92 protein-coding genes (2 of these 92 cut by a window edge) are annotated in these 115343 nt (G+C 54.4%); 58 read left to right on the forward strand and 34 right to left on the reverse strand.

The features are described 5' to 3' along the window. The 5 genes from WCT94_RS10915 to WCT94_RS10935 form a co-directional block, all read right to left on the reverse strand. Window positions 1-410, reverse strand: partial view of an amino acid ABC transporter permease gene (locus WCT94_RS10915; protein ID WP_336869578.1) — the 5' end (the start) only. It extends 814 nt beyond the left edge of the window; the window shows 410 of its 1224 coding nt (coding positions 1-410); the start codon lies at window positions 408-410; the stop codon falls past the left edge of the window. A 125-nt stretch (window positions 411-535) separates the two neighbouring features. Beyond that, entirely contained in the window at window positions 536-1588 is a 1053-nt protein-coding gene (locus tag WCT94_RS10920; RefSeq protein WP_336869579.1) for an amino acid ABC transporter substrate-binding protein, read from the reverse strand. Between the two features lie 223 nt (window positions 1589-1811). Then, on the reverse strand, window positions 1812-2573 hold the full coding sequence (locus WCT94_RS10925; protein WP_100018544.1) for a sulfite exporter TauE/SafE family protein: 762 nt from the start codon (window positions 2571-2573) through the stop codon (window positions 1812-1814). Window positions 2574-2648: 75 nt separating this feature from the next. Further along, on the reverse strand, window positions 2649-3974 hold the full coding sequence (locus WCT94_RS10930; protein ID WP_336869580.1) for an MmgE/PrpD family protein: 1326 nt from the start codon (window positions 3972-3974) through the stop codon (window positions 2649-2651). A 63-nt stretch (window positions 3975-4037) separates the two neighbouring features. Continuing rightward, complete coding sequence (locus WCT94_RS10935; protein WP_336869581.1) at window positions 4038-5390, reverse strand: MmgE/PrpD family protein; 1353 nt, start codon at window positions 5388-5390, stop codon at window positions 4038-4040. A gap of 331 nt (window positions 5391-5721) precedes the next feature. Between WCT94_RS10935 and WCT94_RS10940 the strand changes: the two genes are divergently transcribed. Further along, window positions 5722-6372, forward strand: coding sequence for a GntR family transcriptional regulator (locus WCT94_RS10940; protein ID WP_336869582.1), 651 nt, complete (start codon window positions 5722-5724; stop codon window positions 6370-6372). A gap of 585 nt (window positions 6373-6957) precedes the next feature. Here WCT94_RS10940 and hemY read toward each other — a convergent pair. Genes hemY through hemC form a run of 4 tightly spaced genes read right to left on the reverse strand, consistent with a single transcriptional unit; the run spans window position 6958 to window position 10980 of the window. Further along, a complete protein-coding gene (hemY, locus tag WCT94_RS10945) occupies window positions 6958-8151 on the reverse strand; it encodes a protoheme IX biogenesis protein HemY (protein ID WP_336869583.1) in 1194 nt (397 codons plus the stop codon). Window positions 8152-8153: 2 nt separating this feature from the next. Next, window positions 8154-9278 (reverse strand): uroporphyrinogen-III C-methyltransferase, encoded by a 1125-nt coding sequence (hemX, locus tag WCT94_RS10950; RefSeq protein WP_336869584.1) that lies wholly within the window; start codon window positions 9276-9278, stop codon window positions 8154-8156. Window positions 9279-9301: 23 nt separating this feature from the next. After that, complete coding sequence (hemD, locus tag WCT94_RS10955) at window positions 9302-10042, reverse strand: uroporphyrinogen-III synthase (RefSeq protein ID WP_336869585.1); 741 nt, start codon at window positions 10040-10042, stop codon at window positions 9302-9304. Further along, entirely contained in the window at window positions 10039-10980 is a 942-nt protein-coding gene (gene hemC, locus WCT94_RS10960) for a hydroxymethylbilane synthase (RefSeq protein ID WP_336869586.1), read from the reverse strand. Before hemC ends, hemD begins: the two co-directional genes overlap by 4 nt. Window positions 10981-11514: 534 nt before the next feature. Between hemC and WCT94_RS10965 the strand changes: the two genes are divergently transcribed. Both WCT94_RS10965 and WCT94_RS10970 read left to right on the forward strand, forming a co-directional pair. Next, the gene (locus WCT94_RS10965) at window positions 11515-14070 is read left to right on the forward strand and encodes a class I adenylate cyclase (RefSeq protein WP_336869587.1); all 2556 of its coding nucleotides are present in this window, start codon (window positions 11515-11517) and stop codon (window positions 14068-14070) included. 45 nt (window positions 14071-14115) lie between these two features. Further along, window positions 14116-15288, forward strand: a complete 1173-nt coding sequence (locus WCT94_RS10970; protein WP_336869588.1) for an MFS transporter — start codon at window positions 14116-14118, stop codon at window positions 15286-15288. Window positions 15289-15324: 36 nt separating this feature from the next. Here WCT94_RS10970 and cyaY read toward each other — a convergent pair whose 3' ends face one another. Then, the gene (gene cyaY / locus WCT94_RS10975) at window positions 15325-15645 is read right to left on the reverse strand and encodes an iron donor protein CyaY (RefSeq protein WP_336869589.1); all 321 of its coding nucleotides are present in this window, start codon (window positions 15643-15645) and stop codon (window positions 15325-15327) included. A 59-nt stretch (window positions 15646-15704) separates the two neighbouring features. Between cyaY and lptM the strand changes: the two genes are divergently transcribed. From lptM to WCT94_RS11020, 10 genes are all read left to right on the forward strand, one after another. Then, window positions 15705-15890 (forward strand): LPS translocon maturation chaperone LptM, encoded by a 186-nt coding sequence (gene lptM, locus WCT94_RS10980; RefSeq protein ID WP_336869590.1) that lies wholly within the window; start codon window positions 15705-15707, stop codon window positions 15888-15890. Between the two features lie 77 nt (window positions 15891-15967). Further along, entirely contained in the window at window positions 15968-16792 is an 825-nt protein-coding gene (gene dapF, locus WCT94_RS10985) for a diaminopimelate epimerase (RefSeq protein ID WP_319849851.1), read from the forward strand. Beyond that, window positions 16789-17493 (forward strand): DUF484 domain-containing protein, encoded by a 705-nt coding sequence (locus WCT94_RS10990; RefSeq protein WP_205947416.1) that lies wholly within the window; start codon window positions 16789-16791, stop codon window positions 17491-17493. Before dapF ends, WCT94_RS10990 begins: the two co-directional genes overlap by 4 nt. After that, window positions 17490-18425, forward strand: a complete 936-nt coding sequence (gene xerC, locus WCT94_RS10995; protein ID WP_336869591.1) for a tyrosine recombinase XerC — start codon at window positions 17490-17492, stop codon at window positions 18423-18425. The genes WCT94_RS10990 and xerC overlap by 4 nt, the downstream gene beginning before the upstream one ends. Further along, entirely contained in the window at window positions 18425-19141 is a 717-nt protein-coding gene (gene yigB, locus WCT94_RS11000) for a 5-amino-6-(5-phospho-D-ribitylamino)uracil phosphatase YigB (protein WP_336869592.1), read from the forward strand. The genes xerC and yigB overlap by 1 nt, the downstream gene beginning before the upstream one ends. A 204-nt stretch (window positions 19142-19345) precedes the next feature. Then, window positions 19346-21508: a DNA helicase II gene (gene uvrD, locus WCT94_RS11005; protein WP_336869593.1), complete on the forward strand. Its 2163-nt coding sequence runs from the start codon at window positions 19346-19348 to the stop codon at window positions 21506-21508. A gap of 269 nt (window positions 21509-21777) precedes the next feature. Next, complete coding sequence (locus tag WCT94_RS11010) at window positions 21778-22524, forward strand: cyclase family protein (RefSeq protein WP_336869594.1); 747 nt, start codon at window positions 21778-21780, stop codon at window positions 22522-22524. Between the two features lie 188 nt (window positions 22525-22712). Then, window positions 22713-22769: a YsgD/CorL family protein gene (gene ysgD, locus WCT94_RS20825; protein WP_349814568.1), complete on the forward strand. Its 57-nt coding sequence runs from the start codon at window positions 22713-22715 to the stop codon at window positions 22767-22769. 166 nt (window positions 22770-22935) lie between these two features. Then, window positions 22936-23886, forward strand: a complete 951-nt coding sequence (gene corA / locus WCT94_RS11015; protein ID WP_336869595.1) for a magnesium/cobalt transporter CorA — start codon at window positions 22936-22938, stop codon at window positions 23884-23886. Between the two features lie 187 nt (window positions 23887-24073). Next, the gene (locus WCT94_RS11020; RefSeq protein WP_180787104.1) at window positions 24074-25132 is read left to right on the forward strand and encodes an AbrB family transcriptional regulator; all 1059 of its coding nucleotides are present in this window, start codon (window positions 24074-24076) and stop codon (window positions 25130-25132) included. On the opposite strand, the gene rarD is transcribed toward WCT94_RS11020, so the two are convergent. Beyond that, on the reverse strand, window positions 25098-26027 hold the full coding sequence (gene rarD / locus WCT94_RS11025; protein WP_336869596.1) for an EamA family transporter RarD: 930 nt from the start codon (window positions 26025-26027) through the stop codon (window positions 25098-25100). The genes WCT94_RS11020 and rarD overlap by 35 nt on opposite strands. 115 nt (window positions 26028-26142) lie before the next feature. Next, a complete protein-coding gene (locus WCT94_RS11030; protein WP_336869597.1) occupies window positions 26143-26631 on the reverse strand; it encodes a thioesterase family protein in 489 nt (162 codons plus the stop codon). A gap of 275 nt (window positions 26632-26906) precedes the next feature. On the opposite strand from WCT94_RS11030, the gene pldA reads away from it, so the two are divergent. From pldA to rhtC, 3 genes are all read left to right on the forward strand, one after another. Then, entirely contained in the window at window positions 26907-27779 is an 873-nt protein-coding gene (pldA, locus tag WCT94_RS11035; RefSeq protein WP_336869598.1) for a phospholipase A, read from the forward strand. A gap of 151 nt (window positions 27780-27930) precedes the next feature. After that, window positions 27931-29757 (forward strand): ATP-dependent DNA helicase RecQ, encoded by a 1827-nt coding sequence (gene recQ / locus WCT94_RS11040; protein WP_336869599.1) that lies wholly within the window; start codon window positions 27931-27933, stop codon window positions 29755-29757. A gap of 44 nt (window positions 29758-29801) precedes the next feature. Beyond that, window positions 29802-30425, forward strand: a complete 624-nt coding sequence (rhtC, locus tag WCT94_RS11045; protein ID WP_010284889.1) for a threonine export protein RhtC — start codon at window positions 29802-29804, stop codon at window positions 30423-30425. A 68-nt stretch (window positions 30426-30493) separates the two neighbouring features. Here rhtC and rhtB read toward each other — a convergent pair whose 3' ends face one another. Beyond that, window positions 30494-31114 carry a homoserine/homoserine lactone efflux protein gene (rhtB, locus tag WCT94_RS11050; protein WP_336869600.1) on the reverse strand — a complete coding sequence of 207 codons (621 nt, stop codon included), beginning with the start codon at window positions 31112-31114 and terminating at the stop codon, window positions 30494-30496. 131 nt (window positions 31115-31245) lie between these two features. Here rhtB and pldB point away from each other — a divergent pair, with 131 nt between their 5' ends. Next, complete coding sequence (pldB, locus tag WCT94_RS11055) at window positions 31246-32283, forward strand: lysophospholipase L2 (RefSeq protein WP_336869601.1); 1038 nt, start codon at window positions 31246-31248, stop codon at window positions 32281-32283. A gap of 50 nt (window positions 32284-32333) precedes the next feature. Next, window positions 32334-33134 (forward strand): sugar/pyridoxal phosphate phosphatase YigL, encoded by an 801-nt coding sequence (gene yigL / locus WCT94_RS11060; protein ID WP_010294521.1) that lies wholly within the window; start codon window positions 32334-32336, stop codon window positions 33132-33134. Window positions 33135-33206: 72 nt separating this feature from the next. On the opposite strand, the gene glpQ is transcribed toward yigL, so the two are convergent. Beyond that, the gene (gene glpQ / locus WCT94_RS11065; RefSeq protein ID WP_336869602.1) at window positions 33207-34292 is read right to left on the reverse strand and encodes a glycerophosphodiester phosphodiesterase; all 1086 of its coding nucleotides are present in this window, start codon (window positions 34290-34292) and stop codon (window positions 33207-33209) included. 75 nt (window positions 34293-34367) lie between these two features. Beyond that, window positions 34368-35717: a glycerol-3-phosphate transporter gene (gene glpT, locus WCT94_RS11070; RefSeq protein ID WP_336869603.1), complete on the reverse strand. Its 1350-nt coding sequence runs from the start codon at window positions 35715-35717 to the stop codon at window positions 34368-34370. A 314-nt stretch (window positions 35718-36031) separates the two neighbouring features. On the opposite strand from glpT, the gene glpA reads away from it, so the two are divergent. From glpA to gntR, 6 genes are all read left to right on the forward strand, one after another. Further along, entirely contained in the window at window positions 36032-37699 is a 1668-nt protein-coding gene (gene glpA, locus WCT94_RS11075) for an anaerobic glycerol-3-phosphate dehydrogenase subunit A (protein WP_336869604.1), read from the forward strand. Then, window positions 37689-38951 (forward strand): glycerol-3-phosphate dehydrogenase subunit GlpB, encoded by a 1263-nt coding sequence (gene glpB / locus WCT94_RS11080; protein ID WP_336869605.1) that lies wholly within the window; start codon window positions 37689-37691, stop codon window positions 38949-38951. The genes glpA and glpB overlap by 11 nt, the downstream gene beginning before the upstream one ends. Next, window positions 38948-40159 (forward strand): anaerobic glycerol-3-phosphate dehydrogenase subunit GlpC, encoded by a 1212-nt coding sequence (glpC, locus tag WCT94_RS11085; protein WP_336869606.1) that lies wholly within the window; start codon window positions 38948-38950, stop codon window positions 40157-40159. Before glpB ends, glpC begins: the two co-directional genes overlap by 4 nt. A gap of 372 nt (window positions 40160-40531) precedes the next feature. Continuing rightward, window positions 40532-42271, forward strand: a complete 1740-nt coding sequence (locus WCT94_RS11090; RefSeq protein ID WP_336869607.1) for an alginate lyase family protein — start codon at window positions 40532-40534, stop codon at window positions 42269-42271. A gap of 168 nt (window positions 42272-42439) precedes the next feature. After that, window positions 42440-43135, forward strand: a complete 696-nt coding sequence (locus WCT94_RS11095; protein WP_180743768.1) for a pirin family protein — start codon at window positions 42440-42442, stop codon at window positions 43133-43135. Between the two features lie 162 nt (window positions 43136-43297). Then, on the forward strand, window positions 43298-44293 hold the full coding sequence (gene gntR / locus WCT94_RS11100; protein ID WP_336869608.1) for a gluconate operon transcriptional repressor GntR: 996 nt from the start codon (window positions 43298-43300) through the stop codon (window positions 44291-44293). A 9-nt stretch (window positions 44294-44302) separates the two neighbouring features. On the opposite strand, the gene WCT94_RS11105 is transcribed toward gntR, so the two are convergent. Next, complete coding sequence (locus tag WCT94_RS11105) at window positions 44303-44815, reverse strand: gluconokinase (protein WP_336869609.1); 513 nt, start codon at window positions 44813-44815, stop codon at window positions 44303-44305. Window positions 44816-44973: 158 nt separating this feature from the next. Here WCT94_RS11105 and WCT94_RS11110 point away from each other — a divergent pair, with 158 nt between their 5' ends. Beyond that, the gene (locus tag WCT94_RS11110) at window positions 44974-46350 is read left to right on the forward strand and encodes a GntP family permease (protein ID WP_336869610.1); all 1377 of its coding nucleotides are present in this window, start codon (window positions 44974-44976) and stop codon (window positions 46348-46350) included. A gap of 448 nt (window positions 46351-46798) precedes the next feature. Here WCT94_RS11110 and WCT94_RS11115 read toward each other — a convergent pair whose 3' ends face one another. Further along, entirely contained in the window at window positions 46799-47392 is a 594-nt protein-coding gene (locus WCT94_RS11115; RefSeq protein WP_014916905.1) for a YhgN family NAAT transporter, read from the reverse strand. 297 nt (window positions 47393-47689) lie between these two features. Here WCT94_RS11115 and asd point away from each other — a divergent pair, with 297 nt between their 5' ends. Together asd and WCT94_RS11125 are read left to right on the forward strand one after the other, a co-directional pair. Continuing rightward, window positions 47690-48793 carry an aspartate-semialdehyde dehydrogenase gene (gene asd, locus WCT94_RS11120; protein ID WP_180743315.1) on the forward strand — a complete coding sequence of 368 codons (1104 nt, stop codon included), beginning with the start codon at window positions 47690-47692 and terminating at the stop codon, window positions 48791-48793. Between the two features lie 77 nt (window positions 48794-48870). After that, window positions 48871-49356: a GNAT family N-acetyltransferase gene (locus tag WCT94_RS11125; RefSeq protein ID WP_336869611.1), complete on the forward strand. Its 486-nt coding sequence runs from the start codon at window positions 48871-48873 to the stop codon at window positions 49354-49356. A gap of 91 nt (window positions 49357-49447) precedes the next feature. Here the strand turns inward: WCT94_RS11125 and WCT94_RS11130 are convergent, their stop codons facing one another. Further along, window positions 49448-51166, reverse strand: coding sequence for a sensor histidine kinase (locus WCT94_RS11130; RefSeq protein WP_336869612.1), 1719 nt, complete (start codon window positions 51164-51166; stop codon window positions 49448-49450). Between the two features lie 371 nt (window positions 51167-51537). Here WCT94_RS11130 and glgB point away from each other — a divergent pair, with 371 nt between their 5' ends. From glgB to glgP, 5 genes are all read left to right on the forward strand, one after another. Further along, window positions 51538-53715, forward strand: a complete 2178-nt coding sequence (glgB, locus tag WCT94_RS11135) for a 1,4-alpha-glucan branching enzyme (RefSeq protein ID WP_336869613.1) — start codon at window positions 51538-51540, stop codon at window positions 53713-53715. Next, window positions 53716-55692: a glycogen debranching protein GlgX gene (glgX, locus tag WCT94_RS11140; protein WP_336869614.1), complete on the forward strand. Its 1977-nt coding sequence runs from the start codon at window positions 53716-53718 to the stop codon at window positions 55690-55692. 35 nt (window positions 55693-55727) lie between these two features. After that, on the forward strand, window positions 55728-57005 hold the full coding sequence (gene glgC / locus WCT94_RS11145) for a glucose-1-phosphate adenylyltransferase (protein WP_336869615.1): 1278 nt from the start codon (window positions 55728-55730) through the stop codon (window positions 57003-57005). A 28-nt stretch (window positions 57006-57033) separates the two neighbouring features. Next, complete coding sequence (gene glgA / locus WCT94_RS11150) at window positions 57034-58473, forward strand: glycogen synthase GlgA (RefSeq protein ID WP_336846087.1); 1440 nt, start codon at window positions 57034-57036, stop codon at window positions 58471-58473. Between the two features lie 75 nt (window positions 58474-58548). Next, a complete protein-coding gene (gene glgP, locus WCT94_RS11155) occupies window positions 58549-60996 on the forward strand; it encodes a glycogen phosphorylase (protein ID WP_336869616.1) in 2448 nt (815 codons plus the stop codon). 92 nt (window positions 60997-61088) lie between these two features. On the opposite strand, the gene glpD is transcribed toward glgP, so the two are convergent. Next, complete coding sequence (glpD, locus tag WCT94_RS11160; protein ID WP_336869617.1) at window positions 61089-62591, reverse strand: glycerol-3-phosphate dehydrogenase; 1503 nt, start codon at window positions 62589-62591, stop codon at window positions 61089-61091. A gap of 320 nt (window positions 62592-62911) precedes the next feature. Here glpD and glpE point away from each other — a divergent pair, with 320 nt between their 5' ends. The 5 genes from glpE to malQ all read left to right on the forward strand — a co-directional run bounded on the left by glpE (window position 62912) and on the right by malQ (window position 69582). Beyond that, window positions 62912-63235: a thiosulfate sulfurtransferase GlpE gene (gene glpE / locus WCT94_RS11165; RefSeq protein WP_015842027.1), complete on the forward strand. Its 324-nt coding sequence runs from the start codon at window positions 62912-62914 to the stop codon at window positions 63233-63235. A 68-nt stretch (window positions 63236-63303) separates the two neighbouring features. Beyond that, entirely contained in the window at window positions 63304-64137 is an 834-nt protein-coding gene (gene glpG / locus WCT94_RS11170; RefSeq protein ID WP_319849902.1) for a rhomboid family intramembrane serine protease GlpG, read from the forward strand. A 24-nt stretch (window positions 64138-64161) separates the two neighbouring features. Then, entirely contained in the window at window positions 64162-64920 is a 759-nt protein-coding gene (locus WCT94_RS11175; RefSeq protein ID WP_005969330.1) for a DeoR/GlpR family transcriptional regulator, read from the forward strand. Window positions 64921-64962: 42 nt separating this feature from the next. Then, window positions 64963-67485, forward strand: coding sequence for a maltodextrin phosphorylase (malP, locus tag WCT94_RS11180; RefSeq protein WP_336869618.1), 2523 nt, complete (start codon window positions 64963-64965; stop codon window positions 67483-67485). 12 nt (window positions 67486-67497) lie between these two features. Beyond that, window positions 67498-69582: a 4-alpha-glucanotransferase gene (malQ, locus tag WCT94_RS11185; RefSeq protein WP_336869619.1), complete on the forward strand. Its 2085-nt coding sequence runs from the start codon at window positions 67498-67500 to the stop codon at window positions 69580-69582. 69 nt (window positions 69583-69651) lie between these two features. On the opposite strand, the gene nfuA is transcribed toward malQ, so the two are convergent. Beyond that, a complete protein-coding gene (gene nfuA / locus WCT94_RS11190; RefSeq protein WP_015842023.1) occupies window positions 69652-70227 on the reverse strand; it encodes a Fe-S biogenesis protein NfuA in 576 nt (191 codons plus the stop codon). A 60-nt stretch (window positions 70228-70287) separates the two neighbouring features. Continuing rightward, window positions 70288-70989 carry a DNA utilization protein GntX gene (gene gntX / locus WCT94_RS11195; protein ID WP_336869620.1) on the reverse strand — a complete coding sequence of 234 codons (702 nt, stop codon included), beginning with the start codon at window positions 70987-70989 and terminating at the stop codon, window positions 70288-70290. 83 nt (window positions 70990-71072) lie between these two features. On the opposite strand from gntX, the gene bioH reads away from it, so the two are divergent. From bioH to WCT94_RS11240, 9 genes are all read left to right on the forward strand, one after another. Further along, window positions 71073-71840, forward strand: a complete 768-nt coding sequence (bioH, locus tag WCT94_RS11200; RefSeq protein WP_336869621.1) for a pimeloyl-ACP methyl ester esterase BioH — start codon at window positions 71073-71075, stop codon at window positions 71838-71840. 377 nt (window positions 71841-72217) lie between these two features. Then, window positions 72218-75340 (forward strand): multidrug efflux RND transporter permease AcrD, encoded by a 3123-nt coding sequence (gene acrD, locus WCT94_RS11205; RefSeq protein WP_336869622.1) that lies wholly within the window; start codon window positions 72218-72220, stop codon window positions 75338-75340. A gap of 94 nt (window positions 75341-75434) precedes the next feature. Next, entirely contained in the window at window positions 75435-77180 is a 1746-nt protein-coding gene (locus WCT94_RS11210; RefSeq protein ID WP_336869623.1) for an alkaline phosphatase, read from the forward strand. 12 nt (window positions 77181-77192) lie between these two features. After that, on the forward strand, window positions 77193-77672 hold the full coding sequence (locus WCT94_RS11215; protein ID WP_336869624.1) for a hypothetical protein: 480 nt from the start codon (window positions 77193-77195) through the stop codon (window positions 77670-77672). A gap of 8 nt (window positions 77673-77680) precedes the next feature. Continuing rightward, complete coding sequence (locus tag WCT94_RS11220; protein WP_336869625.1) at window positions 77681-78373, forward strand: ABC transporter ATP-binding protein; 693 nt, start codon at window positions 77681-77683, stop codon at window positions 78371-78373. Further along, on the forward strand, window positions 78370-79773 hold the full coding sequence (locus tag WCT94_RS11225) for an FtsX-like permease family protein (protein WP_336869626.1): 1404 nt from the start codon (window positions 78370-78372) through the stop codon (window positions 79771-79773). Before WCT94_RS11220 ends, WCT94_RS11225 begins: the two co-directional genes overlap by 4 nt. A gap of 305 nt (window positions 79774-80078) precedes the next feature. Further along, complete coding sequence (locus tag WCT94_RS11230) at window positions 80079-80876, forward strand: SUMF1/EgtB/PvdO family nonheme iron enzyme (RefSeq protein ID WP_336869627.1); 798 nt, start codon at window positions 80079-80081, stop codon at window positions 80874-80876. Continuing rightward, window positions 80866-81399 (forward strand): carbapenem self-resistance protein CarG family protein, encoded by a 534-nt coding sequence (locus WCT94_RS11235; RefSeq protein WP_336869628.1) that lies wholly within the window; start codon window positions 80866-80868, stop codon window positions 81397-81399. Before WCT94_RS11230 ends, WCT94_RS11235 begins: the two co-directional genes overlap by 11 nt. Continuing rightward, entirely contained in the window at window positions 81396-81950 is a 555-nt protein-coding gene (locus tag WCT94_RS11240) for a carbapenem biosynthesis protein CpmH (RefSeq protein WP_336869629.1), read from the forward strand. The genes WCT94_RS11235 and WCT94_RS11240 overlap by 4 nt, the downstream gene beginning before the upstream one ends. Before the next feature lie 93 nt (window positions 81951-82043). On the opposite strand, the gene WCT94_RS11245 is transcribed toward WCT94_RS11240, so the two are convergent. From WCT94_RS11245 to WCT94_RS11265, 5 genes are all read right to left on the reverse strand, one after another. Continuing rightward, window positions 82044-83093, reverse strand: a complete 1050-nt coding sequence (locus WCT94_RS11245) for an asparaginase (protein ID WP_336869630.1) — start codon at window positions 83091-83093, stop codon at window positions 82044-82046. Window positions 83094-83391: 298 nt separating this feature from the next. After that, window positions 83392-84228, reverse strand: a complete 837-nt coding sequence (kduI, locus tag WCT94_RS11250; RefSeq protein ID WP_336869631.1) for a 5-dehydro-4-deoxy-D-glucuronate isomerase — start codon at window positions 84226-84228, stop codon at window positions 83392-83394. 12 nt (window positions 84229-84240) lie between these two features. Next, a complete protein-coding gene (gene kdgT / locus WCT94_RS11255) occupies window positions 84241-85197 on the reverse strand; it encodes a 2-keto-3-deoxygluconate transporter (RefSeq protein WP_205540426.1) in 957 nt (318 codons plus the stop codon). 668 nt (window positions 85198-85865) lie between these two features. Then, entirely contained in the window at window positions 85866-86654 is a 789-nt protein-coding gene (locus WCT94_RS11260; protein ID WP_336869632.1) for an IclR family transcriptional regulator, read from the reverse strand. A 228-nt stretch (window positions 86655-86882) separates the two neighbouring features. Continuing rightward, on the reverse strand, window positions 86883-89216 hold the full coding sequence (locus tag WCT94_RS11265; RefSeq protein ID WP_336869633.1) for a Tex family protein: 2334 nt from the start codon (window positions 89214-89216) through the stop codon (window positions 86883-86885). A gap of 367 nt (window positions 89217-89583) precedes the next feature. Between WCT94_RS11265 and WCT94_RS11270 the strand changes: the two genes are divergently transcribed. Beyond that, window positions 89584-90867 (forward strand): citrate synthase, encoded by a 1284-nt coding sequence (locus tag WCT94_RS11270; protein WP_336869634.1) that lies wholly within the window; start codon window positions 89584-89586, stop codon window positions 90865-90867. 92 nt (window positions 90868-90959) lie between these two features. On the opposite strand, the gene WCT94_RS11275 is transcribed toward WCT94_RS11270, so the two are convergent. Together WCT94_RS11275 and WCT94_RS11280 are read right to left on the reverse strand one after the other, a co-directional pair. Next, window positions 90960-92627 (reverse strand): methyl-accepting chemotaxis protein, encoded by a 1668-nt coding sequence (locus tag WCT94_RS11275; protein ID WP_336869635.1) that lies wholly within the window; start codon window positions 92625-92627, stop codon window positions 90960-90962. 294 nt (window positions 92628-92921) lie between these two features. Further along, entirely contained in the window at window positions 92922-94637 is a 1716-nt protein-coding gene (locus WCT94_RS11280; RefSeq protein WP_336869636.1) for a lysophospholipid acyltransferase family protein, read from the reverse strand. Between the two features lie 173 nt (window positions 94638-94810). On the opposite strand from WCT94_RS11280, the gene greB reads away from it, so the two are divergent. Then, a complete protein-coding gene (greB, locus tag WCT94_RS11285) occupies window positions 94811-95290 on the forward strand; it encodes a transcription elongation factor GreB (protein ID WP_336869637.1) in 480 nt (159 codons plus the stop codon). 85 nt (window positions 95291-95375) lie between these two features. Here the strand turns inward: greB and WCT94_RS11290 are convergent, their stop codons facing one another. Further along, complete coding sequence (locus tag WCT94_RS11290; protein ID WP_336869638.1) at window positions 95376-96257, reverse strand: HpcH/HpaI aldolase/citrate lyase family protein; 882 nt, start codon at window positions 96255-96257, stop codon at window positions 95376-95378. A 250-nt stretch (window positions 96258-96507) separates the two neighbouring features. Between WCT94_RS11290 and WCT94_RS11295 the strand changes: the two genes are divergently transcribed. The 10 genes from WCT94_RS11295 to envZ all read left to right on the forward strand — a co-directional run bounded on the left by WCT94_RS11295 (window position 96508) and on the right by envZ (window position 109689). After that, on the forward strand, window positions 96508-98409 hold the full coding sequence (locus WCT94_RS11295; protein ID WP_336869639.1) for an IucA/IucC family protein: 1902 nt from the start codon (window positions 96508-96510) through the stop codon (window positions 98407-98409). Window positions 98410-98493: 84 nt separating this feature from the next. Then, window positions 98494-100689 carry a TonB-dependent receptor gene (locus tag WCT94_RS11300; protein ID WP_336869640.1) on the forward strand — a complete coding sequence of 732 codons (2196 nt, stop codon included), beginning with the start codon at window positions 98494-98496 and terminating at the stop codon, window positions 100687-100689. 41 nt (window positions 100690-100730) lie between these two features. Then, complete coding sequence (locus WCT94_RS11305; protein ID WP_336869641.1) at window positions 100731-102134, forward strand: Y4yA family PLP-dependent enzyme; 1404 nt, start codon at window positions 100731-100733, stop codon at window positions 102132-102134. A 13-nt stretch (window positions 102135-102147) separates the two neighbouring features. Then, a complete protein-coding gene (locus WCT94_RS11310) occupies window positions 102148-103164 on the forward strand; it encodes a PLP-dependent cysteine synthase family protein (protein WP_015842000.1) in 1017 nt (338 codons plus the stop codon). Between the two features lie 10 nt (window positions 103165-103174). Then, on the forward strand, window positions 103175-104332 hold the full coding sequence (locus tag WCT94_RS11315; protein WP_336869642.1) for an NAD/NADP-dependent octopine/nopaline dehydrogenase family protein: 1158 nt from the start codon (window positions 103175-103177) through the stop codon (window positions 104330-104332). Window positions 104333-104369: 37 nt separating this feature from the next. Then, complete coding sequence (locus WCT94_RS11320; protein ID WP_336869643.1) at window positions 104370-105620, forward strand: MFS transporter; 1251 nt, start codon at window positions 104370-104372, stop codon at window positions 105618-105620. Continuing rightward, the gene (locus tag WCT94_RS11325) at window positions 105613-106773 is read left to right on the forward strand and encodes an ABC transporter substrate-binding protein (protein WP_336869644.1); all 1161 of its coding nucleotides are present in this window, start codon (window positions 105613-105615) and stop codon (window positions 106771-106773) included. Before WCT94_RS11320 ends, WCT94_RS11325 begins: the two co-directional genes overlap by 8 nt. A gap of 62 nt (window positions 106774-106835) precedes the next feature. Next, window positions 106836-107246, forward strand: coding sequence for a ParB N-terminal domain-containing protein (locus tag WCT94_RS11330; protein WP_015841996.1), 411 nt, complete (start codon window positions 106836-106838; stop codon window positions 107244-107246). A gap of 365 nt (window positions 107247-107611) precedes the next feature. After that, window positions 107612-108331, forward strand: coding sequence for an osmolarity response regulator transcription factor OmpR (gene ompR / locus WCT94_RS11335; RefSeq protein WP_005969424.1), 720 nt, complete (start codon window positions 107612-107614; stop codon window positions 108329-108331). Further along, on the forward strand, window positions 108328-109689 hold the full coding sequence (gene envZ, locus WCT94_RS11340; RefSeq protein WP_336869645.1) for a two-component system sensor histidine kinase EnvZ: 1362 nt from the start codon (window positions 108328-108330) through the stop codon (window positions 109687-109689). The genes ompR and envZ overlap by 4 nt, the downstream gene beginning before the upstream one ends. 196 nt (window positions 109690-109885) lie before the next feature. Here the strand turns inward: envZ and pckA are convergent, their stop codons facing one another. From pckA to WCT94_RS11365, 5 genes are all read right to left on the reverse strand, one after another. Then, on the reverse strand, window positions 109886-111505 hold the full coding sequence (pckA, locus tag WCT94_RS11345; RefSeq protein ID WP_336869646.1) for a phosphoenolpyruvate carboxykinase (ATP): 1620 nt from the start codon (window positions 111503-111505) through the stop codon (window positions 109886-109888). Window positions 111506-111702: 197 nt separating this feature from the next. Continuing rightward, on the reverse strand, window positions 111703-112572 hold the full coding sequence (hslO, locus tag WCT94_RS11350; protein ID WP_336869647.1) for an Hsp33 family molecular chaperone HslO: 870 nt from the start codon (window positions 112570-112572) through the stop codon (window positions 111703-111705). 100 nt (window positions 112573-112672) lie between these two features. After that, complete coding sequence (gene hslR / locus WCT94_RS11355) at window positions 112673-113083, reverse strand: ribosome-associated heat shock protein Hsp15 (RefSeq protein ID WP_336869648.1); 411 nt, start codon at window positions 113081-113083, stop codon at window positions 112673-112675. A gap of 12 nt (window positions 113084-113095) precedes the next feature. After that, window positions 113096-113782 (reverse strand): GMP/IMP nucleotidase, encoded by a 687-nt coding sequence (yrfG, locus tag WCT94_RS11360; protein ID WP_336869649.1) that lies wholly within the window; start codon window positions 113780-113782, stop codon window positions 113096-113098. A gap of 127 nt (window positions 113783-113909) precedes the next feature. Further along, on the reverse strand, window positions 113910-115343 hold the 3' portion of the coding sequence (locus WCT94_RS11365) for an intracellular growth attenuator family protein (RefSeq protein WP_336869650.1). Its footprint extends 714 nt past the window's final position; the window shows 1434 of its 2148 coding nt (coding positions 715-2148); its start codon lies beyond the right edge, outside the window — the gene reads right to left on this strand; it ends in the stop codon at window positions 113910-113912.

Raw genomic sequence — 115343 nt, forward strand, 5'->3', positions numbered from 1 at the left:
GCCAGCAACCAGTTGCGAGAGACGCGGGCGATGCCAACGGAGAAGCCCAGCAGCGTGGCGAGCACGATGCCGCACAGCGTGATGTACAGGGTATTCAGTAACCCGACGCCCAGTGCGCGCAGGTAACTGTCGCGTGGGGTAAAGGCGATGAGCTTTTCACCGATCTCAAACTGCGCGGTGTGGTCAAGAAAGCCAAATCCTGTTGCGATATTTTGCGAGCGCAGGTTTTCGACCACGTTGGCATACAGCCAGTAGCTGAAAGCGACAATCAGGAGGCCGAGCAGGCACTGATAAATCCAGGCGCGCAGCGACTTGCTGTCAAACGCATTCAACAGACGGCGCGCATAAGATGGCGTTCCCAGCCACGACGGTGCAGAGGCTGACGGCAGCGTTGGGTGTGGTGATTTCATTACCGGCGGTCTTTTCTTCTGATCATTACCGATTGCAGCGCGCTATCCGAGGGGATCTGTGCGTGAATACGGTGGTATGGCGTCAGCCCGGATATTCTCGGGGGTGACGCCGATGATTGGGTGAATTAACGAATGGGCAGACCGTAGAGCAAACCGCCTTTCGTCCAGAGATTATTCAGGTCGCGCTCCAGCGGTGCCGGGGTATCTGGCCCGAAGTGGCGGTTATAAATATCGCCGTAATTCCCGACCTGCTTAATCACGCTGTAAGCCCACTGGTTATTCAATCCCAGTTTCTGACCATAATCGCCAGTGACCCCAAGCAGCGCCTGTATATCCGGGTCTGTCGACTTAAGCTTGCTATCCACGTTCTGTTGACCGATTTCCATCTCTTCCGCGTTGAACGTAGCGTAAACCACCCATTTCACAATGTCGTACCACTGGTCGTCACCCTGACGAACCGCCATCGCCAGCGGCTCTTTTGAGTAAATCCCCGGCAGAATCACATGGTCGGACGGCTTTTCCGCATCAAAGGTGCGCACGCCGGGCAGGGCGACTTTATCGCGGGCAATGACGTCGCAGCGTCCAGACAGGTAGGCCGCGACATACTCTTTATTGTTCTCGATAACCACCGGGGTGTAATGCAGGTTGCGTGAGGCAAAAATCTGCGCGACGTTACGTTCGGTGCTGCTGCCCGGAGTGATGCAGACGGTCGCGCCGTCGAGATCTTCCACCTTCTTCACATTGGCGCTGGTGCGCACCATGAAGCCCGTACCGGTATAGAAGGTCGGCGGCGCGAAGTTCAGCCCCAGCGACGTATCGCGAGACAAATCAGCGGTGATATTGCGTGACAGCACGTCCACTTCACCAGACTGAATCGCGGGGAAGCGCTGGGCGGTAGAAAGGGCGGCAAAGCGTACTTTGCTCGCATCACCAAACACAGCAGCAGCTAACGCGCGGCAATAATCGACGTCCAGCCCGGTCCACTGTCCTTTGCTATCAATCGCGGAAAAGCCGTGGCGTGCTGGGTGCACGCCGCACACCAGTTCACCGCGTGCTTTGATTTTTTTGAGCGTTTCGCCATTTCCTGTATCAGCGGCATTAGCGTGTGCGACGGGCAGCAGAAGCCCCCCTAAAGTCAGCGCTGTGGCGGTCGTCAACGAGAGTAGTTTTCTCAGCATAAGTATCCTCAGAATGATCGGTGTTGTTTTAATTTGTTGTAATTAATGGTTTTTATTATGGTGCGTTCTTTTGTATACAAATGTTCTCAATGTTGCATCTAAATGGCAAATAGCATATTTCTCTATCTAAATCTGAATATTGGATATAGCCATTTCGGGCACGACCAGAAAGATAAAAAAGAGAGGTGTGCCTCGCACGGTAAGCAAGGCACAGAGGGATGATTTAGCGGGCGAGCAAGCTTTGTACGCCTTGCCACATGAGCTGGGCGCTGAGCACTAACATGGTGAGGCGAAACGTGGTGCGGAAGAGTTTTTCGGGCAGATTATCCAGCAGGCGTGTGCCCAGCCAGGTGCCTAATACGCCGCTGACAATCATCGCAGCCAGCATCGGTAGCCAATCGTGATAGGCAAACCCCATCATCCCAAATGCCAGTATCTTCAGGCCGTGTTGTAACACCATGCAGAGCGCATGCGTGGCGATAAGCGGCTGTTTGGTGACCCCTTGAGAGCTGATAAGCCCGGCGACCATTGGACCCGTTGCGCCGACAATCATGGTGCCGAGGCTGGTGAGCGCACCGCCGAGAATGAAGAACAATCGATTAACTGGTTTTGGCGCGGTGCGTTTACGGAAAACTGACCACAGAATGAAACTGGCCAGCGCAATTTTTGCCACGCTGTCTGGGATCCAAACGACGACGGGCGCGCCCAGTGCGATGCCGATGACGCTGCCGATAAAAAACCACAGCGCCAATGGCCAGACGATATACAAACGCTGAATCAGGCTGCGGCTCAGGTTGGAGCCTAGCTGGACGATGCCGTGTACCGGCAGCAGGCTGCTGACTGGCATCCCGAGGCCCATGATCGCAAGCAATGTGACGCCACCGCCTAGCCCCAGCGCAGCCGTTAACGCCGACGTCAAAAAACTGCAAAAAATCAGGATACCGGCAAAGAGCGGAGAAATGTCGGGTGGAACAAGATGTAGCATGGTGAAACCCATCGCGTGGTCGAGCAAATGATAATGCCTGATGCGTTCAATTCGTATCAAGCACCCGTTCCGCCGTTAACGATAATCGTCATGCAGCAGGCGTTGATACAGCGCCAGCGCCTCAGGGCGTGGCAAAGCCTGACTGGCGCAGTCGATGAATTTCTCCGCAATCAGATTATCCGGCAGCGGGTTCTTTGCGCTGGAGCCACGCGCGCCTGCCACGCGGCGATGATAGGTGTGGCCGTCACGAGTGATTAGCGTAACGTGCGCCGTGTGTGTGGTGGGTTCGTCATGACAGATGAGCTCAACGCGTGCCATCAGCGATTGTGTGGTGGGGTCGTGCAGCGCCGCTTCGTCAATAAAATCGTCCAGCGTCAGCTTTCCCTGCACCCAGGCACGGGCAATACAGTAGTGCAGGCTGAATTTCCCCGCCAGCGGCGTATCCGGCGTCGGGATGTTGATGTGCGGGAAGCGAATAGGGTGGATGGCAATCTGAATGCGTTCCAGCGATTCTGGGGACAGCCCGGTTTCCTCGCGTAGTGTCAGCAGGCCGTCCAGCGGTGCCAGAATGGCGTAGCAGCAGGGGAAATATTTAAAATTATTCCCTTTTACGGGGTCCAGAATATGAGACGGTGCGGACCAAGGTTCGGTTAACGGCGTGGTGTCGACGTTTTCGGCGGCGCGGTTGTAGACGTTGAAATACCCGTGGTGATGTTCAAATGCGCTATCCCCTGCGCTGTATCCCTGACGCGCCAATAATACCGCCATGACGGCGCTGCGATTGGCGTGGCCGACTGCCAGTGATTTCGTTTGACTGCCGAAGTTGGATTTGATGCCGGAGGCGAGTGACGCCGTGATTGCAAAGGCGGTCGCCGTTTCTTCTTCACTAAGCTTCAGCAGCACCGCGCAGGCTGCCACGCCCGCGAAAATGCCGACGGATGTTGTGGGGTGCCAGCCGTTGCGATATTGAAAAGGGCTGACGGCTTTGCCCATGCGTACCGCGGTTTCATAACCACACAAATAGGCATGCAAGATTGCTTCTCCGCTCGCTTCCTGCTCGTCTGCCAATGCCAGCAGGGCCGGAAGCACGGCGACAGAAATATGCCCGTGCAGCCAGGAGTTGGAGTCGTCAAAATCGAGCAAATGTGCGGATGTGCCGTTTAATAACGCCGCATCCAGCGCGTTAAGTTTGAGAGCGGTACCGAAAATACGGCTCTTTCCCGCGGCGGCGGAGGGCACTATTACCGCCCTGAGTTTTTGCGCCCCGTCCTGAATCCCCCCCGCGAGCGTGACGCCCAGCGTATCAATTACGGCAGTGCGGGCGTGTGCCAATACGTCGGCAGGGAACGTCTGGCGAGAGAATTCCAGCAGATTATGGGCAAGCTGGCGGGCAATGGTCATGGAAGCGTCCTGTCGTTATCGTGAAATTTTTATATCGAATGGTTTATGTCTAACTGAAGCGCGTTAGCCCGCTAATAGCGAAGTCAGCGTCGCGAGCGACCCCGGCTGCTCAAAGTGGAAAGCTGCCTGATAGAGCCGACGGCTGCGATCTTCCCCCAATACGGGGAGGGTCAGCGTGTCAAACTTGGTGCGCAGCTCGGCGTCGGTCAGTGGATTTTGCGGGTGGCCGCGATAAACATCGGTTTCGGCATGGAGTATTTCGCCGTCTTCCAGTTCGATATCGATAAACGCGGAACTGGCCGACTGCCCCTCGACGGCATCGATCTGTAGGCGTGACAGCAACTGGCGTGCAGCCGGGTCGTCAACGGTCTGCTGCGTAAAGTCCGTATCGGTGAGGCGGTAGCCGCTCAACGCCAGCGCAATGCAGTGCGGAATACTGAATTTGCTCTCCAGCAGGGTTTGCGGGTTGGCGATCCCCGCGTTCACCATTCCCATTGGATGGACTTTGGCATGAATACGGGTGATAGCGCGGCCTTTTAGCTGTGGATAGAGCTTGAGCGCCGTTTCAATTGACGCATGGGTTCCTCGACAGCTGGCATACAGTTTGTAGCCGTTACCCAATAGCTCCCAACTGTCGCCAAAATCGAGTGGCGGGATGACGGCGCTGCCGTCCTGCACAAAGGTTTTTACCCAGCCATCGGTTTCATAAAAGTGATGGGCGGCAATAAAACCTTCCTCAGCCAGTTCTGCCGCTGTGATGCCATCCATGGCCGCTTTGCCAGCATGAAACGGTTTGCCGTGCGTACCGGATGATTTCTGCAATCCCCCCATCATTGTCGCGGCCGCCCCCAACGCATTGGCAATGGCGTTGGGTTCCAGACGCAGAATGGAAGCGGCAACGGCTGCTGCCCCCGCGCGTCCGACAATCGACGTTGGGTGAAAGCCTCGACGTTGCAAGCTGCGACCTACGCCAGGCACCCAGCCGCCCCCCAGTCTGGCCATGACTTCAAATCCGGTGATAAACGCGATAAGCGTCGTGCGTTCGTCCGCACCGTAATGCTGTGCCATTGCCAACGCGGTTGACCAGCAAGGGCCGCTAGGGTGTCCCGCACCAGCCGGATGCGTATCGTCATAGTCGGCTGCATGAGAAAGTGTGCCGTTGATCAGCGCCGCCAGCGCCGGTGTGGTTTTCGCACCGAGAATGATTTGCGCTTTTCCCTGAGCCTGCCAGCGTTGCGCCACGCGTTGAACTGCACTGGCCGCATCGTCTCCTGTCGCGCCAATGGAGACACCCAGATAATCAATGAGCGCCCGCTTGGCTTCGTGCCACACGGCATCGGGGATCGTCATTGTGGGCGCGTTGTGAATAAACTGACTGAGCGCGTTGCCGCGAGGAAACGTCGGGGTGACAGACATCGTAGGAGCTCCTTAAGCAAAAACGCGAGGAGATTGCCAGTACACCGAACGGTGCTAAGATTCGCGTTTTGTATTGTTGAATGCATTTGTATACAGTGTGTGGCGAAAAGCATATGCAATCGCCCATTCAGTGACAAAGACGCTTTTTCGCTAAGCTAAGTACAAAATATGCGATGCGATACCTTGCTAAAGGCAGGGCGTCGGGCAAACTTGAATTTTTCTCAATGCATGACGATCCGTAGCGTGAAGGTGCGAACCGCTATAAAAGGCGAGGCGTTTGTCCATCTGCACGCGGCCTTATTCCGACCGTCACACGATATATCAAGGGACTATGAACTTAACACTTAACGACAAAGCATCGGCGCTGTCGCCATTCGAGGTACTGATTAACGCGATAGAGAAAGGCGAGCTGCTGCCTGGTGAGCGTTTGCAGGAAACGCGGTTAGCGAAGCAGTTTGGATTGAGCCGGACGCCGATTCGTGAGGCGCTGCACCGTCTGGAAGCGTTGGGGCTGGTGGAGCCGGGTCCACAGCGTGGACTGATGATCGCGCAGATCAGCTATGAGCGACTGCGTCAGCTTTTCGCCGTGCGTGAAGGGTTAGAGCGGCTGGCGATGGAGCTTGCTGTCGCGTCTGCGTCGGCAGAAGAACTGGCGCTGCTTCAGGATATGGTCGACGTGGAGAAGACCCTCACCGACAGCCGACAACTGCACGATCATAATCGGCTTTTTCATCGCCAGATTTACCGGGCAACTCACAATCCGTATCTGAATGAGATGCTGGAAAATCTGCGTATTCATTTGTCGCTCCTGCGCGGAACCACTTATGAGTCCACGGAACGTACCGAAGAGGCGCGGCGTGAACATCAGGCGATTGTGGCAGCGCTGGTACGGCGTGATAAGGACGCGGCACAAGAGGCGGCTTGCCAACATATTCGTAACGGCTATCGTGCCCGACTAAGCATGTTAAATCAGCAGCTTTGATTGAACTGTCGGAAAAACACGACACTTGGGGTGATCTGCTGTCTCAAAAAAGAGACATTTAATTCATTGATTAATAATGGTTAATGTTTTTTATGATAAATCCGTCTCTGAATAGCGACATATTTTGTGAGTGGGGTCTCGTTTTTATCACCTTGTGTACGTTTGCTTTTCTTCCCGTGAGGAAATAAAAATAACATTGATTATTAGCGGGTTATCATTGAATTGAGAGACGATGGTAATAAAATTATGCATGTTGGCATAATTTGTGCTTAAATATACGTGTAGATGCTCATTCCACCTTCTATGCTTGCTTCGGCTTCATAATCCTGGGAATGATGCAGAGCCAATTTGAGGTGCCTATCGTCCAACTCCAGATGAAGATGCAAATCTCCATCGGGCTTTCCGGACATAACGTTGAGTGAGGCACCATTCTGTTGTCTGACAGACCTGATATTTTCAACGCTTACCGTTTATCGGTAAGCGTTTTTTTTCGTCTGATGAAAATGTTCGGTAACGGCCTTCTTCCGAAACATAAAACGAATAAGGCTCCAAAAAGGAGCCTTATGAAAGGGATGGCGTAGCGAATCAGTCGGCAGGCTGCTGTAGCGTGAGCAGTAGCCCTTCGCGCCGCATTTGTGCCGCTTCATCCGGCAGACGTAACCGATCGAGAGCGTCGGCGCGCCAGGCATAATCATAAGCGTCCGGACGGAGCTCCAGCGCAGTGCGGAAGGCATCGCTGGCCTGCTGCCATTCGCCGTGTTTCATCAGCAATTGCCCTAGCGTGCTGCTCAACAGCGGGGTTGCTCCTTGCTGCTTGATGTACTGGTGTAGCACTTTTTCCAGCTGTTCCGGGTTTCCGGCTTTGAGGCGTGGCATCAACAGGATCAACCGCTCGTCATATTGACGTTTTAGACCGTCGAGAATGATCTTCTGAGCGGTATCATGGTCGTCACACTCGATCAAATGTTCAGCCATCGCGACCTGAAGCGGAATCTCATGGCGCACTTTACGGCTCTGATTATTCCACCACGATTTCAGCCCCTCGCTGCCGCCATCCGCCATCGCCTGATTCATCAGACCGATATAGGCCTGCTGCTGTAGATCCAGCAAACGTTCTTCAGGGTACAGATTGATCTTGCGCATCGCAGGCAGAATATCCAGCAGCGCGCTATAGGCGTGAGTACACAGGAAAGCCTGCTCTGCCAAACGCAGCACCTCTGGGTGGCGGGGCGCAACTTCCAGCAGTTTATCCACGCCGTGACGTGCGGCATGATCTTCATTACGCGCTAGCTGAATACGCACGCGCGTAATATCCACCGGAAGCTGATCGGTATCTGCAACCTCGGCGGCACGCTCCAGATATTGCTTGGTGCGGAATTCGTCACCGCGCTGCTGAGCGGCTTCGGCGGCCAGCAGGTAGTTAACCACGGGCTGCTCAGCATGGTCGGCATTACGCGTCAGTAGCTTCTCTACCTGTAAATAATCCCCTTCGGCCAGCTTGAGGAGCGCGGCTTTGGTTTGCTTTCTGGCGCGAGTGCGTTTGCGACCGAGGAACCAGCCGCGCGTGCGGGATCCGGTACGAAAGAGCCGGCGGAGCACCCATTCCACCGCCAGAAAGGCGAGGAAAAACAGCACCAGCATAATGACCAGACCGGTCACGCTGGTTTGAATATCATAATCATCCGTCTGGATCAGGACGTAGCCTTGGTGACCCGCGACGATCGGGCCGATCACAACGCCAGCGATTAGGATCAGGAACAGCAATAAGACTTTTAGCATGTTCATTCTCCCTGCTGCGTGGCTGGCGCCTGAGCCAGCAGGTTACGAACACGCGTTTGCATCAGTTTTTCCAGCAGCGCCTGACTTTGTAGCTCCATTGGGACATCCAGTGAAACTGACTGTTGGCTTAAGGCATCGAGCTGATCCAAAAAGGCCTGCGTTGTGGGGTCGGTAGTATCGAAGTAGGCGCGAACCCAGGTTGCAGCCGTTTCCAGCGACTGTTTGTACACTTCATTCTGGTGACGAGGAATAGCTTGGGCGGCAACCAGCAGACGTGAACGGATATTCTCACGCAGGTACACATCCTGATTCGGTGCCAACAGCGGTTCGGCAGCGCTGTCGCGGCGGCGAATGGTGATAAAATCCGCCATGAAATTGTGCCAGCTTTTGCTTAGATTCTGTCGCCATTCGCTCAAGGAGGCGGACAGTTCTGTACTGTTGGCGTCCATCGGCGCTTCATCGGTGCTGTTATCGGCGAGCTGCAAGTTGTCCAACTGGTCGGTGAGCTGATTCACTTTCAGGATGATGCCGTCAAAATCCACCTGGCTCACGCCTGCCAGCGCACCGATATCGCTGGTCAGCGCACGACGGATTTCTATCAGGCTGGGATCGTTCATTTCCGCCAGACTCGCGTCCGCGCTTTTCAGCAACGCGCCTGCGGTGGTGACGTCTTTGTCGCTCCACAGCTTACGTCCTGCCAGTTTCACCAGAAAATCCGCCTGAGCGATCAGCCAGGTATTGGTGTCATGGCTGGAAAGTGCCGCCAGTTTATCGCGCAGTTCATCTGACTGACGCGTTAGCGCCTCCAGACGCTGTGCGGCCGTGTCCTGCGCTTTGCTTTGCTGCTGCTGAGCGTCCTGCCACTGCTGTTGTTCCTGTTTGTGCTGCTGTTGCAAGGCGTTTAACTGTGCTTCCAGACGTTGAAGCGTGGCATTTTCTTTCTGCGCCTGCTGGTGGCCGTGGTAATACAACCCCGCGCCTATCGCCAGCGCAATGACAATCGCGATTGCCCCCAGCACGGCACCACTGCGTTTGGGTTGTGGTGCGGGATCCTGCTGCTGATGCGCGGGTTCAACCCGTTCAGCAACCTCGTCGGATGGAGCTGTGGGGGTATTGTGTTCCGTCATAATGGTACATCCCATGATCAGGTTTATTGTAGTGCGCGCACGAGCGCATCGTTATCGGCGTTATCGGCCACCCGGATATCGCGCCAGCCAAGCTGACGAGCCTGTTCTGCCAGTCGTTCACTGACGACGATCAAGCGGCAGCCGAGTAACCAGGAAGCCCGATAGTAATCAGGTACTAAAGTATAGATCCGTTGTAGCATTTCTCCGCTGGTGATCACCAGTTTGTCGATGCCTATTTGTTGCCAGTGGCGGCTTTGCTCCGGCCCATCATAATGAACGTCTCTGCGCTGATAACATTCGCAGTAGGTCACCTGCACGCCGCGTTCAGTTAGCGTTTCTCCCAGCAGTTCCCTGCCGCCGTTTCCGCGCAGTAATAGTGCGCGCTTGCCGGAAATGTTTTGCAGTTCAGGTAGTTGCAGGAGCGTTTCGCTGGTTTCGCGTTCGGGAGGGTAGATTACCGGATGGGCGCTGGTTTTATGCAGCGCCAGTGCCGTGGTGCGACCAATCGCATAATAAGCGAGATGAGCAGGCCAACTGATGCCCGCTCGTGCCAGCATCGGATCGGCGTAGTGAATCGCGTGTTGTGAGAGCGCAAACACCAGATCGTCGGCGCGCAGCGTCTGTAATAGTGCTGGCAAGCTGGCAAGCTCTCGTCCGGGTGAAAACTCGATCAGCGGACTGTGCCAGGCGTTATAGCCAAGCTTTCTTAAACGGGTCACCAGTTGTTCGCCAGTTGGTGACGGACGGGTAACCAGAATCGTCATGATGAGCTCGACCCGTGATAAACGGCCTGAAGGATAGCGCTGGCCCCTTTTGCTAACAGCTCTTCCGCCAGCGCAATACCGATTTTTTCGGCGTCGGAGACGCTTCCTCTACGTTCACCGACGATCATTTGGCTACCGTCCGGGGCACCAACCAGCGCCCTCAGCCACAGTGTATCGCCTTCCAGTTCGGCGTAGCTGCCAATCGGCACCTGACAGCCACCTTCAAGACGCACATTCATGGCGCGTTCAGCCAGGACGCGGGCAGCGGTAGCGGAGTGATTGAGTGGGGCAAGGAGTTGGCGGATGCGATCGTCATTTAAACGGCATTCGATGCCGATAGCGCCTTGTCCGACGGCGGGCAGAGATTCTTCCGGGCTCAACGCGCTGCGGATACGCTCTTCAAGGCCGAGGCGTTTTAGACCGGCAACGGCAAGGATAATGGCGTCATACTCGCCGTTATCCAGTTTTGACAGGCGCGTTCCGACATTGCCGCGCAAATCACGAATCACCAGATCGGGACGTCGGGCGCGCAGCTGACATTGGCGGCGCAGGCTGGACGTGCCGACACAGCTGCCTTCCGGTAACTGTTCGAGGCTGTCGTAACGGTTGGAAACAAAAGCGTCGCGCGGGTCATCGCGTTCGCAAATGGTGGTCAGGCCAAGGCCATCCGGGAATTCGACGGGCACATCTTTCATGGAATGGACGGCAATATCAGCGCGCCCTTCAAGCAGCGCCAATTCCAGCTCTTTAACAAACAATCCCTTACCGCCGACCTTTGCCAGTGGCGTATCCAGGATGATGTCGCCGCGGGTCACCATCGGCACCAGCTCCACGTGTAAATCCGGGTAGAGGTGATTCAGACACTGCTGAACATATCGTGCTTGCCACAGGGCGAGCGGGCTTTGTCGGGTGGCAATTCTAATAATATTGGCTAACATGCTTGATACCGTTTTTATCATTTTCCGCCATCGTATCATTGATGGTGCGTTGGTGTCAGGTTGTGGGCATTAGCGGTGCGCCTTTTAAAACGGTCTGAAATTCGGGTGCCGCATACATAGATATACTCTAAATAATTCAAGTTTCAGGCAGGCGGCAAGCGAGGGAATCCCGATGAGCTTACTTAAGTAAGTGATTCGGGTGAGTGACAAATCTGCCAAAGGCAGATTTGAACGCTGTTGGCAGCGGCCCCAACGGGGCGAGGTGCACGTAAGTGTGCCGAGTAGCGCAGCCAACGCACAATGCAACTTGAAGTATGACGAGTAGGAAGCCGTGCTGATGCAGTCGGGTAGGTAAATTCGTAATAAAGCAAGATAGATAAGTCTAACTTTCTTTACTTTCTTTACGCCCATTCAGCAAGGTGTTAAATTGATCACGTTTCCAGCAATAATTCGCTCAACATTCTTCTAATTTCATCATGGCGAATTTGGAACACGGGGTTTTTCTAGGCACTGGGATAAATCAGGCGAAACGTCTTGTACTTCTACATCGAGACTTTGAAGCAAAGACTGGATGCGATCAACCAACTGCGTGTTGACCGTGCTCTGGGAGCAATGAAGCCCGCTTTTCAGCAGGTTTACAGTCTTCTGCCCATTTTATTACATCATCATCACCCGTTGATGCCCGGCTACCTTGAAGGTAAGGTGCCTCACGGTATCTGCACTCACACGCCTGATGAAAAACAACAACAGTACCTGGATGGCATTGCGTTGCGTTGGGGTCAGTTTGACTGTTCTCATCCGCAGGGCGAACTGCCGATCACGGGCATCTATTCCATGGGAAGCACCTCGTCTATCGGGCAGAGCTGTAGCTCCGATCTCGATATCTGGGTGTGTCACCAATCCTGGCTGGACAGCGAAGAACGCCAGCTCCTACAGAAGAAATGTACGCTGCTGGAGCAGTGGGCTGCGGCGCAAGGCGCTGAGGTCAGCTTCTTCCTGATGGATGAAAGCCGTTTCCGCCACAATGAAAGTGGCAGCCTGAGCGGTGAGGACTGCGGCACCACGCAGCATATTCTGTTACTCGACGAATTCTACCGTACCGCTGTGCGTATGGCGGGTAAACGCATTCTGTGGAACATGGTGCCAGTCGAAGAAGAATCTCACTACGACGAATATGTGCTGTCACTGTACTCACAGGGGGCGCTGGCACCTAACGAGTGGATGGATTTAGGCGGCTTAAGTACGCTGTCGGCAGAAGAGTATTTTGGCGCAAGCCTTTGGCAGCTGTATAAAAGCATCGATTCTCCTTATAAAGCCGTACTGAAAACGCTGCTGCTGGAAGCCTATTCCTGGGAATACCCGGATACCAGCCTGCTGTCGACCGAGATTAAAAAACGTCTGCATGATGGCGAGATCGTCTCTTTCGGTCTGGATCCTTACTGCATGATGTTAGATCGCGTGACGCATTATCTGACGGCGATCAACGATCCCACGCGCCTCGATCTGGCGCGTCGATGTTTCTACTTAAAAGTGTGTGAAAAGCTCTCCCGGGAACAAGCCTGCGTCGGCTGGCGTCGCCAGATTCTGAGCCAACTGGTGCAAGAATGGGGATGGAGCGACGAACATCTGGCCATGCTGGATAATCGCGCTAACTGGAAAATCGAACAAGTACGCGAAGCGCATAATGAACTGCTGGATGCGATGATGCAGACCTATCGCAACCTGATTCGCTTCGCCCGCCGTAATAATCTGAGCGTCAGTGCCAGCCCGCAGGATATCGGTGTGTTGACCCGTAAACTGTATGCCGCGTTTGAAGCGCTGCCGGGCAAGGTTACCCTGCTGAATCCACAAATCTCGCCCGATTTGTCTGAACCGAACTTAACCTTTATCTATGTTCCGCCGGGTCGTGCGAACCGTTCTGGCTGGTACCTGTACAATCAGGCGCCGTCGATGGATGCCATCGTCAGCCATCAACCGCTGGAATATAACCGCTATCTGAACAAGCTGGTGGCGTGGGCATATTTTAATGGTCTGCTGACACCAAGCACGCGTCTGTACATTAAAGGCAACGAGCTGTGCGATATCACGCGCCTGCAAGCGCTGGTGGACGATGTCGCCAGCCACTTCCCGCTGCGACTGCCTGCACCCACGCCGAAGGCGCTGTACAGCCCGTGTGAAATTCGTCATTTGGCGATTATCGTCAATCTGGAACACGATCCGACGGCGGCCTTCCGCAATCAGGTGGTGCATTTCGATTTCCGTCATCTGGATGTCTTTAGTTTCGGCCAGCAGCAGCAGTGTCTGGTCGGCAGTATCGACCTGTTATATCGCAACTCGTGGAACGAAGTGCGTACCCTGCATTTCAGCGGCGAGCAGGCGGTGTTGGAAGCGCTGAAAACCATTCTGGGCAAAATGCACCAGGATGCGGCGCTGCCAGAATCACTGGAAGTGTTCTGCTACAGCCAGCACCTGCGCGGGCTGATTCGTACCCGTGTGCAGCAACTGGTGTCCGAATGCATTGAGCTGCGTCTGACCAGCACGCGTCAGGAGCCGGGTCGCTTCAAAGCGGTGAAAGTGGCGGGGCAAACCTGGGGCTTGTTCTTCGAGCGGCTGAGCGTGTCGGTGCAGAAGCTGGAAAATGCGGTCGAATTTTATGGCGCAATCTCCAACAATAAACTGCAAGGCCAGCCGGTTCAGGTTGAAACCAACCATGTACATTTACCGCCGGTGGTGGATGGCGTCGCCAGCGAAGGGATTATCCAGTTCTTCTTTGAAGATCTGACAGAAAATCAGGGCTTTAATATCTATATTCTGGATGAATCGAATCGCGTTGAGGTGTATCACCACTGTGAAGGCAGTAAAGAAGAACTGGTGCGCGATGTCAGTCGCTTCTATTCGTCTTCGCACGATCGCTTTACCTATGGTTCCAGCTTTATCAATTTCAACCTGCCGCAGTTCTACCAAATTGTGCAGTTGGATGGCCGTACGCAGGTGATCCCGTTCCGCAGCAGCGCGCTTTCTCATCTGTGCATTACGCCAGTCGTGGATGATGAGGTGATGACCATGAAGCAGCGGCTACAGATTTTATAACCACTCTATACTCGGCTTTCAGCGTATTCAGAAAAGGATGTATTGATGGATTCGTTGCAACGCCGAAACTTGATACTGCTGGCGCTCGGACAAGGGCTGACCGGCAGTATTATTTCCCTGATGACGCTATGTTCTACGCTGGTTGGCGTATCCATGACGCCTGTTCCACTGCTGACGACATTACCGATTACCGCGACGGTGTGCGGCGCGGCGCTGATGATCTACGCCGTTTCCTCATTGATGACAAAATATGGCAGACGTAATGCGTTCATCATCGGCACGCTGCTGGGCCTGTCGGGGGCGCTTCTGGCGGCGTTGGCGATTGTGCTACACAGCTTCTTCCTCTTTGTGTTCTCGACGTTTGTTCTGGGGATGTCCTGCGCCTTCAATCAATATTATCGTTTCGCCGCGGCTGAAATTTTTACCGACAGTCAGCAGAAAAATCGTGCCATTTCATGGGTGATTAGCGGCGGTGTTCTGGGGGGCTTCCTCGGTCCGTTCGCGGCGAGTCAATCGTCTCAGCTCTGGGCACCGTACCCGTTTTTCGGCAGTTTTATCGCGGCGGCGTTCATCTGCGTCATCACATCACTGCTGCTGCTTGGTCTTAAACTGCCTCCGATGTCCGCTGCCACGGCCAGCGTTCAGCGTAGTGAACCGCTATCGTCCATCCTGAAAAGTCGGGCATTTGTCTTGGGAACGGCGAGCTGTTCCGTCGGGTTTGTGGTGATGACGTTATTAATGAATTCAGTGCCGCTGGCGATGCATCAGCACCACTTTTCCGTCAGCCATAGCGCGACGGTGTTGCAATGGCATTTTGTGTCCATGTATGCGCCCGCGCTGCTGTTAGTGCTGCTGGCGCAACGGCTGACGCCGATTCAGGTTGTGGCGATTGGCATGGCGTGTAACGTGGTTGGCGTGGCGGTCGCGCTGAGTGGTTTGACGTTCTGGCACTTCCTCTTTGCGCTGGCGCTGTTCGGCATCGGGTGGGCGTTTATGTTTAACGGCGGGACCTTTATGCTCAACGCCTTTACGCATTCCGTGCATAAATCCCGTTTGCAGGGCATTAATTCGCTGATGATTTACGTGCCTAACGCCTTGGCCTCGCTGTCCGCTGGCAGCATGATGGCGCTGACCAGCGGCTGGCCGCTGGTGAATATGGTCGGTATCGGCATGCTGTTGTTACTGCTACTGGCACTGGCATTACTGGGGCGGCGCTGAGGTACGGTGCGCTGCAGGCCATGGAACATGTGGCCATTACTCGAAGCGAACGGTTTCCCCGGCCTGAGCCGAACAGGCGGATGACAGCAGCGCGATAAAGTCCTCACCGCTGCGATCGCATATCCAGCGTGCGTCCTGACGATTGAAGTGGTAACCACCTGCTTTGGTCGCCAGCCAGATTTGGTGCAGCGGCTCCTGCCGATTAATCACGATTTTGCTGCCGTTCTCAAAACTCAGCGTCATCACGCCGCCGTTGGTTTCGTAATCGATGTCGGCATCCCCTTCAAACCGATCCAGCGTTTCTTCTAGCTGAAGCATGAGTTCGTCGGCTAATTGGTGGAACTCGCTATCGTTCATTTTCGATTCCTATTGATTTTCATGATCCACCTGCGATTATAGAGAGCATACGAGTATTAATGACAGGTCTTAACGTGATGAAGAACGTATTTCGCCAGTTTTTTCTGGTGTTAGCAGTAGTGAGTTTATTCGGTTGTGGCCTGAAAGGTCCGTTGTATATGCCTACCGATGGCAAATCCGGTGCGTCAACGACTCAGCAAAACGAGAGCCAGCCGCCGCAAAAGAAAACGTCAATGCGTCCTTAATGCGTGACGACAAGAATACATAACAGGTCACGTAGATGTTGATCGCGCCCGGTTAAGCAAGCGGGGGAGTCAGGATAATGCAGTTCGCTAAGATGCACGGATTAGGCAACGATTTCATGGTTGTTGATGCCGTTACGCAAAACGTTTATTTTTCACCCGAATTGATTCGCCGTTTGGCGGATCGGCACTGTGGTGTGGGGTTTGACCAACTGCTGGTCGTTGAGCCGCCCTACGACCCTGAATTGGATTTTCATTACCGTATTTTTAACGCGGATGGCAGCGAAGTGGCACAGTGCGGTAACGGCGCGCGCTGCTTTGCCCGCTTTGTTCGCCTGAAAGGGCTGACCAACAAGCGTGATATTGCCGTCAGTACGCAGACGGGCCGGATGGTGCTGTCTGTGACGGATGATGAACTGGTGCGCGTTAATATGGGCGAACCTAATTTCGAGCCGCAACAGGTGCCTTTTCGCGCGGTCAAAGCAGAGAAAACCTACATCATGCGTGCCGACGAACACACGGTGCTTTGCGGCGTGGTGTCGATGGGTAACCCGCACTGTGTGATTCAGGTTGAGGATGTGGACACGGCGAAGGTGGAAACACTGGGGCCGCTGCTGGAAAGCCACGAGCGTTTTCCCGAGCGTGCCAACATCGGTTTTATGCAAATTGTTGATAGCCACACGGTCCGTCTGCGGGTGTACGAACGTGGTGCGGGAGAAACACAGGCGTGTGGTAGCGGCGCGTGTGCCGCCGTGGCAGTAGGAATCCAGCAGGGGTTATTGTCCGCGAACGTTCGCGTATCTCTGCCGGGCGGGGATTTGGATATCCAGTGGGATGGGCCGGGACATCCGTTATTCATGACCGGGCCTGCAACGCATGTCTACGATGGATTTATTCATTTATGAAGAATGTCGAGGAACAGGCAGAGCGCGAGATCGCACTCAGTGACGAGATGGTTTTGCAGTTCCTGCAACAGAATCCCGATTTTTTTATCCGCAATGCGCGTCCCGTCGAGCAGATGCGCATTCCTCACCCCGTCAGGGGAACCGTGTCGCTGGTGGAATGGCAGCTGGCGCGTCAGCGTAACCACATTACTCAGCTTGAGGAAGAAATCACGCTGCTGATGGAGCAGGCGGGCGCGAACGAAGCGTTGTTCAATCGCCTGCTTGGGTTACAAACTGAATTGGCGTCGGCGGATAGCCTGACGGACATGTTGGATCGGTTGCAGCGCTGGGCGCGTCAGCTTGGTCTGGCGGGCGCGACGGTTCGTCTGTTCAGCGATAAATGGCGCATTGGCGCGCCGTCTGGTTTTACCCACCTCGGACTAAACCGCACCACGTTTGAGCCGCTGCGCATTCAGCGTTTCGGGCAAAGTAACCACTATCTTGGCAGCCTGAACGGGCCGGAACTGCTCCTGCTGCTGCCGCAGGCCAGGCAGGTTGGGTCGGTTGCGCTGTCGTTAATGGGCAATAATCACGATTTGGGCGTGCTGATTTTCAGCAGCCGTGACACCCATCATTATCAGGATGGCATGGGAACCGTGCTGCTCCAGCAAATGGCCATGATGCTGCCAGCGATGCTGGCGCGCTGGATTGAGCGGGTATGAGCCGACAGCCTGCGTCACCGGAGGCCCCTTCCTCTTCGCCCTTACAAGCTGATGTTGATGCTTTTCTGCGCTATCTGAAAGTGGAGCGTCAGCTCAGTCCGCTGACGCAGACCAGCTATTTACGTCAACTGTCCGCGGTTATCACGATACTCTCCGCGGCGGGTGTGGCTGACTGGCGCAAGCTGGATGCCGCTGGCGTGCGTTCCGTGGTGTCCCGCAGCAAGCGTGATGGACTGCATTCAGGCAGTTTGGCGCTGCGCCTCTCGGCATTGCGCAGCTTTCTCGACTGGATGGTGTCACGCGGTGTGCTGGCGGCGAACCCGGCGAAAGGGGTATCCACGCCGCGATCCGGACGTCCACTCCCCAAGAATATGGATGTGGACGAGATGGGCAGGCTGCTGGATATCGATTTGGACGATCCCCTTGCCGTGCGCGACCGCACGATGCTGGAAGTGATGTACGGCGCGGGGCTGCGTCTGGCTGAGCTGGTCGGCATGGATTATCAGCATATTGATTTGGCCAGCGGTGAAATCTGGGTCATGGGGAAAGGCAGTAAAGAGCGCAAATTGCCGATAGGAAAAACGGCGGTAACCTGGCTGGAACGCTGGCTGGCGCTGCGCGAACTGTTTGGCCCACAGGATGATGCCGTGTTTATTTCCAATCAGGGGCGACGCATCTCGATGCGCAACGTGCAGAAGCGTTTTGCCGAATGGGGGATTAAGCAGGGCGTGAATAGCCATGTCCATCCGCATAAGCTGCGCCACTCCTTTGCGACGCACATGCTGGAATCCAGCGGAGATTTACGGGCGGTACAAGAGCTGCTGGGCCATGCCAACCTGTCCACGACGCAGATTTACACCCATCTTGATTTTCAACATTTAGCCTCCGTGTACGATGCCGCGCATCCACGCGCCAAACGAGGGAAACCCTGATGCATTTTTACCGATCTCTTGGCCCGATCCGTGCGATCACGTTCGATCTGGATGACACGCTGTACGACAACGCGGACGTCATCCGGCGCACAGGGCAAGAGTCAATCCGCTTTCTGCAACAGTACCATCCTGCACTGCGTGACTTTCAGGCAGATGATTTTCAAGACTTACGCCAGACCTTGCTTGAGCGCGAGCCGGACATTTATCACGACGTGACCGAATGGCGTCGCCGTGCGGCTGAACTGGCGATGTTAGAGCGCGGCCTGAGCGCGGCAGAAGCTAAGGATGGCGCAAAAGCGGCAATGGAAAATTTTGCCCACTGGCGCAGCCAGATTACGATTACGGAAGAGACGCACCAGACGTTAGCGGCGTTAGCCGAGAAAGTGCCGCTGGCTGCCATCACCAACGGTAACGCTGAGCCGCACCGTTTTGGCCTCGATCGCTATTTTTCGTTTATCCTGCGCGCTGGCCCGCACGGTCGCGCCAAGCCGTTTGATGACATGTACCATCTGGCCGCGGAAAAGCTCAATTTGCCTTTGCATGAGATCCTGCATGTGGGGGACGATCTTACGACCGATGTCGCGGGGTCGATCCGCTGCGGTATGCAAGCCTGCTGGATTAACCTGCGTGAAGGCAGCCTGACGCAGATTGGGGATGCCCGACTGCTGCCGCATATTGAAATTTCGCGGTTGGCATCGCTGTCGGCATTGCTATAATCACTGCATTAATCTGTATAAATCACCAGTGGAAATGCCCTCGCATGTGCTAATACTGGTCACTTAAGCCCGTTATTAGGGGAAACACAGGGGGAGGTTCCCGCAGGGAGGCCTCACCCCTGTAGTCGCCCCGTGTATCTCGATGCTTAAACGATCGACATTACTTACATGTGCGGCGTTTCCCTCACCGGATAACCCGTACCTATGGACGTTTCTGATCTGCTCGATGGCCTCAACGACAAACAGCGTGACGCGGTAGCCGCGCCGCGCAGCAATTTATTGGTGCTGGCGGGGGCAGGCAGCGGCAAAACGCGGGTACTGGTTCATCGTATTGCCTGGCTCTTGTCCGTCGAAAACTGTTCGCCGTACTCCATCATGGCGGTGACGTTTACCAACAAAGCGGCGGCGGAGATGCGCCATCGTATCGATCACCTGATCGGTACCAGTCAGGGCGGTATGTGGATTGGCACTTTTCACGGGCTGGCACACCGTCTGCTGCGTGCGCACCATATGGATGCCAATCTGCCGCAGGATTTCCAGATTCTGGACAGCGAAGATCAGCTACGTCTGCTGAAGCGTCTGATTCGGGCGCTGAATCTGGACGAGAAACAGTGGCCGCCGCGTCAGGCGATGTGGTTCATCAACGGGAAGAAAGATGAGGGGCTGCGCCCGCAGCACATTGAAAGCTACGGCAACCCTATCGAGCAAACGTGGCAGCGCGTGTATCAGGCCTATCAGGAAGCGTGCGATCGTGCCGGGCTGGTGGATTTCGCCGAGTTGCTGCTGCGTGCGCATGAACTGTGGCTGAACAAGCCGCATGTGCTGAACCACTATCGCGAACGGTTTACCAACATTCTGGTGGACGAATTCCAGGACACCAACCGCATTCAGTACGCCTGGATTCGTATGCTGGCGGGCGACAGCGCTAAGGTGATGATCGTCGGGGATGACGATCAGTCGATTTACGGCTGGCGCGGGGCGCAGGTCGAAAATATTCAACTGTTCCTGAAAGATTTCGCCGGCGCAGAAACGATCCGTCTGGAGCAGAACTACCGTTCGACCAGCAACATCCTGAAAGCGGCGAATGCGCTGATCGCGCATAACGGTGGGCGGCTCGGAAAAAACCTGTGGACCGATGGCGTAGAGGGTGAACCCATCTCGCTGTATTGCGCATTTAACGAATTGGATGAAGCGCGCTACGTCGTTAATCGGATTAAAACCTGGCATGAAAATGGCGGTGCGCTGAAAGATAACGCCATTCTGTATCGGAGTAACGCCCAGTCGCGCTTGCTGGAAGAGGCGCTGTTGCAGCAGAGTATGCCGTACCGCATTTACGGCGGCATGCGCTTCTTTGAGCGTCAGGAAATTAAAGACGCGCTGTCTTATCTGCGGCTGATCGCTAATCGTAACGACGATGCGGCGTTCGAGCGCGTGGTAAATACGCCGACACGCGGTATTGGCGATCGCACATTGGATGTCGTGCGTCAGACGTCGCGCGATCGTCAGTTGACGCTGTGGCAAGCCACGCGGGCGCTGTTGCAGGAGAAAGTGCTGGCGGGACGCGCGGCGGCATCGCTACAGCGCTTTATTGAACTGATCGATGCACTGGCCTATGAAACGTCGGAACTGCCGCTGCATGTGCAAACCGACCGGGTCATTAAAGATTCCGGCCTGTGGAGCATGTATGAACAGGAAAAAGGCGAAAAAGGGCAGGCGCGGGTAGAAAACCTCGAGGAACTGGTGACGGCGACGCGCCAGTTCAGCTATCAGGAAGAAGATCAGGATCTAATGCCGCTTCAGGCTTTCCTGTCGCATGCCGCGCTGGAAGCGGGAGAAGGCCAGGCGGATGCCAATCAGGATGCGGTACAGCTCATGACGCTGCACTCGGCGAAAGGACTGGAGTTCCCGCAGGTGTTTATCGTCGGCATGGAAGAGGGCATGTTTCCCAGCCAGATGTCGCTGGATGAAGGTGGGCGTCTGGAAGAAGAGCGTCGTCTGGCCTATGTCGGCGTGACGCGCGCGATGGAAAAGCTGACGATAACCTACGCGGAATCCCGCCGTTTATACGGCAAAGAGGCCTATCACCGACCTTCCCGATTCGTCGGCGAACTGCCTGAAGAGTGTGTTGAAGAAGTGCGGTTACGCGCCAGCGTCTCGCGTCCAGTCAATCACCAGCGTCTTGGCACGCCGATCACGCAAAACGACAGCGGCTATAAACTGGGGCAGCGGGTTCGCCATGCGAAATTTGGTGAAGGCACGATCGTGAATCTGGAAGGCAGCGGCGATCACGCCCGTCTTCAGGTCGCGTTTCAAGGACAGGGCATTAAATGGCTGGTCGCCGCTTATGCCAGACTGGAAACGGTGTGATCGTCACGATGCAGTTTGAAGTATGACGGGGTTATATAACTTATAAAAACCCTGTCTTAGTCTTTATCGTCATTTTCGACAATGCTATACCCTAAATAATTCGAGTTTCAGGCAGGCGGCAAGAGAAGGAATCCCGATGAGCTTACTCAGGTAAGTGATTCGGGTGAGTGAACGTAGCCAACGCACATGCAACTTGAAGTATGACGGGTATAGGTGGCTTGCCGCGTATCCATGGATGTGTGGTATCACAATAAAAAAGGAGCATGCCCATGACGCTAGACCAGATTATTGCCGAATTGCAGAAGAAAAAATGGGTCGATCTTACGCATACGATTACGGAATCAATTCCTATTTTTGGCGCGTTTGAAGGCGTGTTGCAGCGTAAGACCTTATTCAACGTTGAAGATCATGGCTTTTATGCGCAGGCCGTGACGTTCGCGACACAGACGGGGACGCATATTGACGCGCCGGGGCATTTTGTCGCGGGTAAACGTTATCTGGATCGCATTGATAATAAAGAGCTGTTGCTGCCGCTGGTGGTGCTCCACAAACAAGACGCCGTCGCGAACGATCACGATTACCGCCTGTCGGTTGATGACATTCTGGCGTTTGAGCGCGAACACGGGGAAATCCCGTCAGGCAGCTTTGTCGCGTTTGCCAGCGGCTGGAGCACACGCTGGCCTGATATTGACGCCTTCGCCAATAAAGATGAGCAAGGCAACAGCCATACGCCGGGCTGGTCGCTTGAGGCGCTGACGTTCCTGTTTGAAGAACGCGGTATTAGCGCGGTTGGGCATGAAACGCTGGATACAGACTCCGCCGCTGATTTCCGTCGTAACAACGGGCTGATTGGCGAGTTCTTCGTGCTGAACCAGAATGCCTGGCAGGTTGAAGTACTGAACAATTTGCATCAGCTGCCGCCTACCGGCGCTTATATCCACGTCAGCTACCCTAATTTCGCCGGTGCGCCCGGCTTCCCCGTCCGTGCGATTGCCTATCTGCCGGATAACGCCTAATCGATATGCGCGGTTCCTTTTTGCTTTAAGGGACTGCGTTTCTTGCCGATTTCAGCGCCGTATTTATTGGATAAACCTTATTCGTTTGACCAATATTTTACAGCGTGTTTCAGCCGAGGTTTTAAAGTTGAAGTCTTTTTCATCTCGGCGTAACATGCGCGCATCATTATTCTCGGAGGACTAACGCCTTGGACACACCCAGTCGATACTGGCTCACTAACCTGTTCATTAGGTACAACTTCTAAGGCTATCTTCCTCTGCTGATAGCCTTCGTGGTTGTCAGCGACGCTGTTTTTGTCGCTACGAGTCAGATCCGTCGAACGGACTGAAACCTGCTGGTGACACCTCACCTTTGTTTCTGTGCTTCAATCGCGTTGTCCATCTCTGCTACTGAAAGGGGAGCTATGGCCCATGCTGAGCGCATTTAAACTGGATAATTGCCGTTTATCTCGTCTGGAACTGGATGACTCCGATGATCTCACCACGTCAGTTTGGGTCGATTTGATCGAACCGGAAGACGATGAGCGTGAAAAAGTACAAAACGAACTGGGACAAAGCCTGGCAACCCGTCCGGAACTGGAAGATATCGAAGCGTCGGCACGTTTTTTTGAAGATGAAGATGGCTTGCATATTCACTCCTTTTTCTTTTTTGAAGATGCTGAGGATCACGCTGGTAACTCCACGGTGGCGTTTACCATTCGCGATGGCCGCCTGTACACCCTGCGCGAGCGTGAACTGCCCGCGTTCCGCCTGTACCGCATGCGCGCCCGCAACCAAACGCTGGTGGACGGTAATGCTTACGAACTGCTGCTCGATCTCTTTGAGACAAAAATTGAGCAACTGGCGGACGAAATCGAGAACATCTACAGCGATCTGGAATCACTGAGCCGCATCATAATGGAAGGGCGGCAGGGTGAAGAGTACGACGAGGCGTTGTCCACGCTGGCGGAACTGGAAGACGTGGGCTGGAAAGTGCGCCTGTGTCTAATGGATACCCAACGCGCGTTGAATTTTCTGGTGCGTAGAGCCCGCTTACCATCCGGCCAGTTAGAGCAGGCACGCGAAATTTTACGCGATATCGAATCTCTGCTGCCACACAATGAATCCCTGTTCCAGAAAGTTAACTTCCTGATGCAAGCGGCGATGGGCTTCATCAACATCGAGCAGAGCCGGATTATCAAGATCTTCTCGGTGGTCTCCGTGGTATTCCTGCCGCCGACGCTGGTGGCATCCAGCTACGGGATGAACTTTGAGTTTATGCCTGAGCTGAAATGGTCGTTTGGCTATCCAGGGGCGATTGTGCTGATGATCCTCGCCGGACTGGCGCCGTACCTCTACTTTAAACGTAAAAACTGGCTCTAAGTTTTTACCGATACGCCTGATGGAAATTAACCATCAGGCGTATCAACATGCCTTCCTCCCTTCATCGTTCTCCGACTCACTCTTTCTGTTTATTCTCCCGCGCCCGTTCATTTTCCGGCCATCTTGTTTAGAATGGCGGACAGTCCTTTCTATTCTTACTTTCTATTACTAAAAACAGGTCGTGTGCATGAAAGGGATGTCTCCTTGGATGCAATGGGGAATATTGCTGTCGGTTTCGTTATTACTGGGGTTTGGACTACAGGTTTACCATGTTCCTGCCGCGCTGTTGCTGGGGCCGATGATGGTTGGTGTCGTCATGGGCTTGAACGGTGCGACGATTCGCATCCCGCCCGTCGGATTTGCAGGCAGCAATGCCGTTCTGGGCTGTCTGGTCGCACAAAGCCTGTCTTTTTCTATCCTGACTCCTTTGCTGAATGAATGGCCGCTGGTGCTGTTCATTTTGTTGGCGACGCTGGCGGCCAGCGGATTATCTGGCTGGTTACTGGTCAAATTTAGCGAGCTACCCGGAACGACCGGAACCTGGGGCGCATCGCCGGGCGGGGCGTCTGCCATGGTTGCCATGTCTGGAGAGTTTGGCGCGGACGTGCGACTGGTTGCCTTCATGCAATATTTACGCGTCTTGATGGTGACCGCTTCGGCAGCATTCGTGGCTCGCCTGAGCTTAGGCGATGAAGCGGCAGAAAACAGCGCGATGCTAGTGTGGTTTCCTTCACTGGACTGGCGTTTTCTGGCGACGCTCGGCGTGGCATTTGGTAGCGCATGGTTAGCAAGACGCATGCGTATTCCATCCGGGGCACTGCTGGGGCCGATGATTATTGGTTCGATGCTGCATGCCAGCGGCACCTTGCACTTGCAGACCCCGGAGTGGCTGCTGGCGTTGGCCTACGCCGTGATTGGCTGGAGCGTGGGTTTATGTTTCACCCGTCCCATCTTTCTACTGGCAATACGCACGCTGCCGCACATGATGGCGTCGATCGTCGGATTGATGCTGCTGTGTGGCGGAATGGCGTGGATGGTGACGAAAATGATGCCGGTGGATATGCTGACCGCCTTTCTGGCGACCAGCCCCGGCGGGCTCGATTCGATTGCAATTATTGCCGCAGGCAGTCGGGTCGATATGGCGTTTGTCATTGCCATGCAGACGCTGCGGCTGTTTTCGACGCTAGTATTCAGCCCGATCTTATCGCGCTTTATTTCCCGCCGTGTTGAGGCTGGGAAGGTGTAGCGGGCGTGCGCCGTAGCTTACGCTGTGTATAAAGTGCATCCAGAATGAACAGCCCCAGTGCGCCCCAGATGAAGGCAAACGTGACCAGTTTGTCGCTGCTGAACGTTTCACCGTAGAACACCACCGCCAGCAGGAACATGATGGTTGGGCCGAGATACTGGAAAAAGCCGAGCGTCGATAGACGCAGACGCATAGCTGCCGCGGTGAAAAATAGCAGCGGCACCGTGGTGACGATACCCGCCGAGAGCAGCAGCAGGTTTAGCGACCAGGGATTGGCTGTCAGATGGCTGCTTGGCGTATCGGCAATAAAAAACAGATAAATGACCGCCACTGGCAGCAGCCACAGCGTTTCGATCAACATGCCAGTTTGCCCGTCGATACCAATCTTCTTGCGCAGCAGGCCGTATAACGCGAAGCTGAATGCCAGCCCCAGTGCGATCACCGGCAACGATCCGAATGTCCACAGTTGAACCAGTACACCTGTCACCGCGAGCAGCACGGCCAGCCATTGCAAACGGCGGAAGCGCTCTCCAAGGAAGATCATGCCCAACATGACGTTGACCAGCGGGTTAATAAAATACCCCAGACTGGCTTCCAGCATGTGATGGTTGTTGACCGCCCAGATGTACAACAGCCAGTTTCCGCCGATAAGCACCGCCGTTAATGCCAGCAGAAACAGATGCTTGACGTTGCGGCAAGCATAGCTCACCTGACGCCATTTCCGGCCGATGGTCAGCAGGATAAGCATAAAGAAGAATGACCAGATAATACGGTGCGTCAGTATTTCATTGGGTGGAACGTGCTCAAGCAGCTTGAAATAAACGGGAGCAATTCCCCAAATAAAATACGCACCGAGGGCGAAAAATATCCCCTCACGGGTTTGTTGCGCGTTCATGGGTGACTCGATAAGGACGGCGGGAAAACGCTAAGTCTACCCAAAACTGTGAGCGCTTTCACGTAAAGTGTTAATGGCCATGTTGCCTGACAATCCTGTTTGCCCACGGGAAAGGCTACCCGACAATGTAGGTTGCGGTCGCGCTGGCCAAATATGACCCCTGTTCGTTATGCAATTCGGCACGGGCGACAGCGATTTTATTGCCGCCGCGCAGCAGCGTGCTGGTTATCGTGAAGTGTTCCCCATAGCCCGGGCGCAGATAATCTACGCGCATATCAATGGTTCCCATGCGGGCGAGTCGGTGATGAAATTCCTGATCGCTGATCGTCTCATGGCGCAGCAGCGTGCTACCGACGCATACCAATCCGGCAGCAACGTCCAACCCGGCGGCAATCACGCCGCCATGCAGAATCTTTTGTGCCGCATTGCCGATGAGCTTCTCTTGCCGGGCGAACGTCAGGACGGCTTTATCAGCGTCAAACTGCTGTAGCTCAAGGCCTAGCTCAATGTTGAATGGCATTTTGTAAATGAAAATATCGCCAACGAGCTGGCGCACGGTATCTCTGGTTAATGTCGTTCCCTGAAATGAGGGGAGGTTAGCCATCGTTGTTTTCCGTCCGAGCAATAAGAGGTACACATTAAATGTAGGTGATTTGATGCGATAAGGTTATGCAAATGTTTATTTTATGCGTTGATTTTGTTTCTTGCCAGAAAAGGCTAAGAAACGGAGGAACGGTAATTCAAACGTCGCGGAACTGTGTAGAATGGCGGGCTTGAGTGGGGAAGGCTCATCGCTATTTAGATAAAAGAGTTTATTTAGATAAAAGATTTTATTTGGATAAAAAGAATGCCGGAGAAAAACCATGTCGGAGAAAATGAATGCATAAAATCGGATTCGTACTGGCAGCATTACTGATGGCACAGGCTCATGCCGAAGACACAACAAACGTAAACGCGCCTGCGCCAAATCAACCGGTGGTACGTGGCAGCATTATTGCCAGCTTGTTAGAAGAGCACAACACCCCGTTTGTCCTCTATCCTTACGAGAGCAACTACATACTGTATACCTATACCAGCAACATCAATAAAACGGCGATACAGAGCTATAACTGGGGCGATGAAGCACGTAAAGATGAAGTGCATTACCAGTTGAGTCTGGGGTTCCCGATCTGGCGTGGTATTCTGGGTGATAACTCGCTGCTGGGGGCTTCCTATACGCAGCGCTCATGGTGGCAACTGTCGAATAAGAGCGAGTCTTCTCCATTCCGTGAAACGGATTATGAACCCCAGGTCTTTTTGGGCTGGGCAACGAACGCCACCTTCGCGGGCTGGACGCTGCGGGATGTGGAAGTGGGCTTTAATCACCAATCTAACGGCCGTTCCGAACCCACGTCACGCAGTTGGAACCGCGCCTATGCCCGCCTGATGACACAGAACGGTAACTGGCAGGTTGATGTGAAACCGTGGGTTCGTTTCTCTGATAGCCAGGACGATAACCCGGACATTACCAAATACATGGGTCATTACCGCTTACGCGTTGGCTATGTGTGGGGCGACAGCGTGTTTAGCGCGGAAGGACGTTATAACTGGAACAGCGGCTACGGCGGTGGCGAACTGGGCTGGAGCTACCCGCTGACGCGTCATGTTCGCTTTTATACCAAGGTCTTTAGCGGTTACGGTGAATCACTGATTGACTACAACCACCGTCAGACTCGCTTCGGCGTTGGGGTGACGCTGAACGACATGTTCTAACAGCGGTTATTTTAGCGCTTGCCGTTTTGACTACTGCCTTCGTTAACGACTGTCTTTGTTAACCCGTGTCGTTTTACCAAACTAACCATTGCAGTTTTACCAAACGGCGCTGAAAATAGCGCCTGTTTGATTTCATTGAATTGGGGAAGGCGTGTCTACGGCGGAAGTATTGAATAAGGAAGCGCTGGCGGTTCAGGTTCTGCGGGACACGTTCGGCTACCAGCAATTCCGACCGGGTCAGCAGGAAATTATCAGCGCGACGCTCAGCGGGCAGGATTGTCTGGTGATCATGCCGACAGGCGGCGGTAAGTCGCTGTGCTATCAAATCCCTGCACTGGTGATGGACGGGCTGACGCTGGTGGTGTCCCCGCTGATTTCACTGATGAAAGATCAGGTCGATCAGCTTCAGGCCTATGGCGTGTCGGCGGCCTGCCTGAATTCGACACAGACGCGTGAACAGCAGCTTGAAGTGATGGCGGGTTGTCGTACCGGCCAAATCAAACTGCTGTATATTGCGCCGGAACGCCTGACGACAGACAGCTTCCTCGATCATCTCGCCCACTGGCAGATCGCCCTGATCGCGGTGGATGAAGCGCACTGCATTTCCCAATGGGGCCATGATTTCCGCCCTGAATACCGCGCGCTGGGGCAGATTAAACAGCGTTTTCCGCATCTTCCTTTCATCGCTTTGACGGCCACCGCTGACGAGACCACGCGCAACGATATCGTTCGCCTGCTGGATCTTCACTCGCCGCTCATTCAGATCAACAGTTTTGACCGCCCGAATATTCGCTACACGCTGGTAGAGAAATTCAAACCGCTCGATCAGCTCTGGATGTTCGTGCAGGGGCAGCGGGGGAAAAGCGGCATCATCTACTGCAATAGCCGCTCCCGCGTGGAAGACATTTGCGCGCGTTTGCAGGCTCGCGGGCTGAGCGCAGGGGCTTATCACGCCGGTCTGGATAATGAACGGCGTGCGCAGGTGCAGGAAGCGTTTCTGCGTGACGATCTTCAGGTGGTCGTCGCGACCGTCGCATTTGGTATGGGCATCAACAAACCTAACGTGCGGTTTGTGGTGCACTTTGATATTCCGCGCAACATCGAATCCTACTATCAGGAAACGGGGCGTGCCGGACGTGACGGCCTCGCTGCTGAAGCTGCGCTGTTCTACGATCCGGCGGATATGGCGTGGCTGCGCCGCTGTCTGGAAGAAAAACCCGCCGGGCCACAGTTGGATATTGAGCGCCATAAGCTCAATGCGATGGGGGCGTTTGCCGAAGCGCAAACCTGCCGTCGTCTGGTGCTGCTGAACTATTTCGGTGAAGGGCGCCAACAACCTTGCGGTAACTGCGATGTTTGTCTCGATCCGCCGAAGCGCTACGACGGGCTGGTTGAAGCGCAAAAGGCGCTGTCCTGCGTGTATCGGGTCGGGCAGCGCTTTGGTTTAGGGTATATCGTCGAGGTGTTGCGCGGTGCAAATAACCAGCGTATCCGGGACTTCGGCCATGACAAGCTGCCGGTTTACGGCATCGGCAAGGATAAATCGCAGGAGCATTGGGTCAGCGTGCTGCGCCAACTGATTCATCTGGGCTTGCTGAACCAGAACATCACGATGCATTCCGCCGTACAGCTTACCGAATCGGCACGTCCGGTATTGCGGGGAGAAGTGCCGCTACAGCTGGCTGTGCCGCGAGTGATTAACCTGAAGCCTCGCGCGAATCAGAAATCTTATGGCGGAAATTACGACCGTAAGCTGTTCGCCAAATTGCGTAAATTGCGTAAATCCATTGCGGATGAAGACAATATTCCGCCTTACGTGGTGTTCAGCGATGCGACGCTGCTGGAGATGGCGGAACTGATGCCGATCACCGCGGGTGAATTGCTGAATATCAACGGGGTTGGTCACCGTAAGCTTGAACGCTTTGGTGCGCCCTTCATGAACATGATTCGCGATCATGTCGATAATGATGACGAGTAACGCTCGCCTTATCTGATTGCATTTAAAAAAACAGGAAAACCAAGATGCTGATGCTATTTCTGACGGTGGCGCTGGTGCATTTCATTGCGCTGATGAGTCCGGGGCCGGATTTCTTTTTCGTTTCACAAACCGCAGCCAGCCGTTCCCGCCGTGAAGCAATGATGGGTGTGCTGGGTATTTCTCTGGGCGTGGTGGTCTGGGCGGCTATCGCGCTGCTGGGGCTGCATCTGCTGTTGCAAAAAATGGCCTGGCTGCATACCGCCATTACCGTCGGCGGCGGGCTATATCTGTGCTGGATGGGCTGGCAGATGCTGCGCTCCGCACGGCGTAAAGCACAGTTGGAAACCACGCAGGAAACGGCTGTTGTGTTGCCTCAGCGTGGCAAAACCTTTATGCGCGGGTTATTGACGAATCTGGCTAACCCGAAGGCGCTGATCTATTTCGGTAGCGTGTTCTCGCTGTTTGTTGGCGATAGCGTCGGCAGCGGCGCCCGCTGGGGGTTGTTTGCGCTGATCTCGATTGAAACGCTGATCTGGTTCAGTCTGGTCGCAATGGTTTTCGCCTTGCCGGCAATGCGTCGCGGCTATCAGCGTCTGGCGAAATGGGTGGATGGCGTAGCGGGCGTGTTGTTTACCGGTTTCGGCCTGCACCTGATTTTCTCTCGCTGACATTTCCCCAGAGCGTTTCTGGTGGAGAACAACAGCGCGCCGTAATTTGATACGACGCGCTGTCTTTATCAGGCCTTTCTCGCGGTGGCGAGTAACGCGCCAACCAGCACAAACAGTGAACCGAATATCCGGTTGAGTGTCTTCATCTGCCGTGGGCCTTTCAGCCACCCGGCGATCCGCGTGGCCAACGTGGCGTAGCCAATCATCACGATGATATCGACCACAATGGTGGTGACGCCCAATACCAGATACTGAGCGGCCTGCGGCTGGTGGGGGATAATGAATTGTGGGAACAGCGCCGCCAGAAACACGATGCTTTTCGGGTTGGTCAGATTCACCAGCACCGCACGTTTAAACAGTCTACGACGCGGCATCGCGCTGACGATCGCCTGAAGGTCCAGTGCGCCCGCGGCACGCCATTGCTGAATCCCCAGCCAAATCAGATAAGCCGCGCCCAGCCATTTCAGCATATCGAAAGCCAGTACCGACTGGTTAAGCAGCGCGCCTAGTCCGATGCCGACCAGCACGATATGAATCGCCAGCCCGACCTGCAAACCACAGATGGAGGCCGCCGCGCCGCGATAGCCATGGCTAATGCCGGTGCTCATGGTGTTGATGGCGCCCGAGCCGGGCGACAGGCTGAGAATAAGCGTTGTGAGTAAATAGGTTAACCACCAGTCCAATGTCATGAAGCATGCCCCTGAATCACGTTCTGTATTACGAGAGTCTGTCTGTTTTTTATGTCACAATACGCTGGTGCTCTACCGCTTGTCATGTTCTTCCGCTAGCTTTAGTTTTCCCGCGTCACCGGAGAGGTGTGATGGTTCAACGCCACAATACGTTGTTTACGTCGGAACGGTTAACGTCTGAGGGGTTAACCTCGAACCTGCTAACGCGAGAAGCGCAGTTTGCCGCTTTTGCTACCGGAGAATTACTGGATTTTTGGCGTCAGCGCGAAGAGGGCGAATTCTCTGGCGTTGATGACGTCCCTATCCGGTTTGTTCGTTTTACCGCGCCACAGCACGACAAGATTGTCGTTGTCTTTTCAGGCCGTATCGAAAGCTACGTCAAATATAGCGAAGTGGCGTATGACCTTTTTCATAGCGGCTATGATGTACTCATCATGGATCACCGTGGGCAAGGGCGATCGGGTCGCGTGTTGCAAGACGGCCACCGTGGACACGTTGTGCGTTTCAGTGATTATGTCGATGACGCCGAAACGCTGTGTCAGCAGCACATAGGGCCGAAGCACTATATCCGCCGGTTTGCGTTAGCGCATTCAATGGGCGGCGCGATTCTGGCACAGTTGCTGATTCGCCAGCCTGAGACGTTTGATGCCGTTACGCTGTGCGCGCCGATGTTTGGCATTCGTTTGCCGCTTCCTCATTGTGTTGCCGGATGGATTGTCGATTGGGCAGAGCGTCGTCCGGCGATACGTGATTATTACGCTATCGGCACCGGACAGTGGCGTCCGCTGCCTTACCGAATGAATGTGCTGACGCACAGCCGTGAACGCTACCAGCGCAGCATTCGATTTTATGCAGACTCGCCGGATTTGCGTGTAGGCGGCCCCACCTATCATTGGGTGCGTGAAGCGATACAGGCAGGGAAACAGCTACAGGCGCAGGCCAGCGCCGTCACTACGCCGCTGCTGCTGTTGCAGGCGGGAGAGGAACGCGTGGTGGATAACCGCAGCCAGAATGCGTTTTGTCAGGCACTGGCGCAGAGTGGTAACGCCAATGCGAACGGCGTTTTACAGGTTATCCCCGGTGCGCGGCATGAAATTCTCTTTGAAACGGATAACCTCCGCGCTCAGGCATTTGCGCTGATTCTGGCGCACTTTGCGCGTTATCATTAATTTTTGCGGCGTGTGCCGCTACAACACACCAGAAGTGAGATCTCATCGTTATGTACCATGTCGTTGCTTCCGATTTAGATGGCACGCTGCTGTCACCTGACCACTCGCTGTCCCCGTATGCAAAAGAAACCCTCAGGCTGCTGACGGAAAAAGGGATTCACTTTGTGTTCGCGACCGGACGGCACCACATGGACGTCGCGCAGATTCGCGATAATCTCGGTATCAGCGCGTTTATGATTACCTCGAATGGCGCGCGAGTGCACAACTCGCAGGGCGAGCTGATTTTCAGTCACAATCTGGATCAGGATATCGCCCGCGACCTTTACAGTGTCGTACACAATAACCCCGATATGCTGACGCACGTTTACCGCGATGATGAGTGGTTTATGAACCGTCCACGTGCGGAAGAAGAGCGTTTCTTCAAAGAGTCGATCTTTAAATACAAGTTGTTCGAGCCTGCGCTGCTGGAGACCGATGGCGTCAGCAAGGTGTTCTTTACCTGCGATTCCCATGAACAGTTGCTGCCGTTGGAAGAAGCGATCAACGCGCGCTGGGGCGACCGCGTTAACGTGAGCTTTTCGACGCTTACCTGTCTGGAAGTGATGGCGGGCGGCGTATCTAAAGGCCATGCGCTGGAGCAGGTGGCGAAGATCATCGGCTTCTCGCTCAAAGAGTGTGTAGCGTTTGGCGATGGTATGAACGACTACGAAATGCTGTCGATGGCGGGTAAAGGCTGCGTCATGCAGAACGCGCACCAGCGCCTGAAAGATATGTTGCCGGATCGCGAAGTGATTGGGTCTAACGCAGACAGCGCGGTGCCGAATTACCTGCGGGAACTGTTTCTGAAGTAAGCCGTGAAGTAATCCGTATAGTATCGACCGACGCATCATCGGGCACGTAGTGCCCGATGGGAACACTGAGTCTCAGCGCGGTTTTTTCAGAAAATCGACCGCTTTGTCGGGGAAATCGGTGAACAGCCCGTCAACATCCGCCTGATAGTAGAGAATATCGTAGAGCCGATCGATATCCTTGGCGTACGCCGGTAGCCTGTCAGCCCTTGCCGTAAATGGGTGTACCTGAAGTTTATGCTGGTGGGCTTCCTTCACCATGTCGGTAAAGGTGATGTTGTCAGGCGTCGAACCTTTCTGGACGAGCATGTGGTAGTCCGGCCCGATACCATCGGCATAGGTTGCAATCTGCTGCATGGCGCCGGGCTTTTGCATCCAGTCGTAGTTGTAGTTCACCCACGACCCATCGGCCTGTTTCTCGTAGGTTTCATGCCAGTCGGTATAGGCAATCAGTTGAATCAGGTTTAAGTCCATCTTCATCTGCGGCTGCAATTCGGTTTTGATGCGTTTTAGCTCTGCAACATCAAACGATTGCAGGAAGACCTTATCGCTTTTTTTCGTATAGCCATACTGCTTCAACACGGCCAGCGTTTCGCGGGCGATATCTTTCCCTTCCTGATGGTGAAACCACGGCGCTTTGATTTCGGGGTAGAGCCCAATGTTCTTGCCCGTTGAGTGGTTCAGACCCTGAATAAATTCAATCTCTTCCTGGAAGGTATGAATGCGGAAGTCGGATTTCCACATCGGGAAGCGGTTCGGGTAGCTCTGTACCTGCTTACCGTCTTTGATGTCGAATCCTTCGGTGAATTTCAGCGACTTGATCTCTTGTAGCGTGAAGTCGATGGCGTAAAAGCGTCCATCTTTACGGGCGCGTTGCGGAAAACGTTCTGCCACATCGGTCACGCGATCCAGATAGTGGTCATGCAGGACAATGAGCGCGTTATCTTTGGTGAGCACCAGATCCTGCTCCAGATAATCGGCACCCTGAGCGTAGGCCATCGCCTTGGCTGGCAGCGTATGCTCGGGCAGATAGCCGCTGGCGCCGCGGTGGGCAATGACGATTTTGTCGGTTGATGAGGCGGAGTCACTTGCGTGACTGGAAGCACTAAGGGAAACGGAGAGTGCGAGGGCGGAGAGTAGGGATGTTACGGTAACGTTCATGCGATCAAACCTCTTTCTGTTGAGAGAAAGGCGGCGTCATCATGACGCCGCCAGAGGGATGCTTACAAGAGCGGGTTAAGCGCGGCTGGCTAACTCTGCTTTATGTTTTTTCTCATTCAGCATAACAACAATCAGCAGAAGTACCGCCAGAATGCTGCCGCCAATCATTACCATGAAGCCGCCGTCCCAACCGAAGAAGTCAACGGTATAGCCGACGATGGCGCTAGCGGCAACGGAGCCACCGAGGTAGCCGAACAGGCCGGTGAAGCCCGCTGCTGTACCTGCTGCTTTCTTCGGTGCCAGCTCCAGTGCGTGCAGACCAATCAGCATCACCGGGCCGTAAATCAGGAAGCCGATGACGATCATACAGGCCATATCCACACCCGGGTTACCGGCTGGGTTCATCCAGTACACGATGGTCGCTATCGTCACCAGCGCCATAAAGAACACGCCCGTCGCGCCACGGTTGCCTTTGAACACTTTATCTGACATCCAGCCGCACAGCAGCGTACCCGGAATACCCGCGTATTCGTACAGGAAGTAGGCCCAGGAGGATTTATCCAGTGCGAAGTGTTTCACTTCTTTCAGATAAGTCGGTGACCAGTCGAGGATGCCGTAACGCAGCAGGTAAACGAAGACGTTGGCGATAGCGATGTACCACAGCAGTTTGTTCGGGAAAACGTACTGCATGAAAATCTGCTTAGCCGTTAGTTCTTCTTCGTCTTTTTCATTGTAGTCAACCGGATAGTCGTTTTTGTACTCTTCAATCGGTGGCAAACCACAAGATTGCGGGGTATCACGCATCAGGGCAAACGCAATCAGAGCAACCAGAATCGCGGCGAAAGCTGGCATGTAGAGTGCGGCTTTCCAGTCGTTAAACCAGGCCATACCCAGCAGGAACAGCAGAGGCGGAAGCCCGCCGCCGACGTTGTGAGCACAGTTCCATACGGATACGATGCCGCCACGCTCTTTCTGCGACCACCAGTGAACCATGGTACGTCCACACGGTGGCCATCCCATTCCCTGGAACCAACCGCACAGGAAAAGCAGGACGAACATAATCGCGATGCTTGATGTTGCCCACGGCACGAAGCCCATGAACAGCATCACGGCGGCCGCCAGAATCAGGCCGGCAGGCAGGAAAACCCGTGGGTTGGAACGGTCTGATACCGATCCCATGATGAATTTGGAAAAGCCGTAGGCGATGGAAATGCCGGACAGCGCAAAGCCAAGATCACCGCGTGAGAAGCCCTGTTCAATCAGGTAAGGCATTGCCAGTGTGAAGTTTTTGCGTACCAGATAGTAGGCGGCGTAGCCAAAAAAGATCCCCATGAAGATCTGCCAGCGCAGACGGCGATAGAGGGGATCGACACGATCCTGCGATACGCGCGCCTGGTGGGCTGCGGGCCTAAAAATACTCAGCATAGATATCTCCAATGCGAAAAAAAACGATAGCTTTTTTGTTCTATTACGAACGTTATTGTAAGGGGCTAGCGTACAAATGAGTGTGATTCATGACGCTAATGTTACACTTTTATGAAACTGTGACGATTTTTGCGCTCATGTTAACAGAATCGGAAAATTCCACAGTGTGGTTTTAGTGACCTGAATCACACTTATTGTTTTTAGACACCTCTTTATTTTCGTTTAGTGTTCGTTTTTGCTCTTTATCAAACATTAACCCTTCTTTCTGTGTCCCAATAGCAACATATATCTCCTCCGCCTTAAGCGAGAACACAATGCGAACAAACGAGAACTGGCGTGAAACTGACGTGGTTGTCATCGGCGGTGGTGCGACGGGGGCAGGAACTGCACGGGATTGTGCCCTGCGCGGACTGCGCTGCCTGCTGCTTGAGCGTTATGATATTGCGACCGGGGCAACCGGACGTAATCACGGCCTATTACACAGCGGCGCCCGCTATGCGGTTACCGATGGCGAGTCTGCCCGCGAATGCATTGAAGAGAATCAGATTCTCCGGCGGATTGCCCGCCACTGTATTGAACCAACCGATGGTCTGTTCATCACCTTGCCGGAAGACGATCTTGGCTGGCAGGCGCAGTTTATTGCCTCCTGCCAGCAGGCAGGTATTCGTGCTCAAGCGATGGACCCACAGGAAGCGCTGCGGTTGGAGCCAGCAGCTAATCCGGCGTTGATTGGCGCGGTACGCGTGCCAGATGGTTCTGTCGATCCTTTTCGCCTGACGGCGGCCAACATGATCGATGCCTGCGAGCACGGTGCGGAAGTCTTGACCTATCACGAGGTTATCGGGCTGATTCGTCAGGGCGATAGGGTTACTGGCGTGCGCGTTTTCGACCATAAAAAAGGTGTAGAAACAGAAATATACGCACAGGTGGTCGTCAACGCTGGCGGTATCTGGGGGCAACGCATTGCGGAATATGCCGATCTGCGCGTGCGTATGTTTCCGGCAAAAGGTGCGCTGCTGATTCTTGGGCACCGCATCAACAACATGGTGATCAACCGCTGCCGTAAACCGGCGGATGCTGACATTCTGGTGCCGGGCGATACCATTTCGCTGATTGGCACAACCTCAACCCACATCGACTACGACCAAATCGACAATATGCTGGTGACGCCTGCCGAGGTGGAAACGCTGATGCGGGAAGGCTCCATGTTGGCACCGTCGCTGGCAAGCACGCGAATTTTGCGTGCCTATGCTGGCGTCCGTCCGCTGGTTGCCAACGACAGTGACCCCAGCGGGCGTAGCGTAAGCCGCGGCATTGTGCTGCTCGACCATGCCAGCCGCGACGGGCTGGAAGGGTTTATTACCATCACCGGCGGCAAGCTGATGACCTACCGTCTGATGGCGGAGTGGGTGACGGACGCCATCTGCAAAAAGCTGGGTCATGACGTGGCCTGCTCGACGGCACAGACGCCGCTGCCCGGCTCTGAGTCGCTGGATGAGGTGAAAACCGCCCCTCACGCTCTGTCAGCTTATCCTGCGGCGAAACCGCTCTCCGCGCCGCTGCGCGGTTCGGCAATTTATCGCCACGGTGAACGAGCCGGAAGAATGCTGTCTGGTGAGCGTCTTGATCGCAGTCTGGTGTGCGAATGTGAAGCCGTGACGGCGGGAGAAGTGCGCTACGCCGTGGAATCATTGCAGGTGAATAACCTGATTGACCTGCGTCGCCGTACTCGCGTTGGCATGGGCACCTGTCAGGGTGAACTGTGCGCCTGTCGTGCAGCGGGTCTGCTGTGCCGTCTGGGTACTGCGACGCCGGAGCAGTCGCTCACGCAGCTCAGCCAGTTTTTGAACGAACGCTGGAAAGGCATTCGCCCGGTCGCGTGGGGCAATGCCCTGCGTGAAAGCGAGTTTACCAGTTGGATTTATCAGGGTTTGTGCGGCCTGACGGCCAGCGACAGTCAGGAGGATCGCCATGCGCTATGACGTTGTAATTATTGGCGGAGGGCTCGCGGGGCTGACCTGCGGTATTCGCTTGGCGGAGCAGGGAAAACGCTGCGCGATTGTCAGCGCCGGGCAGAATGCGCTGCATTTTTCTTCCGGTGCGCTGGATTTACTCTCCCATCTCCCTGACGGCCAGCCCGTGAACCAGCCGCTTGAGGCGTTGGATGCGCTGGCGCGTCAGGCCCCTCACCACCCTTATTCGCGTATGGGAGCGGCGGCGGTTGCCGCACTGTTGCCACAGGTTGAAGCATTGCTGGAGCGCAGCACTATCTCCCTGTTGGGCAGCTATCAGCAGAACCACTGGCGCATGACGCCGTTAGGCAAGTTTCGCGCATGCTGGCTGAGCCCGGTTGATGGCGTCACGCGTGGCCTGCCGGATTCCGGCTTTGGTGATAACCCGCTTATTGCCGGTATCGACGGTTTTCTGGATTTTCAGTCCCGAATTGTTGCCGGTACGCTTCAGGCGCAGGGGATCGCGGCGCGCAGTGATGACCTCAAGCTGCCGGTTCTGGATCGGTTACGCCAAAACCCCAGTGAATTCCGTGCGGTAAATATCGCCCGCGTGCTCGACCGGCCGGAAAACCGCGCTGCGCTGGTGGAGGAGTTGTCGCTTCTGGCCAACGGTAACGATGCCATCATCATGCCCGCCTGTCTGGGATTGGATAGCCCCGAGGTGGTGGGTGAACTCGCTGAGGCGTTAGGTAAACCGGTGCTGCTGTTGCCGACCTTACCACCGTCAGTTCTTGGACTGCGCTTGCATCAGGCGCTGTCGCAGCGCTTTCGTCAACTGGGTGGCATGGTGATGCCGGGCGACCGCGCGGTGCGTGCATCGCTGTCGGCGCAGGAGATTGCCGTCCATAGCCACCATCACCGCGATATTCCGCTGCGGGCGAAGCACGCGGTGCTAGCGAGCGGCAGCTTCTTCAGTAACGGATTGGTGACGCAATTCGATCGGGTGACAGAGCCCGTCTTTGGGCTGGATGTTCGGTTTGCGGAGCAGCGCGAAGGCTGGAGCCAGCAGGACGTGTTCGCGCCGCAGCCCTATATGCAGTTTGGAGCGATCGTCGATGAACACCTCCACCCGTGTATTGGAGGCGAAACGATCGGCAATCTGTACGCCATCGGCGCGGTGCTGGAAGGCTTCGACCCGATTGCGCAGGGATGTGGCGCCGGGGTGTCCTTGCTTAGCGCCCTTCATGTTGCCGAACAGATTTTGAAGGAGGGCAACCCATGAGCCTGCTTAGCGATAACAGTTTTGAAGATTGTATCAAGTGTACGGTCTGTACCACGTACTGCCCGGTATCGCGCGTGAACCCGCTTTATCCCGGCCCGAAACAGGCTGGACCGGACGGCGAACGCCTGCGGCGTAAAGACCCGGCACTGTACGATGACGCGTTGAAATACTGCACCAACTGTAAACGCTGTGAAGTCGCATGCCCGTCAGATGTCAAAATTGGCGACATTATTCAGCGTGCGAAAGCGACGCACAGCAGCCACAAGCCGACATTGCGTGACGCGATTCTGAGCCATACCGATCTTATGGGGTCGATTGCCACGCCGTTTGCACCGCTGGTTAATACGGCTACCAGCCTGAAGCCGGTGCGCCAACTGCTGGATAAGGCGTTGAAAATCGACCATCGTCGTCAGTTGCCGAAATATTCGTTTGGTACCTTCCGGCGCTGGTATCGTCAGCAGGCGGCAAAGCAGCAGGCCTATGATGAGCAGGTCGCTTACTTCCACGGCTGCTATGTGAACTATAACCATCCACAGTTGGGTAAAGATCTGGTACAGGTCTTTAACGCGATGGGTATTGGCGTCCAGTTGCTGAATAAAGAGAAATGCTGCGGCGTACCGCTGATCGCCAATGGTTTTCACGACAAGGCCAGAAAGCAGGCGCACGCCAATATCACGTCGCTGGATGAGGCAATCAATCAGAAATCCCTACCGGTGGTCGCGACGTCATCCAGCTGTACGTTCACGCTGCGGGATGAATACCCGCATCTGCTGGGCGTGGATAACGGCCACGTGCGCGACGGCATCGAACTGGTAACGCGCCAGCTCTATCGCCTGCTGGAAGAAGAAGGGCGAACGTTGCCGCTGCGTAAATTACCGCTGCGGGTGGCGTATCACACGCCCTGCCATCTGGAGAGGATGGGCTGGACGGCGTATACCCTGGCGCTGCTGCAACGCATCCCCGGTCTTGAACTGGTGATGCTGGATTCCCAGTGCTGCGGTATTGCTGGCACCTATGGTTTCAAGAAAGAGAATTACGCCACGTCGCAAGGCATTGGCGCACCGCTGTTCCAGCAGATTGAAGAGAGCGGCGTCGATATCGTGGTAACGGACTGCGAAACCTGTAAATGGCAGATTGAGATGTCGACCAGCAAACGGTGTGAACACCCCATCACGCTGTTGGCGAGGTCATTAGCGCAGCCAGAGTAAGAAGCAGAGGGCGAAAAATGGGCCGCTATACAGCTCGTATTGAGAATAAGAATTTATCGCAAAAAGCACTTTACAACTGCGAATGATAATGATTATTATTGCTGTGCGTTCCGGGGAACGATGTCATGTGCCTGTGTTAATTACTGATGGTGTTCATGACGATTCGGCTTCCCTGTGAAGGCACGACATTGCTCACATTGCTTCCAGTATTATTTAGCCAGCTCGGGTGCTGGCTTTTTTTTTGCCTGTCGAACGCCCAGACTGCCCGTCTCAGACCTTCCGAAAGCCTTCCCCCTTAATCCACCGTCATAAACCATTCTTTGGTGTTTACCGATACATCGTGCTGGTGATTGCCCTGTCGATCGATTATTGATGATACCGTTCTGGAAAAACGGCCGGGTATCGCACCGCCATAGAAATCAATCGATAAAAGGGAAACTGTTTATGGATAGCTGCTTGAGTAAGAAAAAAAACGCATTTTTCTTAATAATTATGTTGTTGAGTCTGTTTCTAAGCGGCCTAAGAGTAGGCCACGCGGCCGTCAATGATAAAGCCTTCCTGCACCCGGGCATGCTTTATACGCAGGCCGATCTGGAGCGAATGAAAGCGGGGGTCGATAATAAGCAAGCCCCTTGGTATACGGATTGGCAACGGCTGCAATCTCACTATTTGGCAAGCTCCACGTATTCGGTTACGCCAAAAGCGGTGGTATACCGGAACGATCCTACCAATGGAAATGTGGGAAATGGCGAGTTACAGAATAGTGCTTCCGCCGCATTGTCGCTGGCGATTGAATGGGCGATGACAAAGAACCCCGCTTATTCTAATGCGGCGATAAAAATTCTTAACGGCTGGTCAACGACATTAACGGCAATTAAAGGCAACGACGCACAGCTGGCCGCCAGTCTTTATGGCTATAAATTGCTTAATGCGGCTGAAATTTTGCGCTATAGCGGCAGCGGTTGGTCGTCGGCTGATATTGCGCAATTTAGTAAAATGATGACCAGCGTATTTTACCCATTGACCCGCACGTATGGTCAGGTAAATGGCGGCTGGGCTAATGGCAATTGGGACGCGGCTGACACGCTATTTCACCTGAGCTTAGGCGTCTGGCTGAATGATTCTGAAATATATGATAATGCCGTAACGTATTTTAAGCAGGGTGAGGGTAACGGCTCGGTTATCCATTATGTACAAAATGAGAATGGCCAATTGCAGGAAAGTGGCCGCGATCAGGCGCATGCGCAAGGGGGATTAGGCTTATTAGTGATGGCGGCACAAATTGGCTATAACCAGCGTCAATATCAGACAAGCGGTGCAGATATGGTGAGCTACCCGAATAATAGCTATCCGCTTGTTAAGGCAGCGGAATATACAGCGAAATATAATCTGGGATATTCGGTGCCCTATACGCCGATTCCTGGTAAAGGTTATACGCTTGCGGATATGGGAAAAGGGCGTTCATGGATCCCCGGTCTGACCATCTCTTCTGCATTTCGTGGCGAATTCAGGCCAATATATCGTGGCATTTTCAGCTTATTCACCGCGGCCGGTGTGTCTGAAACTCAACTGCCTTACACGAAAGAAGTTATCAGTCGTATGCCGATAGGTAAGTTTTATTTTGATCATCCTTCCTATGAAGGATTAATCAATGCGACAGATTCATCTTCATCCGACACAATGTATATTGTGTTGCAGTCCGTCAGTAAATCTCTGAATAAAGATAGCACGGGAACGCTGGCTGCCGTCATGGGTGAGTCCGCGCCAATTACCGTAAATGGGGTCAATCCGTCGGTAAATAGTGGGATTCAGGCGGTTTACCTTAATCAAAACAAATTCGCTTTCCGTTCGATACAGACGGGGAAATATATTTCTGCCACCGCTGATGGGCATTTAGTTGCATCTGCCAACAACATAACCGACAGCGAATCCTTTATTTATACCGATTCCGGCAACGGTAATGGAACGTTATTGGCTGTGTCGAATAAGCGCTTCCTGATTATGGATCCTGACACCTATCAAATTTCAGCGACGGGAGCGGGCGTTAGCAATGATAATGGTCGGTGGATGATGTTATATCCCGATCCGACAGCGTTAGGTGTTGTTAAGTAATAACCGAACACGGAACTGGCGTTATCTCTGGTTCCGTCATTTCTCAATGCTTATTTCTCAAGGCGTCATCCTGTTCTGATTTTTCGAACAGAGCGGTGAGTTTTTTGCGCTATCTTATTTGCCACCGCCCGTTACACTTTCCTTATCAAAAACGCGGGAGGAAATAACATGATCTATTTACGTCAAGCGCAAGATCGCGGACATGCGAATCACGGCTGGCTCGACAGCTGGCACACGTTCTCCTTTGCCGATTATTACGATCCTGATTTCATGGGGTTTTCGGCACTGCGCGTCATTAATGAAGACGTTATCGAAGGCGGGCAGGGCTTTGGCACACATCCGCACAAAGATATGGAAATTCTGACCTATGTTTTATCCGGTGCCGTTGAGCATCAGGACAGCATGGGAAATAAAGAGCAGGTGCCAGCAGGTGAATTCCAGATTATGAGTGCGGGCACCGGTATTCGTCACTCTGAATACAATGCCAGCAAGGACGAACCGCTGCATCTGTACCAAATCTGGATTATCCCGGAAAAAACTGGGCTGACGCCGCGCTACGAGCAGAAGCGCTTTGATGTGCAGCAAGGGCGCCAGTTGGTGCTGTCCCCGGATGCGCGTGAAGGTTCGCTGAAAGTCTTTCAGGACATGACGCTGTGGCGTTGGGCGCTGAAAGCGCAGGAGCAATCGGTGTATCAGATTCAGGCTGACCGTCGCGTCTGGATTCAGGTGGTGCGTGGTACGGTAGAGATTAATGGTCAGAAAGCGGAAACCAGCGATGCGTTCGCAGTCTGGGACGAAACGGCGATCTCTGTTCATGCCAGCGAGGACAGCGAAATCCTGCTGTTTGATTTGCCGCCAGTATAAGGATGGCTAAGCAAGAATGGAAAAGCCTGCGTAGGGAAGGACGCGGGCTTTTTATTTGTCACGACCTGATTTCATCCTTCAGATTATGCCCCTCAGCCTTTACTTTCCTGACGCTTTTTTTGTTAGACTTAGATTACTGTTTTTCAGGCATTTTAGTCGACGATGAAGAAAAAAAGACCCGTTCTCCAGGACGTTGCTGACCGCGTTGGGATTACCAAAATGACGGTAAGCCGCTATTTGCGTAACCCTGCGCAGGTGTCAGCCGCGTTGCAGGAAAAGATCGCTATTGCATTGGATGAGCTGGGCTATATTCCCAATCTCGCGCCGAATATGCTTGCCAGCTCCACCAGTCGGGCGATTGGGGTGCTGCTGCCGTCATTAACCAATCAGGTTTTCGCTGAGGTATTGCGCGGTATTGAACGCACGGCGGAAGCGCACGGCTACCAGACTATGCTGGCGCACTATGGCTATCATCCTGACAGAGAAGAACAGCGCCTGACGTCACTGCTGTCGTATCACATCGATGGGCTTATTCTGGCCGAACGCACCCACACGCCGCGAACGCGCCAGATGCTGGATGTCGCCGGCATTCCGGTGGTGGAACTGATGGATTCCGTCTCGCCCTGTCTGGATATGGCTGTCGGATTTGATAACGTTGAAGCCGCGCGTCAGATGACGCTGCGTATGGTTGCGCTGGGGCACCGTCATATCGTCTATCTCGGGGCGCGGCAGGATGAGCGTACGATTATGCGCTGCCGGGGCTATGAACAAGCGATGTGGGAAAGCGGGCTCAAAAGCTATTGCGTGATGAGCGAACGGGCATCTTCCTATTCACTCGGTGGCGAACTGCTGCGGCAGACGCAGGCGGAATACCCGCAGGTCGATAGCGTATTTTGCACCAATGACGATTTAGCCGTCGGCGCAATGTTTGAATGCCAGCGCCAGGGATTGCGCGTGCCGGAGGATATTGGCGTAGCGGGTTTCCACGGACACGACATTGGTCAGGCGATGGTGCCGAAGCTGGCTAGCGTACTGACGCCGCGTGAGCACATGGGGCGTGTCGGCACCGAGCATTTGCTGGCTCGTCTACGGGGCGAGCCAGTTGCGCAGTGCATGGTCGATGTCGGTTTTACCGTGCTGGACGGCGAAAGCCTTTAAGCCGCTGCGTTAGCCTGCTGCACGCAGTGCGTCAACGCAGCGCTGTACGACGTCTTCCCGAGTGCCGTCAATATCGATCTTCAGGACATCCGGTTCATCGCTGCCCGGTTCTTCCAGCGCATCGAACTGGCTTTTCAGCAGCTCCGTCGGCATGAAGTGGCCTGCCCTGGCTTTGTGGCGCTCCAGAACCAGCTCAAAGCTGCCTTTCAAATAGATAAACACCATCTTTTCGTTCCCTTCGCGCAGGCGGTCGCGGTAACGCTTTTTCAGCGCGGAACAGACGATGATGCCAGTCTCGTTTTTGTGTGCCAGGCTATAGGCGACATCGCTAAGACGCTCCAGCCACGGCGCGCGGTCGTCATCGTTCAGTGGCGTGCCGCTGGCCATTTTCTGGATATTCGCGCGCGGATGCAGATCGTCGCCGTCAATAAATTTTGCCTGAATGGCGCGGCCAAGTTCAGCGCCAACTGAGGATTTTCCACTGCCTGATACGCCCATCAGAATAATGCTTCGACCTGACATAATTTGATCTCTATCTCAAAATGTAAATTAAATGGTACTTAATGGTTCCTGATTTTAACATGTTACCCGTATCATGTTACCGGTATCAAATGATGATGTGATGCATCTCACAAACAATTAGCCAACCCAGACCGAGTGCCCTAAAGAGAGTATTAACGATGACAGAAATCACCTCCGCCTATAGCGCCAGTGTGTTGTTGACCATTGCCGCTGGCGCAGTCGCACTGTTACTGGTGCTGATTATGCGCTTTAAAATCCATGCGTTCCTGGCGCTGACACTCGTCAGTCTGGTAACAGCATTGGTAACAAAAACACCTTACGAAAAGATTGTGCCGACGCTGCTGAGTGGCTTCGGTAGTACGCTGGCATCCGTTGCCCTGCTGGTTGGACTAGGGGCAATGATTGGCCGCCTGTTAGAAGTGACTGGCGGTGCGAATGTGCTGGCGGATACGCTAATCAATAAATTTGGCGAACATCGTGCACCTTTTGCGTTAGGGGTTGCTTCTCTGCTGTTCGGCTTCCCGATCTTTTTTGATGCAGGTCTGGTTGTTATGCTGCCGATTATTTTCAGCGTAGCGAAGCGTTTTGGCGGTTCTACATTAAAATATGCCTTTCCCGCTGCGGGCGCATTTGCTGCTATGCACGCCTTGGTACCGCCACATCCCGGCCCCGTTGCTGCGAGTGAATTGTTAGGGGCTAACATCGGGCTGTTGGTGATCATCGGTACGCTTATTGCGCTGCCAACCTGGTACTTCGGTGGGTATCTCTACGGCCTGTATGCAGGGAAAAAATTTGATATCAAACTGCCTTCGAGCTTCCTGTCTGCTGTTGAAACGGATACGACCGTTAAACCACCACGTTTTTCCGTTGTTCTGAGTATTTTGTTGCTGCCATTGGTGTTGATTTTCCTCGATACCGGGCTAAACACGTTGACGGTAATGGGGATGGTGAGTGGCGATAACGGCGTGGTGCAGTTCTTGCGTATGCTAGGGAAAACCCCTGTTGCGTTACTGATCACGGTGTTTTTTGCTCTGATGGTCTTTAGCGGCAGCAAAAGCCGAGCGCATCTGGAAAAAGTTTGTGATGGGGCATTAGGGCCAATTTGCGCCATTATTTTGGTAACCGGTGCAGGTGGCATGTTCGGTGGTGTTCTGCGTGCCAGCGGCATCGGCAACGCGCTATCCGGTGCGCTGGCAGATACGGGCATGCCTGTTATCGTTGCTGCATTTGTGGTGTCGATGGCACTGCGTGTGGCGCAGGGTTCTGCAACGGTGGCACTGACGACCACGGCGGCGTTAATGGCACCCACAGTGGCGGCGACCACGGGATTAAGCCAGTTTGACCTGTGCTTTATCGTAGTGGCGATTGCGGGGGGGGCGACGGTGCTGTCGCATGTGAACGACTCCGGGTTCTGGCTGGTCAGCCGTTTCCTCGAAATGGATGAGAAAACGACCCTGAAAACCTGGACGGTAATGGAGACGCTGCTCGGCACCATTGCGTTCCTGCTGGCGTTAGTGGGAAGTATTTTCCTCTGATATGTTTTGCTCCCTTCTTGCAGAGGGGGGCTTTTAGTCACATTTTTATGCCGACTAAGAGACGGTTTCGTGCGCGATAATGTCGTTATTTTCATGCTACTTCATAGCACGCGCCCGACATGGGGCGGCTCAAACGCCGCTCGCCCCATGACCCCCTGGCTTCTGGCTAAATTATGCCGCTACGCGGTGCCATCGGTGTTCATGACCACTTTTCGAGCCGACTGTGACGCGCTTACTTGCCCCATAAACGGGGCTCGCCCTTCGGGCCAGCACAAGTGCTGTTCAAAAACGTCTCTGACGTTTTTGTCCGGCGTGGCACAGCCTTTCGCGGCGTCCTTGCCGCTCACTCGGTGGTCATGCCCATCGCTGCATAATTTTTACGCCAGATAACGTCACCCCCATAATAATTTGCACATTTATGCATAAGACACAGGGGGAAACGGAGTTGCTATAACTTCATGTAGGCACGCACGCCGTCGAGGAACATCTGCGTTGACAGCATAACCAGAATCAACCCCATCAATTTCTCCAGTGCGCTCACGCCTTTCTCACCCAGCAAACGCAAGAACACATCTGACATCAGCAGGATGATGAAGGAGATCGTCCAGGCAATAAACAGCGCCAGCGTCAGGTGGGGAAGCTGATTAGGGTACTGGTGGGACAGCAGCATCAGTGCCGCAAGGATCGACGGCCCCGCCACCAGAGGAATCGCCATAGGTACCAGAAACGGCTCTTCACCGGCTGGCAGACCGCTGCTGTTGCCTTCCTGTGATGGGAAAATCATACGAATCGCGATGAGGAATAGCACGATACCGCCAGAAATGGAGACGGTTTCGGTACGCAGATTCAGGAACGCCAGAATACGTTCACCCGCGAACAGAAAAATCAGCATCAGCCCGAGCGCGATCAGCATTTCACGGATCAACACCACGCGTCGGCGTTTGGGGTCGAGATGTTTGAGCACGGACATAAAAATCGGCAGGTTGCCGAGTGGATCCATAATGAGCAACAGCAGCACCGTTGCGGAGATCATTTCTGTCATGTTGGTTTTTTACTCCCGAAACCTTGTTTCCTGACCTGGGCCATCTTCACGGGCTGACCAACGTGATTATCCTGTGCCAGATCGATGATATTAGAATGACTGCTGAAAAATGCCGTACTATCGAATAAATTCACTTGCGACTTGATGTACATTTTGTAAGGCTGAATGACACAATTATTTACGGGTTTACGACACGACACGCGCAACCTCTGCCGCAGATCACTGAGTCAGCAATAACCAGGCGCTATCGACGTTAGCCACAATTCTTTTTGTTACCCCCAAAGCAGGACAGTTACCATGAAAAATGTTGGTTTTATTGGCTGGCGCGGTATGGTCGGCTCGGTTCTCATGCAGCGCATGGTGGAAGAACGCGACTTTGATGTGATTCACCCGGTATTCTTCTCGACTTCTCAGCACGGCGAACCTGCTCCGGCGCTGGGCGGTCATCAAGGCGTGTTGCAGGATGCTTATAATATCGAAGCACTGCGCGCGCTGGACATCATCATTACCTGTCAGGGCGGCGATTATACCAATGAAGTCTACCCGAAGCTGCGTGAAAGTGGCTGGCAGGGCTATTGGATCGATGCCGCGTCCTCGCTGCGTATGAAAGATGACGCGATTATTATTCTGGATCCGGTTAACCACGGGGTGATTCAGCAGGGTCTGGATAAAGGCATCAAAACCTTTGCCGGCGGTAACTGTACCGTTAGCCTGATGCTGATGTCATTGGGCGGCCTGTTTGCTAACAATCTGGTGGAGTGGGTTTCTGCCGCGACGTATCAGGCTGCTTCTGGCGGCGGTGCGCGTCACATGCGTGAACTGCTGACCCAGATGGGCGCGCTGCACGGTGAAGTGGCGAAAGAGCTACAGGATCCGGCGTCTGCGATTCTGGATATCGAGCGTAAAGTAACAGCGCTGACCCGTAGCGGTTCGCTGCCGACTGATAACTTCGGCGTGCCGTTGGCGGGTAGCCTGATTCCGTGGATCGACAAACAGCTGGATAACGGCCAGAGTCGTGAAGAGTGGAAAGGTCAGGCGGAAACCAACAAGATTCTGGGCACCAGCAGCGTCATTCCTGTTGACGGTCTCTGTGTACGCGTCGGCGCACTGCGCTGCCACAGCCAGGCGTTCACCATCAAACTGAAGAAAGATGTGGCGCTGCCGGAAATCGAACAACTGCTGGCAACCCACAACGATTGGGTGAAAGTGGTGCCGAACGATCGCGACATCACCATGCGTGAACTGACGCCTGCTGCGGTAACGGGCACGCTCTCCACGCCAGTGGGTCGTCTGCGTAAGCTGAACATGGGGCCGGAATACCTGTCCGCCTTTACGGTCGGCGATCAGCTGCTGTGGGGAGCCGCTGAACCGCTGCGCCGTATGCTGCGCATCCTGCTGTAGTTATCCTGCTTTTTTGGCGCAACATCGGTTGGTGTTGCGCCTGTTCCCTACTCAGATGACATCGAGAAAGTAAACGAATGAGTACTGACAGTGAAAAGGATATCTCACGTGTATTAACATGGGAAAATCAGAAATTTGTTGTTACGACGAATAATGATCTACTGGATATTCATGCCATACATTGTTATTTAACGCGTTCAAGTTGGGCTGAAGGCATTGATATCGACACTGTTCAGGAATCTATCACTAACAGCCTTAATTTCGGTTTATTCACTGACGATAAGCAGATTGGATTCGCGCGTGTCGTGACGGATTTTGCGACTTTTGGTTATCTCTGTGATGTTTATGTGCTGGAAGAATATCAGCAGCAAAAGTTGGGAAGCTGGTTAATGGAATGCTGCCTTGACCATCCGGTACTTAAACGACTGCGGCGTATTATGCTTGTCACATCCACAGCGCCATGGCTCTATGAAAAAGCAGGATATTCTCCGGTTAACAAAGAAAACTATGTCTGGGCGATTACGCGTCCCGATATCTATCAATCGAAGAGGCATCAGGCTTGAGTTTCCCGTCAGGCCGAGCGTGCTCTCCTGCTTTCAGGTAGTTTTCATTTGCCTGATTTTATTCTGGCACTTGATCTGTTTATCCACCCTATCATGCCACGCTATCCAGCCGTTCCAATGCCTGACGGGGGGAAATCAGCGGGACGCGTACTTCGACCCGGGTAAATTTATCCGCTTCGCTGACCACCGTAATGCCATAGCGGTTGCCGTAGCGTGCTTTGATACGGCGATCGACCAAATTCATGCCTAATCCATCGCCACCGCTGCGGGGCTGATAGGTGCCAGCATTATCTTCCACTGACAGCTCCAGGGTGTTGGCGTGCAGGCGTCCGCTGATGTGGATGTGCCCGCTTTCAATCATCTGTGAGATACCGTGCTTAATCGCATTTTCGACGATGGGTTGCAGGGAAAACGCGGGTAATCGCGCCTCACGCAGCGCTTCCGGCAGAGAAATGTCTACCGTCAGATGATCGGCAAAGCGCGCTTTCTCGATTTCGAGATAGGCGTTAACGTGCTCCAGTTCGTCATTGAGCGACACCTCATCGTTGCTGCGCTTGAGGTTTTTACGGAAAAACGTCGACAGAGACAGCACTAACTGACGGGCGTGAGCAGGATCGCGCCGTATCACGGCGGACAGCGTATTCAGCGCGTTGAACAGAAAATGCGGGTTGACCTGCGCGTGCAGCAGCTTGATTTCCGACTGGGCCAGCAGCTGTTTCTGCTGTTCAAAACGGCCTGTCAGAATCTGCGCGGAAAGCAAGTGGGCGATCCCCTCTCCCAGCGTGCGGTTAATGCTGGAAAACAGCTTATTCTTGGGCTCATAAAGCTTGATCGTGCCGACAACGCGCTGATCTTCGCCACGCAGCGGGATCACCAGCGTGGAGCCCAGCTTGCAGTGTGATGAAACCGAACAAGTGTAAGACACCTCGTTGCCGTCGGCGTACACCACCTGATTGTTGTCTATCGCCCGGCGCGTGTGTGATGAGGTGATAGGCGCGCCGACGTTGTGGTGGTCATCGCCCAGCCCAATAAACGCCAGTAATTTGTCGCGATCGGTAATCGCCACGGCACCGACCCCCAGTTCTTCATACAAAATGCGAGCAACGCGCATACTGTTTTGTGGGTTGAATCCCTGACGCAGCGCCCCTTCGGCGCGGGCGGCGATTTGCAGCGCCTTGGCGGAAAACGCAGAAGTGTATTTTTCAAAAATGGCGCGTCTGTCGAGCAAAATGCGCATAAACATGGCGGAACCGATGGTATTGGTGATCATCATCGGCAGCGCAATATCCCTCACCAGCTCTGCGGCGTTATCAAACGGACGCGCGACCAGCAGGATTATCGCCATTTGCAGTATCTCTGCCACCAGTGCGGTCAGGCCGACGACGAGGGGTTTAAAGAGCAAATCGATACGGTTACGGCGTGCCAGATAGCGGTGTAACAGCCCGCCGAGCAGGCCTTCGGCGATCGTCGACAGCATACAGGCCAGCGCGGTCATGCCGCCCATCGAATAGCGGTGTAATCCGCCCGTTAACCCGACGAGAAAGCCGACGGAAGGGCCGCCCAGCATGCCGCCGAGCACGGCGCCCGTCGCGCGGGTATTGGCAATCGAATCGTCTATATGCAGGCCGAAATAGGTTCCCATAATGCAAAACACAGAAAAAACCAGATAGCACACCAGCTTGTGCGGCAGGCGAATGGTGACCTGCATTAGCGGGATGAACAGCGGGGTCTTACTGAGCAAATAGGCGATAACCAGATAAACACACATCTGCTGTAACAGGGAAAGAATCAGATCAATCTGGCTAACCATAGACGGGCTCTCTTTACACGAAATCAGCTAAATTGTACTGCTTTTTCCTTATGAACGAATCGATATTAAACAAAAGATGCTAATTGTCCTGTGTCATAACTTATTCATATAAATATAAACGGAAAAATTTCATTAATTCTCTGATATTTCCCCATTCTTTGACTACGCTGAATTAGGGGGCGTGGTTCAAGAACTCTTTCATAGTATTCATTATTTTTACCTATCGCCGCTATTCATTAGCAAGCTAATAACCCGTTAATTTCATTGCCTTTTTGTTAAAAATAAGTAACGGGAGAATATAAGCGCAACGTAATGCGTTTTTAATATTACTTATTTATTTAATTCAAATGGTTAATCAGAGGATGGATACCATGCCAGCGTTTTCTGAGGCGATTAATTTACTTATTTCCGGGCACTATGCTGACCCGTTTTCGCTGTTAGGTATGCATCATTCTTCTAAAGGCCTTGAGGTTCGGGCACTGCTGCCGGATGCGCAGGCAGCTTGGGTGGTTGATGCCAACAATGGGCGAAAACTCGTCGAGCTGGGACGTATAGATGAACGCGGTTTTTTTTGTGGTGTAGTGCCGCGCCGGAAAAATGCCTTTCGTTACCAATTGGCCGTGACCTGGGGGGAAGAAACCTGGGTCATTGAAGATCCTTACCGTTTTGGCCCGCTGTTGCAGGATATGGATATTTGGCTTTTGGCTGAAGGCACCCACCTGCGGCCTTACGAGCGGCTAGGCGCACATCTGGAAACGCTGGATGGTGTTGAAGGCACGCGTTTTGCCGTTTGGGCGCCGAATGCCCAGCGCGTTTCAGTCGTGGGGCAGTTCAACTTCTGGGATGGTCGACGTCATCCGATGCGGCTGCGACAGGAAAACGGTATTTGGGAACTGTTTCTGCCCGATGTGAAAGCGGGGCAGCTCTACAAATATGAAATGATCGACAGCCATGGGAACGTCCGGTTGAAGGCCGATCCGTATGCGTTTGAAGCACAGATGCGCCCGGATACCGCCTCGCTGATTACGCCGCTGCCTGAGAAAGTCCCGACCAGTGATGCCCGACGTGAAGCGAACGGCCTACGCTCACCGATCTCCATTTATGAAGTTCACCTTGGTTCCTGGCGGCGGCATACGGATAACCATTTCTGGCTGAGCTATGAAGAACTGGCGAATCAGCTGATTGATTATGTGCAGTACATGGGCTTCACGCACGTGGAGCTGATGCCGATTAACGAACACCCGTTCGATGGCAGTTGGGGTTATCAACCGCTGGGGCTGTATGCGCCAACGCGCCGTTTCGGCACCGCGTCGGAGTTCAGAGCCTTTGTTGATGCGCTCCATGGGGCGGGCATTAACGTCCTGCTGGACTGGGTGCCGGGGCATTTTCCCGGCGATGAATACGGTCTGGCGCAGTTTGACGGCACCGCGCTGTATGAATACGCCGATCCTCGCGAAGGCTATCATCAGGACTGGAACACGCTGATTTATAACTATGGCCGCCATGAGGTGCGTAACTATCTGGCGGGCAATGCGCTGTTCTGGATGGAGCGCTATGGCATCGACGGCCTGCGGGTGGACGCCGTGGCTTCCATGATTTACCGCGACTACAGCCGCAGTGAAGGCGAGTGGGTACCGAACCATTACGGCGGTAAAGAGAACCTCGAAGCGATTGCGTTTCTGCGCTACACCAACCACATGCTGGGCCATGCTGCGCCTGCGGCGATCACGCTTGCCGAAGAGTCTACCGATTATCCGGGCGTCACGCTGCCGCCGGACTGCAACGGTTTAGGATTTCACTACAAGTGGAATATGGGCTGGATGCACGACACGCTGGCCTATATGCAGCACGATCCGGTTCACCGCAAATACCATCACGATTTGCTGACATTCGGCATGCTTTACGCTTATAGCGAGAACTTCGTGCTGCCGCTGTCTCACGATGAAGTGGTACACGGTAAGCGCTCGCTACTGGATCGCATGCCCGGCGATGTCTGGCAGAAGTTTGCCAATTTACGCGCGTATTACGGCTTTATGTGGGCGTATCCCGGCAAAAAGCTGCTGTTTATGGGCGGCGAATTTGCACAAGGGCGTGAATGGAACCACGACGCCAGTCTGGACTGGCACCTGCTGGATGAGCCGGAAGGCTGGCACCGCGGCGTGCAGATGCTGGTGCGCGATCTCAACCATTACTATCGCCAGCAGCCGCCGCTGTATCAGTTGGATTTTCAGCCGCAGGGCTTTGAATGGCTGGTGGTGGATGACCGGGAAAACTCGGTCTTTGCCTTTGTCCGGCGTGATGAGCAAGGTAACGAAGTGCTGGTCGTCAGCAACTTTACGCCAGTTCCACGCTATGGCTATCGCATCGGTATCAACCAGCCCGGCGGCTGGCGAGAAGCGATCAATACGGATTCTGGCTATTACAACGGCAGCAACCTGGGCAATGTCGGAACGATTTACAGCGAGGAACGGGGCAGCCATCAGCGCCAGCATTCTCTTGTGCTGACCATTCCGCCGCTTGCCACGCTGTATCTGGTGAAGGAGGCGTGAATGTCGGAATTACTGACGGGTAAGCCGACGCCGCTGGGAGCCAGTTTTGATGGACAGGGTGTGAATTTCGCGCTGTTTTCGGCGGATGCCGAGCGGGTCGAGCTGTGTGTCTTTGATGAACGCCAGCAGGAACAGCGCATTGAGCTGACTGCACGCAGCGGCGATATTTGGCACGGTTACCTTCCCGCTGCACAGCCGGGGCTACGCTATGGTTTCCGGGTTGATGGGCCGTTTGAACCGTCTCAGGGGGTGCGCTTCAACCCGAATAAACTGCTATTGGATCCCTACGCGCGCCAGCTTGACGGCTGGGTGGTGGATGATGATTCCCTGCAAGGCGGCATTGACCAGCGGGATGAACGCGATAGCGCCGACATCATGGCGAAGTGCGTGGTTACTACGGAAGAGTACGACTGGCAGGGCGACCAACATCCGCAAACGCCCTGGAGTCAGACGGTGATTTATGAGGCGCATGTCCGCGGGCTGACGCAACTGCACCCTGATATCCCCGAAGATATTCGCGGTAGCTATGCGGCGTTAGGCCATCCGGTGATGATTGACTATCTGACGTCGCTGGGCATCACGGCGCTGGAGCTGCTCCCGGTGCAGCAACATGCCGATGAGCCCCGGCTTCAGCAACTGGGGCTGCGTAACTATTGGGGCTATAACGTGCTGCTGCCCTTCGCCGTCGATAACAGTTTGGCCGCGGGTGACGATGCGTTGAATGAGTTTCGGGATGCGGTGAAAGCGCTGCATCACGCGGGTATCGAAGTCATTCTGGATGTGGTGTTCAACCACAGCGCTGAACTGGACGTCGAAGGCCCCACGCTGTGCCAGCGCGGTATCGATAACCGCAGTTATTACTGGCTGAGTGAAAACGGTGAATACCATAACTGGACCGGCTGCGGCAATGTGCTGCGCCTGAATCATCCGGCGGTCATTGATTGGGTGATGGACTGCCTGCACTTCTGGCGCGAAGTCTGCCACGTTGACGGTTTTCGCTTCGATTTGGCAACGGTGCTGGGGCGTACCCCGGATTTCACCGCCGCCGCGCCGCTGCTATCCGCCATGAAAAATGATAGCCGATTACAGGGCTGCAAGCTGATTGCCGAACCGTGGGACATCGGGCATGGCGGTTATCAGTTAGGCCAGTTTCCAACGTCCTTCGCGGAGTGGAGCGACCGCTACCGTGACGACATGCGCCGTTTTTGGCTGCATGGTGACATTTCCCTTGGCGCGTTCGCCCGCCGTTTTGCTGCCTCTAGCGACATCTTCCAGCAGCGTGACCGCCTGCCTTACGCCTCCGTCAACAAACTGACGGCTCATGACGGCTTTACGCTGCGCGATGTCGTGAGTTTTAACCACAAGCACAACGATGCCAACGGTGAGGGCAACCGCGACGGCACCGACAGTAACTTCAGTAATAACCATGGCACGGAAGGTTTGGAAGCGGACGACGACATCCTCCAGCGTCGGCTGGCCAGCCAGAAGGCGCTGCTGACGACGCTGATTCTGTCACAGGGAACTCCCATGCTGCTGGCGGGCGATGAACTGGGGCACAGCCAGCAGGGCAACAACAACGCCTACTGTCAGGATAACGAATTGACCTGGCTGCACTGGGAAAACGCGAACCGCGAACTGCGCAAGTTTGTCGCCGGATTGATCCAACTGCGCCGCGCGATCCCTGCATTACAGCAGGAGACGTGGTGGCAAGAAGGGGACGGCGCAGTGCAGTGGCTGAACCGAGAAGGGCAGCCTTTGACGCCGCAGCAATGGGAGCAAGGGGAACATCAGCTCCAGATATTACTGTCCGGTCGCTGGCTTGTGCTGTTTAACGCCAGCCTGCATACCGGTGCGTTCATTTTGCCAGAAGGCCACTGGCAGGTTTCACCGCCGTTTGATGAAACGAACCCGCCCGAGGGGGGAATTTGGCACGGACAAGCGCAGGCGGTAGGCGTCTTGATAAAACAGACGGCCTAAGCGCAAGCCATTAAAAGAATAATCAGGAGATAGCCATGGTAAATAACGACAAGCATGACCCTCTGATGTTGGCAAGACAGCTCCCTTTAAAATCCGTGGCATTAATTTTGGCCGGAGGCCGTGGAACGCGACTGAAAGGGCTGACGGCATTACGTGCCAAGCCCGCCGTTCACTTTGGTGGCAAATTTCGGATTATTGATTTCGCGCTTTCTAACTGTCTGAATTCTGGTATCCGACGTATTGGTGTGATTACCCAATATCAGTCACATACGCTGGTGCAGCATATTCAGCGCGGCTGGTCATTTCTGAATGCGGAAATGAACGAATTTATCGATTTGCTTCCCGCGCAGCAGCGCCATTCTACCGATCACTGGTATCGGGGAACGGCGGACGCGGTGTGTCAGAATCTCGACATCATTCGGCGCTACCGTGCGGAGTATGTGGTAATCCTCGCGGGCGATCACATCTACAAGATGGACTACTCACGTATGCTCATCGATCACGTAGAGAAGGGGGCGGAATGTACCGTCGCCTGCCTGCCCGTGCCGCTGGAAGAAGCTAGCGCCTTTGGTGTCATGAGCGTGGACAAACAGCACCGTATTCTCGATTTTTCCGAAAAGCCGGATAACCCGACGCCGATGCCGGATAACCCCGACATGGCGCTCGCGAGTATGGGGATCTATGTTTTTAATGCGGACTATCTTTATCAATTACTGGAAGCGGATCGTAATGTGCCGGACTCTAACCACGATTTCGGGCAGGACCTGATCCCGAAGATCGTCTCGCAGCGTCTGGCCTGGGCGCACCCTTTCACCCTGTCGTGCGTCACATCGGGTGAAGATGAACACCAGTATTGGCGGGATGTCGGTACGTTGGAAGCCTACTGGCGCGCCAATCTCGATCTGGCATCCGTCACGCCGGAGCTGGATGTGTACGATCGGCACTGGCCAATTCGTTCCGCGATTGAATCGCTGCCGCCAGCCAAATTTGTTCAGGACCGTTCCGGCAGCCATGGCATGACGATGAACTCGCTGGTATCGGGAGGCTGCATCGTCTCCGGCTCTGTCGTCACGCATTCGGTGTTGTTCCCGCGCGTGCGGGTTAATTCATTTTGCAGTATCGATTCGACGGTAATTTTGCCGGATGTCAACGTAGGGCGCTCCTGTCGTTTACGCCGTTGCGTGATTGATCGCGCCTGCCACTTGCCGGAAGGCATGGTGATCGGTGAAAACGCGGAAGAGGATAGCCGCCGTTTTTACCGTTCGGAAGAGGGGATCGTGCTGGTCACGCGATCGATGTTGGAAAAGCTGTAAACACCATCGGAACAAAACGGGAGTAATAATGCGGGTCTTACATGTTTGTTCAGAGCTCTTTCCACTGTTGAAAACCGGTGGACTGGCGGATGTGGCTGGTGCGTTGCCCGGCGCGCAGATTGCGGCGGGGATGGATGTCCGTGTCATCCTGCCTGCCTTCCCCGATCTGAAAAAAGGCGTCGCCAATCTACAGGTCGTGCGTGAGCTGGATACCTTCGCCGGGCACGTCACACTGCTGTTTGGCCATTTTAATGACGTCGGTATTTATTTGATTGATGTGCCTGAACTGTATGAGCGTGCGGGTAGCCCTTATCACGATCCGGCATTGTATGCGTATGCCGACAACTACCTGCGGTTCGCGCTGCTGGGGTGGATGGGGTGTGAAATGGCGTGCGGGCTGGATCGCTACTGGCTGCCTGATGTTGTCCACGCTCACGACTGGCACGCCGGGCTGACCTGCGCCTATCTGGCGGCACGCAACCGCCCGGCGAAATCGGTCTTTACCGTTCATAACCTGGCCTATCAGGGGTTGTTCGATGCTCGGCATATGCCGACTCTCCAGTTGCCGAGCGAGTTCTTTCAGGTATACGGGCTGGAGTTTTACGGCCAGATTTCTTATCTCAAGGCAGGGCTGTACTACGCTGACCATATTACGACCGTGAGCCCAACCTATGCGCACGAGATTACGCTGCCGGCTTATGGCTACGGTATGGAAGGCTTGCTGAAAACGCGCGAAGAAGAAGGGCGGTTATCCGGTATCCTCAATGGCGTAGACGAAACGATTTGGAATCCGGCGAATGATCCTTTACTCACCAGCCACTACAGCCGCGAGACGTTAGCGAATAAAGCCGAAAACAAACGGCGTTTGCAAACGGCGATGGGGCTGACGGTGGATGAAAAGGCGCCCATTTTCGCCATCGTTAGCCGCCTGACCAGCCAGAAAGGGCTCGATATCGCGTTAAGCGTCGTGCCGGATCTGCTGGAGCAGGGCGGGCAACTGGTGGTGCTGGGGGCAGGGGATGCGGATTTACAGGAAGGCTTTTTGGCCGCGGCGGCAGAATATAACGGCCAGGTTGGCGTACAAATTGGCTATCACGAGGCCTTCTCGCACCGCATTATTGGCGGGGCGGATGTCATCATGGTGCCCAGCCGGTTTGAACCGTGCGGGTTAACTCAGCTCTATGGCCTGAAATATGGCACGTTGCCGCTGGTGCGCCGAACTGGCGGTCTGGCGGATACGGTAGCAGATTGTTCGCTGGAGAATCTGGCGGATGGTCTGGCAAGCGGGTTTGTATTTAACGATTGCAGCGTGGGATCGCTGTCCCGCGCGATTCGTCGTGTGTTTGTGTTGTGGTCCAGACCTACGCTATGGCGATATGTGCAGCGTCAGGCGATGGCGATGGATTTTGGTTGGCAGGTCTCTGCTCAGGCTTATGGTGCGCTATACCAACGCTTGTATACCCACTAGTGATCTGATGGCACGTCATCTTCGTGCAATCTGAAAAAGACAGGGTAGGGTAACACTCACTTGGGAATGAATATTATGAACTCTCCGTTTATCTATACTTCACCAACGATCAGTGTCGAAGCGCTGAAACACTCTATTGCTTACAAGCTCATGTTTAGTGTGGGGAAGGATCCTTCCATTGCGAATAAGCATGACTGGTTAAACGCCACGTTGCTGGCCGTGCGTGACAGGATGGTGGAACGCTGGCTGCGTTCGAATCGCGCACAGCTATCGCAGGATGTGCGGCAGGTCTATTACCTGTCGATGGAATTTTTGCTGGGGCGGACGTTGTCGAACGCACTGCTGGCGATGGGATTGTATGACGATCTGAAAGCGGCGCTGGACGGCATGGGGTTGGAGCTAGACGATTTATTGCGAGAAGAAAATGATCCCGGCTTAGGCAACGGTGGTCTGGGGCGTCTGGCGGCCTGCTTCCTGGATTCGTTGGCGACGATGGCGTTGCCGGGGCGAGGTTACGGTATTCGCTATGAATACGGTATGTTTAAGCAGAACATTGTTAACGGCAGGCAGGCAGAATCGCCGGACTACTGGCTGGAATACGGTAATGCGTGGGAGTTCCCGCGCCACAGTACGCGCTACAAAGTGCGCTTTGGTGGCCGTATTCAGCAAGAAGGCAAAAAAGTGCGCTGGCTGGAAACGGAAGAGGTTATTGCCTGTGCTTACGACCAAATTATTCCCGGTTTCGATACCGATGCCACCAATACACTGCGTCTGTGGGGCGCGCAGGCCAGTAACGAAATCAATCTGGGTAAATTCAATCAGGGCGACTATTTTGCGGCGGTAGAGGATAAAAACCACTCAGAAAACGTGTCGCGCGTGCTGTATCCCGATGATTCCACCTATTCTGGCCGCGAGCTGCGTCTGCGTCAGGAATACTTTCTGGTTTCCGCTACGGTACAGGACATCCTGAACCGTCACTGGATGATGCATAAGACATACAACAATCTGGCTGAGAAGTTTGCCATCCACCTGAACGATACGCACCCGGTGCTGGCGATCCCTGAACTGATGCGTCTGTTGATTGATGAACACAAATTCAAGTGGATAGAAGCATGGACGGTAGTGAAGAAAGTCTTTTCCTACACCAACCACACGCTGATGCAGGAAGCGCTGGAAACCTGGCCTGTCGACATGCTGGGTAAAATCCTGCCGCGCCATCTGCAATTGATTTTTGAAATTAACGAACATTTTCTGGAATACGTTCAGAAAGAAGTTCCCAATGACAACGATCTGCTGGCACGGGTGTCCATTATTGATGAAAACCACGGGCGTAAAGTCCGTATGGCGTGGCTGGCTGTGGTCGCCAGCCATAAGGTCAATGGGGTATCGGAGCTGCACTCGGATCTGATGGTGCAGTCTCTGTTTGCCGATTTTGCCCGTCTTTTCCCTAATCGATTCTGCAATAAAACCAATGGTGTAACACCACGTCGTTGGTTGGGATTGGCTAACCCGGGGCTCTCCAAACTGCTGGACGACACCATAGGCCACAACTGGCGCACCGATCTGAGTCAGTTGAGCGAATTGAAACAGCACATCGATTATCCGGCGTTTGTGCAGAAAATTCGTAAGGTGAAGCTGAATAATAAGGTGCGTTTAGCGACCTATATGGCGGAAACACTGAATATTGTGGTTAATCCTGAATCGCTCTTTGATGTGCAGATTAAGCGTATTCACGAATACAAGCGGCAACTGCTGAACGTGTTGCACGTCATCACACTCTATAACCGCATTAAGGATGACCCCGAGGTCGAGCGTGTGCCGCGTGTCGTCATTTTTGCGGGTAAAGCCGCATCAGCCTATTATATGGCGAAGCACATTATTAACTTGATTAACGACGTCGCGAAGGTGATCAACAACGATCCGATCGTGCGCGATCGGCTGAAAGTGGTCTTCATCCCGAACTACAGCGTGAGTCTGGCACAGATAATCATCCCAGCGGCGGATCTCTCTGAACAGATCTCGCTGGCGGGTACGGAAGCCTCCGGAACCAGCAATATGAAGTTTGCCCTGAACGGTGCGCTGACGATCGGCACGCTGGATGGGGCGAATGTTGAAATGCTGGAACATATTGGCGAAGAGAATATGTTCATCTTCGGCAACACGGCCGATCAGGTCGAAGCGCTGCGTCAGAACGGCTACAACCCACGGCAATATTACGATCAGGATGAAGAGCTGCACCGCGTGCTGACGCAAATTACTACAGGTGTCTTCAGCCCTGATGACAGCCGACGCTACAGCGATCTGTTTGATTCACTGGTGAATTTTGGCGATTACTACCAGCTTCTGGCGGACTATCGCAGCTATGTGGATACGCAGGATCGGGTGGATGAACTGTATGAGAACAAGGACGAATGGGCGCGCTGTGCCGTCCAGAATATTGCCAACATGGGCTATTTCTCGTCTGACCGCACCATCGGTGAATATGCAGAAGATATCTGGAATATTAAACCGATACGGTTGTGATTGCGTGCTGGTGATATGAAAAAGCGCCGTAGGTTTTTGCCTACGGCGCTTTTGTATTTGCGGCAGTAAAAGGCGCTTGCGGTAACCGCTAATTAACCCGCTTTTGCCAGTTGCTGTTGGCGGTGGTTGGCTAACCAGTCGCTGATGCGTTGTTTCTGCGCGTCATTCAGTCGCATGCCCAGTTTGGTGCGGCGCCAGATGACGTCGTCCAGCGTGACGGCCCATTCTTTCTCAACCAGATAGCGCAATTCCGCTTCATACAGGTCATGACCGAAATCTTCACCCAGATCGCCGAGGCCTTTCACGTTTGTCAGAATCAGTTCGCTGTTTGAACCGTAGGTACGGCTGTAACGGCGCGTCAGTGATTCCGGCAGGTTGAAGCGGCGACGCAGCGCGGCGGCATAGTCATCACGTGTGCCTGCGATATCACCACCCGGCAGAACTGCTTCTTTCGTCCAGGCTTTACCCGCTTGCGGATAGTATTTGTGCAGCTTGTCCAGCGCGTGTTCTGCCAGCTTACGATATGTTGTCAGCTTGCCGCCAAATACGGAAAGCAGCGGAGCCTGACCGTTATCATCATCGACGGACAGTGTGTAATCACGGGTAATCGCCTGCGGAGAATCGGACTCGTCATCGCAGAGCGGACGCACGCCGGAGTAGGTCCAGACGATGTCGTCACGCGTCAGTTGCTGTTTGAAATGATCGTTATACACATCCAGCAGATAGGCGACTTCGTTATCATCGATCTTCACATCGTGCGGATTGCCTTTGTATTCCACGTCGGTGGTGCCGATGATCGAGTAGTCATCCTGCCACGGGATCACGAAGACAATACGGTGATCTTTGTTTTGCAGAATGTACGCCTGCGGCTGGCTATGGACTTTTGGCACCACGATGTGGCTGCCTTTGATCAAACGGATGCCGTAAGGTGATTTCAACTGCAGGCCGTCATCAAAGAATTCTTTCACCCACGGGCCGGTGGCGTTCACCAGACCTTTGGCGCGCCAGGTGAAGGTTTCGCCAGTCAGTGAATCAACCGCATCCACAATCCACACGCCTTGCTCACGGCGAGCGCGGGTGACTTTGGTGCGGGTACGGACTTCGCCGCCGCGTTTTGTCACTTCCTGCGCGTTTAACACCACCAGACGCGCATCGTCCACCCAGCAGTCCGAATATTCAAAGCCCTGCTTCAGTTCAGGCTTCAGCACGGAATCTGCTCCGAATTTCAGTCCCTTACTGGCAGGCAGGCTGACGCGTTTACCAATGTTGTCGTACATGAACAGACCGATACGAATCATCCAGGCCGGACGCAGGTGCGGCTGATGGGGCAAACGAAAGCGCATCGGGAAAATGATGTGCGGGGCCATTTTCAGCAGCGTTTCGCGCTCAGACAGCGCTTCGCTGACCAAACGAAACTCATAGTGCTCAAGGTAGCGCAGGCCGCCGTGAATCAGCTTGGAGCTGGCGGAGGACGTGGCACAGGCAAGATCCTGCGCTTCCAACAACAGGACTGATAACCCTCGCCCAGCCGCATCTGCGGCGATGCCTGCACCGTTAATTCCGCCGCCGATAACGATTAGATCTTTGGTTTCCACGTTTCTTCCTCCACCCTCGAATAAATCAAAATGTTCGTTTTCGAGCATTATGATAATCGAAAACAAACAAATCAGCCAATGGTTAACCAAATAAAAACATTTATGCGTGATGGAGCTAACAATATGATGATAATTGTCACATTAAAATAAGGGGTATTGGGCTGGGATTATGCTGTTTTGTCGTCACGCTTCACGTTAGTGAAGCACTGTTTTTATAAATAACCTTATAATCATATAGGTTTTATGCCGCTGAAGGCGGGTTACAATGACGCCAGTTGTTACTAACATCCTGTCCATTATTAACAAGGTTGTCACTTTCGATGGAACAATTTGAAGCTATTAGTATTGAGCAAGCCCATTCCCGCTGGCAGGAAGGGGGCGTTGTCGTTGATATTCGCGATCCACAGAGTTTTGCCGCGGCCCATGTTCCCGGCGCGACGCACCTGACCAACGAGACGCTCTCTGACTTTGTACGCGGCGCTGACTTTGAAGCACCGGTCATGGTGATTTGCTACCACGGCATTAGCAGCCGCAATGCGGCACAGTACCTGATTAGCCTAGGGTTCGATTCGGTGTACAGTATCGATGGTGGCTTTGAAGCCTGGCAGAATCGTTACCCGCAAGACACGCAGGCGCAAGCCTGATCGCATGACGATGACAGAATTTTTATTATCATGTTCCTAACTCAATCCACCCACTGGCGCTTCCCGCTATGATGATTCGCGTTATTGCTCTCTCCAACCCGCGTCTGGCTCAGGCATTTGTTGATTACATGCGTACGCAGCAGGTCCATCTGGAGATGCGGCCTCAGGGGCATGAAGCTGAGCTGTGGCTGGAGGATGAAACCCAACTGGGTAAGGTTCAGGAAGCGCTGGAGATTTTTCTGCGTGACCCGACGAATCCGCGTTATCTGGCGGCCAGTTGGCAAACCGGATCGATGGACACCGGTATTCAATACCAACGCTACTCTTACCTGCAAACGCTGAAACAAAAGGCCGGGCCGCTGACGCTATCCGTGATGGTCGTGACGATTGCGGTGTTTATCCTGATGCAGATTTCAGGCTATGAGAGCGTGATGACGTGGCTGGCATTCCCGGCTGAGGGGCAGCAGCTACAGCTGTGGCGCTGGTTCAGTCATGCTTTGTTGCACTTTTCCCTGCTGCACATTTTGTTCAATCTGATGTGGTGGTGGTATTTGGGGGGACCGGTTGAAAAAGTGTTGGGGACCGGCAAGTTGCTGGTCATCACGCTGGTTTCCGCGCTGGTCAGCGGCTGGGCGCAGTCCTGGTTTAGCGGCACGTATTTTGGCGGCCTGTCTGGCGTAGTTTATGCCCTGATGGGCTATGTCTGGCTGCGAGGGGAAAGGGAGCCTGACGGCTACTTATCTATGCCGCGCAGTTTGATGGCCTTCGCTTTACTGTGGCTGGTCGCCGGATATTTCGATATTTTAGGCATGTCGATCGCCAATGCGGCGCATGTGGCTGGGCTGATTGTCGGGCTATTGATGGCCTTTTGGGACACGTATAATAAAACAAACCCCCGGTAAACCGGGGCGTCTTAGGGGATAAATGTGAAGCAGACACAACGGCATGACGCCATTATTGAACTGGTGCGTCGGCAGGGGTATGTCAGTACTGAAGAACTGGTGGATCATTTTGCGGTGAGCCCGCAGACCATCCGTCGCGATCTGAACGATCTGGCCGAGCAGAATAAAATCCATCGCCACCACGGCGGTGCGGCCTTGCCGTCCAGTTCAGTGAATACGGCCTACCATGACCGTAAAATGATGTGGTCGGACGAAAAAGCGCGCATTGCCCGTCGAGTGGCGAGCCAGATTCCAGACGGTGCCACCTTGTTTATCGATATCGGCACCACGCCCGAAGCGGTGGCCTATGCGCTGATGCAGCACAAGGATCTGCGTGTGGTTACCAATAACCTGAACGTGGCAACGCTGCTGACGGCAAAAGAGGATTTTCGCCTGATTTTGGCCGGTGGCGAAGTGCGTACCCGTGATGGCGGTATCATGGGCGAGGCGACGCTGGATTTTATCTCTCAGTTCCGTCTGGATTTCGGCATTTTGGGTATCAGTGGTATTGACATGGATGGGTCATTACTGGAGTTTGATTACCATGAAGTGCGCACAAAACGGGCGATTATTGAAAACTCTCGCTGCGTCATGCTGGTGACGGATCATTCCAAATTTGGCCGTAATGCGATGGTGAATTTGGGTAACATGGATTTGATCGACTATCTTTTTACCGATCAGTCACCACCACCCAGCGTACTGAAAATCATTGAACAACATAAGGTACAGTTGGAGTTGTGTTGAACCCGATGTGCCTTTTCCATGATGGACAAAGGAGGAGGCACGATGTCAGATTCTTCAAGAAAGTCGGGTTCTGCAAAAGTATCCGGATCGTCAAAACGTTCAGCGGCTGCAAAAAAGCCAGAGGCTTTAACGCAGCCCGTTTCCTCCGCCCATCCTGCTATCGCCTTTGATGCCTCAGAATTTATCGCCGCGCTGCGCCGCCAGCAGCGTCTCGGTGGCGTCGCGTCTCTGAAAGCGATGACGCCAGTGCAGTGCTGGCGCGCCGTCAGCCTTGCGCTGTCTGAACAACTGCTGATGCACTCCGCTTCGCCAACGTCTCCTGCTGCCAATACGCCTCAGCGCCATGTGAACTACCTGTCGATGGAGTTTCTGCCTGGTCGTCTGACGGGCAACAACCTGCTGAATTTGGGCTGGTATGACGCGGTAGCCGCCGTGCTCGCCGAGCAGGGGCTGAACCTGAGCGATATTCTGGAGCAGGAAACCGATCCGGGTTTAGGCAACGGCGGATTAGGTCGGCTGGCGTCCTGCTTTCTGGATTCGATGGCAACGGTGGGACAGCCCGCCACGGGGTACGGCCTCAACTATCAGTATGGCCTGTTCCGTCAGCACTTTGCACAAGAAAAGCAGCAGGAAACCGCCGATGACTGGCAGCATGACGCCTATCCGTGGTTTGTACCGCGCGCGGAGCTGGCGGTGGATGTCGGGTTTGGCGGGCGTCTGCAACCCCAGACGGACGGCACCCTGCGCTGGTTGCCGGATACCGTTTTCAGAGGTGAGGCCTGTGACCTGCCGGTGATTGGCTATCACAACGGCGCCGCACAGCCGCTACGTCTGTGGCGCGCGACGCATCGCGATCCGTTTGATTTGACGTTATTCAACGAAGGGCACTATCTGCGCGCGGCTCAGGCGGGAATTTCCGCCAGCAGCCTGACCAGCGTGCTGTATCCGAATGACAATCATGCGGCGGGCAAACGCCTGCGCCTGATGCAGCAGTATTTCCACTGCGCCTGTTCGGTAGCCGACATTCTGCGTCGGCATCTTAAGGCGGGGCGCGCGCTGTCCGCGTTGCCGGATTATGAAGTCATCCAGCTTAACGATACCCACCCGACGCTGGCGATCCCTGAACTGATGCGTCTGCTGCTGGATGAACATCAGATACCGTGGGATGACGCCTGGTCGATAACCGGACGTACCTTTGCCTATACCAACCATACGCTGATGCCGGAAGCGCTTGAGCGCTGGGACGAACGGCTGTTTGGTCGCCTGCTCCCTCGCCATCTGTCTATCATCCGGCAAATTGATACGCAGTTTAAGGCGCTGGTTGAGGACACGTGGCCCGGCGATCGGCAGGTGTGGGCGAAGCTCGCCATCCGCCACCAGCGTCAGATTCGTATGGCAAACCTGTGCGTCGTCAGTTGCTTTGCGGTCAACGGCGTGGCGGCGCTGCACTCGGAACTGGTGGTGAAAGATCTGTTCCCTGAATACCATCAGCTGTGGCCGACCAAATTCCATAACGTCACCAACGGGATTACGCCACGCCGCTGGCTAAAACAGTGTAACCCGGCGCTGTCCGCGCTGATTGACGACACGCTGCATACGCCGTGGGTGAATGATCTGCCCGCGCTGCAAGGGCTGGAACCCTATGCTGACGATGCTGGTTTTCGTGAGCGTTATCGACAAATCAAAGCTGATAATAAAACGCAGTTGGCAACCTACCTGCGCCAGCAGTACGACATCGTGATCGATCCTCAGGCGCTGTTTGACGTGCAAATCAAGCGATTGCATGAATACAAACGCCAACATTTGAATCTGCTGCATATTCTCGCGCTATATCGTCAATTGCGTGACAATCCGCATCTGGATATAGTGCCGCACGTCTTTTTGTTCGGTGCCAAAGCGGCGCCGGGCTATGTATTAGCGAAAAACATCATTTATGCCATTAACCGGGTCGCTACGGTCATTAATCAGGATCGCCGCGTTAACGATCGCCTGAAGGTCGTCTTCCCGCCGGACTATCGCGTATCGCTGGCCGAACGGATGATTCCTGCCGCGGATGTGTCTGAGCAGATTTCAACCGCAGGTAAAGAAGCGTCCGGCACGGGTAACATGAAGCTGGCGCTGAACGGTGCGTTGACCGTCGGCACGCTGGACGGGGCGAATGTGGAAATGGCACAGCAGGTCGGTGAAGACAATCTGTTCATTTTTGGTCACACCGTCGAACAGGTAAAAGCGCTACAGGCGCAGGGCTATGAGCCGTCTGACTACCTTGCCGTGACGCCGCTGCTGCGTGAAGTGCTGAATGAGCTCGCGAGTGGCGCGTTCAGTCAGGGGGATAAAAATGCGTTTTCCCCGCTGCTAGATAGCCTGCTGAAGCTGGGCGATCCCTATATGTTAATGGCCGATTTTGCACCGTATTGCGAGGTGCAGCAGCGTGTTGATGCGCTTTACCGTGAGCCGGATGAATGGACGCGCCGCTGTGTGTTGAATACCGCCAGAATGGGGATGTTCAGTTCGGACAGGGCGATTCATGATTACCAGACGCGCATTTGGCAGGCGCATCGTTAGGAAAAGGAGAGGGTGTTCAAGGTGGATAAACTGGCAAGCCAGCAGACAGGCATCGCGGAAAGCTATACCGATGCCTATGGCAAAGAGCACATTGTTGCGGCCGCAATCAGAAACCAGATTCAGGCAATGATGGACGTTTCTGACAGCGGCAATGCGCCCTTGCCGCCTGTTCGTGTCTTTTTGCAGGGCCGGGACGCGGTCATTGAGCTTGCTGGTCACGGTGAATTCCTCTGGACGCTGATGTATGAAAACGGCGGTCAAATTCAAGGACAGATCACGGGCGGCTCAACGTTGGCTCTGCCGGGCGTGCTGCCGCTGGGTTACCACTACCTGACGCTGACGCAGGCCGATCAGCGCTGGAGCTGCCGGATTATTGTTGCGCCGCACCGCTGCTATGAGCCTGAAGCCTTACAGCAGGGAAAACGTTGGTGGGGCGTGACCGTCCAGCTTTATACCTTGCGCTCGCAGAACAACTGGGGCGTCGGGGATTTTGGCGACCTGCGCCATCTGGTGGAACAGATTGCCCGGCGCGGCGGTGCCTTTGTGGGGCTGAACCCGCTCCATTCGCTGTATCCCGCGCTGCCAGAGGCCGCAAGCCCTTACAGTCCTTCCTCCCGACACTGGCTGAACATCATTTATATTGATGTGAACCGTATTGATGATTTTCAGCAGAGCGAGGAAGCGCAGGCATGGTGGCACCGTGAGGATACGCAAAGTGCGGTTGCAGCGTTACGGGCGGGGCGCTGGGTCGATTATGAACCGGTGACGGCGCTTAAGCTGGCTGCCTTACGGCTGGCTTTCCGTTACTTTACGACCCGCAGCGCGCTGGACCCGCGTATCAGCGCTTTTCGCCAGTTTGTCGTCAGCGGCGGGCAGAGCCTGCAACTTCAGGCGACGTTTGATGCGTTGCAGGCCTACCTGAAAAAGCAGGGCGAGAACTACGCGGACTGGCACCAATGGCCAGCCCGTTACCATGACGTGCACAGTGAAACTGTGAAGTCATTCCGCCGTGAAAACAGCGATGAGATTACGTTCTACAGCTGGCTGCAATGGGTGGCGCATGAGCAACTCGCGGAGTGCTATGCACACAGTAAACAGCTTGGCCTGCCGCTCGGTCTGTATCGCGATTTAGCCGTTGGGGTCGCACAGGGCGGTGCGGAAACCTGGGATGAACGGCAGCTCTATTGCCTTGATGCCTCTATCGGTGCGCCGCCGGATCCGCTTGGACCACAGGGACAAGACTGGCAGCTCGCGCCGATGAACCCCACGATGATGCAGCTGCGTGGCTATCAACCGTTTATCGATGTCTTGCGCAGCAACATGGCGCATTGTGGTGCGCTGCGTATCGATCACGTGATGGCGCTCTTGCGTCTGTGGTGGATACCCAAGGCGGAGTCGGCGGGCAGCGGGGCTTATGTGCATTATCCGGTCGACGATCTGCTGGCGGTGCTGGCGCTGGAAAGCCAGCGCCATCGCTGCCTGATTATCGGTGAGGATTTGGGCACGGTGCCGCCGGAAATTATCAGCAAACTGCATGACTACGGTATCTATTCTTACAAAGTGCTGTTCTTTGAAAAGGACGAGGAGAACCATTTCCGCGCACCGGAAGACTACCCGCGTCAGGCAATGACAACCATTACGACGCACGATCTCCCGACGCTGCGCGGCTACTGGCAAACCGTGGATTTATCGCTGGGGCGGGAACTGGGGCTGTACCCAACGGAAGCGTTACTGCAAGAACAAATGCAGCAGCGTGAGAAAGCGAAACAGGGGCTGCTCAACGCGTTGCACGAATTCGGGCTGTTGCCGCAGCGGGTTGGCCGCAACTCGGCGCTGACGACAATGGGCGCACCGCTGAGTCGTGGCGTTCATCGCTATGTCGCCGATAGTGCAAGTGCTCTGGTGGGGTTCCAACTGGAAGACTGGCTGGACATGGCGACACCGGTCAATGTGCCGGGTACCAATCGCGAATACCCCAACTGGCGGCGCAAACTCACGCGTCCGCTGGAGTCGATCTTCGCCGATCGCTGCCTTGAACGGCTGGTTCGGGATATGGATTTGCGTCGTGGCGCACCGATGAAAACGCAGAAAGCCTAAGGCAGAGCGAATACGCTTCCTCCCCTGAGTCGGGGAGGAAGCAGAAGGATAAATCAGCAGAAGAGGGGATTAATAGTAGGAGTGTTCGCCGCGCTGGTGCTCGGTGAGATCTCTCACGCCTTTCAGCTCAGGGAATTTTTCCAGCAGCTCTTTCTCGATCCCTTCTTTCAGTGTGTAGTCGACCATCGAACAGCCGTTACAGCCACCGCCAAATTGCAGAATCGCCATGCCGTCATCGGTAATTTCCATCAGCGTTACGCGGCCGCCGTGACCAGCCAGCTGTGGGTTGATCTGCGATTGCAGCACGTACTCAACGCGTTCCATCAGCGGGGCGCTGTCGTCCACTTTACGCATTTTAGCATTTGGCGCTTTCAGCGTGAGCTGAGAACCTAACTGGTCGGTTACGAAGTCGATTTCAGCGTCTTCCAGATAAGGTGCGCTGAGTTCGTCTACGTAAGCGGAAATCTTTTCAAACTTCAGTACGGTATCGCTGGCTTCTACGGCATCCGGCGGGCAATACGAGACGCCGCACTCGGCGTTTGGCGTACCTGGATTGATAACAAATACGCGAATCTGTGTGCCTTCTTCCTGTTTTGCCAACAGTTTCAGGAAATGCTCCTGAGCAGCATCGGTAATACGGATCATAATAGTAAGCTCGATAGTTGACTGCACTTATCGGTTATAATACGCCCATCCTCCCCCCGACTACAAGGTTCGGCACAAACACCAGACCTGAACGCCCGCCGCACCTTGAGCCAGCAGCAGCCTGCTGATTTCGGCGGCGGTACTGCCCGTCGTGACCACATCATCCAGCAAAACCACCTGCTGCCCGGACAGCGAGATATCACACGAGAATGCGCCCCGCAGGTTGCGCCGCCGCGCGCTGGCGCTGAGCGTTTGCTGTAGCGGTGTGCGGCGGGTGCGCTGCAACCCGCGGGGCTCGTAAGCACAGTTCAACCAGCGCGCGAGAGGACGGGCGAGCAGCTCGGTCTGGTTGAAACCCCTGCGCCACTGGCGGTTCCGGTGCAGGGGAACGGTGAACAGGCGGTCAGGGCGGAACAGGAGAACCTGCCCGGTGAGCTTTCTCTCGCGATAGGACGTCAGCCAGCGCAGTAATAGCTGCCGGGCGAGCACCGCTGCCAGCTCGGTTTTACCGTGGAACTTAAACTGTTTCAGCAGCGTGTTAAGCGGCGGCACGTAGTCGCTGATAAAGGTGATGGATTGCCAGGGAGGCGGGTTTTGCAGGCAGCGCCCGCACTGACGCGTTGTGTCGCCGGAGGGCAAGCCACAGCGCGGACAGCAGGTGGGCAAGCGCGGCAAGTGTCGCTGGCAGTATGAGCAAATCCCCTGCTGGCCGTGATGAAGCGGCAATAAGCATAGCCAGCAGCGTGCGGAGATGGTTAACATTGTTTTCCTTAACGATCGTTTTCCCTGAAATATATTGACCCCACGCAAACGCGAAGGGGTGTCCTGAGGAAGGAAGATAACTGATGGCAGCGTTGTATTGGCAGACCGAAGACGCAGGAAATACGGATCTTGTGTTGTTGCACGGGTGGGGATTGAATGCACAGGTATGGCAAAGCATTATTGCGCGACTCGCCCCGCATTTTCGTCTGCATCTGGTCGATCTGCCCGGCTATGGCAGAAGTCAGGGATTTGGGGCAATGTCGCTGAGTGACATGGCGAACATCGTGCTGGCGCAGGCACCGGAACGTGCCGTCTGGCTAGGGTGGTCGCTGGGTGGACTGGTTGCCAGCCAGATTGCGCAGTGCGCCCCTGAGCGGGTAGACAAGCTGATTACCGTGGCGTCATCCCCTTGTTTCAGCGCACAGGACGGCTGGCCGGGTATCAAGCCAGACGTCTTGCAGGGGTTTCAGCAGCAGCTCAGTGAAGATTTCCAGCGTACGGTTGAGCGGTTTCTGGCGCTGCAAACGCTGGGAACGGAGAGCGCACGGCAGGATGCCCGACTATTGAAAAGCGTGGTGCTGGAACAGCCAATGCCGTCAGTTGAAGTACTAAACGGCGGGCTGGACATCTTGCGCGAAGCCGACTTACGCCAGCCGTTAGCCGACCTGGCCGTGCCGCTCCTGCGGCTCTATGGTGCTTTGGACGGGCTGGTGCCGCGCAAGGTCGCTGGGTTGCTGGATGCGCAGTGGCCGAACTCGACCTCGGTGGTGATACCAAAAGCCGCGCATGCGCCGTTTATCTCGCATCCCGATGCGTTTACCGAGCAGGTGATCGCGTTCGCTCAGGCCTAGCCGACGATAATTTACATTTTCTCCTCAATTTCTCCACGATTTAGCCGATGTCGGCAGTTAAGGTTATTCGGCACGCTGTATGCATAATGTCGGTCGTTTCAAGATCGAGATACCGGGGGCTACCACGGTGTGAGGCATTCCTACGGGAACTTCATCACCGTGTTTCCCCTTATAAAATGCAAACGCATTTTAAATGCCACTTGTGGCAGCCCGTCAGGGCGAGCACAGGAACTGGGCGAGTAAATTCGTGCTGAAGTGATCGGCATTACCTTGTATGCAGGGTTTTCTCTGGGTTGAATGAACCCGATTCTGTTCGATTATAAGTAGGCTGCTCATACAGCAGCCACGTTAAAATATGGCTGAGGAGTGTTGGAGAGATGGCGAATTTTTTTGTCGACCGTCCTATTTTTGCGTGGGTGCTGGCTATCCTTCTCAGCCTGTGCGGTATGTTGGCTATCAAGTCATTGCCGCTGGAACAGTATCCCGATCTGGCACCGCCCAGCGTGCGGATCACGGCGAGTTATCCCGGCGCATCGGCGCAGACGCTGGAAAATACCGTCACGCAGGTTATTGAGCAGAGTATGACCGGGCTGGATAACCTGATGTACATGTCCTCAGACAGCAGCAATACCGGGCAAGCGCGCGTCATGCTGACCTTCGAGGCGGGTACCAATCCCGATGAAGCTCGCCAGCAGGTGCAAAACCAGCTTCAATCCGCTATCCGCAAGCTGCCGCAGGAAGTCCAGCAGCAGGGCGTCACCGTGAGTAAAACGGGTGATACCAATATCCTGATGGTCGCGTTTGTCTCTACCGATGGCAGTATGGACAAACAGGATATCGCCGATTATGTCGCGACGAATATTCAGGAACCGATTAGCCGTATCAGCGGGGTGGGTGAGGTTTCTGCGTATGGATCGCAGTATGCGATGCGTATCTGGCTGGATCCGGCCAAACTGATGGATTATGCGCTGACCACCAGCGATGTGGTACGGGCCATCGAATCGCAGAACAGCCAGGTTTCAGTAGGACAAGTCGGCGGTGTACCGTCGGTGGACAATCAGGCGTTGAACGCGACGATCAACGCGCAATCCCTGCTACAGACGCCACAGCAGTTCCGTGATATCACGCTGCGCGTCAATCAGGACGGCTCCGCGGTGACGTTAGCTAACGTTGCAGAAGTCGAACTGGGTGCCGAACGCTACGATTTTCTCAGCCGTTTCAACGGCCAGTCCGCTTCTGGTCTGGGGGTGACGCTGGCGTCTGGCGCAAATGAGCTGGAAACCGATAAGCGCGTCAGGGAACGTATCGATGAGCTATCACGCTATTTTCCGCACGGGTTGGAAGCCAAAATCGCTTTCGAAACCTCCCCCTTTGTTAAAGCTTCTATCACCGATGTGGTGAAAACCCTGTTTGAAGCGGTGCTGCTGGTCTTTCTGGTGATGTACCTGTTCTTGCAGAATTTCCGCGCCACGCTGATTCCCACGATTGCGGTGCCGGTAGTGTTACTCGGTACGTTTGCCGTGCTGTACGCCTGTGGATTCAGCCTGAACACCCTGACGATGTTCGCGATGGTGCTGGCGATTGGCCTGCTGGTGGACGATGCCATCGTGGTGGTGGAAAACGTAGAGCGGGTGATGAGCGAAGAGGGGCTCTCGCCACGGGAAGCGACGCGAAAATCGATGGGACAGGTGCAGGGGGCGCTGGTGGGGATTGCGCTGGTGTTGTCCGCCGTGTTTGTGCCAATGGCCTTCTTTGGCGGCACGACGGGGGCGATTTACCGTCAGTTCTCCATCACAATTGTGACGTCAATGATTCTGTCGGTGCTGGTGGCGATGATTCTGACGCCCGCGCTGTGCGCGACGTTGCTCAAGCCGCTTGCTAAGGGGCAACATCATGGTCGCAAAGGGTTCTTCGGCTGGTTTAACCGGGGCTTTACCCGCACGTCGCTGAAGTATGAGCGCGGCGTTGGCAAGATATTGATTAGCAGCGGGCGCTGGCTGCTGCTGTATATGGGCATCATCGGCGTTATGGCTTTTCTGTTTTTTCGGCTGCCGACCTCGTTTTTGCCGCAGGAAGATCGGGGCGTGTTCACGACGCAAGTGCAGCTACCGCCAGGGGCGACGCAGCAGCAGACCTTACAGGTGGTCAACAAGATCGAGCAGTATTATCTCACGCAGGAAAAAGACACGGTGACGTCCGTGTTTTCCACCATTGGCTCGGGGCCGGGCGGAAACGGGCAAAACGTGGCGCGGCTGTTTATACGCCTTAAAGACTGGAACGAACGCACCACACCGGAGAGCAGCTCGTTTGCCGTGATCGAACGCGCGACCAAAGCCTTTCGTCATATTCAGGAAGCGCGCGTGTTTGCCAGTAGCCCGCCGTCAATTAACGGGCTGGGGAGTGCCGCCGGTTTCGCCATGCGCTTACAGGATCGCGGGGGACTGGGGCACGATGCGCTGATGGCGGCGCGGGATCAGCTGTTAAATATGGCTGATAGCAATCCCGAACTGACGCGCGTACGTCATAACGGTCTGGATGACAGCTCGCAGCTGCGGATTCATATCGATCAGCGTAAAGCACAGGCGCTGGGTGTGTCGGTGGATGACATTAACAGCACGCTGAAAACCGGCTGGGGCTCGACCTATGTGAATGATTTTCTCGATCGTGGCCGTGTGAAGAAAGTCTACGTTCAGGCGGCGGCAAAGTTCCGTATGCTGCCGGACGACATCAGTAAATGGTATGTGCGCAACAACCGTGGCGGTATGGTGCCGTTCAGCGCGTTTGCGCAAACCGTCTGGGAAACGGGATCGCCGCGTCTTGAGCGTTACAACGGTTATTCCTCGCTGGAGATTGTCGGCGAGGCGATGCCGGGCGTCAGTACCGGTACGGCCATGACGGTCATGGAATCTCTGGTAGCGAAACTGCCGGAAGGCTTTGGTTTAGAGTGGACGGGCATGTCGTTGCAGGAGCGATTGAGTGGGGCGCAGGCGCCGGCGCTGTATGCGATTTCTCTGCTGGTGGTGTTTCTGTGTCTGGCCGCGCTGTATGAAAGCTGGACGGTGCCGTTTTCCGTCATGCTGGTGGTGCCGATGGGCGTGCTGGGGGCGCTGGTGGCAACCTGGGCGCGCGGTCTGGAAAACGATGTCTATTTTCAGGTTGGGCTATTGACCGTGGTTGGGCTATCGGCGAAGAACGCCATTCTGATTGTGGAATTCGCCAACGAGATGAACCAGAAAGGGAAGGATCTGGTTGAGGCCACGCTCGAGGCTTCCCGTCAGCGGCTGCGGCCGATATTGATGACGTCACTGGCATTTATTTTCGGTGTTCTGCCGATGGCGACCAGCAGCGGTGCGGGTTCAGCCAGTCAGCATGCGGTGGGAACGGGCGTGATCGGCGGGATGCTGGCTGCGACTTTCCTCGCCATCTTCTTCGTGCCGCTGTTCTTTGTCGTCGTGCGACGCCGCTTTCCGTTGAAGGAGAAGGCACCGCAGCAGGATTAGATGTAGATGCAATAATTTATGGTGAAATTCATCAAACTGTAAAAAAAGGTAACTACGTTATGTCCTGCTAAACTACGCAACCAAGGACATAACAATGAAAGCTCGCTGGTTACTGCCTTTACTGATTTCTGCTGCGCTGCCAGGAATGGTGCAGGCTCAGGCCATTTATCCCATTGACCGCGCCACCATGTTGGCGGGCGGGAAATTCGATTTTAAAGTCGAGTTTGATGAAGTACTCAAGCCGGAAGATATCCGCATTCTGATCAACGGCAAAGATTACCAGCAGGTGCTGGGCAAAACGGCCTCGTTTGTTGAGCGTGAAGACGGCGGCAACGCCTCCACGATCTGGCTGCGAGACGTGAACCTGCCGGAAGCGGGCAAATATGTCGTCGAAGCGGAAGCCAAAGGCAAAAAAACACAGGTGAGCTGGGACGTTTATTCCGCGTCCGGTACGCGTAAAGCCAAGAACGTGATTCTGTTCATCGGCGATGGCCTGTCCGTTGCGCACCGCACCGGCGCGCGCATCCTGTCCAAAGGGGTGACGGAAGGGAAAGCGGATGGTCGTCTGGCGATTGATGACCTGCAATATATGGCGTTTGCCGGTACGTCCAGTACCGACTCTATCGCGGCCGATAGCGCCAACACCATGAGTGCCTACATGACCGGTCACAAATCCGGTGTGAACGCGCTGGGTGTGTACGTCAGCCGTAGCAAAAATTCACTTGAGCACCCGAAGCAGGAAACGCTGGGTGAGCTGTTAACCCGCTCTACCAAGATGTCTGTCGGCGTCGTCAGCGATGCTGAACTTCAGGACGCTACGCCAGCGGCGGTCGTCTCTCACACTCGTCGTCGTGCAGATAAAGCTGAAATCGTTGAGATGTTCTACAACGTGCAGCCTACGGTCATGCTGGGCGGCGGTTCTGCCTACTTCCTGCCGAAAAGCACGCCGGGTTCAAAGCGTAAAGACGAAACCAACTACGTTGAGAAGTTCCAACAGGCTGGCTACTCACTGGTTACCGATGCTGATTCACTGAAGAAAAATGCCGCGCAGGCCACCAAGCTGCTGGGCCTGTTCCACACTGGTAATATGGATGGCGTGCTAGATCGTCGTTTCCTGAAAAATGACGTGACCAAGAAATTCCCTAACCAGCCTGACCTGACAGACATGACGCAGGCGGCGCTAGATGTGCTGTCCAAAAACAAGGACGGTTTCTTCCTGATGGTAGAATCTGCGCTGATCGATAAAGCCTCTCACCCGCTGGATTGGGAACGTGCTTTCACCAGTACCATCATGCTGGATCAGTCTGTTGCCATCGCCAAACAGTTCGCAGAGAAAAACCCAGATACGATGATTATCGTGACGGGCGACCATACTCACGGTCTGTCTATCATCGGTACTGTGGACGATAACAAGCCGGGCACCGAGATGCGTGAGAAGGTCGGCGTGTATGAAGAAGCCGGCTATCCGAACTATAAGGATGCCAACAAAGACGGCTACCCGGATGACCTGAACGTCTCCAAACGTCTGGCCGTGTTCTTCAACAACTACCCAGACTATTACGAAACGTTCCGTCCGAAGCTGGATGGTCAGTTCGTTCCTGCTATCAAGAACGAAAAAGATGAATACGTTGCCAACAAAGCCTACGAGAAAGTGCCGGGTGCGGTCTTCCGTGAAGGGATCCTGCCACGCTCTTCCGATACCGGCGTTCATGCCGTTGACGATATGGTGATTCAGGCTAGCGGCCCAGGTGCAGAACGTATCCGTGGTTATATGGAAAACACCGACCTGTTCCGGGTCATTGTGGACGCGCTTGCGGTGAAACCGCAGGACAAAAAGTAATCCTACGACGCTATGAATAATGCGAAATGCAGCAAAGCGGGGGCAACCCCGCTTTTATTCTCCTGGCTGCGCGCGGTGCTGGTGCTCCTCCTCCTCGGCGGTATTGCCCCGGTGAAAGCCGCGCAGTCTGAACTTTCCTTCGATAAGCTGTACGCCTCTTACGGTGTGCTGGGTCTGGAATTCTCCAATGAAGTCAAAGCGCTCTCCGGTAAACGGATAAAGATGCGCGGCTTTATGGCACCGCCGCTCAAGGCGGAGTCACAATTCTTTGTCTTAACCAAAATGCCGATGGCGTTGTGCCCCTTCTGTTCGTCTGATGCGGACTGGCCTGAAGATATCGTCGTCGTCTATCTCGCCAAGCGTCAGACCTTCGTACAGAACAACACCATGATTGAGGTGGAAGGTGTGCTGGAGCATGGATCGTGGACCGATCCTGAAACGGGTTTTGTCAGCCTGCTGCGACTGCGTGAAGCCACGTTCGATACCCTTTAGGAGCGCTGATGGCGGAGTTATTGATTCAACACCTAAGTGTGACCTTCCCCGATACATCCGAGGCCGTGCTGGATATTCCCGCGCTGTCGATTCGTTCTGGCGAACGGGTCGCGGTGATGGGGCCTTCCGGTTCCGGTAAGACCACGCTGGTGAATGCTATTACCGGGATGGACCACAGCGGAACGGGCTGTGTGCAGTGGGAAAAGCAGGATATCTGGCAGATGAATGAAGCGGAACGCGACCGCTGGCGGGCGCAGCATATCGGGCTGGTGATGCAGGATTTCCACCTTTTTCCCGGCCTGAATGCGCTGGAAAACGTCTTGTTGCCCGCACAGTTTCATCACTGGCGGATACCCGCGTCGCTCAGGCTGCGGGCAGCGGATTTGCTGGCACAGGTGGGGCTGAATACCGCGAAACGTCCGATTGAAGTGCTATCACGCGGCGAGAAGCAGCGGGTTGCCGTCGCGAGAGCGTTGCTCAGCCAGCCCGACATTATCGTTGCCGATGAACCAACAGCCAGCCTGGACGCGCACAGCGGCGAGCAGATTGCCGATCTGCTGGTGACGCTGGCGCGTGAGAGTCGCGCCACGCTTATCGCGATTACGCACGATGCACGTTTGGCTTCGCAGATGTCGCGCTGTATTCAACTGGAAAAAGGACGCCTCGTGGCGGACACGCCGTATCAGGAGGATCGTACATGATTCCATGGCGTCTTATTTGGGTCGACTGGCGTCGGCTCTGGCCGGGTGTGCTGGTCGTGGTATTACTGATCGCGATGGCGACAGCGTTAAGTATTTCGGTGAGTTTGCAGGAAAGAGCGCTGCGCATGGGCAGTGCCAAAGCCGCAGATCGTTTCGATCTGGTAATTGGTGCGCCGGGGAGCGAAACCCAACTGGTACTGTCATCCGTGTTCCTGCAACCGTCCGCGCTGACGTTGATTCCTGCGCAGGTGCTGACCGATCTGGAAAAGAACCCGCTGGTTGCCTGGGCGGCCCCGGTCGCGTTTGGTGATTTCTATCAGGGGATGCCGATTGTCGGTACCACGCCACCGCTGGTGACGGATAACGGTAAGCGACCGCTCACCGCTGGACGCGTGTTCAACGACGGCTTTGAGGCCGTAGTCGGGGCGCAAACGGGGCTGACGGTGGGGAGTACATTTAGCCCGATTCATGGTCAGGTGGGCACGGAAGGGGCGCACGCGCACGATGACGTCATCTACACCGTGGTCGGCGTGTTACCTGCTGACGGCAGCGCGTGGGATAAAGCGATTCTGGTGTCGGTGAACGCGGTATGGCGGGTACATGGCATCCACCCACCGCATGGTGCGGACGATGCGCACCACGATGACCACGACCATGACGGTCAGGGTACTCATGAGCACGAAGGTGAACATGATGACCATGCCCATGATGAAACTGCGCAGGCGGACGGCGAACATCACAACGAAGCCCATCCTACGGAAGGTGCAGCAAGTGATGATCATCATACTGATGCCGCTCAACCGGTAACGGCTTCACATGCCGACGAGCATGGCGAGGAAGAAGCACACGGGCACGTACATCAGGCGGGGTTGCCCGCTATCGTGGTGAAACCGAAAACAATCGCGGGGGCCTATCAGCTGCGTTCGCTGTATCGCAGCAACACGACGCTGGCGGTGTTCCCCGGCGAAGTGCTGGTGAAGCTCTACTCGATGCTGGGTGATATTCGTGAACTGCTGACCTATATCTCGCTGGGGACGCAGGGACTGGTGGGCGTTGCGGTGGCGATGGTGGCGGTTATCCACCTGCGGCAGCGGCAGAAACAGATCGGCGCACTCCGCGCCTTTGGCGCACCGCGCTACGGCATTTTCACGCTGATTTGGAGCGGGCTGATGTCACTGGTGAGCGTCGGTGTACTGCTGGGCGTCGGCCTGGGCTACCTTGCTGCCCGCGCGATTGCGGTGGTCATGAGCGAAAAAAGCGGTTTTGTCCTGCCGGTGACGCTGGAATGGGAAGACATCCACTTCGTCCTGCTCCTGTTGCTGGTCGCTGCTGTTTTCCTGACGATTCCGGCGATGCTGTCCTACCGTCAATCTCCTGCTACAGCGCTGCGTGGGGAGTAAACCGCTACGCTAGCTGTATTCGCATCGGACGCGTTGTTTTGGCGTCCGGTGCTGTTTTTCCTATCTTGTTTTCTCCTATCAACAACACGTCACTTTGACGCCGACGGCGATGAAACGTGTCGCTAGCACAAACTTCCGCCAGAGGCATATACTTCTGCAATAAATCGTCAGACGACCTAATCTCTTTAGTTCACGCAACATGGATAGTTATGTTTAAGCACTGTTTTATCTTTTTAGGGTTGTGTTTAGCACTACCGTTTACCTCCGCCAATAGCACACCTCTTCCTGTTACTGATGTTAAGGCCATGGGCATAAGCGAAGTCGTCGTCAACGGTGGCCATTTCTATGTTGGATCGGTCTTCGGCTCGGAAGACTATGCCGCCCATGCCAACACCTCTGTCGCCTCTTTTGCCATGACGAAAACGGAAATTACCTATCAGCAATATCATACTTTGCTGGAGTGGGCGGACGCGCACGGTTATCAGCTAAGCGGTGGTTGTAATGGTGCTAGCTTCGAAGATTGTCTGCGGCCTGAACAGGACGGTGGCCTTCATCCAGTCACCAATGTGTCGTGGTGGGATGCGCTGATTTTCGCTAATGCATTGAGTGAACAGGAACGGCTACCGCCTTACTATCTGACAGCCGACGGCGACACGCTGAAGCGCGCACTGGATGATGGCAGCGAAAAAGCGATACGTGAGAACCCGCAGGCTTCGGGTTACCGTTTGCCAACGTTGGCGGAATGGCAAATTGCGGCCAGAGGGGGGAGCAAAGGGCTCACTCGAGGGACGTATGGACAACGTTATGCAGGTAGCGATCAGCCGGAGCGTGTGGCGCAGTTTCCCTCTGACTCATCTTCATTCGGCACGGTACCAGTGGCGTCGAAGCATCCCAACGCGCTGGGGATTTACGACATGAGCGGTAATGTGTCCGAATGGCTGGATGCGTCTTATGCGGTGGAGGGCGGCAAAACCATGTACTACTTTTGCGGTGGGAGTTATCTCGAACAGACGCACAGTCTGGCAGGTTGCGATCTGCATACGCCCGGCTTTTTCATGCCAGATATTGGTTTTCGATTAGTAAGGACACTGGATGCGAAATAACTTTGTTGGGGGGCTACTGCTCTGCGCGATCAGTGGCGCGGCTGCCGCATTCTCTACTGTGACGTTGAAAGACGGCATCAACCGCATCGATCTCAATCAGGACGGCGGAGAAGATTATGTTGTCGTGGCTCAGTTTGATAACAATACGTCCCACCCTAATCTTGGTATGACCTTTTTTGTCCAGCGTCCGGATGGTGGGCATAGCATCATGCCAGTAGCTAACAGCGACACCTTTACCTGGTTTGACTATCGTTTGTCCGCTACGGCAGATTTCCTAGTGCAAGATAATCGCTTGTTTCTGTCAGGAAAACGTTATTTTTTGGTCACAGCCAGTAAACAGGGTGAGAACATCTTTGATCTCACAAAAGTCATGTTAACGATTCATGATTTTAAAGCCTCGCAGGACGATCCTGGAGTACCGCTTTATGAATGGTCGGTGCGTAAGCAGGCTATCACGCAGCAGTCTTATCAATCAGCCGATGAGGCTTACAAGGAAGTGGATGAGACAATGCTGACAAAATGAAAATATCGGTATTGATTGCATTGGGGTTATTGGCCTCTTTCTCTGCATGGGCGCAGAGCAATGAGCATGGCTACCAGCAACGCGTACAAGCGTTTTTTGATGCTGAGCCACCGCTGTGTTTAGGCGAGAAACAGTGGCCGGTTCATAGCCCTAAGGATGATACCCCTTGGAACCGTGGACGCTTACACGCGCTGGTGGAAGCGGGGTTGGTACTCGCGACGCCGGAAGGAACAGGCAAGGCCTATCGGTTATCGCCTGTCGGTGAGAAAAATTGGCGTCAATATGGCGACCTGTGTTACGGCCGCATGCAGGTGAGTCGCATTGAGAAAATCGATCGTGTAAATCAGGAATTGACGGTGGTGTATTTCACTTACCATCTGACACCATTGGAAAATTGGGCTCACAATCGTTCGTTACGTTTTGCCTTCAGCGAGTTGGATAATCTCGTCGGTGGAATGGAAACCACGCGCTATTCCGCCACGATTCGTGAGACGTTAGGCGGGGCTGCTAAATTGCAGGATTATCCCGTGCCGGTAGATCTGGATTACTAACTCGATCCTGGTGAAAATAATTCGTTGTTTTGAAAAGGTATCCCGACAGATTCACACTGCGGGATACCTCATTCTTACAGCCTAACCCCGTGATTATTGCTCGAAATAGCTGCGGATTTTCTCGATGTCGTCGCCGTTAGACAACGCCAGAGAGAGCAGAATGCGGGCTTTCTGCGGGTTGTAGAATCCACTGCCGATAGCACCGTCTTTCTTCTTATCCGTTACATAGCCGTTGCCAGTGCGTGTGCTGATCACCACCGGAATACCTTTGGCTACCGCTTTCTTGATGTCTTCTTTGATACGTGTCGGCGTAGAACCGTTACCGCTACCCGCGATAATGATCCCTTTTGCGCCCTGTTCAATCGCGGCATTCAGCAGGCCGCTGTCTTGATCCTGATAGCTGTACAGAATGTCGACTTTCGCCAGCGTTTCCTTATTGCTTACGTCAAAGAACGGTTTGTTTTCGGGGGCGGCTGGCTGGTAGAAGAAGCGCGGAACGCCGCCGTAGAAGGCACCGAGATAGCCTTGTTCATTGGCTTTGAACGTGTCCAGCGACGTGGCGTTGGTTTTAGTGGTATAGAAGGCGGAGCCGATGCGATCGTTCAGCAGCACCATCGCGCCGCGTTTTTCCGCGTTCTTGCTGGTCGCCAGCGTGACGGCTTCCAGCAGGTTCATGGAACCGTCCGCACTGATGGCGGTGGCGGGACGCATCGCGCCAACGATAACCACCGGTTTCTCGCTTTTTACCGTCATATCCAAAAAGAACGCTGTCTCTTCCAACGTATCGGTGCCGTGAGTGATGACGACGCCGTGCGTGTTTGCATCGCTTAACTGTTTGTTAATCGCTTTGGATAGCTTCAACAGAATAGCCTGATCGATATTTCCGCTGGCGGTGTTGGCGATCTGTTCGCCTGTCACCGTCGCGACATCGCCAATGGCTGGCACCGCATTCAGCAGTTCTTGAATGCCGATCGCGCCCGCCTGATAACCTGTTGTGGCCGTATTGGATTCTGCTTTTCCGGCGATGGTCCCCCCCGTCGCGTATATCGTGACGCCAGGTTTGACGTCATCGGCCAGCAGCGCATGAGACGACAACATCAGGCAAGCGGCGGTGATGGTGCGAGCGATGAATGAAAGTTGCATTGGCAGATCCTTGTTTTTGTCATGGGAGAGCAAGAACAAAAGCAACTTCTATACCAATGCTTATTCATCTATTACCCTGCTAATTAATCACGGAGAGTCTTTACTTTGGTGCACAGCGTGGGGCGCTGGCGGCTATATTGCACTGCAATGGTGAGCACGGTGGTAGTGAGTGGGATGAGAGGAAAACCTGTGCCGATAATCTTGAATGACGTCATTCAACGTCTTACCGACTCGGTATAAAAAACAGGGTGAACGTGGTCCACCCTGTTGCGTTTTGTTCTCGTGATGCCAGAGAGAATTAACGTAAATCCAGCATCGCGATATGGTCCATATCGTCAAACGTCAGGTTTTCGCCGATCATGCCCCAGATAAAGGCGTAGTTTTTCGTGCCGACGCCGGTGTGAATCGACCAACTGGGGGAGATCACCGCCTGTTCGTTATGCAGTACCAGATGGCGCGTTTCATGCGGCTCACCCATCATATGGAAAATAATGGTGTCTTCTGCCATGTCAAAATAGAAGTACACTTCCATTCTGCGTTCATGGGTGTGTGTCGGCATGGAATTCCAGTTGCTGCCTTCCGCCAGACGCGTTAAGCCCATGCTCAGCTGACAGGTTTCCAGCACTTCCGGTACCAGATACTTGCAAATCGTCCGCTTGTTGCAGGTTTTGACGTCTCCCAACGGTGCTTTGATTGCATCATCCTGCGTAATGATGCGTGTCGGGTAAACGGCATGCGCCGGGGCGCTGTTATAATACAGTTTTGCCGGTTTGGCTTTGTCCAGGCTGCTGAATGCCAAGGCTTTGGCGCCTTTTCCGACATAGAGCGCTTCCTCATGACCAACCTGATAGCTTGTGCCGTCGATAACAATTTTTGCCGGGCCGCCAATATTGATCAGCCCCAGCTCGCGCCGCTCAAGAAAATAGTTCACGCCAAATTGCTTACCGATGCCGTCATCAAACGTGATCTCGCCATCCACTGGCATGATTCCGCCCACCACAATACGGTCGATATGGCTGTAAGTCATGGTGTACTGATTTGGCGTAAATATCTGCTCAATCAGAAATTTCTTTCTCAGCTCAGTGGTATCAAGCGTTTTCGCATGTTCACTGTGTACACTTTGTCGTACGTCCATTTTGTTACCTTTTTATGCGTGTTTAGGTGAAAAGCGTTTTGCCCATAATGCCGTGATGATGGGCACCAATACTGACGTCACGATGACGCTGGTGGCGACTAACGCTGTCGCCTGTTGAGCGACCGGTGCGAATTCCGGCGCCATATTCGCGATGAGCAAAGGCGTGGCGACGGCGGCCCCCGCGCTGCTGGATGCGGCCACGCCTGCGGTACCATTACCGCCGCCGATAAATTTATCGGCGATAATCAATGGAATACCGGTGACAACAATCACCAATACGCCGAGGAAGATACCTGCGAAGCCCGTTTGGAGGATCACCGCTAAATTAATGGTATTACCCAACGCAAAGGCGAAGAAAGGAATCAGAGTTTGTACTGAGTTACCGAACAGTTTTCTCAGATCCGGGTCCAGGTTACCCAGCGTAAAGCCAATCAGGAAAGGCAGGACTGCACCGACAAATAGCTGAGGCTCAAAGGTCGCGATACCGCTGGCCCCCAGAATAACCATAGTCATTAACGGGCCGGATTCCAGAGACATCAGCACAAACGCGCCTGCCTCTTCTTTCGAGCCGTATTGGTTCATCAATGCGGCATACAAACCACCGTTTGTCATGTCCATTGCCGCGACCAGTGCCAGCACGGAGATCCCGGCCAGCAAGCCGTTTTGGATGCCGTCCCCCGGCAGGAACGTGCCTGCGATCATCGCGACAACCCAGGCGGTGGCAAGTTTGGTTATCACCAGAACGCCTGATTTTTTCAACATCGTTCCCGTCGCTTTAAGTTCAATGGACGCGCCCATGCAGAAAAACCAGACCGCCAGAATGGGGATCGTGCCGGTAATCAGACCGTTGCTGAAAGACCCTAGATATTTCCCCGCGCCTGGCGTAAAGGTATTACAGAGTGCGCCCAAAAAGAGCGGCACCAGCATTAATCCCCCAGGGATTTTATCAATAGCTTGTTTGATTTTCATAAAAGACCTCATTTAAAAATAAAAAGATATTCAGCCCGCTTTCAGTGAAAGCAGAGAGATGATTGATATAAAGTAATAAATAGAGGTAAATAAAACCTAAGCGGTTATTACCCGATTCGATTAACTAGTGAAGATGGCTACCCTTATTATTAAATTGATAATGAATACTCTTCGTTGTCTTGATGTTTATGGTCTTAGCCATTTTTCAGGTATAGATGGCCTTCCCGTAATGCGTAATTCGCGCTTACGGGTTTTTATGTCGTGACGATGACTGAATGACGTTCAAGACGTCACTCATTAAAATTGACTATACCCGTCATACTTCAAGTTGCATGTGCGTTGGCTGCGTTCAAATACTCGGCCCGTCGTGGGCCTCGCCCTGAAGGGCCGCTGCAAGCAGCGTTCAAATCTGCTCCCGGCAGATTTGTCACCCGAATCACTTACCTGAGTAAGCTCATCGGGATGAGGGAGAGACATCCTGTCTCTCACCGGAGGCCAGCCGTTGGCTGGTCAAATTCGTTCCCGACGAATTTGTCCTTCTCTTGCCGCGTTATTCGGCCTAGGCCTCACCCCTTCGGGGCCAGCGCAAGCGCTGTTCAAAAACGCTTTGCCGTTTTTGTCCTGAAACTCGAATTATTTAGGGTATATGGCTGTTTTCGAAAAATATATTATCTGATATCAATATTCCGGCTGTTAATATGAGCGGTAATTTCTTTGCTGGTTTTAATCAGGCTTGCCAGATGCTTCTCTTTTTTTCCATTCGCATATTGTGATTGCATACCGTTAACGCCGATGGCGGCGATGACTTCACCATTTTGGTTAAAAATCGGCGCGGCCATGCAGCAGATTTCTTCTATATCTTCGCCGTCATCTATGGCCCAGCCCTGCTCTTTGACGATTTTCAGGTGCTGTAGAAAATCAGTTTTATTGGTAATCGTCCGGGGTGTCAGATACTCGAAGGTACAATCGGCAATGAGCGATTCAAGTCTTTCCTGTGGCAACCAAGCTAATAACACTTTTCCCAGAGACATACGATTAAAAACAATTTTCTTACCTTCCCAGGATGTTTTTACAATAGCCTTGGGAGATTCCACTTTACTCAGAAAGAAACCGTTATCGCCGTCCAGAATACCGAGATGGCAGGTTAATTCCGTCTCTTTAACTAATTCATGCATAAAGTTAATGGTGTCTTTACGCAGATCGATATTCTTTATGACCAAACCGCCCAGCTCAAACAGTCTTAATCCCAAAACATAACGGCCGTCAGCACGCTGGCGCAGCAACTGTGTCACCACCAATACTTCTAACAGATGATGTACGCTGCTTTTCGGGATAGATAAATCAGTACAGATCTCAGTGAAGCTGGCTTCGTCGCGTTTGGCGATGTAGTCAAGCACCATCACTAAACGGACGGCTGCAGGCGCTTTACTGTGTTCGAGCTGTTGGAATATATTCATGGTTGTTCTATATATAAAACTATGGTTTCCTATATAGAACAATAATAACGCAACGGTAATTTATTTACCTAGATGCAGATCACAAAATAACCGCGAAACGGTTGAATATTTCAATATAAATAAAACGTAGTTTTATTAGGGAAACAAAACAGCGATATTTTGGCAGGAAATATTCCTGACCTTATTTTCACAAGGTCAGGAATGTCTTAAATAATAGAAGAACGAGGATTAACGCTTTTTAAAGGCGGCGGCTAACGCATCACCCATCGCGCTATTACCTGTAGCCGGTGTATTCGCTGGACGAGGACGTGATTTGCCTGTCGACTGACGCGGTGAGGCGTTGTTATCACCACGAGCGGTGCCACCGCCACGGCGTGATGACGTCTCACCCGGTTGCTCATCAAGGCGCATGGTCAGCGCGATGCGCTTGCGTTGCAGGTCCACTTCCATCACTTTCACTTTCACGATATCACCCGCTTTCACGACCTTGTGCGGGTCATCGACGAAATGATCGGCCAGTGACGAAATGTGTACCAACCCATCCTGATGAACGCCGATATCCACAAACGCGCCAAAGTTGGTGACGTTGGTGACCGCGCCTTCCAGAATCATACCCGGCAGCAGATCGTTTAAGGTTTCCACGCCCTCGGCGAAGCTGGCGGTTTTGAACTCAGGACGTGGATCGCGGCCCGGTTTCTCCAGCTCTTTGATGATGTCGGTTACCGTCGGTACGCCGAAACGCTCATCGGTGAAATCTGCCGGTTTCAGGTTACGCAGCGCGTTAGGGTTCCCCATCAGCGCCTGCAATGCCTGTTCGGTCGCTGCCAGAATGCGCTCCACGACTGGATAGGCTTCTGGGTGAACGGTAGAGGCATCCAGCGGATTATCGCCGTGGTTGATGCGCAGGAAGCCCGCACACTGCTCAAAGGCCTTTGGCCCCAGACGGCTGACTTTCAGCAGCTGTTCGCGGTTGTGGAAGCGACCGTTCTCATCACGCCAGGTCACAATATTTTGCGCCATCATGCGCGTCAGCCCTGCAACACGCGTCAGCAGCGCCACGGAGGCGGTGTTCAGGTCAACGCCGACGGCGTTTACGCAGTCTTCGACTACCGCATCCAGTTTCTTCGCCAGCAGGCTTTGGCTCACGTCATGCTGATACTGGCCCACGCCGATGGATTTCGGGTCGATTTTCACCAGCTCCGCCAGCGGATCCTGCAAACGACGGGCGATCGACACCGCGCCGCGCAGCGACACATCCAAATCGGGGAATTCCAGCGCAGCCAGCTCGGAGGCGGAATACACCGACGCACCGGCTTCGCTGACGATCACTTTCTGCGCGTTGATATCCGGGAACTGTTTCTGCGTGTCGAGGAAGAAACGCTCGGTTTCACGTGAGGCGGTACCGTTGCCAATCGCCACCAGCTCAACCTGATATTTGCGACACAGCGCGGCCACTGACGTCGCGGCTTTAGCCGCCTGGCCGGTGTGTGGATAAATGGTGTCGGTCGCGACCAGCTTGCCGGTGGCATCCACCACCGCGACTTTTACGCCAGTACGCAGGCCGGGATCGAGCCCCATCGTGGCGCGCATGCCCGCCGGCGCGGCCATCAGCAGGTCGTGCATGTTGCGGGCAAAGACGTTGATTGCTTCGTCTTCGGCTTTTTCACGCACGCTGCCCATCAGTTCGGTTTCAAGATGCAGCAGGACTTTAATGCGCCACGTCCAGCTAATCACGGCGCGCCGCCAGCTGTCTGCTGCCGCATTCCCCAAACGCAGGTTCAGGTGGTCGATAATAATCTGTTCGCAGTAGCTCTCACGCGGCGCTTCTTCGTGCTGTGGATCGGCGTTGAGCGCCAACTGCAACACGCCTTCATTGCGTCCACGGAACATGGCCAGTGCGCGGTGTGAAGGCACCTGAGCAATCGGTTCGTGATGATCGAAATAGTCACGGAACTTCGCGCCTTCTTCCTCTTTCCCTTCCACGACGCGGGAAACCAGATGCGCGTTTTTCCACAGGTAGTTACGCACTTTTGCCAGCAGCGTGGCATCTTCGGCAAAGCGTTCCATCAGGATGTAACGTGCGCCATCCAGTGCAGCTTTCACGTCCGCGACGCCTTTCTCGGCATCGACATAAGCCTGTGCCGTCAGCTCAGGATCCTGGCTTGGATCTTGCCACAGGCCGTCGGCCAGCGGTTCCAGACCGGCTTCAATCGCGATTTGTCCACGCGTGCGGCGCTTAGGTTTATACGGCAGATAGAGATCTTCCAGCTCGGTTTTGCTCAGCGTGCCGTTAATGGCAGTCGCGAGCTGTGGGGTTAATTTTCCCTGCTCATCGATGGATTTCAGAATAGTCTGGCGTCGATCTTCCAGTTCACGCAGGTAGCCGAGGCGCGTTTCGAGCTGGCGCAACTGGGTGTCATCCAACCCGCCGGTCACTTCTTTACGGTAACGGGCGATAAAAGGGACGGTATTTCCTTCGTCCAGCAGACGGACTGCGGCGTCCACCTGCTCCGTACGCGCCTGCAATTCGCTGGCGATGATGTGGCTTAATGAATCATTCATAGGTCTGATATCAGTCGTCATCACATTAGTGGAATAAAAAGTAGTGGAGTAAATAAGTCGTGGGTGAAACCAGTGAGGACAGTTATACGGATTGAGCGTGCAAAATGCCAGCCGCTGCCGTCTGGAAAACGCGGATGATCTCGCGTTGTTCAGTGCAACAAAATTTACCTAAATCAATATTCCGTCAGATTCTTGCAATCCACGCACAATTTTAGCGTATGACATACGTTGGCTTGTTTCACGGTGAATTGAGTGCCGTTTCGTATTGAGCGTCGCGTTAATCAGGGTGTGTAGCACGGAATGACCTATCCAGAAGCCCGTGAGAGCGAACGAGAACAACATCATTATTCGGGCAGGAGAAAGGTTCATGACAGTCAGAACGTCCACGTTGACGGCAGAAGGGCAGGCGAGTATCGCGCTGGAAATGCGTTCCGGCGTGCTGGGGAAAGCGGCGGTGGATATTCGCCCGCTTGGTGAAAATGGGCTGTGTAGCTATGATCCCGGTTTTGCCAATACGGCAGGGTGTGAGTCGGCGATTACCTATATTGATGCGGTAAATAGTGTGCTGCTGCATCGGGGCTTCCCTGTCGAACAGCTTGCTGAGCAGTGTGACTTTACCGAAGTCTGTTACATCCTGCTGCATGGCGAAGCGCCTTCGGCGGAGGCGTATGCGAAATTTGCCGACAACATTACCCGCCATACGCTGGTGCATGAGCAAATTACCCGGATGTTCAGCGGTTTTCGTCGCGATTCCCATCCGATGGCGCTGATGTGCGCGGTGGTAGGCGCGCTGGCTGCGTTCTATCACGATGTATTGGATATCCATAATGCGGAGCATCGCGAGCTGGCGGCGGTGCGGCTGCTGTCGAAAATGCCGACGCTGGCGGCGATGTGCTACAAATATTCCATCGAACAGCCGTCTGTTTATCCCCGCAATTCACTCTCCTATACCGGCAACTTCCTGCACATGCTGTTTTCAATTCCGGCGGAGAAATATGAGGTGAATCCGGTGCTGGAACGGGCGATGAACCGTATCCTGATTCTGCATGCCGATCATGGTCAATGCCCGTCAACGATGGCGGTGAGGGCGTCTGGTTCTTCCGGCGCGAACCCGTTTGCCTGCATTGCGGCCGGGTTGGCATCAATGTGGGGGCCGTTGCACGGCGGAGCGAACGAAGCCTGCATGCGCATGCTGGAAGAGATCAAAACGGTCGATCGCGTCCCTGAATTCGTACGACGTGCGAAAGATCGCTGTGATTCATTCCGCCTGATGGGGTTTGGTAACTCGGTCTACCAGCATTTCGATCCCCGCGCGGCGATTCTGCGTAAAACCTGTTACGAAGTGCTCAATGAACTGGGTACGGAAGACAGCCTGTTGCAGGTGGCGATGGAACTGGAGCATATCGCCATGACCGATGCGTATTTTCTGGAGAATAGACTTTATCCGAGCGTCGATTTCTATACGTCGGTCATTCTGAAAGCGATGGGGCTACCGCCGTCCATGTTTACGGTGATTTCCACCGTCGGCAGGACGATTGGTTGGATTGCGCATTGGGATGAGATGCACAAGCAGGAAGAAATTAGCATCTACCGTCCGCGCCAAATTTATACCGGGCAGCCGCGCCGTGATTACGTTTCCAAAAAAGACTGATATTTCCAAAAAGTTTCCAATTAGAGCAGTAGTGTGACGATCACCATGATGCCTATGTTGTGGCATCATGGTGATGGCTGACAGGGATAAGCCTAGAATTTTTCCCAGTTATCCTGTGTGTTGCCGACTGGCGCGAGGGCTAAACGAGCCGGTTGCGCCTTCTTCTCCATCGGTGCCGGACGGACTGCCGGCGTGCCGCGCAGGTGGAAATGGTTCATGAGCGTAACCAGGTGGGATGACTGCTCGCGCAGGCTGGTTGCCGCATTGGCGGACTCTTCCACCAGCGTCGCGTTCTGCTGGGTAACCTGATCGAGCTGGTTCACCGCATCATGAATTTGCGAAATACCGGATTCCTGTTCCTGCGTGGTTGTCCCGATCTCGCTGATTAAATCTGCCACGCTGCGTGCTTGACGCACCAGTTCATCAATGGTGCTGCCGGTGTCTTCAACCAGATGGTTGCCCGCTTCCACTTTTTCGACGCTGGTGTTGATCAGCACCGCGATTTCTTTGGCGGCGGAGGCGGAACGCTGCGCCAGTGAACGCACTTCTCCCGCCACCACGGCGAAGCCGCGGCCTTGTTCACCTGCGCGTGCGGCTTCGACTGCCGCATTCAGCGCCAGAATGTTGGTCTGAAAAGCGATGCCGTCAATGACGCTGATGATGTCGCGGATTTTGTGTGAGCTGTCGGAGATCTCTTTCATGGTAATCACCATATCGCCGATCGCCTCGCCGCCCTTGGTTGCCGTTTCGCTGGCCTGGCTGGCAAGCTGAGTGGCGCTACGCACGGTATGCGCATTCTGACGAATCGCCTGACTCATCTGCTCCATTGAGGCGGCCGTTTGCTGCAGGCTGGCCGCCTGCTCTTCCGTACGCTGGCTCAGGTTTTCGCTGCCAGCGGCGATTTGGCTGGAGCCGGAAGCGATGGCTTCGCTGCTCTGCCGCACCTGTTCGACGATATCGCCCAGATTATTACTCATGTGGCGCATCGTGGCTAACAGACTGCTGTGGTCATCCGGCTTGATGTGGATATCAACGGCCAGGTCGCCATCGGCCACCTGCCGGGCAACGTGGGTCGCGTAGAGTGGTTCACCACCCAGCTGATTTTTCAGCGTGCGGGTAATCAGCCAGGCCACGACCGCGGCCATCGCGGCGGCGGCAAGGGCGAGGATCAGCATAATAACGCTGCCGGACTGTGCGCCATACTGTGCGTTGCTGACAATTTCGTTGGTATCCTGCTGCTGTGAGGCCATCATCGCGTCCAGCACTTTGAACAGCGCATTTTGTGCCGTCTGCATCTCATTGAGAATAATGGCATTACCCTGTAGACGCAGTTGTGGATCGGTGGATTGCACCAGTTCCATGGCTTTCAAAAAAGCCGCAAGGTACGGCGGACGGGTATCCTGAAACTGTTTCAGCAGCGCGCTGGTGCCTTCGGTATCCAGCTGTTGCCCCAGTTTTTTCAGATTGGCGGTGTTGCGGGCGATTTGCTCATCAACGAACTGCTTTTCCTGCCTGATTTGCTCAGGGTCGGTGCTGATTGCAATGTTGCGGATCAGGCGAGCATTGGCGTCAAAACCGGCTTTCACTTCCTGAATCAATAGCATATTCGCTAGCGTAGTGCCGGAAAGCCGGTTGATATCGTTACCCAGCCCAACCAGTTGGAGTCGTCCGAAGAATGCCACCATCAGGCTGATGATGATAACCAGAGAAAATCCCATACCCAGCATCTTGCCGAGTTTGATTCTGTTCAGCATATTCATAAACATCCTTAATTTTTTGACATGCTATGAAGGCATAACGGAGGGGGCTTGCTATCGTAATCGATGCAAGTAATGACAAGGAATTATAGCTATGTTTCGCATTTTCGGGATACATCGGTAACTCCCGCGCTCAAAAACATATCGATAAGAATATCTTTAATATCGGCAAGAAAAGCGTTCAGTTGATCACGTAAATTACGGTAAGCGGGATTTCGTATGAAATGTGTGATCTGAGAGACAAAATACGGGGGAAGTGTGGTGCGTTAGCCCGTTATAAGCTAACGCACCGGTCAATCAAGAAGCATTGTCGCTGACAAATGGAGCGATATAGCGCTGATAGCGTGATTCTTTCAGCTGTTGCAGGTCGACCAGCACCAGACCGTCGATGCAGTTATTGAAATCGGGGTCGATGCCGAAGTCGATAAACCGCACGCCTCCCGGTTCACACAGCTCTGAATATTGCTTGTAGAGCGTGGGGATAGCGCAGCCCATGTTACTGAGCATGCTTTTCAGCCGCGTGAGATCCTGTTGGTAGTCCGTTCCTTCAAACTGTTTCAGCACATCAGGCAGCGAGGCCGGATACGGGCGACGCGACGTAGCCAGCGGCTGATCGGGCGTGAAGTGCAGGCGATAAAACGCAACCAGTAAATCGCGTGCATGAGGCGGCAAGGTGCCGGAAAGTGACACCGGACCGAACAGGTAGCGGTGTTCCGGATAGCGCGCCAGATAGGCACCAATGCCCAGCCAGAGATAATCCAGCCCGCGTTTACCCCAATATTTGGGCTGAATGAAACTGCGCCCCAGTTCAATGCCCGACGCCAGTATCGGATCCATTTCGTCACCGTACTGGAACAGGCTGTGGCTATAGAGACCGCTTTTCCCTTTTTCGGCGATCAGGCTTGCCGTCGAGACAAAGCGATAGGCTCCGACAATCTCCAGTTCGCGATCGTCCCACAGGATCAGGTGCAGGTAGTCATCATCGTAGCTGTCCAGATCGCGGCGTTGTCCGGAGCCTTCGCCCACGGCCCGGAAGGCGATTTCGCGCAGGCGTCCGAGTTCGCGCAATAGCGGCACGTAATCTTCCTCACCGCGACGGTAGAGATAGACAATTTTGCCATCCGGCGTGGTGCCCAGCGTTTCACACTCTGACAGTGCGCGCTTCAGCAGCACGCGGTCTTCGGCTAGCGCAATGGGTTTTTCACCGGCAAAACAGCCGGGCTTTCCTTGTCCCAGACGATAAACATGACGTCGGAAACGGGCCGCCAGATCGTTAGCGTTCCACTCGCCCTGACTCCAGGACGCGTAGGGAATTCTGGCACCGATGCGTAGCTTGAGGGTTTGGTCACGCTGCCCAAACATTTCTCTCACCAGCAAGAGGGTGGACAGCGGGCGATAAACCATGGATGAGAGATAGAACAGCGCGCTGTTGCGTCCGCCGATATGAATCGGGACCACGGGCGCACGGGCTTTGCTCGCCATGCGGATAAAACCATTATGCCAGTGGCCGTCGCGAATACCTTGCAGGCTGGCGCGTGAAACTTCACCCGCCGGGAAGACGATGATCGCGCCGTCACCTTCCAGATGCTGCTGGATGGCGTTGACCTGCTGGCGTTTGGTGCGGTTATTGAAGTTATCGACGGAAAAAAACAGATTTTTGAGCGGGGCGACATAAGAGAGTAGCTGGCTGGCGACGATGCGGACATCGGGCCTGACGCTGGCGACGGTGCGCAGTAGCGCCAAACCGTCCAGTGAGCCAATCGGGTGGTTGGCAACCAGCACCACCGGCCCCTGGCTGGGGATATTTTCTAAATCCCCTTCGACCATTTCACAATTGAAGTTGAAGTAGTCAAGAATCTGTTCGACCAGATCTAATCCTTTCAAATGCGGGTAACGCCGCGCAAATTGCTGCATTTCATTTTCAAATAGCAGAGAACGCAAAACCGTTTTCTGCCAGGGTGGCGTATGGCGATGCGGGGCAAGATCTTGCAGAATGGCGTCTAAGCTAAACATAAATCGTTCTCCGTAGCTCTCCGTGGCTAAAAGTACGGGATAGAAATGACATATTTATGTCTGTTGATAGATTATTAGCCAAAACTGTAAATCTGTGTAATGAACGCGTGATTTGTGCACGTGGGAATATCGAAGAATGTTGTACGCACTAAGAGCCTAACGGGGTTAATGACTTGAAAACCAACCTGATTACCCGCGAGGGGTATGACAAACTGCGGGCAGAGCATGATCATCTCTGGAATGTAAAACGCCCGGAAATTACGAAAATTGTCTCCTGGGCAGCCAGCCTGGGGGATCGCTCAGAAAATGCAGACTACACCTATAACAAGCGTTTATTGCGCCAGATCGACAGGCGTGTGCGCTACCTGAGAAAATGCCTGACGGAATTGAAAATCGTTGATTATTCGCCGCAGCAGGATGGCAGCGTATTCTTTGGTGCCTGGGTAGAGATCGAGAATGAGCAAGGTGATGTGAAGCGTTTTCGGATTGTCGGCCCGGATGAGATCTACGGCGACAATAAAGACTATATTTCGATCGATTCCCCGATGGCGCGCGCCATGCTGAAAAAAGCGGTTGATGAGGAATTCACCGTGAATACGCCAGACGGCCCGCGTGAGTGGTTCGTTAATTCCATTGATTACGTTAAGTCATAATCGACCCGGTAGCGGCACGTAGGGGAACGCGCGGCAAGCTGTGCAGGCGCATTGCCCCCCTTCGTGTCCTAGTGGCGCCAGAGGTTTAGTCATCTACATTTTGCGCTCGCAATAGCTGTCTGGCCTGCTCAATGACGGGTAAATCCACCATTTCGCCGTTTATCTGGAAAGCGTAGCTGTGTTCGGCCGCTTTCAGCACCTGTTTTGCCCAGTCAATTTTACTGCGATCTGTCGCGAACGCCTGCTGAACGGCATCGATCTGCGAAGGATGAATGCAGAGTTTGGCGGAGAAGCCGAGCGAGCGCGCATGTAATGCGTCGGCTAACACCCGGTCATAATGTGTGAAGTCAGGATTGACGCAATCTATTGGCGGGGGCAAATCGGCCAGTCTCGAAGCCACGACAATACGGCTTCTGGCATACAGCAAGGCATGCAGGGATTGATCGCAATGAATATCAAGTGAGAAATCCAGTGAGCCAAATGCGACTCTTTCTACCCCTGCTGCACAAATTTCTTCTGCATTATGCAACCCGCGCGCGGTTTCAATAATCGCAATAATATTCACGTTTTCCAATCTATTACGATTTATCATTTCCCGTGCGTCATTCAGCATTTCTGCGGATTCTATTTTAGGTAAAACAATTTCCCATGTGACTATTTTATGTTTGGGTGGCACATTATTTCTTAATTTCTCTTTATTGTTGAGTTTATTCAGAAACTCGATGTCTTCACTGAATTCCATTGAACCAAATTTGTTTAAACGTATATATCTTTTGCAATTTATTTCAGAGACGGGAGTATCGTTTTTATCCCACTGGATAATATTTTCTCTGGCCTGATTTTTCTCATCAGGATGAACAGCATCTTCTAAATCAAATATCACGGCATCGGCCCCGCAGCTGACGGCATGTTGAAAGCGGTGGGGCGCATTACCCGGCACAAAGAGATAGGTTTTAGCGTGTTCCATGCTGCTCTCCTTTTATTAATTAATTGATTTAAAGATATTTTATTAAAATGTAACTAATTAATTGCGAATAAGAATGATACCTATTTACATTGACGTTAGTGGTATGCTAGCTTTCCGTTCATTATTTTTCAATCCATCTATCACGACATTTTTATTAAGTTTCGGGATGTGTTAACCCGAGCTTTAATGACACCCTTTTATACGTTACTGCAATCAATTTTTACTTGTTTTATCGGTATGAGGAGTGGTTATGAATATCAAGGCTGACGACGTTAAACACAGGGATATACATCGGAATGCAGATGATTTTCTCTCTGATTACTCAAATAAAAATGCGTTAAGGCGATTGATTCGCTGCTTTTTCGCAGAAGGGATTTTGAATAAAAATGACCTGAGTTTTATTAAGGTTAATACCAGGGAGGCAACGCTAATTTTGCAGGGTGGTAAAGGTATATTGAAATTTGATGATATTTCCTCATCACCGGCAAACACGTATATTAATAATGGAAATATTTATCTCATTCATTCCGATGGGACGTCTTTTCCCGTTACCAGCCACGAGCGATTGATTGATTTACTTCGCGACAGTTTCGATTTTCATCCTGAAGAAAGCGGCATCAGTGGCCTGAAAAAAGACGTCGGTAACAGCATTCGTAATGATACCAACGCCCGCCGCTATCGGTGCCAGTGGCGCACTGAGGTGGCTGATGCCATGCAGCGGGACGGGCAGAACCATTTCACGCCGTGGCTGCGTCGGCAGCTCAGCATTCGCGATGCTGCCATGTTTCTCGATCAGTGGGGTTCGCTGGAAGGCCACCCTTACTACCCGACCTGGAAATCCCGTCCGGGGCTGAGTGACGAAGACGTCCAACAGCTATCACCCGAATTCAATGCCCGCGTGCCGCTGCGTATTACCGCGCTGCGCCGCGATATGGCATATGTGGAATGTATGCCACACGTCGATGATTTTCATGCGTGGTTTGCTCAGGCGTTCCCCGCGCTCTGGCAGGACTGGAAGCAGCGCCTGAACCAACAAGGGCTGGATGAAACACAGTGGCTCCCGCTGCCTATTCACAGTTGGCATCTGGAAAACTGGGTGAAATCCCACTACGCGGATGAGATCGCCGAAGGCATTCTGCTTACCGACGGCCCCGATCTCATCACCTTGCCGGGGATGTCGTTCCGCACGGTTTTGCCCATTGAACCGCCTGCTTCTCCTTTCATCAAACTGCCTGTCGCCATCTGGATGACCAGCGAAATGCGCAGCCTACAGGCGAAATCGATCCACATGGGGCCACGTATCAGCACCATTATCGAAGCGATTCTGGCGCAGGAAGGCGGATTTGAGCAGCGGCTGGAATTTTTCCGCGAAGAGGCGGCGTTCCACTACAAGCACGCGGTGCATCAGGATGACGCACCGGGCAAGCATCTCTCCGTCGTGTTCCGTGATGCGCACGCCTATGAACGTGCTGACGGCGCGCTGCCCGTGACCGTCGCCACGCTGTTTACGGCGCTGCCTCACCGCGACCAGCCGTTGTTCACCGAGCTGGTGACGCTGTCCGGGCTTGGCCCCGAGGCGTGGTTCCGCCAATACGTCCGCGCCGTGACCCGGCCCGTCATCGCTATCTATCTGCTGTACGGCATCGGGCTGGAAGCGCATCAGCAGAACAGCCAGATCCTCTTTTCACCGGAAGGCGTCGCGCAGGGATTATTAATCCGTGATTTCGGCGACGGGCGCACCTACGTACCGCTGCTGCGTCAGCGCGGCTATCACCTGCAACCTTACGTTTGGCCCGGCATTCTGCCCACGGTGTTTGAAGGCGATATCGAGCCAGTGCGGATGTTTGTCGTCGATGCCTGCTTTGTCAGCCACCTGCATGAACTGGCGCTGGCGCTCAGCGCGGAATACGGCTTTGCCGATGCCCGGCTGTGGCAGGTGATGAAAGAAGAAACCGCCGCGGCGTTTGACGCGGTGAAATCGCGTGTTGATGGCGCGCTGTGGCAGACCGAACGCGACATGTTTTTGACCCAGCCCTGGTATACGCGTTCGTTGCTGCGCATGCATATCCAGGAATACCGCGACTACCGGATTCAGCACGGTCTGAGCAATCCCTTCCTCACTGAGGAAGAAGACACCCGCATCGGATCGTGATGTATGGCGATGCTCCCGCCTCACAGGCTGAAAAAACGGGAGCATCTTTTTTCAATCCTCATTTTGAGATGGATAACTTAGTTGATGAACGCCAGGAAGAACTTCACTCCACCTACCGGGAAAACGCGTTTTCCTATCCCCTCCGCGTTGGCCATCGCCGTAACGGCTGTGCTAAGCGGCATCGTGATACCCGCGCAGGCTGCAACGGGCGAGCGCGATGATTCCACTATCGTGGTGGAAGCCAAAAATGCGGAAGCCGTACAGGGGCTGGTGGCGGGCGGCATGTCGGCGCGGTCGTCCAGTACCGGGCTGCTGGGCAAAAAGGACGTGATGGATACGCCGTTTAACGTCAGCAACATGACCTCATCGTTTATTGAAAATAAACAGGCGCAGACGCTGGGGCAGGTGGTCGCGCATGACGCATCGGTGCGGGTGAGCAGTTCTCAGGGCGGTCTGCTGGACTCCTACTATATTCGCGGTTTTCCACTCAATGAAGGAAATCTGAGCGACATCGCCATGAACGGCGTCTACGGCGTCGCCCCTAACTATCAGCTGATGACCGACTACATCGAGCGGGTGGAAGTGCTGAAAGGACCATCAGCGCTGTTGTACGGGCTGTCGCCTAATAGCAGCGTGGGCGGCGTGATTAACGCCGTCACCAAACGCCCGACCACCGTCGGCAATCTGACCCGCCTCACCACCAGCTGGCAGTCTGATTCCCAACTTACGCAGCATGCGGATATTTCCCGCGTCTATGCACTCGACAATAACAATCTACTCGGTGTGCGTTTTAACGGGAATTACGGCTACGGCGACACGGTGTGGGATGGTAGCGACAAACGTACACAGGTTGGCGCGCTTGGGCTGGATTTCTCGTCAGAACGTTTCCGTGCCACGTTGGATCTCATCACGCAGCACCTGAAAACCCGTGCGCCATCGCGACCTTATTCGTTCGCGGCGGGAGTGACCGTACCTGACGCGCCGGATGGCAACACCAATATTTCCCAGCCGTGGGGCTTCTGGCACTCCAAAGATCAGTCGGTGCTGCTGCATACCGAATACGATCTGGCGGATAACGTTACCTGGTTTACCGATTTGGGTGGTTCCAGCGCACACGTGAGCCGACTGTCGGAGCAGGTGCCGCAGGTCACGAATAATAATGGCGATGTGAGTTCCGCCGTGGGGAATTATCGCTTTACTACCAGTCGCTACACGCTGGCGACGGGGGTTCGCGCGGATGTGGAAACGGGCTCGGTGACGCACAAGCTGTCGGCACAGACCAGCTACTATCGCGATCGTCAGGCGACCGGTATCGGCAACGGAACAGCAATTACCTCAAATATTTACAATCCGGTTTCTTCACCTGCACAGAATGTCGCTGCTCCGCCAAGCGTGTATAAACGTTCTTCCACCGCGCTGTCAGGTATCGCACTGGCGGATACGCTCGGCTTCTGGAACGATGCGTTGCAAGTGACGGGCGGGCTGCGTTATCAACAGATCAAGTCGGATAACTTTGTTCCTGGTAATAGCGCACCATCATCGTCCTACGACAAAAATGCGATCACGCCGATGGTCGGTGTGGTAGTGAAACCCTGGCAGCACGTCTCGCTCTACGCCAACTACATTGAGGGGCTGAGCAAAGGAGATATTGCGCCTGCGAATGCGAGCAATCCGGGTCAGGTGCTTGCGCCGTATAAGAGCAAGCAGTACGAGGCCGGGGTGAAAGTGGACGCGCTGGGGACGATCTCCACGCTGAGCGTCTTCCAGATCACTAAGCCGAGCGGCGCGCTGGTTAACGGGGCGGGGAGTGAGTTCGTTACCGCTAACGAACAGCGCAATCGGGGTATCGAGCTGGATGTCGTCGGTTCACCGCTGGAAGACCTGCGTCTGACCGGTGGCGTGATGCTGCTGGATGCCGAGTTGACCAAAAGCGTGACGCTGGGTGCACAGGGCAAGCGTGCGCCGGGTACGTCGCGTTTTCAGGCGAACGCCGGCGTGGAGTATGACCTGCCGTTCCTGCGCGATCTGACGCTGAACGCCAACGTCACCCATAACGGGAAGCAGAACGTCAACACCATCAATACCCAATCCATTCCTTCCTGGACCACCGTTGATTTCGGCGCGCGTTACAAGACGCGAATCTACAACGCGCCCACCACGTTCCGCGCGGATGTCCTTAACGCCTTTGACCGCAATTACTGGTCTGGCGTGACGTCGTTCAGCACGGTATCGCAAGGCACGCCGCGGACGCTGATGTTGTCCGTCGCGGTTGATTTCTAAGGATAGGCATTTTTCAGAAACCGAACGTTAAGGAGATAGCGATGAGCAACCTGTTTAGCTTTGCCGCAGTGTCTTCCCCCGCTGTCGCACAGGCCCACTGGCCTGAGAGACTGACGCCTTATCTGGATAGTGAGATTGAGCGGTTTCTTTTCAACTCGCCGCAAAGGTTGTCATGGCTGGTTGAGCAGTATGGGTCGCCGCTGAATATTGTCTGGCCGCACACGGTAGCCAACAATATCGCGGCATTGCGAACGGTGTTGCAGCGCCACGATGTGGACTGCCGTCTGTACTACGGCGCGAAGGTGAATAAATCACCGGGGCTGGTACAGGCGGCGGTTAACGCGGGCGTCGGCGTGGATGTTTCCAGTTTACAGGAGCTGAAAGATGCCCTGCGGGCTGGCTGCGACGGCGCGCGACTGTGCGCCACCGGCCCAGCGAAAACGCGCGAGTTCCTGACGGCGCTGGTTCATCACCGCGCTCTTATCGTGCTGGATTCACCGGAAGAGTTCGACGAGGTGCTCGCGCTGGCGGATTTACTAGGCGTGACGGAGCCCGTGCGGGTTCTGCTGCGCTATCGCCCGTCGTTCGCGCAGGCCAGTCGGTTTGGCATGCTGGCCGATGAGGTTGCAATCTGTCTGGAGGCGTTGAGCACCAGACAGGCTGTGCTTCATCTGGAAGGCTTCCATTTCCATCTCGGCGGCTATGATCCCGATACCCGCGTGGCGGCATTTGCTGAGGTACTGCCATTACTGGAGCGGGCGCGCGCAAAGGGATTGCAGCCCGCGATTATTGATATCGGCGGAGGATTGCCGATTCAATATCTTTCGGCTTCACGCTATCAGGATTATTTAGCGAAGCAGAATGCGGCAGATTATCGCCACGGTCAGGTGCCGACCTCGTTTTACCCGTATGGCGGCGAGCATTCGGCAGCGGATTATCTTGAGGCATTTCTGTCAGCCTCAATCGGGGATACCCGTGTGGCAGACGTGCTCAGACAGCACGGCCTGATTCTGGCGATTGAGCCGGGACGTAGCCTGGCCGACCAAAGTGCGATTACCGTGTTTCGCGTCACACGCACGCGCCGCCAGCCGGATGGCAACCACGTCGTGTTTGTGGAAGGCAGTAGTTTTAGCGCGTGTGAAACCTGGTTTAACTCTGAGTTTTTGATTGATCCTCTGCATGTTTTTTCCGTCAAAAAAGACACCCCTCCGACGCCGGGCAAAGCCTGGATCGCCGGGCACAGCTGTCTGGACGACGATGTCATTACGAACCGATTGATTCATTTTCGAACCGTGCCGCAGCCAGGCGATTTACTGATTTACGCGAATACGGCGGGATACCAGATGGACCTGCTGGAGAACGCGTTTCATCGACATCCGCTGCCTGCACGCTTGTGTGCGTTCAAAGGTAAGAAAGGTGAGCTGATTTTTTCCAGTGATAACTGAATGGAGCAGAACCATGATCCTGAATAAAGTAACTGATTTGATTGGTAATACCCCCGTTATACAAATTCCGGTTCCCTATGGGGATACGCGTTTGTTTTTAAAAGTGGAGAAGAACAATCCCGGCGGCAGCATGAAGGATCGCATGGCGCGCAACATGATTGTCGCCGGGCTGAAGTCAGGCAAAATTCGCCCCGGCGGCACTATCGTCGAGTCGTCGTCGGGTAATACCGGTATCGGGCTGGCGCTGGCGTCGATCGAATATGGCCTGCGCTTTATCGCCGTGGTCGATCACCACGCGGCACAGGACAAAATTGCCATCATGCGTGCGCTCGGTGCGGAAATTCGCTACGTCTCCGGCGATTACGGTGAAGATGAAGTGGCGGTGGTGGAACGCCAGCGTATGGCGGCACAGCTGGCGCAGGAAATACCCGGCGCGGTGTTTATGAACCAATCGGACAACGCGGCGAATGCGGGTGGCTATGCTGATTTTGTGCGTGAGCTGTTCAGTCAGATTGGCAAGATCGACGCGTTTGTCGGCTGTGTGGGCACTGGCGGATCGATGACCGGTATTTCACACGGCCTGAAAGTCCATAACCCGGATATTACGACCATTGCCGTTGAACCGGTGGGTTCTATTGTCTTCGGCCACCCCGGCAAACCTTACTACCAGTCTGGCACCGGTACGCCCGCCGGAGATACCGTCGGGCTGGTGCTGGATTACAGCTGCATCGACTGTGGCGAGCAGGTTTCGGATGCGCAGGCGTTTGAAACCGCACGCTATATCGCGCGCCATTACGGCCTGCTGGTCGGCGGCTCGACGGGCGGGGTGATCTATAAAGCGCTGGAGCTGATCTATCAGGATCGCATCGGCGGCAACGTTGTGCTGGCGATTGCCGATGGCGGTGAAAAATACCTGCATACGGTGTTTAACGAAGAGTGGCTGGCGGCGCGTAATCTGACGGATAGCGGCGTATGGCACGATCTGGATCGCTGGCTGGGCAACGCGATTTCTCTGGAGCAGGCAAGCTAAGGAGTCAAGGATGACCGAAGCGCTAAGCGGGCAGCCGCTTAACGTGGTGATTTGCGGGGCCGGTAAGACCGGCCATCTCACCACGGTACTGTTTAAGCAACTGCCGGACGTCAGGGTGACGCTGTTGGGCAGCCATCCGCGCTTGCCGGAAGCCTATCAGCAGCACGGTAAACGGCTACACGCATTGCTGCCAGATGGCGAGACGCTGACAGCCACGCCGGACTGTGTGACCTGCGATCCGGCGGAAGCTTGCCGCGATGCGGATGTCGTTATCATCACCGTTCCCGCTAACTTCCGCGCCGATCTTCTGGCGCGGATTGTTCCTCATCTACCCGCCAACAAACCGGTTTACGTTGGCGCCATCCCCGGTTTTTGCGGCTTTGACTGGCTGGCCGAACGTGAGCTGGCCGCTCGTCCGAACGCGGTGATTTGGGGCATGAAGGACGTTGCGCACATTGCGTTTGATTTGCTGCCGGGTCAGTCGATCAAAATGGGCGGCGAAAAGGCCACGCTGTATGTCGCCACGCATCGGCGTGAAACGGCTGCGAGCCAGCAGGCGCTGATGGCGCTGTTGCAACGGCTCTATTCTGCGCCAGTGGTGCTGTTACCGGATTATCTGGAGATCACGCTGACGCCGGGTAACCCGATTATGCACAGTGCGGTGATTTATGGCCTGATTGGTCCCTATGGACAGTGGCACGCCCGACCGCTCTCACAGCCGCTGTGCTGGTGGAATCATTGCCCGGAACTCGGTGCCTATTATCTGGAACGTATGGACGAGGAGAACCAGCAACTGTGTGCGGCACTGGAGACGCGGCTTGGCGTGCGGCTGGATTCAGTGTTGCCGCTCAAGCAGGAGATTATCGATGCCTATGGCGATCAGATTGCCGATGCGCACACGATGCTCTCTGTGCTGCGCAGCAATCAGGCTTACCACGGCATCGGTCTGCCGCTGCGAAAAGATGGCGCGGGCGGGTATGTGTTTGATACACAGCATCGGGTGTTTCAGGAGGATATCGCTTACGGCCTGAGCCTATTGGTGACCATCGCGGAGAATCTGGCCGTTAGCGTGCCGTACATTGAGGAAGTCTACCGGTGGTGCAGCGATTATATGGGCACTTCCACGCAGGATCGTCCCGACTATTTCCCGCTACAGTGGCTGAAATGAGACGGGGTGACGTCGTGAAAGCAGAAGGAATTGACACATGCGCTTGAGTGGGCAGGTGGCGTTCATCATCCACTTTATGTTTGTCGTACAGCTGGTGGCGATGGGGGCGATGGAGATGAGTGGGCCGTTTTGGCCGCTGCATCTGGAAAGTATGTCGTCCGGTGCGGAACTGAGTATCGCGGGGATTGCCGTGTACATCGGGCCGATGCTGGGCATTATGCTGACCAGCGCCTTCTGGGGACGAATGGGCGATCGGCTGGGCAATAAAGCCATGATGATCCGCGCGCTGTTCGGGCTGGCGTTAACCCAGCTCGGGCTGGCGTGGGCCAATGACATCTGGACGATCGTCGCGCTGCGTTTTATTCAGGGTGCCTGTGCGGGGTATATCGCGCCCGCGCAGGCCTACGGCGTCGCGGTCGTCAGTCCGTTACAGCGTACACGGCTGTTCGCCTGGCTTCAGGTGTCTACCAACGTGGGATCGCTGCTGGGGGCGATTGTCGGCGGGCTGATCCTCGACTACCTGAACTTCTTCTGGATCAACCTGAGCGCCGCGATCCTGTGTGCGCTGTGCGGCATTACCGTGGCGCTGTTCCTGCCGCATGTCGCCCCCGATGTCCCTGCGGTTCTGCCTGCGGATGCACAGGAGAAAAGCACACCGCGCAGTCGGCTTTGGGCGCTGTCGCCGATTTCCGGCCTGCTGCTGATTTCCGGCCTGTTGCTGGCCAGCCGGATGATTCCGCAAACGCCGTTTTCTCTCTATATGGACGGCTTCTTTCAGGTGGATAAGTGGGTTATCGGCCTGTGCTATGGCTTGCAGGCGACCGGTGTGATTGTCTCTGCATCGCTGTGGGCGCGCTATTTTGAAAACCTCTCGCTATCCCAGACGCTGAGCCGCCTGTGTGTGGTTATGCTGGCCTGCGCCATCGTGACGTTGACGGCCGCGACGATCCTGAATATCGCGATTTTCATCCCGCTTTATTTCCTGTGGGGCGTGCTGTTGGGGGCGACGACGCCGGTTCTGATGGCGCTGATTTCCCGCGCGGCGGGGGCGGGGCAGCAGGGTTACATACTCGGTGTGGCGCAAAGCGTCAGCCAGTTTGCCTCGATTCTGGGCATTGCTTTGGGCGGAGTGGTGCTCTACTCCCCCGGACTACGTTCGCTGTTCTTCTGCGTTGGCGCCGCGTATCTGGTGACCTTCCTGGTCTCGCTGATGCTGCTACGACGTCTGCGGAGACAGGCGGAAAAACATGACTCTCTCTCGACGAAGGGAAATATCGAAAATGTGTAATCGTTGGACGCGGCAATATTGCCGTCGGTTATTGCTGAGTGCGCTGTTGATGGTCGGTCTGTCGCCGCTGGTGGCGCAGGCCGAGCAAACCGCGCAAACCTCAACGCTTATTAAGGATGTGCTGGGGCGTGAGGTGAGGGTCAACACGCCGGTGCAGCGCGTCATGTTGGGGGAAGGGCGTCAGCTTTATCTGGTCGCGATGCTCGACAAGGAAGATCCGGCGAAAAGGATTGTCGCCTGGCGGCGCGATCTGATTCAGTCCGATCCGGCAACGTGGCACCAGTATCGCGATCGTTTCCCTCAACTGGCGAAAATTCCGACGTTCGACGGCACGGAGAAAGGAACGTTTGACGTGGAGCAGGCGGTATCGCTGAAGCCGGACGTCATCATTATGAATATTGAGGCGCAGCGGGCGATTGTCGATGCCGGCTATGACCGGATACTGGATAGCGTCGGCATTCCGATTGTGTATGTCGATTTCCGCTATCACCCGCTGGAAAACACCGCGCCGACCCTGCGTCTGTTCGGCAAGTTGTTTCATCAGGAAGCGCGCGCCGAGGCGTTTCTCGCGTTCCGTGAGGCGCAGCTAAAACGTGTTTCCGACGTGCTGGCGGCGAAAAAGCCGCGTTTACCGCGTGTGTTCATTGAGCGGCTGGGGGGCTACACCGATGAATGCTGCCTGACCTTCGGCCCGGATAACTTCGGTAAGTTTGTGCAACTGGCCGGTGGCGATAACGTTGCAGCGAAAAATGCGCCGAGCACTTTTATGCAGATGCACCCTGAACAGGTGATTGTGGAAAATCCGGAAGTGGTGGTGATCACCAGCGGCAACTTTGAAGCCTTCGTGCCCGGCGGACGCTGGATTGGGCTGGGGCCGGGGCAGGATGTGGTTGAAGGGCGCAAGCGGCTTGAATGGTTTTTGGGACGGCCTGCGTATACCAACACCCTCGCGAAGCAGAAACGCGCGTTCCATGCCATCTGGCATCAGTTTTATAACGGGCCCTATGATTTCATCGCGATTCAGCAATTGGCTGAGTGGTTTCACCCCGATCTATTCCGCGATCTCAACGCGGATGACACTTTCCGCCAGCTTCATCAGCAATTTTTACCGGTTGACTACCAGCCGGGCTATTTCGTCAGTCTTGCGCCGTAAATGAGAGGCAGCTCCGGCATTGCGTCGGAGCTGCGCGTAACCGTTACGTCAGGAGGTGGATAATGTTTGAAGGTATGACCTACCAGATCGCTCTTACGCCCGTGCAGTTCCTGCTTCCCTCTGAAAATGTTGATATGTCTAACGTGGAGTGTCTGATGGAGGACATTTGTCGCTGTGGCTGCTGGACGACGCCGGTGCCTATCGAGAAAGAAACCGGAATTATTATGGACGGCAATCATCGGCTACGTGCGGCCACCGAGCTGGGATTGAAGCACATCCCCTGTGCGCTGCTCGATTATGAGGATCCTCGCGTGTCCGTTTATCACTGGAAGACCGGACAACCTTTTTGCAAGAATCTGATTATGCAGACCATTGTGACGGAAAAAGGTCTGTTTCCCTACAAGACCACGCGTCATCTTTTCCAACCTGCGCTGCCGTCGGTGAGCGTGGTGCTGGATGAACTGATGCGCTAATTACGGCGATGCGTTAATCACTTTGCGTTGCCACTCTGGATCCGGGTGGCAACGTCCTCTCTTTTCTCTCTTTCTCCTGCTTTTGCCGCTACCGTGCCTTTTTATTGTCGGCGGCGTTACTATAATCTTCGTAAACGACAATTTTCATCACCCACAGCCTTCATAAATGACGCTCTTCGTGAGCGGAAACCACCGTAAATCGCCGATTATTTTATGACTGACGGCAAAGGAAATGATTGATTACACGAATTTTAATATGCTTTGTAACAATTTTGCCTAGAATGTATACCAGAAACGACTGTCAGTAATTCGTGTGTTTCTGAACAATAGCAGCGTCGGCGCTATTACGCCTTTGGAGAAAGAGAATGCAAGAAAACTATAAAATTCTGGTTGTAGATGACGACATGCGGTTGCGTGCGCTATTGGAGCGTTATCTGACTGAGCAGGGTTTTCAGGTACGTAGCGTAGCCAATGCTGAACAGATGGACCGTTTACTGACCCGTGAATCCTTTCACCTCATGGTGCTGGACCTGATGCTGCCGGGCGAAGATGGTCTGTCCATCTGCCGTCGCTTGCGTAGCCAGAGTAACCCTATGCCGATCATTATGGTGACGGCGAAAGGGGAAGAAGTCGATCGTATCGTTGGGCTGGAAATCGGCGCGGACGATTATATTCCTAAACCTTTCAACCCGCGTGAACTGCTGGCTCGCATCCGTGCGGTGCTGCGTCGTCAGGCGAATGAACTGCCGGGCGCGCCGTCGCAGGAAGAAGCCATTATCGCGTTTGGCAAATTCAAGCTGAATCTGGGTACGCGCGAAATGTTCCGTGATGATGAACCGATGCCGTTGACCAGCGGTGAGTTTGCCGTGCTGAAGGCGCTGGTGAGCCATCCGCGTGAACCGCTGTCCCGCGATAAGCTGATGAATCTGGCCCGTGGCCGTGAATACAGTGCGATGGAGCGTTCCATCGACGTACAAATTTCTCGTCTGCGCCGCATGGTAGAAGAGGATCCGGCGCACCCACGCTATATCCAGACCGTGTGGGGTCTTGGCTACGTGTTTGTCCCGGACGGCAGTAAGGCATGATGCAATGGCGCTTTTCTCCGCGCAGCTCATTTGCACGGACGTTGCTACTGATTGTCACGTTGTTGTTTGTCAGTTTGGTCACCACCTATCTGGTGGTGCTCAACTTCGCTATTCTGCCGAGTTTGCAGCAGTTCAATAAGGTGCTGGCATACGAAGTAAGAATGCTGATGACGGACAGTCTGCAACTGGAAGATGGCTCCACGCTTGAGGTGCCGCCTGCGTTCCGGCGTGAGATTTACCGCGAATTGGGTATATCGCTATACACCAATGCGGCGGCGGAGGAAAGCGGCCTGCGGTGGGCTCAGCACTACAAGTTTCTGAGTGACCAGATGGCGCAACAGCTGGGCGGCCCGACGGATGTGCGGGTTGAGGTCAGCAAAAATACGCCGGTGGTGTGGCTGAAAACCTGGCTGTCACCGGATATCTGGGTGCGCGTTCCCCTCACTGAAATTCATCAGGGCGATTTCTCGCCGCTCTTCCGCTATACGCTGGCGATAATGCTGCTGGTGATTGGCGGCGCCTGGCTATTTATCCGGGTGCAGAACCGGCCCTTGGTTGAACTGGAGCATGCGGCATTGCAGGTCGGTAAAGGCATTATTCCGCCGCCGCTGCGGGAATATGGCGCTTCCGAAGTGCGTTCCGTGACTCGCGCCTTTAACCAGATGGCCTCCGGCGTGAAGCTGCTGGCCGATGACCGCACGCTGTTAATGGCGGGCGTGAGCCATGACCTGCGTACGCCGCTGACGCGAATTCGTCTGGCGACCGAAATGATGGGTAAGGAAGATGACTATCTGGCGGAGTCGATCAATAAGGACATTGAAGAGTGTAATGCGATTATTGAGCAGTTCCTCGACTACCTGCGTACCGGTCAGGAAATGCAGACGGAAGTGGCCGATCTGAATGCCATCATGGGTGAAGTGGTGGCATCGGAGAGCGGCTATGAACGCCAGATCGACAGCGAGTTTGCTACCGGCGAGCTGCTGGTGTGCATCAGTTCACTTTCGATAAAACGTGCGGCGCTGAATCTGGTGGTGAATGCGGCGCGTTACGGTAACGGCTGGATAAAAGTCAGTACCGGACGTGAGCTACAGCGCGTCTGGTTTCAGGTCGAGGATGATGGAAAAGGCATTGCGCCCGATCAGTTGAAGCATCTGTTCCAGCCGTTTGTTCGCGGCGACAGCGCGCGAACCACCAGCGGTACCGGGCTGGGGCTGGCGATTGTGCAGCGTATTATTGATGCGCACAATGGCGTGCTGGATGTTGGATGCAGCGAACGCGGTGGGCTCTGCGTCCGCGCGTATCTGCCGCTGCTCTCGGAAGTTGCGGTAGCGGATAACGGTGCTGCAAAAGAGTCGTAAGCCTAATGCCGATCGTTTAAGAACCGAGATACACGGAGCTACCACGGGGCGAGGTGTCCCTGCGGGAACCTCATCCCCGTGTTTCTCCTAAAATGAGGCTTAGGCTACCAGCGTTAGTCATAAGCCTCTTTTTAAGTCCTAAAATAGCAAAAGGCGCGGAATCCGCGCCTTTTCTCTTTGTGTTTCTCGTTAATGCTTAGCGCTTCGGCCCTGCTTTCACCAGCGCGGCACCTGCCGGTGCATCGGTGTATTTATCGAAATTGGTGATAAAGCGCTGTGCCAGATCGTCCGCTTTTTCCTGCCACTGTTCGACGCTCGCGTAGGTATCACGCGGGTCGAGAATGTCAGGATTAACGCCGGGCAGCGACGTCGGGATCGCCAAATCGAAGACCGGCAACGTCTGCATTTCTGCATCATCAATGCTGCCGTTCAGAATGGCGTCAATAATCCCGCGCGTATCTTTAATGGAGATACGTTTACCGCTGCCGTTCCAGCCAGTGTTCACCAGATAGGCCTGTGCGCCCGCTGCCTTCATGCGTTTTACCAGCACTTCAGCGTACTGCGTTGGGTGCAGCATCAGGAATGCCGCGCCGAAGCAGGCGGAGAAGGTTGGCGTCGGCTCCGTCACGCCGCGTTCGGTTCCCGCCAGTTTGGCGGTGAAGCCGGACAAGAAGTGATACTGCGTTTGATCGGACGTCAGGCGAGAAACCGGAGGTAACACGCCGAATGCGTCAGCCGTCAGGAAGATCACTTTCGTCGCATGCCCGGCTTTGGAGACCGGTTTAACGATATTCTGAATGTGATAAATCGGGTAAGAGACGCGGGTGTTCTCGGTTTTGGAACCGTCGTTGAAGTCCACTGCTCCGTCTGCCAGTACCGTGACGTTCTCCAGCAGCGCATCACGTTTGATCGCACCATAGATATCTGGTTCTGCTTCTTTGGATAGCTTGATGGTTTTGGCATAGCAGCCGCCTTCAAAATTGAAGACGCCGTCGTCGTCCCAGCCGTGTTCGTCATCGCCAATCAACTGGCGTTTCGGATCGGTGGACAGCGTGGTTTTGCCCGTACCAGACAGACCAAAGAAGACCGCGACATCGCCTTTTTCGCCGACGTTTGCCGAACAGTGCATGGAGGCGATACCTTTCAGCGGCAGCAGGTAGTTCATGATGGAGAACATCCCTTTCTTCATTTCGCCGCCGTACCAGGTGCCGCCGATCAGCTGGATGCGCTCTGTCAGGTTGAATGCGACAAAGTTCTCGGAGTTCAGTCCCTGTTCCTGCCAGTTCGGGTTGGTGCATTTCGCGCCGTTCATCACGATGAAGTCTGGCTCAAAACCTTCCAGTTCTTCATCGCTTGGGCGAATAAACATGTTTTTGACGAAATGCGCCTGCCACGCCACTTCCGTGACGAAACGTACGCTGAGGCGGCTGTCTGGATTCGCGCCGCAGAAGGCATCGATGATGAACAGGCGCTTGCCGGAAAGCTGTGTGGTAACGAGCTGCTTCAGGTGCGTCCAGGTTTCCTGACTCAGTGGGTGGTTATCGTTCTTACCTTTACCCTGATCGGACCACCACACGGTGTCGCGGGTTACATCATCGCGCACGATGTATTTGTCTTTCGGGGAACGGCCGGTAAAGATGCCAGTATCGACGGCTACCGCACCCAGTTGGGTTTCGATGCCGCGTTCATAGCCTTGTAGGGTAGGAGAGAGTTCTTCTTCAAAAAGCAGTTCATAGCTGGGATTGTAGACAATATCGCGGACATCGTGGATTCCATAAGCCGTCAGGGCTTGCGGGGTAATACCGTTGATCTGCATGTTGCTACTCCTCAAGTTATAGTCGTACTACTAAACATTGTAGGGAGTGAGCTTATTTTAACCGCGATAGCAATCATAAAATTAAATAAATTCATTAATAACTTTGCTTATTTAGGGTGTTTGAAAAATAATCACGGTGGTTTATAGATGGGAAAATAAGCAAAATAAAACGGGTACTTCCGTACCCGTTAAAACGATTAATGCAACAGATTTCCTGATGAATCGTGCCGTATGGCGCGGATGTCCAGCGAATTAAACAGGTAGTGCGTACCGCAATAATCACAGTGCATATCGATTTCGCCATCTTGTTCGATCATCTCATTCACTTCCTGATCGGACAGCGTCATTAATGCATCGGCACAACGATCGCGCGAGCAGTGGCAGCGGAATTCGACATCTTGCGGTTCGTACACCGTGACCTCTTCCTGATGGTAAAGGCGGTACAGGACTTCGGTGGCAGGCAGGGAAAACAGCTCTTCGGCTTTAACCGTGGTGGTGAGCTGCGCCAGATGATCAAAATCATCACGATCGGCATCCTGTGCAGGCAAGACCTGAAGCAGCATGCCGGCGGCCGCCTGCTTGCCTTCGTGCTGTCCGGTACGGATAAACAGCCGCGTCGGCAACTGTTCGGACTGCTGGAAATAGCTTTCCAGACATTCAGCAACGGTTTCACCTTCTAAACCAACAACGCCCTGATAGCGCTCACCTTCCGTTGGCGTAATGGTAATCACCAGATAGCCATTGCCGACCATCTCTTTCAGCGAACTCCCTGGCGCGATATCCCCTTGCAGGCGGGCAACGCCGCGCATTTGCTGCTGATGATTGCCGTTAATCACCGCCAGTTTCAGTGGGCCATCGCCCTGAAGCTGAACGGTAATATCGCCGCTGAATTTCAGCGTGGCCGTCAACAGGCTGGTGGCAACCAGCATTTCACCCAGCAGCGTTTGCACCGCAGGTGGGTAGTCGTGGTTAGTCAAAATACGTTGATACGTCTCGTTAACGGTTACCAGTTCACCACGAACGGCATAATTTTCAAACAGATAACGATATAGTTGGTCGTGAGCCATAATGTTTTCTCGTCTTGGTACGGCGATGAGTGATGCGGCGATCGCTGAGTCTTCTCTCTATTGTCATCAGTTTGATGACCAGCAAATGAAGGGCGGAGCGTTATTCCTGATCGCTGTATTTAAATTTAATCAGATCGCGGCGCTCTTTTTTATCAGGACGGCGATCGGGGTGTGGCATCGTTAGCGCATTCATTTTCCGCGCCAGCGCCAGCTTTTCTCGTTTCTCAATGCTTGCAGCCGTTTCCTGATACAGCGCCTGTGCTTCTGCCGCACTTCTGCGCTGGCCGCTAACGGCCAAAATGATCACGGTGCGTTCATCATTGCCCTGACGCAGTTTCACCTCGGCATTCAGTTCGACCTGTTTGCTCGGCTTACCGCGTTGCCCGTTATAGTGGACTTTGCCGCCGTCGATCATCTCGCGGGCGATAGCCCGGGTCTTATAGAAACGGGCGGCCCAGAGCCATTTATCCAGACGAACGGCGTCGTCGGCCTGCTCGGTAGCTTTCACCATCAATCCCCCTGATTACCCTACGTTAACGGAGTGACGCAGAGCGGGTAGCAGCGCAAGATAGTCGTTCATTGACGGATGTTGCAGGAATACCTTTTCCTGCTCGCCGGAATCCGGATTACGCACGCCCAGACAGTAATGGATGCCGAAGGTTTTCGCGGCATCCAGAATCGGCTCGCTGTCATCCACGAATAATGTTCTGGCAGGGTCGAAGCCGGTTTGCTGCTGGACGGCCTGCCACAAGCGCTGATTCTCTTTCGGATACCCATAAGTATGGGTGGAAAGCAATAAATCAAGGTGCTGATCCAGCCCGGTATGTTCGATTTTTACCGCCAGACTGTGTGGATGAGCGTTGGTCAGCAGAATCGTCTCTTTACCGCACTCGCGCAGCGCCGTTAAAAATGGCGTGGTGTCATCGCGCAAGCGGGCACGTGTGCCGATATCCGTCGTCATTTGATAGATATCCAGATCGAGACGTTCTGACCAGTAATCGAAGCAATACCAGTTTAGCGTGTGCTGAACCGCCTGATACTCGTGCTTGATAAGTTGGTGTGCCTGCTCAAGGCTGATATGGCGCTTTTCACTGAGCGACTGTGGCACCAGTTGAAGCCAGAAATAACTGTCAAACGCCAGATCGAGCAGCGTGCCATCCATATCCAGTATCACGGTGTCGATGTCGTGCCAGTTAACGTGGGGATTCATAACGACTCCAGATATCGCGCCGTGCTATAGGGAGGGTGAAGCAGGCGACGCGCAGTGCAATTGTGACAATAGTGATGGGAAACCGATGCTGCTAGGTTAGCACAACCACGGAACGGGCACGACGCCGTTAGCGGGGGAGTAAGGGACGATTGTCCGGGAACGCATTCGTCATCATGTTGAATCGAGAAGCGTAATAGTGCTGAATGTCGGCCACGCGTTTCTGGCTTTTACGCATTTTAATGCCGGTAAGAACCGCATTAACGATAAACGTTGCAGAAAACAGCAGTAGCAGCAGGCAACTGCCGAGGTAGCGCCAGACGGTAATGACGTCGGGCTCGCTGTGCAGGCTGATATGCTGCGTCCCGTTGGCATCGGTGCTGAGTTGGGTGATCACGCCTGTGGCATTAAACGGCGTATGTAACAGCATCGCGGAAAGCCGCTGGAGCTCCTGCCACTGATCCGATGGACGATACTCATTGAGCGGCATCGGAGGGAGCGGGTGGTTCACGAATTGCCGTCCTTCGTCGCTGCGAATCAGGAATCCACCCGGCGGTGGGCTGTTCAGCGAGTCTGCCGCATTATTGATTTCCTGATAAAAGAATTGATCGGTAGAGCTGTTGACCAAGGCTTCCAGCGTTTCTGCGCTGACGGCGGGCAGCACCACATTCATGCCTTTCAGCGTGCCGGAGTTGGCGTCTTTGACCAGCGTATTCCAGTTTTTAACGTCGCTCAGATTCACCAGCGCATTTTTCAGACGGGAGCAATCGTTTTCCTGTTTACATAAATCTTGTGTTCTCAGGACAACATCAGCGAAGTTTTTCATCAGGATCAGCCCTGATTTTTGGATCGTGGACGCTAGCTGAGAGTTGACCTGACCTTCTTTTTCCGCCTGCGGATGGAGCTGACTGTTGACGGATTTCAGCAGGGCAGAGGCTTTTTCAATCGTCTCGGATTCCGGTAAGGGCAATGGCGCGGCTTGATTCCAGTAAATGGCGGAACAGTCGAACGGGCTGAACGCGTAGGGCGATGGCGCAGAGACGGGACGAATACCTGCAGGCACATAGCACATACCACTGCCACGCACTGCCAGCGTATCGCCAATGCGGAGCTGGGCGTTTTCCAGATCGCTGACCTGCGTGACTTGAATGCGCTGTGCGCCCTGAAGCCAGGCCAGGCTGAGCTTTAGCGGCAGCTCAAGTTGCACGTTAGTGACGAGTAAAATCAGGCTGAGCAGTGAACCAACTGACAGCAGCAGATTTCGGCCCCAGCGCTGTAGCGGGAAATTTTTCACTTCATCATGCAGCGAAAGGTGTTCCCCCTGACGGATGACCTGTCGATTGAGGTAGATATCGACATCCGTTTTTCTGCCCAGATCTTGCGTGATGTAGGGTTGCCAGTGAGGCGGATAAATCAGATCGATATTACCGAGCGAGATATTGCCGAGTGGCCCCTGATTGGATTCGCCAAACAGGCCCAACCCTTGCGGTGTGCCGTGAAGGCAGTGTACGTCCCGCAATTCCTGAGCGGACGGCGAGCGGAAAAGCTGCCATAAGCTCCAGCC

This window comes from Pectobacterium sp. 1950-15 (genome assembly GCF_037136835.1).
Classification (GTDB): domain Bacteria; phylum Pseudomonadota; class Gammaproteobacteria; order Enterobacterales; family Enterobacteriaceae; genus Pectobacterium.

Excerpts from the sequence above, each read along its gene's own strand:
- WCT94_RS11110 (WP_336869610.1), top strand. The coding sequence starts at position 44,974 with ATGACAGAAATCACCTCCGCCTATAGCGCCAGTGTGTTGTTGACCATT.
- WCT94_RS11280 (WP_336869636.1), bottom strand. The coding sequence starts at position 94,637 with ATGTTTAGCTTAGACGCCATTCTGCAAGATCTTGCCCCGCATCGCCAT.
- WCT94_RS11020 (WP_180787104.1), top strand. The coding sequence starts at position 24,074 with ATGAAAGGGATGTCTCCTTGGATGCAATGGGGAATATTGCTGTCGGTT.
- WCT94_RS11215 (WP_336869624.1), top strand. The coding sequence starts at position 77,193 with ATGAATAATGCGAAATGCAGCAAAGCGGGGGCAACCCCGCTTTTATTC.
- acrD (WP_336869622.1), top strand. The coding sequence starts at position 72,218 with ATGGCGAATTTTTTTGTCGACCGTCCTATTTTTGCGTGGGTGCTGGCT.
- rhtC (WP_010284889.1), top strand. The coding sequence starts at position 29,802 with ATGCTGATGCTATTTCTGACGGTGGCGCTGGTGCATTTCATTGCGCTG.
- envZ (WP_336869645.1), top strand. The coding sequence starts at position 108,328 with ATGATGCAATGGCGCTTTTCTCCGCGCAGCTCATTTGCACGGACGTTG.
- WCT94_RS10935 (WP_336869581.1), bottom strand. The coding sequence starts at position 5,390 with ATGTCTGTCACCCCGACGTTTCCTCGCGGCAACGCGCTCAGTCAGTTT.
- WCT94_RS11310 (WP_015842000.1), top strand. The coding sequence starts at position 102,148 with ATGATCCTGAATAAAGTAACTGATTTGATTGGTAATACCCCCGTTATA.
- yrfG (WP_336869649.1), bottom strand. The coding sequence starts at position 113,782 with ATGAATCCCCACGTTAACTGGCACGACATCGACACCGTGATACTGGAT.
- WCT94_RS11210 (WP_336869623.1), top strand. The coding sequence starts at position 75,435 with ATGAAAGCTCGCTGGTTACTGCCTTTACTGATTTCTGCTGCGCTGCCA.
- lptM (WP_336869590.1), top strand. The coding sequence starts at position 15,705 with ATGACAGGTCTTAACGTGATGAAGAACGTATTTCGCCAGTTTTTTCTG.
- WCT94_RS11105 (WP_336869609.1), bottom strand. The coding sequence starts at position 44,815 with ATGTCAGGTCGAAGCATTATTCTGATGGGCGTATCAGGCAGTGGAAAA.
- asd (WP_180743315.1), top strand. The coding sequence starts at position 47,690 with ATGAAAAATGTTGGTTTTATTGGCTGGCGCGGTATGGTCGGCTCGGTT.
- yigL (WP_010294521.1), top strand. The coding sequence starts at position 32,334 with ATGTACCATGTCGTTGCTTCCGATTTAGATGGCACGCTGCTGTCACCT.
- nfuA (WP_015842023.1), bottom strand. The coding sequence starts at position 70,227 with ATGATCCGTATTACCGATGCTGCTCAGGAGCATTTCCTGAAACTGTTG.
- hemD (WP_336869585.1), bottom strand. The coding sequence starts at position 10,042 with ATGACGATTCTGGTTACCCGTCCGTCACCAACTGGCGAACAACTGGTG.
- WCT94_RS11330 (WP_015841996.1), top strand. The coding sequence starts at position 106,836 with ATGTTTGAAGGTATGACCTACCAGATCGCTCTTACGCCCGTGCAGTTC.
- WCT94_RS11265 (WP_336869633.1), bottom strand. The coding sequence starts at position 89,216 with ATGAATGATTCATTAAGCCACATCATCGCCAGCGAATTGCAGGCGCGT.
- WCT94_RS11220 (WP_336869625.1), top strand. The coding sequence starts at position 77,681 with ATGGCGGAGTTATTGATTCAACACCTAAGTGTGACCTTCCCCGATACA.
- pckA (WP_336869646.1), bottom strand. The coding sequence starts at position 111,505 with ATGCAGATCAACGGTATTACCCCGCAAGCCCTGACGGCTTATGGAATC.
- WCT94_RS11325 (WP_336869644.1), top strand. The coding sequence starts at position 105,613 with ATGTGTAATCGTTGGACGCGGCAATATTGCCGTCGGTTATTGCTGAGT.
- WCT94_RS11315 (WP_336869642.1), top strand. The coding sequence starts at position 103,175 with ATGACCGAAGCGCTAAGCGGGCAGCCGCTTAACGTGGTGATTTGCGGG.
- kdgT (WP_205540426.1), bottom strand. The coding sequence starts at position 85,197 with ATGAAAATCAAACAAGCTATTGATAAAATCCCTGGGGGATTAATGCTG.
- WCT94_RS11095 (WP_180743768.1), top strand. The coding sequence starts at position 42,440 with ATGATCTATTTACGTCAAGCGCAAGATCGCGGACATGCGAATCACGGC.
- WCT94_RS11290 (WP_336869638.1), bottom strand. The coding sequence starts at position 96,257 with ATGGAACACGCTAAAACCTATCTCTTTGTGCCGGGTAATGCGCCCCAC.
- WCT94_RS11115 (WP_014916905.1), bottom strand. The coding sequence starts at position 47,392 with ATGACAGAAATGATCTCCGCAACGGTGCTGCTGTTGCTCATTATGGAT.
- WCT94_RS11295 (WP_336869639.1), top strand. The coding sequence starts at position 96,508 with ATGAATATCAAGGCTGACGACGTTAAACACAGGGATATACATCGGAAT.
- WCT94_RS10990 (WP_205947416.1), top strand. The coding sequence starts at position 16,789 with ATGAAGAATGTCGAGGAACAGGCAGAGCGCGAGATCGCACTCAGTGAC.
- hemY (WP_336869583.1), bottom strand. The coding sequence starts at position 8,151 with ATGCTAAAAGTCTTATTGCTGTTCCTGATCCTAATCGCTGGCGTTGTG.
- ompR (WP_005969424.1), top strand. The coding sequence starts at position 107,612 with ATGCAAGAAAACTATAAAATTCTGGTTGTAGATGACGACATGCGGTTG.
- glpE (WP_015842027.1), top strand. The coding sequence starts at position 62,912 with ATGGAACAATTTGAAGCTATTAGTATTGAGCAAGCCCATTCCCGCTGG.
- gntX (WP_336869620.1), bottom strand. The coding sequence starts at position 70,989 with ATGTTAACCATCTCCGCACGCTGCTGGCTATGCTTATTGCCGCTTCAT.
- hemX (WP_336869584.1), bottom strand. The coding sequence starts at position 9,278 with ATGACGGAACACAATACCCCCACAGCTCCATCCGACGAGGTTGCTGAA.
- bioH (WP_336869621.1), top strand. The coding sequence starts at position 71,073 with ATGGCAGCGTTGTATTGGCAGACCGAAGACGCAGGAAATACGGATCTT.
- glgB (WP_336869613.1), top strand. The coding sequence starts at position 51,538 with ATGCCAGCGTTTTCTGAGGCGATTAATTTACTTATTTCCGGGCACTAT.
- uvrD (WP_336869593.1), top strand. The coding sequence starts at position 19,346 with ATGGACGTTTCTGATCTGCTCGATGGCCTCAACGACAAACAGCGTGAC.
- WCT94_RS11125 (WP_336869611.1), top strand. The coding sequence starts at position 48,871 with ATGAGTACTGACAGTGAAAAGGATATCTCACGTGTATTAACATGGGAA.
- pldA (WP_336869598.1), top strand. The coding sequence starts at position 26,907 with ATGCATAAAATCGGATTCGTACTGGCAGCATTACTGATGGCACAGGCT.
- WCT94_RS11275 (WP_336869635.1), bottom strand. The coding sequence starts at position 92,627 with ATGAATATGCTGAACAGAATCAAACTCGGCAAGATGCTGGGTATGGGA.
- WCT94_RS10920 (WP_336869579.1), bottom strand. The coding sequence starts at position 1,588 with ATGCTGAGAAAACTACTCTCGTTGACGACCGCCACAGCGCTGACTTTA.
- WCT94_RS11090 (WP_336869607.1), top strand. The coding sequence starts at position 40,532 with ATGATACCGTTCTGGAAAAACGGCCGGGTATCGCACCGCCATAGAAAT.
- WCT94_RS11235 (WP_336869628.1), top strand. The coding sequence starts at position 80,866 with ATGCGAAATAACTTTGTTGGGGGGCTACTGCTCTGCGCGATCAGTGGC.
- WCT94_RS11130 (WP_336869612.1), bottom strand. The coding sequence starts at position 51,166 with ATGGTTAGCCAGATTGATCTGATTCTTTCCCTGTTACAGCAGATGTGT.
- corA (WP_336869595.1), top strand. The coding sequence starts at position 22,936 with ATGCTGAGCGCATTTAAACTGGATAATTGCCGTTTATCTCGTCTGGAA.
- glgP (WP_336869616.1), top strand. The coding sequence starts at position 58,549 with ATGAACTCTCCGTTTATCTATACTTCACCAACGATCAGTGTCGAAGCG.
- glpT (WP_336869603.1), bottom strand. The coding sequence starts at position 35,717 with ATGCTGAGTATTTTTAGGCCCGCAGCCCACCAGGCGCGCGTATCGCAG.
- rarD (WP_336869596.1), bottom strand. The coding sequence starts at position 26,027 with ATGAACGCGCAACAAACCCGTGAGGGGATATTTTTCGCCCTCGGTGCG.
- glpG (WP_319849902.1), top strand. The coding sequence starts at position 63,304 with ATGATGATTCGCGTTATTGCTCTCTCCAACCCGCGTCTGGCTCAGGCA.
- glgC (WP_336869615.1), top strand. The coding sequence starts at position 55,728 with ATGGTAAATAACGACAAGCATGACCCTCTGATGTTGGCAAGACAGCTC.
- WCT94_RS11260 (WP_336869632.1), bottom strand. The coding sequence starts at position 86,654 with ATGAATATATTCCAACAGCTCGAACACAGTAAAGCGCCTGCAGCCGTC.
- glgA (WP_336846087.1), top strand. The coding sequence starts at position 57,034 with ATGCGGGTCTTACATGTTTGTTCAGAGCTCTTTCCACTGTTGAAAACC.
- kduI (WP_336869631.1), bottom strand. The coding sequence starts at position 84,228 with ATGGACGTACGACAAAGTGTACACAGTGAACATGCGAAAACGCTTGAT.
- WCT94_RS10970 (WP_336869588.1), top strand. The coding sequence starts at position 14,116 with ATGGATTCGTTGCAACGCCGAAACTTGATACTGCTGGCGCTCGGACAA.
- gntR (WP_336869608.1), top strand. The coding sequence starts at position 43,298 with ATGAAGAAAAAAAGACCCGTTCTCCAGGACGTTGCTGACCGCGTTGGG.
- WCT94_RS10925 (WP_100018544.1), bottom strand. The coding sequence starts at position 2,573 with ATGCTACATCTTGTTCCACCCGACATTTCTCCGCTCTTTGCCGGTATC.
- WCT94_RS11030 (WP_336869597.1), bottom strand. The coding sequence starts at position 26,631 with ATGGCTAACCTCCCCTCATTTCAGGGAACGACATTAACCAGAGATACC.
- glpB (WP_336869605.1), top strand. The coding sequence starts at position 37,689 with ATGCGCTATGACGTTGTAATTATTGGCGGAGGGCTCGCGGGGCTGACC.
- cyaY (WP_336869589.1), bottom strand. The coding sequence starts at position 15,645 with ATGAACGATAGCGAGTTCCACCAATTAGCCGACGAACTCATGCTTCAG.
- malP (WP_336869618.1), top strand. The coding sequence starts at position 64,963 with ATGTCAGATTCTTCAAGAAAGTCGGGTTCTGCAAAAGTATCCGGATCG.
- WCT94_RS11300 (WP_336869640.1), top strand. The coding sequence starts at position 98,494 with ATGAACGCCAGGAAGAACTTCACTCCACCTACCGGGAAAACGCGTTTT.
- WCT94_RS11305 (WP_336869641.1), top strand. The coding sequence starts at position 100,731 with ATGAGCAACCTGTTTAGCTTTGCCGCAGTGTCTTCCCCCGCTGTCGCA.
- WCT94_RS10940 (WP_336869582.1), top strand. The coding sequence starts at position 5,722 with ATGAACTTAACACTTAACGACAAAGCATCGGCGCTGTCGCCATTCGAG.
- hslO (WP_336869647.1), bottom strand. The coding sequence starts at position 112,572 with ATGGCTCACGACCAACTATATCGTTATCTGTTTGAAAATTATGCCGTT.
- WCT94_RS11270 (WP_336869634.1), top strand. The coding sequence starts at position 89,584 with ATGACAGTCAGAACGTCCACGTTGACGGCAGAAGGGCAGGCGAGTATC.
- WCT94_RS11010 (WP_336869594.1), top strand. The coding sequence starts at position 21,778 with ATGACGCTAGACCAGATTATTGCCGAATTGCAGAAGAAAAAATGGGTC.
- xerC (WP_336869591.1), top strand. The coding sequence starts at position 17,490 with ATGAGCCGACAGCCTGCGTCACCGGAGGCCCCTTCCTCTTCGCCCTTA.
- glpC (WP_336869606.1), top strand. The coding sequence starts at position 38,948 with ATGAGCCTGCTTAGCGATAACAGTTTTGAAGATTGTATCAAGTGTACG.
- hemC (WP_336869586.1), bottom strand. The coding sequence starts at position 10,980 with ATGTTAGCCAATATTATTAGAATTGCCACCCGACAAAGCCCGCTCGCC.
- glgX (WP_336869614.1), top strand. The coding sequence starts at position 53,716 with ATGTCGGAATTACTGACGGGTAAGCCGACGCCGCTGGGAGCCAGTTTT.
- WCT94_RS11230 (WP_336869627.1), top strand. The coding sequence starts at position 80,079 with ATGGGCATAAGCGAAGTCGTCGTCAACGGTGGCCATTTCTATGTTGGA.
- yigB (WP_336869592.1), top strand. The coding sequence starts at position 18,425 with ATGCATTTTTACCGATCTCTTGGCCCGATCCGTGCGATCACGTTCGAT.
- rhtB (WP_336869600.1), bottom strand. The coding sequence starts at position 31,114 with ATGACATTGGACTGGTGGTTAACCTATTTACTCACAACGCTTATTCTC.
- WCT94_RS11320 (WP_336869643.1), top strand. The coding sequence starts at position 104,370 with ATGCGCTTGAGTGGGCAGGTGGCGTTCATCATCCACTTTATGTTTGTC.
- WCT94_RS11240 (WP_336869629.1), top strand. The coding sequence starts at position 81,396 with ATGAAAATATCGGTATTGATTGCATTGGGGTTATTGGCCTCTTTCTCT.
- hslR (WP_336869648.1), bottom strand. The coding sequence starts at position 113,083 with ATGGTGAAAGCTACCGAGCAGGCCGACGACGCCGTTCGTCTGGATAAA.
- WCT94_RS11245 (WP_336869630.1), bottom strand. The coding sequence starts at position 83,093 with ATGCAACTTTCATTCATCGCTCGCACCATCACCGCCGCTTGCCTGATG.
- glpA (WP_336869604.1), top strand. The coding sequence starts at position 36,032 with ATGCGAACAAACGAGAACTGGCGTGAAACTGACGTGGTTGTCATCGGC.
- WCT94_RS10930 (WP_336869580.1), bottom strand. The coding sequence starts at position 3,974 with ATGACCATTGCCCGCCAGCTTGCCCATAATCTGCTGGAATTCTCTCGC.
- pldB (WP_336869601.1), top strand. The coding sequence starts at position 31,246 with ATGGTTCAACGCCACAATACGTTGTTTACGTCGGAACGGTTAACGTCT.
- dapF (WP_319849851.1), top strand. The coding sequence starts at position 15,968 with ATGCAGTTCGCTAAGATGCACGGATTAGGCAACGATTTCATGGTTGTT.
- glpQ (WP_336869602.1), bottom strand. The coding sequence starts at position 34,292 with ATGAACGTTACCGTAACATCCCTACTCTCCGCCCTCGCACTCTCCGTT.
- WCT94_RS11225 (WP_336869626.1), top strand. The coding sequence starts at position 78,370 with ATGATTCCATGGCGTCTTATTTGGGTCGACTGGCGTCGGCTCTGGCCG.